This window comes from Mesorhizobium sp. M3A.F.Ca.ET.175.01.1.1, assembly GCF_004791945.1.
Lineage (GTDB): Bacteria > Pseudomonadota > Alphaproteobacteria > Rhizobiales > Rhizobiaceae > Mesorhizobium.
The window spans coordinates 1-112632 of the sequence record NZ_SRTP01000016.1 but is presented as its reverse complement, the minus strand read 5'-3'; the positions used below and the strand labels follow the sequence as shown (position 1 = coordinate 112632).

Annotated in this window: 107 protein-coding genes and 2 pseudogenes (1 of these 109 only partly in view); 45 read left to right on the top strand and 64 right to left on the bottom strand. The window is 66.1% G+C overall.

All coding sequences use genetic code 11. The features are described from left to right. The 4 genes and pseudogenes from EN818_RS27045 to EN818_RS27025 form a co-directional block, all read right to left on the bottom strand. Positions 1-730 carry the beginning of an EAL domain-containing protein gene (locus EN818_RS27045; protein ID WP_095807620.1) on the bottom strand. It extends 1367 nt beyond the left edge of the window, so only the first 730 of its 2097 coding nucleotides appear in the window; its start codon is at positions 728-730; its stop codon lies beyond the left edge, outside the window. 256 nt (positions 731-986) lie between these two features. Continuing rightward, a pseudogene (locus EN818_RS27035) lies at positions 987-2146 on the bottom strand (amidohydrolase). Positions 2147-2237: 91 nt separating this feature from the next. Continuing rightward, entirely contained in the window at positions 2238-3431 is a 1194-nt protein-coding gene (locus EN818_RS27030; RefSeq protein WP_095807621.1) for a diaminopropionate ammonia-lyase, read from the bottom strand. Positions 3432-3598: 167 nt separating this feature from the next. Then, positions 3599-4801, bottom strand: a complete 1203-nt coding sequence (locus tag EN818_RS27025) for a diaminopropionate ammonia-lyase (RefSeq protein WP_129552814.1) — start codon at positions 4799-4801, stop codon at positions 3599-3601. A gap of 101 nt (positions 4802-4902) precedes the next feature. Between EN818_RS27025 and EN818_RS27020 the strand changes: the two genes are divergently transcribed. Next, a complete protein-coding gene (locus EN818_RS27020; protein WP_095807623.1) occupies positions 4903-5370 on the top strand; it encodes an Lrp/AsnC family transcriptional regulator in 468 nt (155 codons plus the stop codon). Positions 5371-5399: 29 nt separating this feature from the next. On the opposite strand, the gene EN818_RS27015 is transcribed toward EN818_RS27020, so the two are convergent. The 7 genes from EN818_RS27015 to EN818_RS26980 all read right to left on the bottom strand — a co-directional run bounded on the left by EN818_RS27015 (position 5400) and on the right by EN818_RS26980 (position 13216). Further along, positions 5400-6374, bottom strand: coding sequence for a branched-chain amino acid ABC transporter permease (locus EN818_RS27015; protein WP_095807624.1), 975 nt, complete (start codon positions 6372-6374; stop codon positions 5400-5402). 1 nt (position 6375) lies between these two features. Further along, positions 6376-7263, bottom strand: coding sequence for a branched-chain amino acid ABC transporter permease (locus EN818_RS27010; RefSeq protein WP_095807625.1), 888 nt, complete (start codon positions 7261-7263; stop codon positions 6376-6378). A gap of 331 nt (positions 7264-7594) precedes the next feature. Then, complete coding sequence (locus EN818_RS27000; protein ID WP_095807626.1) at positions 7595-8299, bottom strand: ABC transporter ATP-binding protein; 705 nt, start codon at positions 8297-8299, stop codon at positions 7595-7597. Then, on the bottom strand, positions 8292-9044 hold the full coding sequence (locus EN818_RS26995) for an ABC transporter ATP-binding protein (RefSeq protein ID WP_095807723.1): 753 nt from the start codon (positions 9042-9044) through the stop codon (positions 8292-8294). The genes EN818_RS27000 and EN818_RS26995 overlap by 8 nt, the downstream gene beginning before the upstream one ends. Before the next feature lie 44 nt (positions 9045-9088). Continuing rightward, a complete protein-coding gene (locus EN818_RS26990) occupies positions 9089-10297 on the bottom strand; it encodes an ABC transporter substrate-binding protein (RefSeq protein WP_135905954.1) in 1209 nt (402 codons plus the stop codon). 250 nt (positions 10298-10547) lie between these two features. Then, a complete protein-coding gene (locus EN818_RS26985) occupies positions 10548-11471 on the bottom strand; it encodes a dihydrodipicolinate synthase family protein (RefSeq protein ID WP_095807628.1) in 924 nt (307 codons plus the stop codon). A 44-nt stretch (positions 11472-11515) separates the two neighbouring features. Continuing rightward, a complete protein-coding gene (locus EN818_RS26980; RefSeq protein WP_095807629.1) occupies positions 11516-13216 on the bottom strand; it encodes a dihydroxy-acid dehydratase in 1701 nt (566 codons plus the stop codon). A gap of 275 nt (positions 13217-13491) precedes the next feature. On the opposite strand from EN818_RS26980, the gene EN818_RS26975 reads away from it, so the two are divergent. Then, positions 13492-14157: a GntR family transcriptional regulator gene (locus EN818_RS26975; RefSeq protein WP_095807724.1), complete on the top strand. Its 666-nt coding sequence runs from the start codon at positions 13492-13494 to the stop codon at positions 14155-14157. Positions 14158-14389: 232 nt separating this feature from the next. Here EN818_RS26975 and EN818_RS26965 read toward each other — a convergent pair whose 3' ends face one another. Continuing rightward, positions 14390-14986: a YdeI/OmpD-associated family protein gene (locus EN818_RS26965; protein WP_095807725.1), complete on the bottom strand. Its 597-nt coding sequence runs from the start codon at positions 14984-14986 to the stop codon at positions 14390-14392. 189 nt (positions 14987-15175) lie between these two features. On the opposite strand from EN818_RS26965, the gene EN818_RS26960 reads away from it, so the two are divergent. After that, positions 15176-15904 carry an SDR family oxidoreductase gene (locus EN818_RS26960; RefSeq protein WP_135905952.1) on the top strand — a complete coding sequence of 243 codons (729 nt, stop codon included), beginning with the start codon at positions 15176-15178 and terminating at the stop codon, positions 15902-15904. Here the strand turns inward: EN818_RS26960 and EN818_RS26955 are convergent. After that, on the bottom strand, positions 15855-16811 hold the full coding sequence (locus tag EN818_RS26955) for a LysR family transcriptional regulator (protein ID WP_095807630.1): 957 nt from the start codon (positions 16809-16811) through the stop codon (positions 15855-15857). The genes EN818_RS26960 and EN818_RS26955 overlap by 50 nt on opposite strands. A gap of 13 nt (positions 16812-16824) precedes the next feature. Next, entirely contained in the window at positions 16825-17727 is a 903-nt protein-coding gene (locus EN818_RS26950) for a S1C family serine protease (protein ID WP_095807631.1), read from the bottom strand. 385 nt (positions 17728-18112) lie between these two features. Here EN818_RS26950 and yghU point away from each other — a divergent pair, with 385 nt between their 5' ends. Continuing rightward, the gene (gene yghU, locus EN818_RS26945) at positions 18113-18982 is read left to right on the top strand and encodes a glutathione-dependent disulfide-bond oxidoreductase (RefSeq protein ID WP_095807632.1); all 870 of its coding nucleotides are present in this window, start codon (positions 18113-18115) and stop codon (positions 18980-18982) included. A 252-nt stretch (positions 18983-19234) separates the two neighbouring features. Here yghU and EN818_RS26940 read toward each other — a convergent pair whose 3' ends face one another. Together EN818_RS26940 and EN818_RS26930 are read right to left on the bottom strand one after the other, a co-directional pair. Then, positions 19235-19780, bottom strand: coding sequence for a YbhB/YbcL family Raf kinase inhibitor-like protein (locus EN818_RS26940; RefSeq protein WP_165349861.1), 546 nt, complete (start codon positions 19778-19780; stop codon positions 19235-19237). Positions 19781-20361: 581 nt separating this feature from the next. Next, positions 20362-21528 (bottom strand): PLP-dependent aminotransferase family protein, encoded by a 1167-nt coding sequence (locus EN818_RS26930; protein ID WP_176478405.1) that lies wholly within the window; start codon positions 21526-21528, stop codon positions 20362-20364. 448 nt (positions 21529-21976) lie between these two features. On the opposite strand from EN818_RS26930, the gene EN818_RS26925 reads away from it, so the two are divergent. Beyond that, on the top strand, positions 21977-22291 hold the full coding sequence (locus EN818_RS26925) for a GYD domain-containing protein (protein WP_095807635.1): 315 nt from the start codon (positions 21977-21979) through the stop codon (positions 22289-22291). Between the two features lie 822 nt (positions 22292-23113). Here EN818_RS26925 and EN818_RS26915 read toward each other — a convergent pair. After that, positions 23114-23269 (bottom strand): DUF1127 domain-containing protein, encoded by a 156-nt coding sequence (locus EN818_RS26915; protein ID WP_095807727.1) that lies wholly within the window; start codon positions 23267-23269, stop codon positions 23114-23116. Between the two features lie 414 nt (positions 23270-23683). Next, complete coding sequence (locus EN818_RS26910; RefSeq protein ID WP_095807636.1) at positions 23684-24877, bottom strand: amidohydrolase family protein; 1194 nt, start codon at positions 24875-24877, stop codon at positions 23684-23686. Positions 24878-25095: 218 nt separating this feature from the next. On the opposite strand from EN818_RS26910, the gene EN818_RS26905 reads away from it, so the two are divergent. Next, on the top strand, positions 25096-25281 hold the full coding sequence (locus EN818_RS26905; RefSeq protein ID WP_129552816.1) for a hypothetical protein: 186 nt from the start codon (positions 25096-25098) through the stop codon (positions 25279-25281). Positions 25282-25494: 213 nt separating this feature from the next. On the opposite strand, the gene EN818_RS26895 is transcribed toward EN818_RS26905, so the two are convergent. The 5 genes from EN818_RS26895 to EN818_RS26875 form a co-directional block, all read right to left on the bottom strand. After that, complete coding sequence (locus EN818_RS26895; protein WP_095807638.1) at positions 25495-26046, bottom strand: isochorismatase family protein; 552 nt, start codon at positions 26044-26046, stop codon at positions 25495-25497. Positions 26047-26179: 133 nt separating this feature from the next. Beyond that, complete coding sequence (locus EN818_RS26890; RefSeq protein ID WP_129552817.1) at positions 26180-26623, bottom strand: hypothetical protein; 444 nt, start codon at positions 26621-26623, stop codon at positions 26180-26182. A gap of 286 nt (positions 26624-26909) precedes the next feature. Further along, positions 26910-28955, bottom strand: coding sequence for an amidase (locus EN818_RS26885; protein ID WP_095807640.1), 2046 nt, complete (start codon positions 28953-28955; stop codon positions 26910-26912). 141 nt (positions 28956-29096) lie between these two features. After that, a complete protein-coding gene (locus tag EN818_RS26880; protein WP_129552818.1) occupies positions 29097-30587 on the bottom strand; it encodes a tetratricopeptide repeat protein in 1491 nt (496 codons plus the stop codon). Between the two features lie 83 nt (positions 30588-30670). After that, on the bottom strand, positions 30671-32272 hold the full coding sequence (locus EN818_RS26875) for a WD40 repeat domain-containing protein (protein WP_095807642.1): 1602 nt from the start codon (positions 32270-32272) through the stop codon (positions 30671-30673). Positions 32273-32789: 517 nt separating this feature from the next. Here EN818_RS26875 and EN818_RS26865 point away from each other — a divergent pair. Then, positions 32790-32900 (top strand): lasso RiPP family leader peptide-containing protein, encoded by a 111-nt coding sequence (locus EN818_RS26865; protein WP_095807644.1) that lies wholly within the window; start codon positions 32790-32792, stop codon positions 32898-32900. A gap of 161 nt (positions 32901-33061) precedes the next feature. Here the strand turns inward: EN818_RS26865 and EN818_RS26860 are convergent, their stop codons facing one another. The 8 genes from EN818_RS26860 to groL form a co-directional block, all read right to left on the bottom strand. After that, a complete protein-coding gene (locus EN818_RS26860) occupies positions 33062-34240 on the bottom strand; it encodes a hypothetical protein (protein ID WP_095807645.1) in 1179 nt (392 codons plus the stop codon). A 223-nt stretch (positions 34241-34463) separates the two neighbouring features. Then, positions 34464-35234 carry an exodeoxyribonuclease III gene (xth, locus tag EN818_RS26855; RefSeq protein WP_095807646.1) on the bottom strand — a complete coding sequence of 257 codons (771 nt, stop codon included), beginning with the start codon at positions 35232-35234 and terminating at the stop codon, positions 34464-34466. A gap of 155 nt (positions 35235-35389) precedes the next feature. Further along, on the bottom strand, positions 35390-36043 hold the full coding sequence (locus EN818_RS26850; protein ID WP_095807647.1) for an alpha/beta family hydrolase: 654 nt from the start codon (positions 36041-36043) through the stop codon (positions 35390-35392). A 211-nt stretch (positions 36044-36254) separates the two neighbouring features. Further along, positions 36255-37394 (bottom strand): tetratricopeptide repeat protein, encoded by a 1140-nt coding sequence (locus EN818_RS26840; protein WP_165349862.1) that lies wholly within the window; start codon positions 37392-37394, stop codon positions 36255-36257. Beyond that, positions 37391-38299 (bottom strand): Ku protein, encoded by a 909-nt coding sequence (locus EN818_RS26835; protein ID WP_095807648.1) that lies wholly within the window; start codon positions 38297-38299, stop codon positions 37391-37393. Before EN818_RS26835 ends, EN818_RS26840 begins: the two co-directional genes overlap by 4 nt. A 406-nt stretch (positions 38300-38705) precedes the next feature. Further along, positions 38706-41201, bottom strand: coding sequence for a DNA ligase D (ligD, locus tag EN818_RS26825; RefSeq protein ID WP_095807649.1), 2496 nt, complete (start codon positions 41199-41201; stop codon positions 38706-38708). Positions 41202-41448: 247 nt separating this feature from the next. Further along, positions 41449-41673 carry a hypothetical protein gene (locus EN818_RS26815; RefSeq protein WP_095807650.1) on the bottom strand — a complete coding sequence of 75 codons (225 nt, stop codon included), beginning with the start codon at positions 41671-41673 and terminating at the stop codon, positions 41449-41451. Positions 41674-41829: 156 nt separating this feature from the next. Then, the gene (gene groL / locus EN818_RS26810; protein WP_095807651.1) at positions 41830-43458 is read right to left on the bottom strand and encodes a chaperonin GroEL; all 1629 of its coding nucleotides are present in this window, start codon (positions 43456-43458) and stop codon (positions 41830-41832) included. A 475-nt stretch (positions 43459-43933) separates the two neighbouring features. Here groL and EN818_RS26800 point away from each other — a divergent pair, with 475 nt between their 5' ends. Further along, positions 43934-44458, top strand: coding sequence for a GNAT family N-acetyltransferase (locus EN818_RS26800; RefSeq protein WP_245420423.1), 525 nt, complete (start codon positions 43934-43936; stop codon positions 44456-44458). A gap of 168 nt (positions 44459-44626) precedes the next feature. After that, a complete protein-coding gene (locus tag EN818_RS26795; RefSeq protein ID WP_095807652.1) occupies positions 44627-45634 on the top strand; it encodes an aldo/keto reductase in 1008 nt (335 codons plus the stop codon). Positions 45635-45867: 233 nt separating this feature from the next. On the opposite strand, the gene EN818_RS26785 is transcribed toward EN818_RS26795, so the two are convergent. From EN818_RS26785 to EN818_RS26765, 4 genes are all read right to left on the bottom strand, one after another. Then, a complete protein-coding gene (locus tag EN818_RS26785) occupies positions 45868-46095 on the bottom strand; it encodes a hypothetical protein (protein ID WP_095807653.1) in 228 nt (75 codons plus the stop codon). A 126-nt stretch (positions 46096-46221) separates the two neighbouring features. Next, positions 46222-46851, bottom strand: a complete 630-nt coding sequence (locus EN818_RS26780) for a glutathione S-transferase family protein (RefSeq protein ID WP_095807729.1) — start codon at positions 46849-46851, stop codon at positions 46222-46224. A gap of 142 nt (positions 46852-46993) precedes the next feature. Continuing rightward, positions 46994-47239 (bottom strand): hypothetical protein, encoded by a 246-nt coding sequence (locus EN818_RS26775; protein WP_095807654.1) that lies wholly within the window; start codon positions 47237-47239, stop codon positions 46994-46996. 306 nt (positions 47240-47545) lie between these two features. Beyond that, positions 47546-48193, bottom strand: coding sequence for a GntR family transcriptional regulator (locus EN818_RS26765; RefSeq protein ID WP_095807655.1), 648 nt, complete (start codon positions 48191-48193; stop codon positions 47546-47548). Positions 48194-48386: 193 nt separating this feature from the next. Here EN818_RS26765 and EN818_RS26760 point away from each other — a divergent pair, with 193 nt between their 5' ends. The 5 genes from EN818_RS26760 (at position 48387) to EN818_RS26740 (ending at position 53833) form a co-directional block, all read left to right on the top strand. Next, positions 48387-48986 (top strand): DUF922 domain-containing protein, encoded by a 600-nt coding sequence (locus EN818_RS26760; protein ID WP_095807656.1) that lies wholly within the window; start codon positions 48387-48389, stop codon positions 48984-48986. A gap of 468 nt (positions 48987-49454) precedes the next feature. Continuing rightward, on the top strand, positions 49455-50531 hold the full coding sequence (gene ugpC, locus EN818_RS26755) for a sn-glycerol-3-phosphate ABC transporter ATP-binding protein UgpC (protein ID WP_095807657.1): 1077 nt from the start codon (positions 49455-49457) through the stop codon (positions 50529-50531). A 36-nt stretch (positions 50532-50567) separates the two neighbouring features. Beyond that, positions 50568-51893, top strand: a complete 1326-nt coding sequence (locus EN818_RS26750) for an ABC transporter substrate-binding protein (RefSeq protein WP_095807658.1) — start codon at positions 50568-50570, stop codon at positions 51891-51893. A 106-nt stretch (positions 51894-51999) separates the two neighbouring features. Further along, positions 52000-52938 (top strand): sugar ABC transporter permease, encoded by a 939-nt coding sequence (locus EN818_RS26745; protein WP_095807659.1) that lies wholly within the window; start codon positions 52000-52002, stop codon positions 52936-52938. A 1-nt stretch (position 52939) separates the two neighbouring features. Further along, positions 52940-53833, top strand: coding sequence for a carbohydrate ABC transporter permease (locus EN818_RS26740; protein WP_095807660.1), 894 nt, complete (start codon positions 52940-52942; stop codon positions 53831-53833). Between the two features lie 39 nt (positions 53834-53872). Here the strand turns inward: EN818_RS26740 and EN818_RS26735 are convergent, their stop codons facing one another. Beyond that, a complete protein-coding gene (locus tag EN818_RS26735; RefSeq protein ID WP_095807661.1) occupies positions 53873-55291 on the bottom strand; it encodes a LuxR C-terminal-related transcriptional regulator in 1419 nt (472 codons plus the stop codon). A gap of 159 nt (positions 55292-55450) precedes the next feature. Here EN818_RS26735 and EN818_RS26730 point away from each other — a divergent pair, with 159 nt between their 5' ends. Continuing rightward, positions 55451-55753, top strand: a complete 303-nt coding sequence (locus EN818_RS26730; RefSeq protein ID WP_129552822.1) for a hypothetical protein — start codon at positions 55451-55453, stop codon at positions 55751-55753. A 76-nt stretch (positions 55754-55829) separates the two neighbouring features. On the opposite strand, the gene EN818_RS26725 is transcribed toward EN818_RS26730, so the two are convergent. Then, positions 55830-56213 carry a DUF559 domain-containing protein gene (locus EN818_RS26725; protein WP_095807663.1) on the bottom strand — a complete coding sequence of 128 codons (384 nt, stop codon included), beginning with the start codon at positions 56211-56213 and terminating at the stop codon, positions 55830-55832. A gap of 101 nt (positions 56214-56314) precedes the next feature. Next, positions 56315-56734 (bottom strand): VOC family protein, encoded by a 420-nt coding sequence (locus EN818_RS26720; protein WP_095807664.1) that lies wholly within the window; start codon positions 56732-56734, stop codon positions 56315-56317. 442 nt (positions 56735-57176) lie between these two features. Between EN818_RS26720 and EN818_RS26710 the strand changes: the two genes are divergently transcribed. Next, positions 57177-58382 (top strand): MFS transporter, encoded by a 1206-nt coding sequence (locus EN818_RS26710; RefSeq protein WP_095807730.1) that lies wholly within the window; start codon positions 57177-57179, stop codon positions 58380-58382. Positions 58383-58659: 277 nt separating this feature from the next. Further along, positions 58660-59295, top strand: a complete 636-nt coding sequence (locus EN818_RS26705) for an ankyrin repeat domain-containing protein (protein ID WP_095807666.1) — start codon at positions 58660-58662, stop codon at positions 59293-59295. A gap of 176 nt (positions 59296-59471) precedes the next feature. On the opposite strand, the gene EN818_RS26700 is transcribed toward EN818_RS26705, so the two are convergent. Beyond that, on the bottom strand, positions 59472-61811 hold the full coding sequence (locus tag EN818_RS26700) for a cation:proton antiporter (protein WP_245420424.1): 2340 nt from the start codon (positions 61809-61811) through the stop codon (positions 59472-59474). Between the two features lie 254 nt (positions 61812-62065). Here EN818_RS26700 and EN818_RS26695 point away from each other — a divergent pair, with 254 nt between their 5' ends. Together EN818_RS26695 and EN818_RS26690 are read left to right on the top strand one after the other, a co-directional pair. Further along, positions 62066-62272 carry a hypothetical protein gene (locus tag EN818_RS26695; RefSeq protein ID WP_095807668.1) on the top strand — a complete coding sequence of 69 codons (207 nt, stop codon included), beginning with the start codon at positions 62066-62068 and terminating at the stop codon, positions 62270-62272. A 103-nt stretch (positions 62273-62375) separates the two neighbouring features. Further along, positions 62376-63107, top strand: a complete 732-nt coding sequence (locus tag EN818_RS26690) for a DUF2270 domain-containing protein (RefSeq protein ID WP_095807669.1) — start codon at positions 62376-62378, stop codon at positions 63105-63107. Positions 63108-63124: 17 nt separating this feature from the next. On the opposite strand, the gene EN818_RS26685 is transcribed toward EN818_RS26690, so the two are convergent. The 4 genes from EN818_RS26685 to EN818_RS26670 form a co-directional block, all read right to left on the bottom strand. Next, positions 63125-64501 carry an amidase family protein gene (locus EN818_RS26685; RefSeq protein ID WP_095807670.1) on the bottom strand — a complete coding sequence of 459 codons (1377 nt, stop codon included), beginning with the start codon at positions 64499-64501 and terminating at the stop codon, positions 63125-63127. 246 nt (positions 64502-64747) lie between these two features. After that, the gene (locus EN818_RS26680) at positions 64748-65344 is read right to left on the bottom strand and encodes a sulfotransferase family protein (protein ID WP_245420425.1); all 597 of its coding nucleotides are present in this window, start codon (positions 65342-65344) and stop codon (positions 64748-64750) included. 33 nt (positions 65345-65377) lie between these two features. After that, the gene (locus EN818_RS32855; protein WP_165349863.1) at positions 65378-65590 is read right to left on the bottom strand and encodes a hypothetical protein; all 213 of its coding nucleotides are present in this window, start codon (positions 65588-65590) and stop codon (positions 65378-65380) included. 24 nt (positions 65591-65614) lie between these two features. After that, complete coding sequence (locus EN818_RS26670) at positions 65615-66514, bottom strand: VOC family protein (protein WP_095807672.1); 900 nt, start codon at positions 66512-66514, stop codon at positions 65615-65617. 188 nt (positions 66515-66702) lie between these two features. On the opposite strand from EN818_RS26670, the gene EN818_RS26665 reads away from it, so the two are divergent. Next, on the top strand, positions 66703-67002 hold the full coding sequence (locus tag EN818_RS26665; protein WP_095807673.1) for a hypothetical protein: 300 nt from the start codon (positions 66703-66705) through the stop codon (positions 67000-67002). A gap of 136 nt (positions 67003-67138) precedes the next feature. Then, positions 67139-67473: pseudogene (locus EN818_RS26660) on the top strand (endonuclease domain-containing protein). Between the two features lie 106 nt (positions 67474-67579). On the opposite strand, the gene EN818_RS26655 reads toward EN818_RS26660, so the two are convergent. From EN818_RS26655 to EN818_RS26640, 4 genes are all read right to left on the bottom strand, one after another. After that, positions 67580-68551 (bottom strand): substrate-binding domain-containing protein, encoded by a 972-nt coding sequence (locus tag EN818_RS26655; protein WP_095807674.1) that lies wholly within the window; start codon positions 68549-68551, stop codon positions 67580-67582. A gap of 167 nt (positions 68552-68718) precedes the next feature. Further along, the gene (locus EN818_RS26650; protein WP_095807675.1) at positions 68719-69729 is read right to left on the bottom strand and encodes a sterol desaturase family protein; all 1011 of its coding nucleotides are present in this window, start codon (positions 69727-69729) and stop codon (positions 68719-68721) included. Between the two features lie 8 nt (positions 69730-69737). Then, entirely contained in the window at positions 69738-70565 is an 828-nt protein-coding gene (locus EN818_RS26645; RefSeq protein ID WP_095807676.1) for a 3-methyl-2-oxobutanoate hydroxymethyltransferase, read from the bottom strand. Between the two features lie 230 nt (positions 70566-70795). Then, the gene (locus tag EN818_RS26640; protein WP_189523849.1) at positions 70796-71800 is read right to left on the bottom strand and encodes a LacI family DNA-binding transcriptional regulator; all 1005 of its coding nucleotides are present in this window, start codon (positions 71798-71800) and stop codon (positions 70796-70798) included. 283 nt (positions 71801-72083) lie between these two features. Here EN818_RS26640 and EN818_RS26630 point away from each other — a divergent pair, with 283 nt between their 5' ends. From EN818_RS26630 to EN818_RS26615, 4 genes are all read left to right on the top strand, one after another. Then, complete coding sequence (locus tag EN818_RS26630; RefSeq protein ID WP_095807677.1) at positions 72084-72455, top strand: DUF559 domain-containing protein; 372 nt, start codon at positions 72084-72086, stop codon at positions 72453-72455. 117 nt (positions 72456-72572) lie between these two features. Beyond that, positions 72573-73025 (top strand): hypothetical protein, encoded by a 453-nt coding sequence (locus EN818_RS26625; protein WP_129552823.1) that lies wholly within the window; start codon positions 72573-72575, stop codon positions 73023-73025. A 178-nt stretch (positions 73026-73203) separates the two neighbouring features. Further along, complete coding sequence (locus EN818_RS26620) at positions 73204-74367, top strand: hypothetical protein (protein ID WP_095807733.1); 1164 nt, start codon at positions 73204-73206, stop codon at positions 74365-74367. Then, positions 74360-74977 (top strand): hypothetical protein, encoded by a 618-nt coding sequence (locus EN818_RS26615; RefSeq protein ID WP_245420427.1) that lies wholly within the window; start codon positions 74360-74362, stop codon positions 74975-74977. The genes EN818_RS26620 and EN818_RS26615 overlap by 8 nt, the downstream gene beginning before the upstream one ends. 8 nt (positions 74978-74985) lie before the next feature. Here EN818_RS26615 and EN818_RS26610 read toward each other — a convergent pair whose 3' ends face one another. Genes EN818_RS26610 through EN818_RS26600 form a run of 3 tightly spaced genes read right to left on the bottom strand, consistent with a single transcriptional unit; the run spans position 74986 to position 77135 of the window. Further along, complete coding sequence (locus tag EN818_RS26610; RefSeq protein ID WP_095807680.1) at positions 74986-75429, bottom strand: GtrA family protein; 444 nt, start codon at positions 75427-75429, stop codon at positions 74986-74988. Next, entirely contained in the window at positions 75407-76099 is a 693-nt protein-coding gene (locus EN818_RS26605; RefSeq protein WP_095807681.1) for a class I SAM-dependent methyltransferase, read from the bottom strand. The genes EN818_RS26610 and EN818_RS26605 overlap by 23 nt, the downstream gene beginning before the upstream one ends. Next, positions 76074-77135, bottom strand: coding sequence for a glycosyltransferase family 2 protein (locus EN818_RS26600; RefSeq protein ID WP_095807682.1), 1062 nt, complete (start codon positions 77133-77135; stop codon positions 76074-76076). Before EN818_RS26600 ends, EN818_RS26605 begins: the two co-directional genes overlap by 26 nt. A 131-nt stretch (positions 77136-77266) precedes the next feature. Between EN818_RS26600 and EN818_RS26595 the strand changes: the two genes are divergently transcribed. Further along, positions 77267-77650 (top strand): hypothetical protein, encoded by a 384-nt coding sequence (locus tag EN818_RS26595; RefSeq protein WP_245420428.1) that lies wholly within the window; start codon positions 77267-77269, stop codon positions 77648-77650. A 529-nt stretch (positions 77651-78179) separates the two neighbouring features. On the opposite strand, the gene EN818_RS26590 is transcribed toward EN818_RS26595, so the two are convergent. From EN818_RS26590 to EN818_RS26575, 3 genes are all read right to left on the bottom strand, one after another. Further along, a complete protein-coding gene (locus tag EN818_RS26590; RefSeq protein ID WP_095807683.1) occupies positions 78180-78404 on the bottom strand; it encodes a hypothetical protein in 225 nt (74 codons plus the stop codon). A gap of 708 nt (positions 78405-79112) precedes the next feature. Beyond that, on the bottom strand, positions 79113-79343 hold the full coding sequence (locus EN818_RS26580; RefSeq protein WP_095807735.1) for a hypothetical protein: 231 nt from the start codon (positions 79341-79343) through the stop codon (positions 79113-79115). Positions 79344-79463: 120 nt separating this feature from the next. After that, a complete protein-coding gene (locus EN818_RS26575) occupies positions 79464-80078 on the bottom strand; it encodes a TetR/AcrR family transcriptional regulator (RefSeq protein WP_095807736.1) in 615 nt (204 codons plus the stop codon). Between the two features lie 609 nt (positions 80079-80687). Here EN818_RS26575 and EN818_RS26570 point away from each other — a divergent pair. Genes EN818_RS26570 through EN818_RS26560 form a run of 3 tightly spaced genes read left to right on the top strand, consistent with a single transcriptional unit; the run spans position 80688 to position 84414 of the window. Beyond that, entirely contained in the window at positions 80688-81149 is a 462-nt protein-coding gene (locus tag EN818_RS26570) for a (2Fe-2S)-binding protein (RefSeq protein ID WP_348627020.1), read from the top strand. Beyond that, positions 81146-82129 (top strand): xanthine dehydrogenase family protein subunit M, encoded by a 984-nt coding sequence (locus EN818_RS26565; protein WP_095807686.1) that lies wholly within the window; start codon positions 81146-81148, stop codon positions 82127-82129. Before EN818_RS26570 ends, EN818_RS26565 begins: the two co-directional genes overlap by 4 nt. After that, a complete protein-coding gene (locus EN818_RS26560; RefSeq protein WP_095807687.1) occupies positions 82126-84414 on the top strand; it encodes a xanthine dehydrogenase family protein molybdopterin-binding subunit in 2289 nt (762 codons plus the stop codon). Before EN818_RS26565 ends, EN818_RS26560 begins: the two co-directional genes overlap by 4 nt. Positions 84415-84595: 181 nt before the next feature. Here the strand turns inward: EN818_RS26560 and EN818_RS26555 are convergent, their stop codons facing one another. Both EN818_RS26555 and EN818_RS26550 read right to left on the bottom strand, forming a co-directional pair. Further along, positions 84596-85354, bottom strand: coding sequence for a slipin family protein (locus tag EN818_RS26555; protein ID WP_095807688.1), 759 nt, complete (start codon positions 85352-85354; stop codon positions 84596-84598). Beyond that, complete coding sequence (locus EN818_RS26550; RefSeq protein WP_095807689.1) at positions 85351-86715, bottom strand: nodulation protein NfeD; 1365 nt, start codon at positions 86713-86715, stop codon at positions 85351-85353. The genes EN818_RS26555 and EN818_RS26550 overlap by 4 nt, the downstream gene beginning before the upstream one ends. 368 nt (positions 86716-87083) lie before the next feature. Here EN818_RS26550 and EN818_RS26540 point away from each other — a divergent pair, with 368 nt between their 5' ends. From EN818_RS26540 to EN818_RS26510, 7 genes are all read left to right on the top strand, one after another. Then, entirely contained in the window at positions 87084-87584 is a 501-nt protein-coding gene (locus EN818_RS26540) for a hypothetical protein (RefSeq protein WP_245420429.1), read from the top strand. Between the two features lie 156 nt (positions 87585-87740). Continuing rightward, positions 87741-87977 carry a DUF1127 domain-containing protein gene (locus EN818_RS26535; RefSeq protein ID WP_165349864.1) on the top strand — a complete coding sequence of 79 codons (237 nt, stop codon included), beginning with the start codon at positions 87741-87743 and terminating at the stop codon, positions 87975-87977. A 154-nt stretch (positions 87978-88131) separates the two neighbouring features. Beyond that, positions 88132-88710, top strand: a complete 579-nt coding sequence (locus tag EN818_RS26530) for an OsmC family protein (RefSeq protein ID WP_095807691.1) — start codon at positions 88132-88134, stop codon at positions 88708-88710. 71 nt (positions 88711-88781) lie between these two features. Next, the gene (locus tag EN818_RS26525; RefSeq protein ID WP_095807692.1) at positions 88782-90008 is read left to right on the top strand and encodes an NAD(P)/FAD-dependent oxidoreductase; all 1227 of its coding nucleotides are present in this window, start codon (positions 88782-88784) and stop codon (positions 90006-90008) included. 25 nt (positions 90009-90033) lie between these two features. Further along, positions 90034-91320 (top strand): NAD(P)/FAD-dependent oxidoreductase, encoded by a 1287-nt coding sequence (locus EN818_RS26520; protein ID WP_189523848.1) that lies wholly within the window; start codon positions 90034-90036, stop codon positions 91318-91320. Further along, positions 91317-91772 carry a MaoC family dehydratase gene (locus EN818_RS26515; protein ID WP_095807694.1) on the top strand — a complete coding sequence of 152 codons (456 nt, stop codon included), beginning with the start codon at positions 91317-91319 and terminating at the stop codon, positions 91770-91772. Before EN818_RS26520 ends, EN818_RS26515 begins: the two co-directional genes overlap by 4 nt. A gap of 12 nt (positions 91773-91784) precedes the next feature. Beyond that, positions 91785-93023, top strand: coding sequence for an MFS transporter (locus EN818_RS26510; RefSeq protein ID WP_135905948.1), 1239 nt, complete (start codon positions 91785-91787; stop codon positions 93021-93023). A gap of 64 nt (positions 93024-93087) precedes the next feature. Here EN818_RS26510 and EN818_RS26505 read toward each other — a convergent pair whose 3' ends face one another. Continuing rightward, positions 93088-93396 carry a hypothetical protein gene (locus EN818_RS26505; protein WP_095807696.1) on the bottom strand — a complete coding sequence of 103 codons (309 nt, stop codon included), beginning with the start codon at positions 93394-93396 and terminating at the stop codon, positions 93088-93090. 240 nt (positions 93397-93636) lie between these two features. Then, a complete protein-coding gene (locus tag EN818_RS32850) occupies positions 93637-93987 on the bottom strand; it encodes a hypothetical protein (protein WP_176478403.1) in 351 nt (116 codons plus the stop codon). Between the two features lie 953 nt (positions 93988-94940). Between EN818_RS32850 and EN818_RS32845 the strand changes: the two genes are divergently transcribed. Together EN818_RS32845 and EN818_RS26495 are read left to right on the top strand one after the other, a co-directional pair. Continuing rightward, a complete protein-coding gene (locus EN818_RS32845; protein WP_165349867.1) occupies positions 94941-95108 on the top strand; it encodes a hypothetical protein in 168 nt (55 codons plus the stop codon). A gap of 193 nt (positions 95109-95301) precedes the next feature. Next, positions 95302-95517, top strand: a complete 216-nt coding sequence (locus EN818_RS26495; RefSeq protein WP_095807697.1) for a hypothetical protein — start codon at positions 95302-95304, stop codon at positions 95515-95517. A gap of 23 nt (positions 95518-95540) precedes the next feature. On the opposite strand, the gene EN818_RS33825 is transcribed toward EN818_RS26495, so the two are convergent. Next, positions 95541-97109, bottom strand: a complete 1569-nt coding sequence (locus EN818_RS33825) for an alpha/beta hydrolase (protein WP_245420430.1) — start codon at positions 97107-97109, stop codon at positions 95541-95543. A gap of 352 nt (positions 97110-97461) precedes the next feature. Beyond that, a complete protein-coding gene (locus EN818_RS26485) occupies positions 97462-98898 on the bottom strand; it encodes an MFS transporter (RefSeq protein ID WP_245420431.1) in 1437 nt (478 codons plus the stop codon). A 135-nt stretch (positions 98899-99033) separates the two neighbouring features. Between EN818_RS26485 and EN818_RS26480 the strand changes: the two genes are divergently transcribed. Then, positions 99034-99930 (top strand): LysR family transcriptional regulator, encoded by an 897-nt coding sequence (locus EN818_RS26480; RefSeq protein ID WP_135905946.1) that lies wholly within the window; start codon positions 99034-99036, stop codon positions 99928-99930. Positions 99931-100187: 257 nt separating this feature from the next. After that, complete coding sequence (locus EN818_RS26475; RefSeq protein WP_095807699.1) at positions 100188-100481, top strand: hypothetical protein; 294 nt, start codon at positions 100188-100190, stop codon at positions 100479-100481. Positions 100482-101498: 1017 nt separating this feature from the next. Here the strand turns inward: EN818_RS26475 and EN818_RS26470 are convergent. Together EN818_RS26470 and EN818_RS26465 are read right to left on the bottom strand one after the other, a co-directional pair. Continuing rightward, entirely contained in the window at positions 101499-101588 is a 90-nt protein-coding gene (locus tag EN818_RS26470; protein WP_095807700.1) for a hypothetical protein, read from the bottom strand. A 304-nt stretch (positions 101589-101892) separates the two neighbouring features. Beyond that, entirely contained in the window at positions 101893-102825 is a 933-nt protein-coding gene (locus tag EN818_RS26465; RefSeq protein WP_095807701.1) for a hypothetical protein, read from the bottom strand. Positions 102826-102998: 173 nt separating this feature from the next. Here EN818_RS26465 and EN818_RS26460 point away from each other — a divergent pair, with 173 nt between their 5' ends. Beyond that, positions 102999-103229, top strand: a complete 231-nt coding sequence (locus EN818_RS26460; RefSeq protein WP_095807702.1) for a hypothetical protein — start codon at positions 102999-103001, stop codon at positions 103227-103229. A 530-nt stretch (positions 103230-103759) separates the two neighbouring features. Here the strand turns inward: EN818_RS26460 and EN818_RS26455 are convergent. Beyond that, on the bottom strand, positions 103760-104302 hold the full coding sequence (locus tag EN818_RS26455) for a hypothetical protein (RefSeq protein WP_095807703.1): 543 nt from the start codon (positions 104300-104302) through the stop codon (positions 103760-103762). A gap of 301 nt (positions 104303-104603) precedes the next feature. On the opposite strand from EN818_RS26455, the gene EN818_RS26450 reads away from it, so the two are divergent. After that, on the top strand, positions 104604-106616 hold the full coding sequence (locus EN818_RS26450) for an acyltransferase family protein (RefSeq protein WP_095807704.1): 2013 nt from the start codon (positions 104604-104606) through the stop codon (positions 106614-106616). A 223-nt stretch (positions 106617-106839) separates the two neighbouring features. Here EN818_RS26450 and EN818_RS26445 read toward each other — a convergent pair whose 3' ends face one another. Beyond that, entirely contained in the window at positions 106840-107193 is a 354-nt protein-coding gene (locus tag EN818_RS26445) for a cupin domain-containing protein (protein ID WP_095807705.1), read from the bottom strand. Positions 107194-107541: 348 nt separating this feature from the next. After that, positions 107542-109674 carry an AI-2E family transporter gene (locus tag EN818_RS26435; protein WP_245420432.1) on the bottom strand — a complete coding sequence of 711 codons (2133 nt, stop codon included), beginning with the start codon at positions 109672-109674 and terminating at the stop codon, positions 107542-107544. 348 nt (positions 109675-110022) lie between these two features. On the opposite strand from EN818_RS26435, the gene EN818_RS26430 reads away from it, so the two are divergent. From EN818_RS26430 to EN818_RS26420, 3 genes are all read left to right on the top strand, one after another. Then, a complete protein-coding gene (locus tag EN818_RS26430) occupies positions 110023-110337 on the top strand; it encodes a hypothetical protein (RefSeq protein WP_095807706.1) in 315 nt (104 codons plus the stop codon). Between the two features lie 234 nt (positions 110338-110571). Next, the gene (locus EN818_RS26425) at positions 110572-110931 is read left to right on the top strand and encodes a hypothetical protein (protein ID WP_095807707.1); all 360 of its coding nucleotides are present in this window, start codon (positions 110572-110574) and stop codon (positions 110929-110931) included. Positions 110932-111035: 104 nt separating this feature from the next. Continuing rightward, the gene (locus EN818_RS26420) at positions 111036-112313 is read left to right on the top strand and encodes a DUF763 domain-containing protein (protein ID WP_095807708.1); all 1278 of its coding nucleotides are present in this window, start codon (positions 111036-111038) and stop codon (positions 112311-112313) included. The last annotated feature ends 319 nt before the right edge of the window (positions 112314-112632 follow it).

The following is a 112632-nucleotide window of genomic DNA, read 5'->3' as shown; positions in this document are numbered from 1 at the left end:
GTCCGGCGGAGCCCACGCCGGCAATGAAGCGCACCAGCGACTCGACGTGGCGGACCACGCCGTCGCGGCGCACGATGCGGTACTGCACCGCCACCACCCTGTCGGAGCCGGCCGACACCTGATGCGCCTGTTCGGTGGCTTCCTTGTCGTCGGGGTGCAGGAAGGTGTGCCAGAGGTCGGCCGTCACCTCGTCCTTTTCGGCGACAAGGCCGAAGATTTCGCGGCTGCGGGCGTCCCAATAGCTCTTGTTGGTGCCGATGTCGTGGTGCCAGATGCCGGTGCCGCTGGCGGCGAGCGCCAGCCGGAAGCGGATGTTGACCTGCTCCAGCGCGGCCTCCGCCTCCTTCTGCTTGGTGATGTCGGTCTGCACGCCCATCAGCCGGCGCGGCTTGCCGTCGGCGTCGCGCTCGACAATGCCGCCGCGGTCGAGCACCCAGACCCAGTGGCCATCCTTGTGTTTGAGGCGCAGTTCCGTCTCGATGGACTCGGTCTGGCCGGCGATGTGGCGGTCGCCGCTGTCCATCGCGCGCTGGCGGTCGTCGGGATGGGTGAGCGTCAGCCAGAGATCGGCGGTGTTGGCAAGCTCGCCCTCCGCATAGCCCAGCATCTTCGACCAGGTCGGCGAATAGTAGCAGTCGCCGGTCGAGAGATTCCAGTCCCAGAGGCCGAGATGCGCGCGGTCGAGCGCCACCGCCCAGAACCTGCCGTTACGTGTCTTGCCGTCCGCCATACCCTGTTTTCTTCTCGCCCCCCGCGCAAGTCTGCACGAAACGAAAGAAGAAAGGGTTACCGGGGAAGCTGCTGATCTCCCCCCTCGTGGGGGAGATGGCCGGCAGGCCAGAGGGGGGCGCGACGGAACGCGGCGTTGGCGGACATTGTATGCGACCCGCTAACCGGCTCAAGTATGATGGCAACGACTTGAGAGGCTGGCAGGACAGCGCCCCCCTCTGCCCTGCCGGGCATCTCCCCCACGAGGGGGGAGATTGCTAATCGCCCGCCCCCAGCCTTCTCCTCACCACCGCGGCGTGAAAACGTGCGCCGTGGAGCAGACCGTCGTCGTTGAAGTCGTAGGACGGGTTGTGCAGCGGCGCGGAGTTGCCGTTGCCGAGGAAGACGAAGCAGCCGGGGACTTTTGTCAGGAAGCGGGCGAAATCCTCCGACGCGGTCATCGGCTCGGCGGCGATGCGGACGGCGTCGTCGGCCAGCACGGTGCGGGCTGCCGCAATTGCTTCGTCGACGAGCGCTGCGTCATTGATCAAAGGCACGAACTCGCGCGTGTAGTGACTTCAGCCGCTACGTTATAGGCCTGCGCGGTACCCTCGGCGATGCGCCGCATTTCGTTCTCGATCGCGGCACTCACTTCGGGGCGGAAAGTGCGGGAGTCGCCGAGAATGCGGGCGAGACCGGGCAGTGCGTTGCGGGTGCCGTCGGTGACGAGCTCGGTGACGGAAACGACGCCGATATCGGCAGGGCTCAGGCGGCGCGAGACGATGGTCTGCAGATTGACGACCAGCGCGCAGGCGGCGACCAGCGTCTCCTGCCCGGCATGCGGCCGCGCCGCGTGGCCGCCGAGGCCCTTCAGCACGATCTCGAAATTGTCCTCGGCCGACATCACCGGCCCGCTCCGGGTCTCGAAATGACCAATGGGCAGGCCCGGCATGTTGTGCAGGCCGAAGATTTCCTCGAAGGGGAAGCGCTCGAGCAGGCCGTCCTCCAGCATGGCGAGCGCGCCCCTGCCCCATTCCTCGGCCGGCTGGAAGATGAAGCGCACCGTGCCCTCGAAGCCGCCTTCGGCGGCGAGCAGCTTGGCGGCGCCGAGCAGCATGGCCGTGTGGCCGTCATGGCCGCAGGCATGCATGATGCCGGGAGTCTGCGAACGATAGGCGCAAGCGCCCTGCTCGGCGATGCGCAGCGCGTCCATGTCGGCGCGCAACGCGATCGCGCGGTTGCCGCTGCCGCGCTTCAATGTGCCGACGACGCCGGTGCCGCCGACACCTTCGGCCACCTCCAGGCCGAACGCACGGAGCTTTTTTGCCACGAAGGCTGCGGTGCGCTTTTCCTCGAAGCCGAATTCGGGATGGGCGTGGAGGTCGCGCCGCCACGCCGTCATGTCCCGATGAAGCGCGTGCTGATCGAGTTCGGCCATCGTCCCCTCACTGTCGTTCCAGGCGCGCTTTCCCGCAATCGGGTTTCGTCTCCGCGCGATTCCAGACGGAAGGCCGCTTGCGGAAACTGCTTCAGGCAGTTTGCAGCATCACGTCGTGCGGCGCCCCGACCAGTTCGGCATAGCGAGCCGGGTCGGTCGCGCCTTCCGAGTTGATGGTGAGCACGCGCGACGTCGCATCGAGCCCGAGAGCCGCCCGCATGTCCTTGCTTCCCGCGGCGCGGATCAGCCCGGCGAGCCCCGCGCCGCCGCTCTCGCCGGCGACGATTGCCGGATCGTTGCCGGCGGGCCGCGCCAGCCGCTTCATCACCGCGACCGCGTCTTCCTCCTCCACGGTCATGAAGGCGTCGGCGACGCGCGCCAGCACGCGCCAGGCGATCAGGGACGGCTCGGCGCATTCGAGCATCGCCATCACCGTCGACTGCTGATGGGCGATCGTCACGGGACGTCCGGCCTCGGCCGAGGCGTAGACGCAAGCCGAGCGCCTCGGCTCGACCACCACGGCCTTCGGCCGCCGCTCGCCGAGCAGAATCGCCAGATGGCCGGCGATCGCCGCCGCGAAGCCGCCGACGCCGGCCTGCAGGAAGACGTGGGTGGGCGCCTCCGGCATCTGCCGCAGCGCCTCGCGCAAGGACACCGTATAACCCTGCATGACAAGGCCGGGCACGCGCTCGTAGCCCAGCCAGGACGTGTTGGAAACGATCTTCCAGCCGCGCTCGGCGCCGACCCGAGCGACTTCGCGCACCGCATGATCATAGCCGCCCTCGACCTGGACGATCTCGGCGCCGAGGCGGGCGATGGCCGCGACACGCTCGGCGCTGACGCCGGCATGAACGAAGATGACCGAACGCGCGCCGACCACGCCGGCGCCTTGCGCGACCGAACGGCCATGGTTGCCATCGGTGGCGCAGACAAAGATCATGCCGGACGCGATCTCGCGCACTCTTGCGTCGCCGATCTCGCCGACATCGACGGTGCGACCGAGGCGCTTGCCGGCCTCCTCCAGAACCAGCCGGATGACAGCATAGGCGCCGCCCAGCGCCTTGAAGCTGCCAAGGCCAAGACGCTGGCCCTCGTCCTTCACATGCAGCGCCGCGATGCCGAGGTCATCGGCCAGTGCCGGCAAGGCGTAAAGAGGCGTTTCAGGATGGCTGTGACGCGCCTTGAGATACTGCTCGGCGCGCTCGGCGCCCGCCATGCCGAGGGACTCGGCGTCGGCCGCCACCAAGGGCTGGTTGTGTTCGGGACCCTGGTTGAGCAGCATCATGGTATTTTCTTCGAGGCACTGGACTTTTCGACGCGCGCGAGAATCGCGGCCCTGGTCTGAGCTAAGTGATTGAAGTTTGTTTCGATTTGATGTCGCCGGATGACAGCCTTGGCTGGACTCGACGCCGGTCCATGCCGGAAGGCGGCCGGCGTTGATGGTCAAATTGCTCATGCCGGCTCTTGTGCCCCCAAGACCTCTTCCAGCGCCATGCCGACCAGCTCGGTGTAGCGGCCCGGGTCGGTCGCGCCTTCGGAGTTGACGATCAGGACGCGGGAGCTGCTGTCGATGCCAAGCGCCATGCGCATGTCCTTGTCTTCGGCGGCGCGGATCAGCCCCGCGAGCCCTACCCCGCCGCTCTCGCCGGAGACGATCGCCGGATCGTTGCCCAGGGGGCGCGCCAGCCGGTTCATCACCGCGACCGCATCTTCCTCGTCGACCGTCATGAAGGCATCGCCCAGGCGCGACAGCACGCGCCAGGCGAGCGGCGACGGCTCGTGGCATTCGAGCATCGCCATGACCGTCGGCTGCTCATGCGCAATCTTCATCGGGCGCCCGGCCTCGGCGGTGGCGTAGATGCAGGCAGCTCGAGCCGGCTCGACCACCACGACCTTTGGCCGCTGCTCCCCGAGCACGATCGCCAGATGGCCGGCGACCGCCGCCGCGAAGCCGCCGACGCCGGCCTGCAGGAAGACATGGGTGGGCGGCGCGGGCAGTCGCCGCAGCGCCTCGCGCACGATCACCGTATAGCCTTGCATGACAAGGCCTGGAATGCGTTCGTAGCCCGGCCAGGAGGTGTCGGAAACGACCGTCCAGCCGCGCTCGGCGGCAATGCGGGCGGCTTCGCGCACCGAATGGTCGTAGCCGCCCTCGACCCTGACCATCTCGGCGCCGAAGCGGGCGATCGCCGCGACCCGCTCGCGGCTTACGCCGGCATGGACGAAGACCACCGAGCGCGCGCCGACCACGCCGGCGCCCTGCGCCACCGAGCGGCCGTGATTGCCGTCGGTCGCGCAGCAGAAGGTCATCTGCGCGGCGACCGCGCGCACTGGTGCGTCGTTGATCTCGCCGACATCGACGGCGCGGCCGAGCCGCCTCCCGGCTTCCTCCAGCACCAGCCGGATGACGGCATAAGCGCCGCCCAGCGCCTTGAAACTGCCGAGGCCGAGACGCCTGCCTTCGTCCTTGACGTGCAGCGCAGCGATGCCGAGCGCGCCAGCCAGCGCCGGCAGGGCGTGCAGGGGCGTCTCGGCATGGTTGTCGCGGGCTTCGAGGAAACGCTCCGCCTCCTCGGCGCCGGCGATGCCGAGGGTGGCGGCATCGGTCGCGGCAAGCGGCTGGTCGTGTTCGGGATGGCGGTTGAGCAGCATCATGGCGTTTTCCCTGTGGTGCGCTGAAATCTATTGCAGAGCGCATGAGAAAGGCGCTCTGATTTGGCCGCCTCCATGCAAGTTTGTTTCGTCTGGACGTCGCTATGACCGCAAACCTCGACGCCCTCGACCGGGCGATCCTGTCCATCCTGCAGAAGGACAACACCACACCGCAGCGGATCATCGGCGAGGCGGTCAACCTGTCGGCGCCGGCCGTGCAGCGGCGCATCAGGCGCATGGAGGAGACAGGCGTCATCCGCGCCAATGTCGCGCTCGTCGATCCGGCCAGGGTCGGCCATCCGATCACCATCTTCGTCGAGGTCGAGGTGGAGAGCGAGCGCGCCGAACTGATCGACGCCGCCAAGCGCGGCTTCGCAGCCGTGCCCGAGGTGCAGCAATGCTACTACGTGACCGGCGAGGCCGACTTTATCCTCGTCGTCACCGTGGCGAGCATGGCCGACTACGAGGCGCTGACCCGACGGCTGTTCTTCGAGAACAACAACGTCAAGCGGTTCCGGACTTTCGTGGCGATGGACCGGGTGAAGGTCGGGATGGAAGTGCCAGTGGGGTGAGTGGCTATCTCCCCTCTCGTGGGGGGAGATCAGCTGTCACCGCGGCCCCGCGCCAGCCATCTCGCATAGACCTCCCCGACGATCCCGCGCCGGAAGATCAGCACGCAGACCATGAAGATCACGCCGGTGGCGATCGTCACCGGGAAGCCGGAGGTGGCCAGCGTGTTTTCGAGCCCGACGACGAGGCCGGCGCCGACCACCGGGCCGACCATGGTGCCGATGCCGCCGAGCAGGGTCATCAGGATCACCTCGCCCGACATCTGCCAGGTGACGTCGGTGAGCGTGGCGAACTGGAAGACGATCGCCTTGGTCGCGCCGGCGAGGCCGGCAAGGGCGGCCGACATGACGAAGGCGGCGAGCTTGTAGCGGCCGACCGAATAGCCGAGCGAGATGGCGCGATTCTCGTTCTCCCTTATCGAGCGCAGGATCATGCCGAAGGGCGAGTTGACGATGCGCCAGATGGCGAAGACGCCGATCAGGAAAACGGCGAGCACGAAGAAATACATGTTCATTGGCACGTTGAGATCGACGACGCCGAACAGATGGCCGCGCGGCACCCCCTGGATGCCGTCCTCGCCTTCGGTGAAGGGCGCCTGGACGCAGAAGAAATAGAACATCTGCGCCAGCGCAAGCGTGATCATGGCGAAGTAGATGCCCTGCCGGCGGATGGCGAGGAAGCCCATGACGAGGCCCATGCCAGCCGCACCTGCGGTGCCGAGCAGGATCCCGGCCTCCGGCGGCCAACCCCAGGCCTTCACCGCATAGGCGCAGAAATAGGCGGCGCCGCCGAAGAAGGCGGCGTGGCCGAAGGAGAGCAGACCGGTATAGCCCAGGAGCAGGTTGAAGGCGCAGGCGAACAGCGCAAAGCACAGCATCTTCATCACGAAGATCGGGTAGATGAGGAAGGGGGCTGCGACGAGCGCCAGGATGCCGAGCGCAACCAGCGCCCGCTCCATTCTGATGGAGGCAGCGGCGCGCTCTTGGTGAAGGGTCGCCTCGCTCATCTCAGGCATCCCTTCCGAACAGGCCGGCGGGCCGAAGCAGCAGCACGATCGCCATGATGACGAAGACGACGAGGTTCGAGGCCTCGGGATAGAAAACCTTGGTCAGGCCCTCGGCGAGGCCGAGCATGTAGCCGGTGACGATGGCGCCGAGGATCGAGCCCATGCCGCCGACCACGACGACGGCGAAGACGACGATGATCAGGTCCGAGCCCATCAGCGGGCTGACCTGGTAGACGGGCGCGGCGAGGATGCCGGCGAGGCCGGCAAGGGCGGCGCCCAGCCCATAGGTGAGCATCAACAGCAGCGGCACGTTGACGCCGAAGGCTTGCACCAGTTCGGGGTTCTCGGTCGCGGCGCGCAAATACGAGCCGAGCCTGGTCTTCTCGATCAAGAGCCAGGTGCCGATGCAGACGATGAGCGAGGCCACCACCACCCAGCCGCGATAATTGGGCAGGAACATGAAGCCGAGATTGGTGCCGCCGGCGAGCAGCGTCGGCACCGCGTAAGGGTTGCCGGAGACGCCGTAGTAGAAGCGGAACACGCCTTCGATCACGAGCGCCAGGCCGAAGGTGAAGAGCAGCCCGTAGAGCGGGTCGAGGCGGTAGAGGCGCGACAGCGCGAGACGTTCCACCACGATGCCGAACAGGCCGACGGCCAAAGGCACGACGACCAGCGCCGGCCAGTAGCCGATGCCCAGATGCACCAGCAGCAGATAGCCGATGAAGGCGCCGAGCATATAGAGCGCGCCATGGGCAAAGTTGATGATGCGCAACAGCCCGAAGATGACGGCCAGCCCGAGGCTGAGCATGGCGTAGAAAGAGCCGTTGATCAGACCGACAAGGAGTTGGCCGAGCAGGGCCTGGATGGGGATGCCGAAGATCATGGTCATGGCGTGATCTCCGCGAGAACTGCGGATATCGGCAAGTCCAACTGTCCTCGCCGGCGCTGCCCCTCACCTGCCTGCCGGCATCCTCTTCCCGTATAGTGACGGGGAGAGGGACGCTGTCGCCGACGGTTTCGCCAATCACCAACGTTGCAAGAAGGGCGATGAGGTTGCGGCCAGCCCCTTTTCCCCGTCTCTATACGGGGAGAAGTGCCCGGCAGGGCGATGTGGGGCGGCGCCGACGCCCGGAAGGCAAGGGCCAAGATGCAATCCGCACGCGATCGGAGGCGTCCCGAAGGCTCCCCCTCTCCTGCAGGTGTTCCTTGCGTTGCTGCCATCATACGCCCAGTACCTCGTGCAGCTTCTCGGTATGGGCGGAAAGCGCGCCGACGGCAAAACCCTCCACCACCTTGCCGTGGTCCATCAAATAGAAGCGGTCGGCGATGCGGGCGGCGAAGCGGAAGTTCTGCTCGACCAGGAGGATGGTCATGCCGCGCTGCTTCAAGGTCGCCAGCAACTCACCGATGCGCTGGACGATGACCGGAGCCAGCCCTTCCGTCGGCTCGTCGAGCAGCAGCATCTCGACGCCGGTGCGCAGGATGCGGGCGATCGCCAGCATCTGCTGCTCGCCGCCGGAAAGCTTCGTGCCCTGGCTGTTGCGACGCTCCTTCAGGTTGGGGAAGAGCTCGAAGATTTCCTCCACGCTCATGCCGCCCCTGGCCACCACCGGCGGCAGGATGAGGTTCTCGTCGACGGTCAGCGTGGCGAAGATGCCGCGTTCCTCCGGCACGAAGCCGATGCCCTGATGGGCGACGCGATGCAGCGGCAGCTGGATCAGGTCCCTGCCGTCGAAGGTGACGCTGCCGGTTCGCTTGCGGATCAGGCCCATGATGGCGCGCAGCGTCGTCGTCTTGCCGACGCCGTTGCGGCCGAGCAGCGTCACCGTCTCGCCGCGAAAGACATCGAGATTGACGCCGTGCAGCGCATGGCCCTCGCCGTACCAGGCGTGCAGATCGCGCACGGCAAGCAGCGGTTCACTCATGCTCGGTCCCCATATAGGCGACCCGCACGCGCTCGTCCCGGCTGACGGTCGCATAGTCGCCGGCGGCCAGCACCTGGCCGCGCTGCATGACGGTGATCCAGTCGCAGAGGTCGGCGACGACGGCGAGGTTATGCTCGACCATCAGCACCGCGCGGTCGCGGGCCAGCGAGCGGATGATGCCGGAGATCATGCCGACATCCTCATGCCCCATGCCGGCCATCGGCTCGTCGAGCAGAAGCACCTTGGGGTCGAGCGCCAGCGTGGTGGCGATCTCCAGCACGCGCTTGCGGCCATAGGAGAGGTCGCCGGCCAGCCGGTGCGCGGCATCGTCGAGGCCGACGATCGCGAGCAGCTCGCGCGCCCTCGGCGTCAGCCGGTCCAGGGATGCGAGCGAGCGCCAGAACTGGTAGCCCAGCCCGCCCGGCCGCTGCAGCGCCACGCGCACATTGTCGAGCGCGGTGAGATGCGGAAAGATCGCCGAGATCTGGAACGAGCGCACCAGCCCCATGCGCGCCACCCTGGCCGGCGGCGTGCGGGTGATGTCGGTGCCGAGCAGCTCGATCCTGCCGCTGGTCGGCTGCAGGAATTTGGTCAACAGGTTGAAGATGGTGGTCTTGCCGGCGCCGTTGGGGCCGATCAGCGCATGGATCTTGCCGTGATGGACGTCGAGATCGACATCCTTGACCGCGACGAAGCCGGCGAAGTCGCGCCTGAGGCCGCGGGCGGAAAGCACCACCCGCGGCATCTGTTTTGTGCCGTCCCGTCGGATGGCGGTCGTGGTGTCGAGCGTCACTTGCTGACGAGCGGACAGCCGCTTTCCTCGGCCTTCAGGAAGGCCTTGTCGCCGGGAATGGTCGCCAGATAATTGTAGTAGTCCCAGTCCTTCTTGCTCTCTTCCGGCTTCTTGACCTGGTAGAGATACATGTCGTGCACCATCGAGCCGTCGGCCTGCACCTTGCCGTTGACGGTGAACACGTCGTTGACCGGCATCTCATGCAGCTGCTTGGCGACCGCCTCGGTCTCGTCGGTGCCGGCCTTGTCGATGGCCTTCAAATACTGTGTCACCGCCGAATAGGTGCCGGCCTGGATCATGTTGGGCATGCGGTTGGTGCGCTTGAAGAAACGCTGCGCGAAATCGCGGCTCACGTCATCGCGGTCCCAGTAATAGCCTTCGGTCAGCACCACGCCCTGCGCCGCCTGGAGGCCGAGGCCATGCACCTCGGCGAGCGTGAAGAGCAGTGCTGCAAAGCGCTGGCCGCCGGCGACGATGCCGAATTCGGCCGCCTGCTTGATCGAGTTGGAAGTGTCGAGGCCGGCATTGGCAAGGCCGATGATCTTGGCGCCGGAGGACTGCGCCTGCAGCAGGAAGGAGGAGTAGTCGGTCGAGCCCAGCGGGTAGCGCACCTCGCCCAGCACCTTGCCGCCGCTGGCTTCGACCAGCTTGGCGGTCTGCTCCTTCAGCGAATAGCCGAAGGCGTAGTCGACGGTGATGAAATACCAGCTGTCGCCGCCCTGCTGCACCAGGGCGCCGCCGGTGCCGACGGCCTGCGAATGGGTGTCATAGGCCCAGTGAAAGCCATAGGGCGAGCACTGCTTGCCGGTGAGGTCGGTGGAAGCGGCGCCGGTGACGATGTCGATCTTCTTCTTTTCCTTGGAAAGCCCCTGGACGGCGAGCGCCACGGAAGACGTCGTAAGCTCCATGATCGCGTCGACCTGTTCGGTGTCGTACCACTGGCGCGCGATGTTGGAGGCGATGTCCGGCTTGTTCTGGTGGTCGGCGCTGACGACCTCGATCGGCGCGCCCTGCACCTTGCCGCCGAAATCCTCGACCGCCATCTTGGCGGCCTCGACCGACCATTTGCCGCCGAAATCGGCATAGACGCCCGACTGGTCGTTGAGGATGCCGATCTTGACCTTGCCGTCGGAAATTTCGCCAGCCGCCGCCGGCATCGCGGTTGCCGCAATGAGCGCGGCTGAGACGAGATAGGATGCTTTCACTGATGGTTCCTCCCTTGTGGTCAACCACGTCAAACGCGGCTGCCTCGCAATGGTTCAACTATCCCCCAATTTTCGTGAGAATACGGACCCGCTCCCGCTCGCCACCTCCATCCCGCGGGATCATGCCGCTGCCTGCCGAGTGGCAGGCGTGGCGACCCTAGCACCGGGCCCGCGGCTGCGAGAATGCTATTTTCGTAGCATGCCGGGTCTGCGCCCTCGCCCTGTTGCTCACGTCTGCGTGAAGGTGAATTCAGCCGGCCGCGCCCGATACCTTGATGGAGGCGAAACCGGTCTTGCCCAGCCGCTCGAACAGGTCCGCACGCTCCGAGGGCGACAGGCGGCGCAACGGCGGCATCAGCCGCTCCCAGCCGGCCTCGCCGGTCATTTCGGCAAGTGCTGCCTTGACGCTGGCCATCAGCGGGAAGCCGGCGAGCGCGCCGCGGATGGCCATCGCCGCGGCCGCCGCCTCGCGGCCATTATCGCCTTCGGGATCCGACCAGGCGATCTGCGACAGCGCGCCGGTGACGTTGGTGGTGGCCGAGATGCAGCCGGCGAATCGCGCGCTCCTCCACTCGCTCAGGCTCCCTTCGGAGCTCGGGAAGACATCGAAGCCCGGGAATTGAGCGGCCAGCGCGCGCGAGAAGGCGATGTCGCCCGAGGAGTCCTTCAGGCCGATGACGACCTCGGCATAGCGCTGGCGCAGCCTGGCGATCGTCTCGGAGCTGAAGGAAACGCCGGTGTTCTGCGGGATGTGGTAGAGGTAGATTTTCACGCCAGAGGCGCCGGCCATGCCGATGACCTCGCCGACATAGTCGGCCAGGCTCTCGGCATCGATGCCCTTGTAATAGAAAGGCGGCAGGAGCAGCGCCCCGGCAAAGCCGAGGTCGCGCACAGCCCTCGTCAGCGCCGCGGCATCGGCCATCGCCGAGGCCCCGGCGCCGACCATCACCCGCTCCAGCGGCAGGCCGGAAGCGGCCACCGCCCGCATCGCGGCAACGCGCTGCTCGACCGAAAACGATGTCGCCTCGCCGGTGGTGCCGAGCAGGTTGATGCCGTCGCAGCCGCCCTCGCCGAGCAGCCAGCGGCAATGGGCGATCAGACGGCCGGTGTCGATCGTGAGATCGGCGTTGAGCGGGGTCGGGGTGGCGGCGATGACGCCTTGCAGTCTGTCCATCTATGACTTTCCGTCGCGTGGTTGCGAAACCGGGCCGGTCGCGTTCATTCGTCCCCCTGGCCATGGCCCGCGCCGGCTGGGGGCGCGGCCAGGAAATCGAAGTCGCAGCCCTGGTCGGCCTGCAGCACGTGGTCGTGATAGAGCCGCGCATAGCCGCGCGCCGGGCGCTTCAAGGCGGGCCGCTGGGCGGCGGCCCGCGACGCCAACTCCGCCTCGTCGACCAGCATGTCGATGCGCCGTGCCGGCACGTCGAGACAGATCCTGTCGCCGTTGCGGACCAGGGCGAGCGGCCCGCCGGCTGCGGCTTCGGGCGAGACATGCAGCACCACGGTGCCGAAGGCGGTGCCGCTCATGCGCGCGTCCGACAGCCTGACCATATCCTTGACACCGTGCGCCGCAAGCTTCTTCGGGATCGGGATGTAGCCGGCCTCCGGCATGCCTGGCGCGCCCTTCGGGCCGGCATTGCGCAGCACCAGCACGTCGCCGGCCGCGACGTCGAGCGCCGGATCGTCGATGCGCTCGGCAAGGTCGGCGACCGACTCGAACACGACGGCGCGGCCGGTGTGCCGCATCAGCGCAGGCGAGGCCGCCGAATGCTTGATGACGGCGCCGCGCGGGCAGAGATTGCCGGAGAGCACGGCGATGCCGCCCTGCGGTTTGAGCGGCCGGCCGAGCGGCCGGATGACGTGCTGCTCGTGCATGGCCTCGCGCTTCATCACCCGCTCCGCCAGCGTGCCGCCGTCGATCACCGGCACGCCGAGATCGAGAAAGCCGGCGAGTTCGGCGAGCAGGCGCGGCACGCCGCCCGCTTCATGGAAATGCTCCATGTAATGCTCGCCCGAAGGTTTCAGGTCGACCAGCACCGGAACCTCGCGGCCGATCCTGTCGAACTCGGCGAGATCGACCGAATGGCCGGCCCGGCCGGCGATCGCGGCGAGATGGATGATGCCGTTGGTGGAGGCGCCGATCGCCTGCATGACAACCATGGCGTTGCGCAGCGCCGCCGGCGTGACCAGCGCGCCGGGAACGGGCGCGCCGGAGACGGCGATTTGCGCGGCCACGCGGCCGGAAGCCTCGGCCGATCGCACCCGCTCGGCCAGCGGCGCGGGAATGGAAGCGGCGAAAGGCACGGTGAGGCCCATCGTCTCGGCGATGATGGCCATGGTGCTGGCGGTGCCCATGACCATGCAGGTGCCGACCGAAGGCGCCAGCCGGCCGCTGGCCAGCTCGATCTCGGCATCGCCGATGGCGCCGGCACGATGGTCCGACCACAGCCGGCGGCAGTCGGTGCAGGCCCCCAGCGTCTCGCCCTTGTGGTGGCCGACCACCATCGGCCCGACCGGAACCACCACCGTCGGCAGGCCGGCGCTGATGGCGCCCATGATCTGCGCCGGCAAGGTCTTGTCGCAGCCGCCGACAACGACCACGGCGTCCATCGGCTGCGCGCGCACCATCTCCTCGGTGTCCATCGCCATCAGGTTGCGCAGCACCATCGAGGTGGGATGAGCGAAGGCCTCATGGATGGAGATGGTCGGAAAGACCATCGGCAGCGCGCCCGACAGCATGACGCCGCGCTTGACCGCCTCGATCAGCTGCGGCGCATTGCCGTGGCAGGGGTTGTAGTCGCTGGCCGTATTGACGATGCCGACGATCGGCCGCCCCAGCGCGTCGTCCGAATAGCCGGCGGCCTTGATGAAGGCGGTGCGCAAAAACAGCGAGAAGGCCGCGTCGCCATAGCTGGTCACTCGCTTTTTGAGGCCGCGATAAGCCAATCGGCACCTTTGGGCTGCGCTTGCATGGGCGGCGGAGTGACATCTGCCCTCCCCGACGGCCAGCTTAAGTGACTCACTCAAACTGTCAATAATTCTGATCCAAGCCCTTTGGCCACACCCGGTTTTTCCGGGCATATCGAGACAGTCCGGCATTTATATTATCGATGATCGTGACAGATCGCTTCTGTTGCGAGGAATCCGGCTCTGCGGCTAGAGTGGGTCGGGGAAGCCGGCGCGAGGACATCAAGATGCTCACCAGGACGGACTATGGCGGCAAGGAAGCCGACGTCGTCAGAGCGCTTGAGGAAGACATCATCTTCGGCCGGCTGGCGCCGGGCGCACGGCTGGTCGAGGATGGGCTGCTTGCCCGCTTCCCGGTCTCGCGACACAGCATCCGCCAGGCGCTCTACCAGTTGGAGAAGCTCGGCATCGTCACGCGCGAGCGCAACAAGGGCGCGATGGTGAGACGGCTCTCGTCCGAGGAGGTCAGGCAGATCTACGAGGTGCGCGAGCTGTTGCAGCGGCAGGCGGCGCTGATGATCCCGCTGCCGGCCAGCGCGGCACTGATCGACGAATTGATGGAGATCCACAGCATCTACAGCGCCCATGTCGACGCCAACTACCTGCGCGGCATCCACGAGGCCAACGACCGCTTCCACCTCACCATGTTCTCGGCCTGCGGCAACGCCTATCTTGTGTCGTCGATCGAGCAATATATGCGGCTCAGCCTGCCGGTGCGGGCGAACTCGCTGGCCGACCGCGAAAAGCTCGAAGTGTCGCGCCAGCACCACTGCTTCATGATCGAGGCGCTGAAGCGCCGCGACAACTGGGTGCTGGCGCAGCTCTGCATCGACCATTTGCAGCCGAGCAAGGCGTTCTACCTGCAGGAGATCGGGAAGAGCGAGGAGGTTTGAGGCGGTGGAACTGGCTTGGCCGCCATGCGAGGCCGAGTTCCGTCACATCCCCTTCTGTCCTGTCGGACATCTCCTCCGCAAGGGGGGAGATTGGCAGCCTCGGCCTCTTGCCCAATTCTGCGGCGTTGAAAATTGGCGAAAGCCGAGGCGAGATCTGATCTCCCTCCTTGCGGGGGGAGATGCCCGGCAGGGCAGAAGGGTGCTCAAGCGCCACCGATTGGATGATCCCTGCTCACCTCTTCTGCGGATAAATCGTCTCGCCGCGCTTCAGCATCGCCACGAACGTCTCGATCTTCTTCTTGCGCCCGGCTTCGGTCTTCATGTTGTGGGTGCGGAAGGCGAGCGCGAAGCGGTTCTGGGCGGAAAGCTTGGCCAGCATTTCCCTCGCCTTGGGCTCGGCGTCGATCGCCGCCTGCAGGTCCGGCGGAATGGTCATTTCCTTGCCTGAATCGTAGGCGCGGTCCCAGCGGCCGTCGGCCTTGGCGGCCTCGACCTGCTTGAGGCCATGCTCGGTCATGCGGCCCTCCTCGATCAAGCGTGCGACATTGTCGACGTTGATCCTGCTCCAGATGCTCTTTTTGCCGCGCGGCGTGTAGCGCTGCAGGAAGCTCTTGTCGTCGAGCGACTTGCGGACCGCATCGATCCAGCCGAAGCAGAGCACCACGTCGATCGCCTGTTTCGGCGTGATCGAGGGCAACCCGGACCCGACTTTGTGGATCTTGATCCAGACCTCGCTTTCGCTGGCGTGGTTGTCGGCCAGCCAGGCGTAGAAGCTTTCCGCGTCGGGGAATTCATGGACCTTGTCCGGATCGACCTTGATTGCGGGCATCATCACCTCGTCCAGTTGTCTCGACCACAGACAATCTGGACGATTCCGCCGCTGTTGTGGCGACCGTTGATGGCAGTTTTCGTCAGGAGGCGAGCGGGCATCATCGGAGTTGCCGATACCACTATCGATTGCTTCCGTTTCCATCCCGAGCTCTGGCCTGCCACATCGTCGTCCATGCAAAGGAAAGGCATGGACATGGACAAGCAAAGAATACTGATCGTCGGCGGCGGTTCCGGCATGGGGCTGGCACTGGCCAGATGCTGCCTCGACAAAGGCGCGACGGTCATCATCGCCGGGCGTGGTGAAGCGAAGCTCGATGTGGCACGGGGCGAGCTCGGACGGCCGGCCGCGCTGGAGACGGCGGCGGTCGACATCAGCCGCGAGGCCGAGGTCGCGGCGCTGTTTCAGCGCACCGGCGAACTCGACCATATCGTCAGCACCGCCGCCGCGATCGAAGGCGCCTACCGGCTGCTGCCCGAGATCGAGCTGGAGGCCGCGCAGCGCGTCGTGGAGAGCAAGTTCTACGGGCCGCTGCTGTTGGCAAAGCATGGCGCGCCAAAACTGTCGGCCAAAGGCTCGTTGACCTTCGTCTCCGGCATTGCCGCTTATCGGCCGGCGGCGCGCGGCTCGGTGGCCGCGGCCGTCAACGCCGCGCTCGAAGGGCTGGTCCGGGCCTTGGCCGTCGAACTGGCGCCGATCCGCGTCAACGCCGTCTCGCCCGGCTGGGTGGACACGCCGATCTGGGAGCTCGTCGCCGGCGACAGGAAAGCGCAGACATTGGCCGCCATGGCGGAACGGCTGCCGGCGGGACGGGTCGGACGGCCAGAAGACATTGCCGATGCAATCAGCTTCCTGATGGGCAACGGCTTTACGACGGGAGAGACACTGCATGTGGAGGGCGGGCACCGGCTGGTTTGACGGTCGTGAAATTCTCGCTCACGACGCCCAGCAGCGCCTTCAGCGCCGGCGGCTGGACCCGCCGTCGACGCCAGACCATGACGAGGTCGGCCGAACGGACCGGACCAGGCCACGCCACCTCCGTCACCACGCCGCGACCAAGCGCATCGGCAACCGCGAGCCGCGGCACGATGCCGAGGCCCGCGCCAGCGGCCACCAGGCCAGCGATCGCGTCGATGCTGCCGACCTCGGCGGCGAGCCTCGGCTTGCCGAGCCCCGCTTCGACGAAAGCGCTGTCGAGCATGGCGCGATAGACGCATCCGGCTTCGGTGGCGACGAAGCGCTTTTCGGCAAGCTCGGCCAGATCGACATCCGTCCGGTTCTCGCCTGGCGGCGCGATCAGCACCAGCGGCTCGGCCGCGACAATGCGTCTGGTGAAGCGCCGGTCCGGCTCGCCGGCATCGACATCAAGCTTGGGGGACCGCTGAAAGCAGAAGGCTACGTCGATCTCGCCCTGCCCCAGCCTGCGCAGCAATTCGCCGCTGCCGGCGATCTTCAGCTTGATGTCGATCTCGGGATAGGCGGCGCGGAAATCGCCAAGCCAGCCGGCGAGCCTTGCGGCAGCAATCGACTCCAGCGCGCCGACCGACAATATGCCGGCGGTCTGTCCGGTGGAGGCGTCGATCGCGGCGCGGGCCTCGTCAGCGAGCGCCAGCAGCTCCTCGGCGTAAGGTTTCAGCGCCTCGCCCGCCGGGGTCAGTTCCAGCCCCTGGCGCGAGCGTGAGAAAAGGCTGGCGCCGAGTTCGACCTCCAGCGCCTGGATCTGGTCGCTGACGCTCGACTGCGCGAGATTGACCTCGGCGGCGGCGCGCGTCACGTTGCGCGTCCGCGCGACCGTCAGAAATGTCTTCAGCAGCCTTGGGTGCATCGGGCGAGCGGCGTCACTGCAGCTGCGGCTTCTTGAGGAAAGAGTTGCGGTCGGCGGATTTTATCCGCAGCCAGGTCTCGCGGCCGTCGCGCACCACGCGCAGCGGGATCTCCGCCCCGGCCGGGTTCTGCCAGAGCTTGCGGTAGAAGTCGGCGAGCCCGTCGACCTCGCCGTCGCGCACGTCGGAAATAATGTCGCCCTGGCGCAGGCCGGCCTGCGCCGCCGGGCCGCCCTCGGCGACGCTCATCACCACCACCATGCCGTTCGACTCGGCCGAGAAGGCGCCGAGCCACGGGCGCGGCGGCTTCGCCACCTGGCCGCGTTTCACCAGATCCTCGAGGATCGGCGTCAGCAGGTTGATCGGCACCACCATGTTGATGTCGGCGACCTCGCCGGCGCGGCTCATCTGCAGGCGCAGCGAGCCGACCCCGAGCAGCTTGCCGTGCTTGTCGAAAAGTGCGGCCCCGCCCCAGGACGGGTGCGCCGGCGCGGTGAAGATCGCCTCGTCGATCAGATATTCCCAATAGCCGGCAAATTCCTGCTTGGTGACGATATGCGCATCGACCTGCTGGCCGATGCCGTCGGCAAGCGTCACGGCGTCGCCGATATTGGCCTTCCTGGCGTCGCCGAAGGCAACCGCAGGCAGGTTGAGCGGCGACAGCGCCTGCACCAGGCCAAAGCCGGTCTCCTGGTCGTAGGCCAGCGCATGCGCGGGAACCACGCGGCCGTCCTGGTCGGTCAGCCAGACCTCCTCGGCCTCGGTGATGAGATAGCCGATGGTAAGCACCAGGCCATTGTCGCGGATCACCACGCCGCTGCCTTCGCGGCGCGTGCCCAGCGCATTGGCGGTGAAGGCGTCGTCCGGAACCGTGGCGCGCACGGCGACGACGGAGCGGGAGACTTTTTCGACGGTCATCGGACGATCCTGGATTGCGGGGCTTTTGCCTATAGGTATGGCGGAAGCAGACGGGCGCAAGGGCAAGCTTTTCCTTCTCCCCTTGGGGTCCGAAGGACGGGGTGAGACCCGCGGCTCGCCCCCGGGCGGTGGGTCGGCGCGCAGCGCCGAGACGGCCGGGGGTGCTCCAGCGGAGTGAGACGCCGGCGTTTCCTGGAACACCCCTCAACCGTCGCCTTCGGCGACCCCTTTCCCACAAGGGGAGACGGGAAAAAGCCCTGGCACAAACGTTAGTTCAAAAAAACTTGAACTTTTCTATTTGAAGCGTGCGCCGCCGCTCCTAAGTAGAGGGCATGCGCGCCTCGTCCGATCAATCCGACCCCGCAAGAGACAAAGGCCTCCCACGATGAATCAGTACACCCCGCCGAAAGTCTGGACCTGGAACAAGCCGAGTGGCGGCACATTCGCCGCGATCAATCGGCCGGTCGCCGGGCCGACGCATGTGAAGGAGCTGCCGGTCGGCAAGCATCCGCTGCAGCTTTATTCGCTGGCCACGCCCAACGGCCAGAAAGTGACGATCATGCTGGAGGAGCTTTTGGCGCGCGGCCACAAGGGCGCCGAATATGACGCCTGGCTGATCCGCATCAACGACGGCGAGCAGTTCGGCTCAGGCTTCGTCGAGGTCAATCCCAACTCCAAGATCCCGGCGCTGATGGACCGCAGCGGCGACAAGCCGATCCGTGTGTTCGAATCCGGCTCGATCCTGACCTATCTGGCGGAAAAGTTCGGCGAGTTCCTGCCGACGGATCCAGCCGCCCGCGCCGAAACTTTCTCCTGGCTGTTCTGGCAGATGGGCTCGGCCCCCTATCTGGGCGGCGGCTTCGGGCATTTCTATGCTTATGCGCCGGAAAAGATCGAATATGCCATCGACCGCTTCGCCATGGAGACCAAGCGGCAGATGGACGTGCTCGACCGGCGGCTCGCGGAAAGCGAATATCTGGCCGGGCCCGACTACACGATCGCCGACATGGCGGTCTGGCCCTGGTATGGCGGGCTCGCCAAGGGCCGCAGCTACAACGACGCCCACCAGTTCCTGTCGGTGCATGAGTACAGCCACGTGCAGCGCTGGGCCGACGCGATCGACGCCAGGCCGGCGGTGAAGCGCGGCCGCATGGTCAACCGTATTTCCGGCGACCCGGCCTACCAGCTGCACGAGCGCCACGACGCCAGCGACTTCGAGACGAACACGCAGGACAAACTGCAGGCGGCGGAGTGAAAGGGGCTGCTTCGCCTTCCCGTGTAGTTGGCGAAGGCGGGGATGACGGGGCAATCTCCCCCCTTGCGGGGGAGATGTCCGGCAGGATAGAGGGGGGTGCTGTCCCGCCAGCCTCTCAGCCAATTCCGGCCGCACCTCAACGCGAGCGCTCGAAATCGCGATCAGGTCAACGCCGCGTTCCTTCACAACCCCCCTCTGCCCTGCCGGGCATCTCCCCCGCAAGGGGGGAGATCGGACGTCACCAGCGCCGCGCTATCTCCCAAACGTATACGTCACACTCGCCTCTCCCAGCGCCTGGCTTTTGGCTGCCACCGATACCATCTCCGGCGAGGGATTGTCCGGCGTGCGCAGCTTCGCTTCGCCCAGCGCATAAAGGGTGAAGACATAATGGTGCGCGCCGCTGCCGGGCGGCGGGCATGGGCCGAAATAGCTGGCGCGGCCGATGTCGCCCTTGCCGAGCACCGTGCCCTTGGGCAAGCCCTTGCCGCGTTTCGAGCCGGCGCCCTCGGCCAGGCCCTTGGCGCTTGCCGGAATGTTCCATGCCAGCCAGTGCCAGAAGCCCTTGCCGCCATTGGCATCGCGATCGAACATGGTGAGCACGTAGCTTTTGGTGCCGGCCGGCGGACGCTTCCAGGCGAGCGCGATCGAGACGCTGTTGCCGCCGCATCCAGGCTTGTCGCCGAGATATTTCGCATCCCACTTGCCGTCGGAGACCGACGGGCTCGAGATTTCGAAAGCGGATGCCTGGCCGGCGAAAGCAATAGCGGCAAGCGCGATGAGGCTGAGGCGCGGGATCATGGCCATCCTCCCTGGCTGAGCTGCTCCCTGAAGCGCGTCGCGCTAAAACCGATTCAGTGCCGCGCTTCAGATCCTGGTTCTGATGCATGTCGTTGTCTCGGAACCGCTGCACATTTCCGAGCGACAAGCATCGGCTGAACTGCCGAGTTTAGCTGAAAGCCGGCGCCGCGCCGAGCAACTTTGCGTGACGGGTCGCCGGCCCGTCGGAAACAAAAAAGCCCCGCCGGTGGAGGCCGTCGGGGCTCTTTCGTTGAGGCCGTTGAGGTGGGACCCCACAGCCAGTGATCCAGGGGGTGTTGGATCGAGGGTGAAACTAGCCGAAGACCGGATCAGGCGAAAATCACGCCTGCGCACTACCAATCACGCTTGTGCGAGAATGAGGTGATGGGGCGGCGCGAGGCACCTCCCTCTGGCCTGCCGGCCATCTCCCCCTCAAGGGGGGAGATCAGACGTCGCACCGGCTTTCGCCAATCACCAGCGTCGCAAAGATGTGCCGCAGGCCAAACTGCCAATCTCTCCCCTTGAGGGGGAGATGCCCGGCAGGGCAGAGGGGGGGTGCGCCCCGCGACACCTGCCGTCCCTTACTTCAACACCCTCGCCAGCCTCGGCACGCCCTCGCTCACGGCGCGGTCGTCGGCCAGGGTGAACGACATGCGCAGCGTGTTGCGGCCGGTGCCGTCGGCGAAGAAAGCGTTGCCCGGCACGAAGGCGACGCGCGCCTCCTTGACCGAACGCGCCAGCAATTCGGTGGCGTCGGCGCCTTCGGGCAACGTCAGCCAGACGAACATGCCGCCGTCCGGCCGGCTCCAGGAAATGCCTTGCGGCATCTCGGCTTCGAGCGCGCCAAGCAGCGCGTCGCGGCGCCGGCGGTAGGCATCGATCAGTTTTTCGACCTGATCGTCGAAGATGGTCTCGGCGACACGGTGCATGACGATCTGGTTGATCGACGGGCTGTGCAGGTCGGACGCCTGCTTCATCAGCACCAGCTTTTCCACGACATGGCGCGGCGCGCAGACCCAGCCGACGCGCATGCCGGGCGACAGGACTTTCGAAAAGGAGCCGCAAAAGAGCGTGCGCGCTTTCTCGATGCCGCCGGAGCGCGCGCAGTCGAGCGCCAGGATCGGCTGCTCGCCCTCGCCGTCATAACGCAGCGCCCGGTACGGAGCGTCCTCGATGACGGCGGTATCGAGCTCGTCGGCGAGATCGAGCACCGCCTCGCGCTGCGCCCGATCAAGCGTCTCGCCGGTCGGGTTGGCGAAGTCCGGCACCAGATAGGCGAACTTGACCCGCCCGCCATTGGAGGCCGCGGCGGCGCGATAGGCTTCCGGCGTCATGTTGCCGCCAGCGGCGTTCAGCCGGTCGTAGCGCGGCTCATAGGCGTTGAAGGCCTGCAGCGCGCCGAGATAGGTCGGCCAGGTGACCAAAGCCGTGTCGCCGGGCGACAGGAACAGCTTGCCGAGATAGTCGAGCGCCTGCTGCGAACCGGAGGTGATGAAGATGTTGCTCTCGTCGCACGGAACGCCGAGCTTGCCCATCTGGCCCGCCAGCCATTTGCGCAGCGGCAGGAAACCCTCGCTGACCTGGTACTGCAAGGCCGTGGCCGCCTCGGCGCCGCCGAGCACCGCCTGATAGGCATCGCCGATGGCCTGCGCCGGGAACAGCGACGGATCCGGGATGCCGCCGGCAAAGGAGATGATGTCGGGCTGGTCGAGCAGCTTCAACAACTCGCGGATTTCCGAGGCTTTCATGCGCGAGGCGCGCGAAGCCAGAAGGTTCAACAGGGTCAAGGCGCACCTCCCGCAGTGCTTCGTTTGGTATTTTTGCTTCGCATTTAGGTCAGCTTGGTTGACCTATTATCAGACCATGTCTCTCCCGTGAATGCACAAAAGCGGCATGGCGAACCATTCAGCGACATTGGCGCACGGATTTCGCGAATGCTCATGAATCCTGTCACTCGAACGCGCAACACAGTCATCAAGGCCGGCAGCGTTGAACCGCCTTCAGGGCCATGGCGGGATTGTCGTCATATTAGAATAGGCGCATATTGTCGCCAGCCGAAGCATTGCTGCGGCCGAACCGCCCGTTGGCCATGATTGCCCAGGCGGTCCACAGACCAGGTCAAATGTCAGAGACAGGAAAGTCCGTGCTGCCCCACAGATCGGGCAGCGCGAGACATGGGTATTTGGAGGAGAAGCCATGAAGGTTACCATATTGGCAAACTATGAACCCCACGCCGCCAAAGGGCTGATGCAGGGATCGAACCGCGAGGTTGCAATCCAGGCGCTTTTTGAGAGCGTCGGCGGCAGGTTGACCAGCGTGACATTTACACGCGGCCTCTATGACGTGGTCGTCAATGGCGAAGTGCCGAATCAGGTTGCAGGGATGGGCATGGCGCTTGCAGTGCGGGCTAGCGGTTCGATCAGGGACCTCGTCGTCCTCGAAGAGCTAGACATGAAGGCAGTGCTGGCGGTCGCCAACAAGGCTGCCGGCGCTTACAAGCCCGCCGGCTGATCAGCCTTGCCGGCCAGGCGGCACGGCGATTGCCGGTGCCGCCTGCCAGCCCCTTAAACAAGAGACGGAGGAGTCTTCACCGGTCGCACTTACCGCTGATGAAACCCGGCCGGCCATGCCAAGATCGGCGAAAAGCTGATGGTTTGCGGCGGCCGGCGTGCGATCGACTTTCGGCAATTCGCTGTTGGGCGGCGGGCTCGCCGCTCGAGGCTGGACGGCGGCGACGCTGCGGCCAATAGGGGCGCATGCTCCGCGCAGCTTGACGGCCGCGCACGGACCCGGCGGCGAATCATGGAATCCTGCCTCGTGTGACCGAGCCGACACGCCGGCCGGCAAAGCGCGCCGACGGACAGACATTAGCGGGGGAAAAGCGGAAAAGCGGGCTTTTAAATAAAGATTCGCTAATATTAGTTCGACATAGCCGGCTACCCACCTTGCCGGTTAGGCCCGGCGGCCCCCCTGATCCCACCCCAACAGGCTGTCGGGCCGCTGACACGTGCGCGGCTTCTCCACCGAGCGGATATTGCCAGGCTGGCGCATTGCCCCAGCCTATGGGTGCTTCAGCTTCCAACCATTGTTCGAGATGATCGATTGCCAGGGCCGGCGCTGCCCCTCATCGCCATGCCGGGCACTTCTCCCCGTATAGTGACGCGAAGAAGGGGCCGACCGCAATGCCGGCGCCGTTGTTGCAACGCTGACCGTTGGCGAAACCGCCGATGAGGGCACCCCTCTCCGCGTCACTATACGGGCAGAGGACACCGGCAGGCCGGTGAGGCGCAGCCCTCGCCCGCCGCCATTAAGGAGACGGCACGGCCACACCCGTCAGAACGGCAAGCGGATCTCGTTGTCCTGGGGCAATTCCGGCCAGCCGATGTCCTTGCGGATCTCCGGCGGCAAATCGTTCAGCGAGCGCATTGTCCTCCGGCGCTCGCTGGCCCGTGCAAAGGCGGCTCGAATTCGGCCAAGTCTCTCAAACATCGACACCTCCATATCGTAAGCGGCAGAACGATGGTTCACCGGGTGCCGCTTTTGAGGTGCGTCTGTATCCGATCGATTGCGCGCGAACGGTGAAGAGCTTCACGAAACCGCGCCAGCCTGAAACATATGCACACAAACCAGTTTGGAAAAGGCGCAAGCACAGGCGCGGCGCGATCCCACAAAGCTGGGCCGTGCGATATCAGGCGTTTAGCCGCGAACCTTGAAGCGTCGATGCACCCACGGGCTGGGGGCGAGCGGTCAAGCCGTTTGCGGACCCGAAGGAGCCTGCTGCGCGGCCTGCGCCGGGAACCGGCCTTTGCGAGCGAGCGTCGGCTTCGAATATTGACGAAGTCTCCCGCCCGCGGCAGGTCCCGCCGCACTGTCAAGCCGAGCGGAGGAGCCTCCCGGCCGATCTCACGCCACCGTCCCGTCCCGCGCCACTACCCTGCCGGCGCGGTAGACGGTGCGCGGTTTCGGCACCGCCACGACGGCTTCCGGTATGTGCTCCGCCTTCAGCGCAACGAAGTCGGCCTTGGTGCCGACCTCGATGCCATAGGCCTCGAGGCCAAGCGCCTTGGCCCCGGCATGGCTCACCACGTCGTAAGCCGCCTCCAGCTCCCAGTCCTCATAGAAGCCGGAGCGGTAGCCGATCATGTTGGCGCGGTTCAGCATGTCGCCATCGCCATAGGGCCACCACGAATCGCGAATGTTGTCGGAGCCTGCAAAGACGGTGACGCCGGCCTTGCGCAACGCGGCCACCGGCGGAAAAGAATGACTGCCCGGCGCGTTGGTCATGATGGCGACGCCCGCGGCGGCGAGCCTTTCGCCGGCCTTGGCCAGCGCGTCGGCGGAAATGTCGCCGAGCGCATAGGCGTGGCTGACGGCGACTTGTCCTGCCATGCCGAGCGCATTGGTCCGGGCGCATATTTCCTCGATCTCATACAGGCCAAGCGTGCCGGCGTCATGCAGATGGATGTCGACGCCGGCGCCGCGCTTTTCGGCGAGGCCGAAGACGACGTCGAGATGGCCCTTCACGTCACGGTCGAAACTCGCCGGGTCGAGCCCGCCGACCAGGTCGCAGCCGAGTTTCAGCGCCTCCTCCAAAAGCTCGGCCGTGCCGGGCGAGGAGAGGATGCCGCTCTGCGGGAAGGCGACGAGCTGGATGTCGATCAGCTCGCGACAATTTTCGCGCACGGCAAGAATGGTCTCGACATGCTTCAGCCCGACCGTGGCGTCGACCATGACATGGCTGCGCATCGCCAGGCTGCCATTGCCGACGCAGAGCTCGAGCTGGTTCTTCGCCCGCTCTTCCATCGGCGCCGCCAGGCTGAGGTTGCGCATCTGGACGGCGACGCGCTCGCGCACGTCGAAGCCGTCCGTGCAGGGAATGTGCGGACGCCAGGCGTCGCCATAAAAGGAGGTGTCGAGGTGAACATGGCCCTCGACGAAGCCCGGCAGCACCAGCAGGCCGCCGAGATCGACGGCGCCTGCCGGCGGGGCGGCTGCATGCGCCGCGGGGACGATGGCGCTGAAGCGGCCGCCGGCGACGGTGAGATCGGCGAGCGAACCGTCGGTGAGCCTGGCGTTGAGAAAATGGGTCTGGTGCAAGATGCAATCCGTTGAATGAAAGCATTACTTGTCGCTCAGGAAGGCCTGGTCAATGCGGTGGCCGACAGAATGCGATTCGCGGCGCCTGATCTCCCCTCCTTGAGGGCGAGATGCCGGCGAAGCGGGTGCTCCCGCACGCAGCGCCAACGCCTTCCGCGCCCCGCGATTTCGTAAGCATTCGTTTACCATAATCCCACGCGGCAGTGGGGGAGTCGCCGTTGGCGGCCTATTCCGCGTTCACGGAAGTTTCCGCGCGCAAAAAATATGCGATGGTTCGATCGCGGTACGAGGCCGCCGTGGTCGACGCGGACGCCCAAGCACATCCCCAACAATGCGCCCCCAACGGCCGCGTCGACCATGTATATCGTGTTGCGGCGACCCCAGCGGTCGCCGTTTTGTTTTGACGGGACTTCAACAACAAATGTCGGCGGGACAGCGCCCCCCTCTGTCCTGCCGGACATCTCCCCCACTTGGGGGGAGATTAGACGTCGCGCCGGCTTTCGCAAATTACCGGCGTGGCAAGAGGAGCGAGGCGCAGAAACTGCCAATCTCCCCACCCGTGGGGGAGATGTCCGGCAGGACAGAGGGGGGCGCGACGGATCGCGGCCTTTCTCTACTCAGCCGCCGACCAGCGCCGCGGTCGTCGTCATCCGCGCGCCCTGCGTGGCAAAGGCATCATTGTGGCGGGCGATGATGTCGGGCGCCTTCTCTTGCTGCGTATCCAGCGTCGAATGCGCGTCGGAGACCACGGTGACGGCAAGCCCCTCGGCAAAGGCGCCCTGGACGGTGGCGGCGACGCAGAAATCGGTCTGGGCGCCGATGAGCACCACATCGCGTGCGCCCTGCCCCGCCACCCACTGGCCGAGCTCGGCATTGGAAAAGGCATTGCGTACCGTCTTGCCGAAGGTCGGCTCGTCGGCGGCCTGGCCGAGCTGTGGCCATACCGGCCAGCCGGAAGCGCCCGGCGCCAGCGGATCGCCCGCCGGCCCGTCGTGACGCACGAACGCCACCTTGCGGCCGGTTCGACGCGCCCAGTCGATCAGCGCGCGGGCGCGCTCGGCGATGGTGTCCGCATCATGGATCGGCGGATCGAAGCGGCCGTCGAACATGCCGGTCTGCAGGTCGATGACGATGAGCGGCGCGACGGCGGAGGGGATGGTGTCTGGCATGGCGGCGAAGATAGCGGGTGTCGTTGGTAGGTCAAGAATGGAGAGGACCGTGATCTCCCCCTCGTGGACAGATCGACGGTTTCGGAGCGCTAGCCACAGTTTTGGTTCAGGCGGTACGGGCTATGAGCGTCTGCTAGCGGTTACTCAGAACATAGACACTGCCAACAAGGAGGCCCACCGCCATGGCGAACAACACGAGGGCAATAGCGATCCGCCAGGCAGTACCCACTGAGCGGTGACCCAGCGGCGAACCGCCGGCTTCGCGCATTGTTCTGCCGGCCACCTTGAGAATTTCCAGGGCGAGAACAACGCAAACCGCCGTAGTCATGAAAGCCAGAAGCTTCTTCGGTGCAGGTGGATGACTGTATAGACCAATGGTTGCCTTGCCGAACTGGTAAAGGAAGATCGGTGCGTATCCTATCGACGCGAAAAGGCCGCCACCCACCGCAAAGTACATCGCCAGGCGCCAAGGCCAGTCAGAAGGCCGTCGTTCACTTGCCAGTCTTCGGACTCGATAGTCGAGCGCCGCAAAACACAGCGTGCCAAATACCCAGCAGGATCCGATCCACCAATTCATTCATGCGTTCTATCGCGTCAGCGGTTAGCCTGAGATTAAGCCCTCAGATCTGCGCCCGGCCTCTCTGAGAGGAAAGGACGCTGGTGGCGGGGCGCTCAATCTTGTTGTGGGGGAGATGCCCGGCAGGGCAGAGAGGGGAGCGAAGGAACGCGGCTTGGTCCTTATTTTGCACTCTGGCGATGTCGAACGAGGTGGCGATGTCGACCGAGATGCCGGAGGGACAGCGCCCCCCTCTGGCCTGCCGGCCATCTCCCCCACGAGGGGGGAGATCGGCAGCTTCAGCTCCTCACTCAATCCCACCCGTCACCACATACGCCCCCGCCGTACGTCCGTCCGGCAACCGTACGATCGCCGTGACGATGGAGCCGTAGGAGCCGCGCCAGACGCTGTGAAAACCCTGATGCGTCGAGGCGGGAACAACCACCCGTCCGGTGTAGCGGTTGCCGCGAGCCTGCATGAGAACAGGTTCGCCGTTGACGTGGACGTTCACAATCGCGGCCTTCGTTTCGGCTGAGATCGAGCCAAGCGTACCGCCCGCCTCGATCTGCAGCGCAATCGCGATCTCGTCGGTCTCGCCGGCGCGGGTCGTCTCCGCGGTCAGCGAAAGCCCGAGCGGCGCTTCGCCAGGACCGCCGGGCGCGACCCTGCCCTTGCCCGCAAACACATCATCCGCCAATGCCGGGGTGCGCGGCGGGGCGGTGCGGCGCTTTGTGGCGCGCTCGTAGTCGCCGGCGAGGCAAATCAGCGCCTCGTCGTCATAGGCCTTGCCGGCAAAGGTGAGACCCACCGGCATGCCGATGTCGGCCATGGTGCCCATCGGCACGGTCACCGTCGGGATGCCGAGATGCCGCCAGACCAGGTTGCCGTTGGCGACCCAGGTGCCGTTGCGCCAGGCAAGGTCGGCGGACGCCTCGTTGACGTCGGCATCGGCCGGACCGACATCGGCGACGGCCGGCAGCACAACGGCATCGAGGCGGTTGCTGTCGAGCCAGTCCTCGAAATCGACGCGGCGGGCTGCCTCGAGGCCCTTCAGCCCCTCCCCGATGGTCGGGATATCCTCGAGCGGCGTCACACCTTGCTTCGCCCGCTCGACATAGTCGGCGAGGTCGAAAGCGTCCTCGCCGTAGCGGTCGGGCAGCGTGCCCGGCGGCTGCGGGAAAATCCTGGGCCCGTCGACGGAGGCGAGATCGGGCAGCGCCGGATCGGCATTGGCGCGCAGGAAATCGTCCCACGACCAGATGCAAAGATCCCAGATCTCGCGCGCGGCGAAATCTTCCGGCATTAGACCGCGATCGACTATGGAGCGCGCGCCGGGCCGATCGCGCTCGTAATTGGAGACGACGGGCAAATCGACCTCGACCACCTCGGCGCCGAGCGCTTCCAGGTCGCGCGCGGCCTGGCGCCAGAGCTCCAGCACCGAGGCGCGCGTCTCGATCGGCCGCGGCGCGCCGCTGTCCTTGCCGATATACATTCTCGGCACGCCGAGCCGCTTGCCCTCGAGCGCGCCCTGCAGCAACAATCCGGTGTAGGAGGCCGGCCTCAGCGCCGAGGCCTTCGGGATCGGCAGCCATGGCTGCACGCGCCAGAAATCGCCGCGCTTCTGTTCATCGTCGGCAACGATCACGTCGAGCAGTTCCAGCATGTCGGGAACACTGCGCGCGTGCGGCACCACCACATCCATGGTCGGCACCAGCGGCCAGTTGCCGCGCACCGAGATCACGCCGCGCGAGGGCGTGTAGGCGGTGAGCGCGTTGTTGGAGGCCGGCGCGCGGCCCGACGACCAGGTCTCCTCGCCCAACCCAAAGGCGGCGAAGCTCGCGGCCGTCGCCGTGCCCGAGCCGTTGGACGAACCGGAGGCGAAGGCGGCAGTGAGAAAGTCCTTGTTGTAGGGGCTCTCGGCGCGGCCATAAAGACCGCGCTGCATGCCGCCATTGGCCATGGGCGGCATGTTGGTGAGGCCGAGCAGCACGGCGCCCGCCGCGCGCAGCCGGGCGATGGTGTAGGCGTCCTCGTTTGCCGTGAGATGGCCGAAAGCCGGCGAGCCGGCCGCGACGCTCAGGCCCTTCGCCTTGTAGCTGTCCTTGGCGGTGTAGGGGATGCCGTCGAGAGGCCCGAGCGTCTTGCCCTGGCGGCGACGGCGATCGGAGGCTTCGGCCTGCTCGAACATTTTTGGATTGAGGATGGGCACGGCGTTGAGCGCGATGCCGTGGCGGTCGTAATGGGCAATGCGCCTGAGATAGGCGCCGACCAGCTCGACGCTGGTGACGGTGCCCTGGTCCAGCGCGCGGCGCAGGTCGGCGATCGAGGCTTCGACGATGTGGAGGTCGGGCATGGCTCATCCTCTGCGATGGCCGCACGCCAAAGGCCGCGTTCCGTCACACCCCCCTTTGCCTTGTTGGGCACCTCCCCCGCAAGGGGGGAGGTCGATGTCGCGCAGGCGTTCGCCAAATTGCCAGCCTTGAAGGCACTTGCCTCACAAGGTCTTGCTGTCGAGCTGCCCGTTTTGCTTCATGAGTTCGATATAGGTCTTGGCCTGGGCGTTGCCGTGTTCGGCCGCCTTCAGGAACCACTTGGCTGCTTGCGGGTAATCCGGCTTGCCGCCAATCCCGCGGTAATAGAGCGTGCCAAGGCTGAACTCGGCATCGACATTTCCCGCCTTGGCCGCTTCCAGCCACCACGTCTCGGCGGCTTTGTCGTCCCTGGCGATGCCCTTGCCATTGGCATAGGAGTACGCCACCCACAATTGGGCCGTAACATCCCCCTGCTTGGCCGCCTTCAACCACCATTGCACCGCATTCGCATCACTCTGGGTCAGGCCAGCGCCTTTTGCATAGGCGGCACCCAGATTGAGCTGCGCGCTGGCATCGCCCTGATTGGCCGCCTTCAACCACCAAGACGCCGCTTCCGCGTCGCTCCGGGCCACACCTTTGCCTTGCGCATACATGCCGCCCAGACTGGATTGCGCAAAAGCGTCGCCTTGATTGGCCGCCTTGCTCATCCACGCAAATGCCTGAATGTCATCCCTGGCCACGCCTTGGCCCGCGGCGTAGGCGCCTGCAACGCTGGACTGCGCCTGATGAACGCCGCTGGTCGCGGCCTTCATCCACCATTGAAATGCCAGGCTATCGTCCTGCACCATCCCCTCACCGAGGTGGTAGAGAACGCCGAGCATGTATTGGCCGTCTGCGTTTCCCTGATCCGCAGCCTTGCGAGCCCAGGTGGCGGCAAGCTGGCTGTTCTTGTCGACACCCAGACCGAACTTGTAGGCCGTGCTGAGAACATAGGCGGCTTCGGCATATCCCTTGTCGGCCGCCCTGCGAATCCACATCGCTCCGATTTTGTCATCTTTCTTGATGCCCAGACCCTTAAAGTAGGCTTGACCGAGACTGTACGCGGCCTCGACACTTCCCGCATCGATCGCCTTGCGCCACCAATAGAGCGCTTGCTCATCGCTTTTGGTTAGCCCCTGGCCTCGAGAATAGAGAACGCCGAGCTGGTACTCACCATTTGCATTGCCCTTGTCCGCCGCTTCTCTCGCCAAACTGGCAGCAAGCCGATCGTCCTTGGCGACACCGCGCCCGAGAGAATACGCCTGACTAAGCGCAGCCGCAGCCTCCGCATTTCCTTGGTCGGCAGACTTGCGCCACCAGAAGACCGCCTGCTCGTCGTTCTGTTCGGTTCCCTCGCCGCGCCAGTGCATCGCGCCAAGGTAGCCCTGCGAATCCCGGTTGCCCATTTTCGCCAACAACGACAGCTGACGAAATTCTTCGCTGTAGTCCTTGGCTAGGGCGGCAGCTTGCATCTTCCTTATGGCAGACCATTGCACATAATAATTTCGCACAGGCCCGAGCAGCGCAAAGGTGGCCAGCAATAGCAGGATTATCGGTAGAATTTTTCTGCGACGCCGCACAGGCGGACTGATGGCAGTCGTGTCCGCTTCAAGCGGCCAGTCGTTCTTGCTCACCGTCCCCCACCCACTTGCAGCCACCAGTAATCATTAGCGCAAGTCGCGCTGTTCTGGAATATGGGCGCTGATGTATGCTTCCGTTACTCCGGCGCGCCCGCGAACAGCACCACGCCATCCCCTCCCGTTGCCGGCCAGCCGCGGATGGTGCGGTCGATGCCGCCGGTGAGCAGCGTGCCGTCGGCGGCGAAGGCGACCGAATAGATCGGGCCGGTGCCGGGGTCGAATTCGGCGATCTCGGCGCCGGTCTCCATATTCCAGATCCTTGCCGTGCCGTCGAGCGAGCCCGATGCCAGCCGCTTGCCGTCGGCGGACAGCGCTAGCGAGTAGACGGTGCCGGAATGACCGTCCAAGCGGCCGACCTCCTTGAAGCTGTCGAGGTCCCAGAGCTTGATCGTGTAGTCGCCGCTGCCGGTCACCACATGATGGCCGTCGGCGGTGAAGACGGCGCCATAGGTGCCGCGCTCATGGCCGTGCCAGCTGCGCAGTTGCTTGCCGGCGACAATGTCCCAGAGCTTCAGCTCGCCGTCGATGCTGCCGGTGAGCGCCCTGGTGCCGTCAGGCGAGACGGCGACGGAACTGACCGGCCACTGGTGTCCGGGCATCACATGCAAGGCCAAGCCCTTCTCGATGTCCCAGACAATGACCTTGCCGGTGCTGTCGTGGCCGCTGACGGCGCGCTTGCCGTCCGGGGTGATCGCCAGCTTGTTGACACCGCCGTTCAGGCCTGACGAGAAGACACGCAGCACGGTGCCATCCGATAGCCGGCGCAGCACGATCTCGCCGTCGTCGCCGCCGGTGAGCGCGCTTTTCCCGTCGGGCATGAAGAGTGCTGCGCGCGCCATGTCCTTGTGCTCGCCGAGATTGCGGATCAGCCGCTTGCCGTCGATGTCCCAGAGCTTGATCATGCGGTCGGTGCTGGCGCTCAGGATCTCGTGGCCATCGGGCGAGACCGCCAGCCAGACGACGGCATCGCGATGGCCGTCCGGCGCGGTCGGCTGGGTGGGCGGCGAAGGCGGCGGCGCCACCGTCACCGGCGGCGTGGCGGGCGGCAACGCGATTTGCTGGGTGGCAGCTGCGGGTGCCGGGGCCGTCTCTTGCGTCGACGGCTGGGCTGGCGTCGACGGCGGCGATCGCGGAGGATGCGCCAGGTCGGGCGGCACCTCGGCCAAGGGCACCTGGGGAAGCGTCGGCTGGGCAGGCGTCGCGATGGGCTCGGCGGGCGGGGTCGCTGCCTTTTCCTGAGCAGGGCTGGCCGGCTGCGGAGCTGGCGCAGGCTCTATCGGCGTCGCGGGCGCTGCCGGGGCGGCGACTTCCCTGGATTGTGCCGGTTCGCCGCTCGGCGCAAACCAGGCACCGGTCTGGTCGGCGACGATCGCCAGCACGGCAAGCAGCGGCACGGTAAGCACGATGCCGCGCAGCCGAGGACGCCCGGCCGGCGCGATCTCGGCATCGCGGCCGAACAGCGGCGCCGACGGGTCATGCCTCGCGGCGGCCGGCAGCAGGCCGGCGATGAACAGCAGCCCGGCCATGACCGAGAGCAGGCCGGCCGCGCCGAACAACTCGGAACGAAGCGAGGCGAAGCCTTCCAGGCCGGGCCCGAGCGCGAGATAGAGCTTGGCGAAGCAGGCGGCGCCGACAGCCAACATCACCAGCGCCAGCAGCCTGTCGGTCGATCTTCGCATCGGTTCTCCCCCCGGGCCGAGCGCATCTCCATGCTGGGAGAAGCGATTTCACCAGCTTAGAGCGGTTCACCGTTTCAGGGAAACGGCACCGCCGCAAGAGCCGGAATCGACAGGAGAGCACATAAGCCTGCCGCCGTCGGTGATGCCCTTCACGTTCGTGACCACGGCTAGGTTGCAGATTTTCTCGCCTCGCGACGCCAATATCTGGGCAAAGGTGGACTGCGCTGCTGGTCAAGTGTTGACGGCGTGCAACAGAAGTCCGAATTCCTCAAGAATAAACAGGAACATCCGCCCGCTTCGTTGACAGCAGACCGGCATGTGACATTATCCGCCGGGGATTTTCAGGAGAGACACGGCATGAAGAGGACCTACGAGAAGCCCATTGTCGTCCGGAAAGGCAAGCTTTCGGCTATCACGGCAAACGCTCCGGTATCGGGCGCGGATTGATCGGCGCAGGTTTCGAACGTGACACCTTTGCCTTGAGCGTTTCGCCAAGGCGCTGCAGGGGGATTGAACCATGAAGAAGAGCTACGAGAAGCCCAGCTTGGTCCGCAAGGGCAAGCTGTCCGCGATCACCGCCGGCAACGGCGCTTCGATCATAACGCCTCCGCCTCCGCCTCCAGCCTGATCTACCCGTTTCGCATCATCAGGACCGGCATCACGCGGCGCTTCGTTTGGTGCGGCGGGGTTTTTGATGTCGGGCGCTTGAGGCGTCGTGCTGAAGAACAGATCCAGCTGACGCGCTTAAGTCGTTCGTCTTGATGGGAAATTGCTCTGGGCATTAGGCGCTCAACGCGCCAGCACCAGGTCGTCCAGCACAAGCTGCCAACAATGCCTGGTGGAGATGCGCACGCGCGTCACAGCCTTCAGCATCGGCGCGTAATGCACCGGCGCCAGCGCCGAGAGCACGATTTCGTCGCTGCCGACCAGTTCATCGCCCAACCAGCTTTCGATCAACGCCACCTCGCCTTCCGAGGCCAGCCATGCCGCGGTGAGCATCACCGAATGGAAGCCGAAGGGCGAGGCGGCGCCGAACTCTGCGGCATGGCCGCTGCTGGTATAGGCGCTGTGATTGCCCGAACTGTTGCCGTTCAGATAGCCGTGGCTGTCCTTGACGTAGTTCCTGGCGATGGCGTTGAGGTTGCGCCAGTCGAGCCCGCCATAGCCGGACGGGATCTTCTGGAACGCCAGCGGCGTGACATCGTCGAAGCCGATCGTCTCGAGCGCGGCGTCGGCGGCGATCGCATCCGGCCGCAACCGGCCGAGGTCGATGGGGTAAGCCGATAGCGCCAGGCGCCGGTCGAGGCCGGAGCCCGAAACCCTGAGCATGTCGGCTCCCGCGGGAAGATCGACGAGGAAGTTGCCGGGCGTGAGCTGCCTGGTCTGCAAAACCCCACCGCCGCCCAGAAGCACAAGTGTTGCCTCGGCCGCCGCCATGCCGCGCACGAAGCGTGCGGGGACAAGGCCGACCGCCTTCGGCAGGTCCTCGCCGGCAAGACCCGCGGGCGAGCCCGGCAGTTCATCGAGGCGCAGCGTCTGGGTCTCGTTGCCGGTGCTGACGCGCCAACCTTTCGGCACCGAGACGGAGAACCGATAGGCGCCGGCGTTGCGCAGGATCGCGCGGCGCTTGCTCGCCGACATGACGAAATTGGCGAAGCCGCCATTGTTGGTGCGCACCGCGGCGAGGAAGGCGCCGCTGTCGTCGAACGCCCGCACCACGATGCCGCCCATCGGCCGGTCGGCCAGGCCGAACCTGCCGTCGCCGTCGACATCCATGAACACGAAGGACGAAAAATTGAGCCCGCCGCCTTTGCCGCGCCAGTTGGTGCGGGACGCATAGTCGCGAGCCGGGTCGGCGCTGCCGCGCGCCTTGCGGCGCCTGCGGCGCAGATGAAAGGTGAGCAAGACGAGGGCGACGGCGCCGATGAGGACGAGGATAGAGACGAGGACGACGAGGGCGTCAGCCATGGCGGAAGCGCGAGGGCGAAAGAAGAATATCCAGAATGACAGGCATAAATCGGAGTCCCCCCTTTAAGTCCGGCAAAACTAACGTGAGAGATCGTTGGCGCACAACGGACACTGGCGAGATGTTGGCAGTAAGGCCGAGATGTCGGCGGGACAGCGCCCCCCTCTGTCCTGCCGGACAGAGGGGGGTGGGCGGGAACCCGGCGTTTGATCGCTTTAAATAGCCTCACCCCAACTCCACCCACACCGGGGCATGATCGCTGGCGTTGCCCTCGCCGCGCACCTCGCGGTCGATGCCCGCACCCTTCAGCTTTCGCGCCAGCTTCTTCGACAGCAGGATGTGGTCGAGCCTGAGCCCCGCGTCGCGCGGCCAGCGGTTCCGGCGATAATCCCAGAAGGTGTAGAGCGTCTGCTTGGGGAAGACTTTTCGCAGCGCGTCGGTCCAGCCCTGCTCGAGCAGCGCTGAAAAGGCGGCGCGGCTTTCAGGCTGCACCAGCGCGTTGTCGTCATAGGAGCGCGTGGCGTAGATGTCGCGCGGCTCGGGCACGATGTTGAAATCGCCGGCGAGCACCACCGGCAGGCCGGTGTCGAGGAGTTCGGCGGCATGCGCTGCGAAGCGTTCGTGCCAGGCGAGCTTGTATGAAAATTTCGGCCCCGGCTGCGGGTTGCCGTTGGGCGCATAGAGGCAGCCGATGACGATGCCATTGACCGCCGCCTCGATGTAGCGCGCCTGCCGGTCGGCGTCGTCGCCGGGCAGCGCGTCACGCGTCAGCACCGGTTCGGAGCCGCGCGCCAGGATGGCGACGCCGTTCCAGGTCGGCTCGCCCTTCCACACCGCCCCATAGCCGGCCTTGGCGAGCCGGCTCAGCGGGAACTGCGTGTCGCGCGCCTTGAGTTCCTGCAGGCAGACGACATCGGGTTTTGCCTTGGCAAGCCAGGCCAGCAGGTTTTCGAGGCGGCTGTTGATGTTGTTGATGTTGAAGGTGGCGAGTTTCATTTGCCGGGGACGCTTTTCGCTTCGTCATCCTCGGGCTTGGCCCGAGGATCCATGCCGTGACGCTCGCCGTGGAACGCGGCGGGGCAGAATTCTGAACTGTTGCAGCGGTTTGGCGTCACGGCATGGATCCTAGGGTCTGCGCGCGTCGCTTCGCCCTAGGATGACGAGCCGGAGGGCTGCGCGAATTTAGCGCCGATTGTCTCCGCCACCGTCTTCAGATGATCCGCCGTCGAAAAACCGGAGATCGCCTTGCGCGGCTTCAGATCGTGGTCGCCGTCCTCCAACCAGATCACCTCTATTGCCGCCGACAGGCCGTAGGTCGCCACCTCGTCCCTGGTGCCGAACTCGTCGCGCGTGCCTTGAAAAATCAGCGTCGGCGTTTTCAGGTCGGCGAGATGCTTTGTGCGCAACTGCTCCGGCTTGCCCGGCGGATGGAAGGGATAGCCGAGGCAGACCAGGCCGGCGATCTCGCCCTTGGCGAACATCTCGTCGGCGACCATGGAGGCGACGCGCCCGCCCATCGACTTGCCGCCGATGATGAGCTTGCCGCTCACGCCCTTGGCGCGCAGATCGGCGATCGCCTTGATGTATTCCGGGTTCACCGTCTCGGCTCTGGGCGGCGGCTTGCGGTGCCCGTAGCGGCGCGCCGCCATGTAGTGGAATTCGAAACGCGCGACGCGGAAACCGGCGGCAGCGAGCGCCTTGGCGGTGGCGGCCATCGAGGCGGAGTCCATTGGCGCGCCGGCCCCGTGAGCGAGCAGGATGGTGACGGGAGCGGTGTCGGGGCCATCGAAGAGGAAGTGGGTCACGGGGTGGCCTCTATAGAGAGGCCGAGTTCCGTCGCGCCCCCCTCTGCCCTGCCGGGCATCTCCCCCGCAAGGGGGGAGATCAGCAGTTCGGGCGCCCTGCCCATTCCACAAACGTTGGAGATTGGCGAAAGCGGCAGAGCGCTCAATCTCCCCCCTTGCGGGGGAGATGTCCGGCAGGACAGAGGGGGGTGTTCAAGCGCAAACATCTCGCTCACCCCGCCGTGCGCGCCATATGCAAATCCACGAACTGGATCCCCTTTTGCGCCAGCCTTGCCCATTCGGACACCGCATCCAGCTCCAGATACCGCACCCACAGCCGGCGCGCCTCTGCCAGGTTGCCGGCGTCGAACTCCAGCCGGGCCAGATTGAAGACCGGGTCGGCATAAGCCTTGTCGAGCGCGATCGCCTTCTGCAGATGCCGCCGCGCCGACGCCACCTTGCCCTCGTCACTCATTAGTCCGGCGAGGTTGAACCAGGCTTCGACGAAGCCGGGATCGAGCTTTATCGCGCGGGCGTAATCGTGTGCGGCTTCCGCCGCGCGGCCGGCGCCGCGCAGGCAGTTGGCGCGGTTGAAGGCGGCGATGGCGTCTTTCGGGTCGATCGCCAGGCAGCGCTGGTAGAGCGCGGCCGCATCGTCGTGGCGCCCCTCTTCTTCCGCCGCTTCGGCCTCGGCGAACAGCTCCTCCAGCGTGTCGTCTCCAGACACTCCCGAATTTGGGGAACCGAGGTCGAACAGCAGCTGGCCGTCGAGCTCGCTCGTCCCGTCGTCGAGATAGATCGCGTCGGGGCGGCCGTGCTGCGAGCCGAGATTGAGCGACTTGGCGGTGAGCGAGGCGACCGGGCCGGAGCGATGGACCGAGCGCGCGATCGCGCCCCAGCCGGCGCCGCTGGCGATCAGCCCGGCATATTTGCGCGCCAGGATCAGATCGCGGAAGGAATAGGGTTCGGCGTCATGCTCGAAGGCGTCGAACAGCGACAGCAAGTCGAGATCCGCGCCGGCCAGCCGCGACTGGTCGATGAGCGACTGCCGGGACAGCGATGACGTCTCCGGCGCCTTGATAAGCCCAAGCAGGCGCAGGAAGCCGTTCTCGCTGATCAGTTCGCGCCCGGCCTCGCGCTCGGCTCTTGCCCGGCGCTCGATGGCGGCATCGCCGGTTCTCGTCATGGCGGCCTTGGCGAGTAGGGTTCGGCCGAACACGACATGGGTGGTGCGCCGCGTGACGCCGCGCCTCAATTCGGCATGGCGGCGCTCGACCTCGCGCGCGGCAAGCCGCAATGGAAAGGCGGCCAGAGCGCCGACGACGCCGAAGACGGCGCCCGGAACGATGACTGGCCCCGTGGTTGCCGTCACTTCTTGCTCTTGCCGACGGCCTTCAAGAGGTTCGCCTTCAGCGGATTTTCAGCGGCGCCGCCAGCGGCCGCCTTCTTGGCGGGTTTGGCCGGCGCTTCCTCGGCCTTGCTCTTCGACTTGGCCGGCGGCTTGGCCGACTGCGATAGGCTGGCCTTCAGCGCATCCATCAGGTTGATGACGTTGCCGCGCTCCGGTGCCGCCGCGATGATCGGCTTGTGGCCCTTGAGCTTCTCGCGGATCATCGCCATCAGCGCCACCTCGTAGCGATCCTCATAATTCTTCGGATCGAAGGTGGTCTCCTTCTGCTTGATCAGAGCCTCGGCGAGCTGCAGCATTTCGGGATCCGGCTTGCCGGCAGGAATGTTGCCGAAATATTCAGCCGTGCCACGCACTTCGTTGGGATTCCTCAAGGTGCAGACGAACATGCCGTTCTCGCGCGGGCCGATCGTCACCACGCGCTCGCGGCTCGACAGCACCAGGCGCGCGATCGCCAGCTTGCCGGACCGGCGCATCGCCTCGCGCAGCACCGCGAAGGTTTCCTCCGCCATGGCGCCGTCGGGCGCCAGATAGTAGGGCGAGTCCTGATAGATGACATCGACCTCGCCCTCGTCGACGAAGGCCTCGATGTTCATCGTGTGGTTGGATTCGATCCTGACCGCTTCGAGGTCGGAGTCCTCGATGATGATGTACTGCTTGTCCTCGTATTCGTAACCCTTGACCAGGTCCGAGCGCTCGACCAGCCCGAGCTCGGGATCGACCGGCTTCATATTGATGCGGTTGTGGGTCTTCTTGTGCAGCTGGTTGAACGCGATGCGTTCGCTCGCGCTGGTGGCCGGATAAAGCCGGACCGGACAGCTGACGAGGCTGAGCTTGAGGTAACCTTTCCAACTTGCCCTGGGCGCCATGATGAACTCCTACGCGGCCATGCACTGACATTCATGTTGGAGCATTTTCATGCTCTCTGCAGCGCTTCGTCCGTAAGGACGGTTGGCGCCGTGGAAATCCTACACCGACCCTTGATGGTACGCGCAAATTGCTGACGAAATGTTTTCTGGGGCGGGTTTGGTGAGAGGATAGTTCAAATTGTAAGAAGCGTCGATTGGAGATGGAGGTGAGACGCTGGCGGGACAGCGCCCCCCTCTGTCCTGCCGGACATCTCCCCCGCAAGGGGGGAGATTGGCAGCTTTGCGGGCTGCGCCAGCCTTGCAACCCTGGAGATTGGCGAAGGGCGGCGCGACAGCTGATCTCCCCCCTTGCGGGGGAGATGTCCGCCAGGACAGAGGGGGGTGTGACGGAACACTACGCCTCCAACTACCTCTCCCCCATCACCGGCAAGTCCCTCGCCGCCTCATCGATCTCCGCCCACGGATCGCCCGCCGTCTCCAAGAGCCCCGGCAGCGAGGCGTAGTTCAGGTCCTCGGGCGCGTCGATGGCCTCCAGGTCGGTCCAGCTCACCGGCGTCGAGGCCGGCAGGTTGGTGCGAGCGCGCAGCGAATAGGGAGCGGCGGAGGTGTGGCCGCGGGCGTTGCGGTGGAAGTCGATGAAGATGCGGCGCTTGCGGTTTTCCTTGCCCATGGTGGTGACGAAAGTGTCGGGCGCGGTCGCGGCCAGCATGGTGGAAATGGCGCTCGAGGCCTGGTGCAGCTTCTTCCAGTTCTGCTTGCGCGTCACCGGCACGGTGATGTGGACGCCCTTGCCGCCCGACGTCTTGGCGAAAGGCACCAGTCCCAATCCCTCGAGCCCGGCCTTGATGTGGACCGCCGCCTCCACCACCTCGCGCCAGGTGATGCCCTCGCCCGGATCGAGGTCGAAGACGATCTGGTCGGGCTTGTCGAGCTTTGTCCGGTGCGTGCCCCAGGTGTGGAACTCGACGACGCCGAACTGCGCCAGCGCCAGATAGCCCTTAGCGTCCTCGACCGAGAGATAGGTCTTGGTCTCGCCTTCCGAATTGACGGAGTCGAACACCGCCACCGAGGCCGGCATGCCGGTGAAGGCATGGCGCTGGAAGAAGCAGTCCTGCGGCCGGCCGGTCGGGCAGCGCACCAGCGACACCGGGCGGCCGATGATGTGCGGCAGCATGAAATCGCCGACCAGCGCGTAATAGACGGCGATGTCGAGCTTGGTCGGCCCGGTCTTGCCGAACAGGCGGCGCTCCGGGTTGGTGACCCAGATGGTGGCGAGGTCGGATTCGGCGATCAGCCGCTTGCGCTTGACCGGCACCGGCGTGGTCAGGCCGCCGACGTCGCGCAGGCCGCGAAAGACGCTGTGGCGCAGCGCATTGTCGGCGGTGCGGTTGGCATAATGGATATGCGCCGACAGCAGCGGCTTCACCCAGTGCATCTCGCGCATCACTTCGCGCGGCACGCCTTCGGGCGGGGTCGCGCCGGCGGTCAGCCGCTCCAGCCGGGCGAGCAGGTCTTTCGCCATCTCCCTGTCGAAACCCGTGCCGACCTTGCCGCGATAATGCAGCTCGCCGTCCTCGAATTCGGCGAGGCCGAGCGCGGCCAGCCCCTCGGCCCGGTCGGAAACCGTGAAGCCGGCAATGATGAAATCGCCCTTCTGGCGCGCCTTGATCTTGGTCCAGCTCTTGGTGCGGCCGCTGAGATAGACGGCGTCGGCGCGCTTGGAAACGACGCCCTCCAGTCCAAGCTCGGTCGCCTGGTCGTAGAGTCCTTGGCCCGAGCCCTCGACATGGTCGCTGAACTGGATGGCGGAATTGGAGGCCTGGCCGGCGAGCAGTTCGGCAAGCAGCGCCTTACGCCTTTGCAGCGGCGCCTTGCGCAGATCCCAGCCGTCGAGATGCAGCAGGTCGAAGGCATAGAAATGCAGCTTGCTGCCGGCCCCGATCGAGAGCGCATCCTGCAGCAGCGCGAAACGGGAGATGCCCTTGTCGTCGAGCACGACGATCTCGCCGTCGATGATCGCCTGGCTGACGGGCAGTCGCGAAAAGGCCTGCGGGAGATCGCCATAGCGCTTGGTCCAGTCGAGGCCGCCGCGGGTGATCAGGCGCACAGTGCCGTCAACCACATGCGCCATGGTGCGGTAGCCGTCGAACTTGATCTCGTGCAGCCAGAGCTCGCCGGTGCGCTCGGCCGGATCATCGCCGCCCGGCGGTTTCGGCACCTGCGTGGCGAGCTGCGGCTCGATGCGGGCGGGCGGCTCGGCCTTGACGGCGCCGGGCAGCGCTCCCGGTTTCAGCGAGCCGGGCTTAGGCGGCAGGCGTTCCGGCTTTTTGGAAGGCGCCGCCAGCTCCTCGATGCGGCGGCCCGACTTCACGCTTTCCGGGCGCGCCTCGAGAATGTCGAGCTCGGTGTCGGAAGCGAGGTCGCGCTCCTTGAACAGCAGCCAGTTCTTCTTGTGCTCGTCCTCGCCGGGCTTGGGCTTGAGCCGCGTCAGCATCCAGCCGCCGTTCAGCTTCTCGCCGGCCAGGCGGAACTTGAAAGCGCCGGTGCGCAAACTCTTCTCGACATCCTCCATCGGCGCCCAGATGCCGGTGTCCCAGACGATCATCGGTCCGCCGCCATATTCGCCCTCGGGAATGACGCCCTCGAAGTCGATATATTCGATCGGGTGGTCCTCGGTCTCGACGGCGAGCCGTTTGTCGGCCGGGTTGAGCGAGGGTCCGCGCGGCACCGCCCAGCTTTTCAGCACGCCGCCGACTTCGAGGCGCAGGTCGTAATGGTCGGCGGTGGCGTGATGCTTGTGGACGACGAAGCGATTGCCGCCCTCGCCGGCAGGTCCGCCTGCGGGTTCCGGCGTGCGGGAGAATTCGCGCTTGGCGCGGTAGCTTTTGAGTTTGGTGGGCATGGATCAGGCGTGGGTGGCGGCTCGCGCGCCTTCCGGACGTCGCGTTCCGTCACACCCCCCTCTGTCCTGCCGGACATCTCCCCCGCAAGGGGGGAGATCAGATGTGACCACCGCCTTCGCCAATCGCAAATATTGCAGGAAAGGCGCCGGCAACGAAACCGCCAATCTCCCCCCTTGCGGGGGAGATGTCCGGCAGGACAGAGGGGGGTGCTGTCCCGCCAGCCTCTCAGTCGTCATCCGTGAGTGCTCAATCGTCGGCGGCCGGCGTCAGTTCCAGCTCGGCGGGCGTAAGCCCCTGCCGCAGCTGGTCAAGCCGGAACTCGTCGACCCAGTAGGCTTCGCCGTCGACGAGCACGCGGGCGCTGTAGGTGCCGCCGGAGAAGTGCTGCGCGGTGACATAGACCTTATGGCGCTCGAGCGCCTTCTTCACCGCGGCGCGGCGGGAATTCTCTCTGGCGGCGGAACTGGCCATGGCTTCACTCAAAACACGCTGCCGCGAAGACGCGGCCGACCATAAGGATGACGGAGAGCGGAGACCGAGTCAATTTTGCGGGGCGAAGGAGCGCCGATCTCCCCACCTGGCCAGGCGGTGGAGATCGCCTGTCACGCGCGCCTAAAGCACGCCGCCTCAGTAGCCCATTCCGGCTCCCGGCGGCATCGCCGGAGCGCTCTCCTTCTTCGGCTTTTCCGCCACCATCGCCTCGGTGGTGACCAGCAGGCCGGCGATGGAAGCGGCATCCTGCAAGGCGGTGCGCACCACCTTGGCCGGGTCGATCACGCCCTGGCCGTAGAGATCGCCATAGTCGCCGGTCTGGGCGTTCCAGCCGAAGGAGAATTCCTGGCTCTCGCGCAGCTTGCCGACGATCAGCGAGCCTTCGGCGCCGGCATTCTCGGCGATCTGGCGCACCGGCGTTTCGAGCGCTCGGCGCACGATCTCGATGCCGGTCCTCTGGTCTGGATTGTCGCCGACCGCTTGATCGAGCGCCTTCGCCGATCTCAGCAGCGCGACGCCGCCGCCGGGCAGGATGCCCTCCTCGACGGCGGCGCGGGTGGCGTGCAGCGCGTCGTCGACGCGGTCCTTGCGTTCCCTGACCTCGACCTCGGTCGAACCGCCGACGCGGATCACCGCGACGCCGCCGGCGAGCTTGGCCAGGCGCTCCTGCAGCTTCTCGCGGTCATAGTCGGAGGTGGTTTCCTCGATCTGCTGGCGGATCTGGGCGACTCTGGCCTGGATCTCCTCCTTGCTGCCGGCGCCGTCGACAAGGGTGGTGTTTTCTTTCTCGACGGTCGCCCGCCTGGCGCGCCCGAGCATCTCGAGCGTGACGTTCTCAAGCTTGATGCCGAGATCCTCGGAGATGACCTGGCCGCCGGTGAGGATGGCGATGTCCTCCAGCATGGCCTTGCGGCGGTCGCCGAAGCCGGGCGCCTTGACCGCGGCAACCTTGAGGCCGCCGCGCAGCCGGTTGACGACCAGCGTCGCCAGCGCCTCGCCCTCGACGTCCTCGGCGATGATCAGCAGCGGCTTGGCCGACTGCACCACCGCCTCAAGAATCGGCAGCAGCGCCTGCAGGTTGGAGAGCTTCTTCTCATGGATGAGCAGATAGGCCTCCTCCAGCTCGACGCGCATCTTGTCCTGGTTGGTGATGAAATACGGCGAGAGATAGCCACGGTCGAACTGCATGCCTTCGACGACTTCGAGTTCGGTCTCGGCGGTCTTGGCCTCCTCGACGGTGATGACGCCCTCATTGCCGACCTTCTGCATCGCCTCGGCCAGGAAGCGGCCGATCTCGGCATCGCCATTGGCCGAGATGGTGCCGACCTGAGCGATCTCGTCGTTGCGAGTCACCTTGCGCGCATTGGCCCTGATCTCGGCCACGACCGCCTCGACGGCGCGGTCGATGCCGCGCTTCAGGTCCATCGGATTCATGCCCGCGGCAACAGCCTTGGCCCCTTCCCGCACGATGGTCTGGGCGAGCACGGTCGCGGTGGTGGTGCCGTCGCCGGCGACGTCGCTGGTCTTTGAGGCCACCTCGCGCACCATCTGCGCGCCCATGTTCTCGAACTTGTCGACCAGCTCGATTTCCTTCGCCACCGTCACGCCGTCCTTGGTGATGCGCGGCGCGCCGAATGACTTGTCGATGACGACGTTGCGGCCCTTGGGGCCGAGCGTCACCTTCACCGCGTCGGCCAGGATATCGACGCCGCGCAGCATCTTGTCGCGGGCTTCGGTGTTGAATTTCACTTCCTTTGCAGCCATGGAACCCTCCCTCCGCGAGGCGCGCCAGCCTGCCCCGCGCGTCTATCGCAACTAGTCTGGCGCGAAGGGGTTTCAAGAGCGCCGGCCGGGAATTTTTCGCCCCCGGTCTTAATTTCAAGGCGCTGTAAACACAGAGTTATTCGGGATTGGGGTGCGGTGGACTTTGTGCGGCGCAGCATTCCCGTCGCCGGATGGCGGAGAGCGGCAATGAGTCAATTTGGCGAAGCGGTGGAGCGCTGATCTCCCCCCTCGTGGGGGAGATGGCCGGCAGGCCAGAGGGGGGCGCGAAGGAACGCGGCGTTGGAGCAATACGCAGGAATTGTGCGATTTGCCTCAACCGGTTTCTGAGTGGATAAGTTCGATCGGTCGGCGGGACAGCGCCCCCCTCTGTCCTGCCGGACATCTCCCCCACTTGGGGGGAGATTGGCTGTCCCGGCGCTTCGCCATATCTTTGAAGCAAACCAAGGAGGCTGCCATGACCCACATTCGGGCGATGACGAAGAACGACCTCACCGCCGTCTCGCGGCTGCTGGGAGGCTCCTGGCGGCGCACCTACTCGCCGATCATGGGCGAGCAAAACACGGCCCGGCTGTCCGACGAGAAGCATGCGCCGGAGAAGCTGGCGGCCGAGCTCGCCGACAATAACAAGATGTCGTTCGTCGCCGAGCGGACCGACGGCTCGATCGCCGGCTATGCGATGGCGGCGATGGACGAGAAGGGCGGCGTCCTGCTCGACCGGCTGCATGTCGAGCCGGAAGAGTTCGGAAGCGGCCTCGCGGTCGACCTGCTGCACGCCGTGCTCGCCGCCCATGCCGGCATTCCGAGCATCGCGCTGGAGGTGATCGAGGGCAACGATCGGGCGATCGCCCAAGCACGGCTTCGAAGTGGTCGAGCGCCGGCCGGCCGCGCATGGCGTCGGCGGCCACGCGTCGCTGATCATGCGCCGGCTGCTGCCGATGGCTTGATGCGGGCTGGCATGCGGTCCGGACGGTTCCTGTAGCGGCCGTCCGGAGCCATTCACCCGTCCGCCTCGTGTCCTTCCCAAGACAGGCGAAGGATACGATCCTCTTGCCGCCGCTGCCTTGATCCTGATCAACTGGGCGTCCGGCTGGACGCTTGGCGCCCGGCCTCTATATTTTCGCAAGCGCTAATTTTCGGAGACAGGCAGATGGCCCTCGGCAAACAGAAACTCGGCAGCCAGGGGCTCGAAGTCTCGGCGATCGGCCTCGGCTGCATGGGCATGAGCCAGTCCTACGGGCCGGCCGACGAGGCCGAATCGATCGCCACGCTGCACCGGGCGATCGAGCTTGGCTGCACCTTCCTCGACACGGCCGAGGTCTACGGGCCGTTCATCAACGAGGAGCTGCTCGGCCGCGCGCTGAAGGGCCGGCGCGATCAAGTCACCCTCGCGACCAAATTCGGCTTCCGCATCGTCGACGGCAAGCAGGACGGAACGGCGCGCGACAGCCGGCCCGAGCACATCCGCGAGGTGGTGGAGGCCTCGCTCAAGCGGCTCGCCACCGACCGTATCGATCTGCTTTACCAGCACCGCGTCGATCCCGACGTGCCGATGGAGGATGTCGCCGGCGCCGTCGGCGAACTGGTCAGCCAAGGCAAGGTGCGCTTTTTCGGCCTGTCGGAGGCGGGCATCGCCAACATCCGCCGCGCGCATGAAGCGCATCCGGTCTCGGCGCTGCAGAGCGAATATTCGCTGTGGGAGCGCAATCTCGAGGCCGAGATCATTCCGGCTCTGAAGGAGCTCGGCATCGGCCTGGTGCCGTTCGCGCCGCTCGGGCGCGGTTTCCTCGCCGGCGACGTCAAGCGAGCGGAGGACTATCCGGAAGGCGATTTCCGGCGCGGCGACCCGCGCTACCAGGGCGAGAATTTCGACGCCAATGTCGCGGCGGCCTCGACCGTGCGCGACATCGCCGCCGCCAAGGGCGTGAAGCCCGGCCAGGTGGCGATCGCCTGGCTGCTGGCCAAGGGCCCGGAATTCGGCATCGACATCGTGCCGATCCCCGGCACCAAGCGGCGGGCCTATCTGGAGGAGAACGTCGCCGCCGCCGACGTCAAGCTCGACGCCACCGAAATGCTCGGCCTCGACATGGCGCTGACGCCCGACAAGGTGTCGGGGCCGCGCTACAACGAGCGGACGATGTCGATGGTCGATCGGTAGTCAGGTTCGAATTGCTTGCTAATGCTGGCGGGGCAGCGCCCCCCTCTGTCCTGCCGGACATCTCCCCCACGAGGGGGCAGATTGGCAGCTTCGGCGGCTCGCCCGTTCCTGGAACGTTGGAGATTGGCGAAAGCCGGCGTGACATCCGATCTCCCCCCTCCTGGGGGAGATGGCCGGCAGGCCAAAGGGGGGCGCGAAGGAATGCTGCCTGGCAGTCTTTGGCGTTCAGCACCCTACTGCTTGTTGCAATCCGCCAGGGCCGCCATGGCCTTCCTGGCCTCGGCCTCGCTGGCGTATTTCTTCTTGCCGAGATCGATGACGAGCGTCCCGTCCGGCTTCTTCGGCACGATCTCGCACTGCTTCGAAACTGCGTCTCTGGCGACCCAATATTGCTCCTCCGCCATGGCGGGGGCGCTGCCGAAAGCGGCGGCGAGAACTGCGAAAGCGATGGCGCGAACCATTTCCTGACCTCCATTTGCAGTTGCCGGAAAGCAGGGCCAAACTGCCGCGCGTCAAACAGGCCGGCAAGCCGCGCCGGCACGCCGCCTTTTCGGGAACGCCCTTCCCCGCCCTTCTGTTCCGGGAGGTCAGCCGCCCGAATGCGGATCGATGCTGTAGGGATGCACGGGATAGTTGGGGCCGATCACGCCGCTGACGCGGTCGATCCAGACGCTGAGCGCCGGATAATCGGCAAGCGAGAAGCCGCAATCCTCGGCGCGGTGGCTATAGGCATAGACGGCGATGTCGGCGATGGTCAGCGCGCCGCCGGCAAGGAAGCGCGTGTCCTGCAGGTTGCGCTCCAGCGCGCCGAGCGCGCGCACGGCCGCCTCGCGCTTGCCGGCAACCAGCGCCTTGTTGCGCTCCAGCCGGCCGGTCAGCGTCCAGAAGCGCAGCGAGCCGATGACCGGCTCGATGTAATACTGCTCGAAGAACAGCCATTGCATGACCTTGGCGCGAAGATAGCGGTTCGCCGGCAGATAGGGCGAGACCTCGCCGAGATAGACCAGGATGGCGTTGGACTCGGCGATCGCCTCGCCCTCGTCCAGCCCCAGCACCGGAACGGCGCCGGCCGGATTGAGCTTGAGAAAGTCTTCCGTGTGGCTCTCGCCCTCGAAGATCGACACCATGCGGGTCTCGTAGCTGATGCCGAGCAGCCCGAGCAACACCCTCACCTTCCAGGCATTTTGCGACGGCAGATAGTCGTAGAACGTGAGCATGGTGGATTCCCCTGTGCACCCCAGCAGTGGCTTCGCATGGAACATGCATGGGCGCCACCCGAATTGTGGCGGCAGCTAGTCTGCGAGGGGGAGATGTCGCCGAAGGCGACAGAGGGGGCGCATCCCGCCGACTTTCTTTTCTTCAGGCAAAGTCTCCAGCGGGCCCGCCCCGCGCTTCCGGCTCGTCCTCGGGGGGATCGAGGATCTCGATCAGCCTTGCCACGCGCGGACCGGGCATGGCGTGGCCTTCGTTGACCAGCGCCTCGTCGGCGCCGATCCAGGCGACGGCCTCGCGCAGCTCGTCCAGGCTGGCGCCGGTGAGCGCGATGTCGGCGATCACCGCCTCGTCGACGGGGCCAAGCACGGAGATGATGTCGTTGCGGGTCATCGTTCCTTCCCTCGGGTCGGAGGTGATGCGAAGAAAACGGCTGGTGGGTGGAAGGGGTTCCGGCGGAGCGGCGCAAGAGAGGCGACTACAAACGCAGGCTTTCCTTCACGCCCCCTTCTGTCCTGCCGGACATCTCCCCCACGAGGGGGGAGATTGGCTGCTCCGTCGACGGCGCCATTCCTGCAACGTCGGCGATTGGCGAAAGCGGGCGTAACATCTGATCTCCCCCCGCGTGGGGGAGATGTCCGGCAGGACAGAGGGGGGCGCTGTCCCGCCAGCCTCCAAAGCTTTACTCAGCCAATCCCCTCACCCCTTCTTCGCCAGCATTTCCATGCCTTCGCCAAGATGCCTCTTCAGCACGGCGACCGCTTGCTCGACGTCGCGCTTGCGGCAGGCGGAAAGCAGCTCGCGGTGCTCGGCCTGCGAGCGGGCGCGGTGGTTGAGGTTCGACAACAGCACGCGCACATAGCGGTCGGCGGCATTGTGGTGCGCCTCGATCAGCGACAAGAGCCGGGCGTTGCCGCAGGCGCCGTAGAGCGCGAGATGGAAGGCCCGGTTGAGCGCGCCCCAGCGGCCGACATCGGGCTCGGCGTCGATGCGGGCGAGCACGCCCTCGGCCTCGTTGAGCCTGTCCTGGCCGAGCTTGGGCAGGGAGAGTCTCAGAGCCTCGCTTTCCAGCAGCTCGCGCAGGGCAAATATCTCGCGGATCTCGGCGGCGTTCATGCCGGCGACATGCGCGCCCTTGGTCGGATGGATCGACACGATGCCTTCGGCCTCGAGCTGGCGCAGCGCGTCGCGGATCGGCATGCGGCTGAAGCCGAAGCGCTCGGCCAGATCGTCCTGGCGCAGCGTGGTGCCGGCGGCCAGGCTGCCATCGGCGATCGCTTCGCGCAGCACGTTGGCGACCTGCTCGGCCACGGTCAGCGGCCGCTGGACCTCGGCAAAACCCCGCATCGCGATTCCTCCTGCCAATGCGCCTGCCTAGCAGAAACGCGCCTGGGCGGACAGATTTCCGTATACGAGAATACAGAAGGGGCCGACAGCCGAGGGCAAAAAGCCGCCAGCCGCCGACATCTTCTGCCGCCTTTGCGCCTGCCCTCGAATGCCGCTATGCACGAAGCCTTGCCCGCAACCTTGCCGAGACCCCATGAAGCCTGTCCTCCTTCTCATCGCCCTGCTCCTTTCCGCGCCGGCGTGGGCCGACTGGAAGCCGGTCGAGAAGACCGAGACCTATGCCATCCCAGGGCAGACCGCGGAGGCGCTCTATCGCGCGATCGGCGAGAAGGGTCCGGTGGTGGGCAAGGACTCGGCCGGCAACGCGCGGCGCGTGATCGCGCATACCAATTTCAAGCTCACCTGGCAGCGCGACTACCGGCCGGAGAGCGGCGGCTGCGTGCTGAAGTCGGCGCGGCCGAAGCTGATCATCACCTACACGCTGCCGAAGCCCGCCGGAACGCTCTCCGCACCTGTCCAGGCGCGTTGGGATATCTTCGCCGCCGGGCTCGCCGCGCATGAGAAGGTGCACGGCGCCGGCATCGTCGAGATGGTCGACAAGATCGTGGCCTTCAGCGTCGGCCTCACCGTCGCCGACGACCCCGGCTGCACCAAGATCAGGACCGAGTTGACCAAGCGCCTCGACGAACTGTCGAAGGCCCAGCGCCAGGCCAGCCGCGACTTCGACAAGGTCGAGTTCGGCCCCGGCGGGAACCTGCAGAAGCTGATCGCGGCGTTCCTGATCGGCGGGTAAGCCGGCCGGGACGCGCCCTGCGGCGGCGGTTTCGCTTACCGGCACCTTGGCGGATTCACAGCAATGACGGCTCGCCGAATGAGAGCGGCCAATGCCGTCTCTCCTTGAACGCTGACGCGTCAGCTTTTCGCGGGCAAGTTGAAATCTATCATCTTAGTCATGTCTAATATTACGCAACTTCTACTTGAAGGTTGAACGGCAACAGCGCGATCCGGCGTGGATGCACTGCCTCCCCAGGCAAGCTTCGATCATCTGTTCTGACCAGCGGAAGAAGAACTGTTGCGCCGCCGCTTTACAGGCGGGTTTGGTAGCGCTACCGTCTTGCAGTCGCGTGACCAGGGGGAGCTTGGGCAGCCGTCGCCGACGTCAGTGGTGGATTCCTGCCGTCTTGCCGGCATCCGTTTCAAACCACGCCGGAAAGAAAACGGTTCCCCGCGATGATCCGCAGGGAGCATCGGGAGGAATTCGATGGCGTCTGTCGCGATTGGCGATGTCTACAAAACGTTCGGAGCCGTCGAGATCCTGCATGGCGTCAGCGTCGACATAGAAGACGGCGAGTTCGTCACCCTGGTCGGGCCCTCCGGCTGCGGAAAATCGACGCTTCTGAGGATGATCGCCGGCCTCGAAAAGATCTCGCGCGGCCACATCTCCATCGGCAGCCGGATCGTCAACGACGTTGCGCCGAAGGAGCGCGACGTCGCCATGGTGTTCCAGAACTACGCGCTCTATCCGCACAAGACGGTGGCCGAGAACATGGCGTTCTCGCTCATGCTCAAGGGTGTCCCCAAGGCGGAAAGCGATGCCGGGGTGAAGCGGGCGGCCGAAATCCTCGGGCTGGTGCCGCTTCTGTCGCGCTATCCGCGCCAGCTTTCCGGCGGCCAGCGCCAGCGCGTCGCCATGGGCCGCGCCATCGTGCGCAATCCGCAGGTGTTCCTGTTCGACGAGCCGCTCTCCAATCTCGACGCCAAGCTCAGGGTGCAGATGCGCGCCGAAATCAAGGAACTGCACCAGCGGCTGAAGACCACCACCATCTACGTGACCCACGACCAGATCGAGGCCATGACCATGGCCGACAAGATCGTGGTCATGCATGACGGCGTCGTCGAGCAGATCGGACCGCCGCTGGAGCTCTACGACCGGCCGAACAACCTGTTCGTCGCGAGCTTTATCGGCTCGCCCGCCATGAACCTGCTCACCGGAACATTCGCCAGCGACGGCACGCCGTCCTTCCGCGGCGCCGGCGGCATTTGCGTGCCCTTGCCGGCGCCACCCGCGATCGGCAACGGCCAAGCGATGGTGCTGGGCGTGCGGCCCGAGCATCTGCGGCTGGCCGACGACGGCATCCCGGCGAACGTGGTGGTGGTCGAGCCGACCGGCTCGGAAGTGCAGATCATCGCCCGCACGGCCGGCGGCGAGGACATCGTGGCGAATTTCCGGGAGCGCCATTCCTTCGCGCCGGGCGAAACCATCCGGCTGTCGGCCGAGCCTGGCCCCATCCATTTGTTTCATGGCGAAACCGGCAAGCGGATCGAGACGGCGCGGTAGGCCGCGCAACGAGGAAGCGAACAGGAGGAAACGAGCATGAAGTTCACCAGACGAGACGTCATCCGCACGACCGCCGGCGCGGCGGCGGGAGCCTTGGGCAGCCGCTTCGTCGGCTCCAGCGCCTTCGCCCAGGAGGGCCTGACCTACAAGCCGGAGGATGGCGCCAAGCTCAGGCTGCTGCGCTGGTCGCCTTTCGTGCAGGGCGACGAGGACCAATGGCTGAAGAACACCAAGCGCTTCACCGAAGCGACTGGCGTGGAGGTGCGTGTCGACAAGGAAAGCTGGGAAGACATCCGACCCAAGGCGGCGGTCGCGGCCAATGTCGGATCAGGTCCGGACCTGATGTTCGTCTGGTTCGACGACCCGCACCAGTATCCCGACAAGCTGCATGACGTCACCGAACTCGGCGAGTATCTCGGCAAGAAATATGGTGGCTGGCATGACGGGCCGAAACAATATGCGACGCGCGAGGGCAAGTTCCTCGGCCTGCCACTGGCCACCATCGGCAACGCCATCGTCTATCGCGAAAGCTGGGTCAAGGAGGCCGGCTTCGCCGAGTTCCCGAAGGACACGGCCGGCTTCCTCGAGCTTTGCAAGGCGCTGAAGGCGAAAGGCCATCCGGCCGGCTTCACGCATGGCCACGGCGTCGGCGACGGCAACAATTACGCGCATTGGCTCTTGTGGAGCCATGGCGGGCAGATGGTCGACGAAGCCGGCAAGGTGACGATCAACAGCCCCGAGACGCTGAAGGCGATCGAGTATGCGCAGGAGCTCTACAAGACCTTCATTCCCGGCACCGAAAGCTGGCTCGACGTCAACAACAACCGCGCCTTCCTGGCCGGCGAGATAAGCGTGATCGCCAACGGCATCTCGGCCTACAACACGGCCAAGATCAACAAGGACAACGATCCGAAGCTGGCCGAAATCGCCAAGGACATCCGCACCACCAACCTGCCGATCGGTCCGGTCGGCAAATCGGTCGAGCTGTTCCAGGTGACCACGGCCGTCATCTTCAACTACACGCCCTACCCCAACGCGGCCAAAGCCTACCTGCAGTTCATGTTCGAGGACCCGCAGATGTCGGACTGGATCACGTCATCGGCCGGCTATTGCTGTCAGACGCTGAAGGCCTTCGACAACAATCCGGTGTGGAAGGCCGACCCGAACAATGCGGCTTACGCGAAGGCCTCGGCGACGCTGCGCCCCAACGGCTATGCCGGGCCGCTCGGCTATGCTTCGGCCGCGACCATGGCCGACTATGTCCTGGTCGACATGTTCGCCAAGGCGGTGACGGGCCAGGCCACGCCGCAGGAGGCCATGGAAGAGGCCGAAAAGCGCGCCAACCGCTACTATCGCGTCTGATCCGGTCCGGCGCCTGAACCGGGGCGGCCGCGCCCGTCGTCCGGAGGCATCCGGAACTTAAGGGCGGCCGTCCCGGCCGTCCTACCAGATTCACAGGAGCCCGCGCATGGCCGTGCCATCCATTGCCGTTCAGCCACGTCCGTCCGTCCTGGCGCGGCTCGCCGAGAGCCGCAACGCGCTCGGCCTCGGCTTCATGCTGCCGGCGGCTGCGCTGCTCTTGGTCTTCCTTACCTATCCGCTCGGGCTCGGCGTCTGGCTCGGCTTCACCGACACCCGCATCGGCCGGCCGGGCATCTATATCGGCGTCGAGAACTACGAGTATCTGTGGAGCGACAGCGTGTTCTGGCTGTCGGTCTTCAACACCGTGCTCTACACGGTCAGCGCTTCGATCCTGAAGTTTGCGCTCGGCCTCTGGCTGGCGCTGATCCTCAACGAGAAGCTGCCATTCAAGTCGTTCTTCCGGGCGGTGGTGCTGCTGCCCTGGGTGGTGCCGACGGTGCTGTCGGCCATCGCCTTCTGGTGGATCTACGATTCGCAGTTCTCGATCCTGTCCTGGGCGCTGCAGCAGATGGGCCTGATCGACCACCGCATCAACTTCCTCGGCGATCCGACCAATGCGCGCGCTTCCGTCATCGCGGCCAATATCTGGCGCGGTATCCCTTTCGTGGCCATCACGCTGCTGGCCGGCCTGCAGACGATCCCGCAGTCGCTCTATGAAGCGGCGACGCTCGACGGCGCCAGCCGGTGGCAGCTGTTCCGCCATGTGACGCTGCCGCTGCTGACGCCGATCATCGCCATCACCATGACCTTCTCGGTGTTGTTCACCTTCACCGATTTCCAGCTGATCTATGTGCTGACCCGCGGCGGGCCGGTGAATGCCACCCACCTGATGGCGACATTGTCCTTCCAGCGCGGCATCGCCGGCGGCCAGCTTGGCGAAGGCGCCGCGATCGCGGTCGCCATGATCCCCTTCCTGCTGGCGGCGATCCTGTTCAGCTATTTCGGCCTGCAGCGGCGCAGGTGGCAGCAAGGCGGCGGAGACTGAGATGGCGGCGATCAAGGAAGTCGAGCGCATCGACGCCGACGAAGGCGGCATGGGCTACCTGCAGAGCCTGCCGCGGCGGGTGGTGACGGTCTACCTGCCGCTGCTGGTGTTTCTGATCGTGCTCTTGTTCCCGTTCTACTGGATGACGATCACGGCGGTGAAGCCCAATGTCGAGATGACCGACTATGTGAACTACAATCCGTTCTGGGTCGTGCATCCGACGCTGCAGCACATACGCTACCTGCTGTTCGAGACCTCCTATCCCGGCTGGCTGCTCAACACGGTCATCATTTCGACCGCCGCCACCTTCCTGTCGCTGCTGGCCGCGGTGCTGGCGGCCTATGCGATCGAAAGGCTGCGGTTCTCAGGCGCACGGCAGGTCGGGCTCGGCATCTTCCTCGCCTATCTCGTGCCGCCCTCGATCCTGTTCATCCCGCTTTCGGTGATGGTGTTCAACCTCGGCCTCTACGACACGCCGTTCGCGCTGATCCTCACCTACCCGACCTTCCTGGTGCCGTTCTGCACCTGGCTGCTGATGGGCTATTTCCGCTCGATCCCGTTCGAACTGGAGGAATGCGCGCTGATCGACGGGGCGAGCCGCTGGCAGATCCTGACCAAGATCGTGCTGCCGCTGTCGGTGCCGGGCCTGATCTCGGCCGGCATCTTCGCCTTCACCCTGTCGTGGAACGAATTCATCTATGCGCTGACCTTCATCCAGTCCTCCGAGAAGAAGACGGTGCCGGTCGGCGTGCTGACCGAGCTGGTCCGCTCCGACGTCTATGAATGGGGCGCGCTGATGGCCGGCGCGCTGATCGGCTCGCTGCCGGTCGTGGTGCTCTATTCCTTCTTCGTCGAGCACTATGTGTCGTCGATGACGGGCGCGGTGAAGGAATAGCTGGGCTCAAGCCCGGCCCAAGCACCGGCCGCATCCTGATCAGCGAAGCGGCACCAGCTTGGCCGCCTCGCGGATGACGCGCACGGCGTCCGGATTGGTGACGGGATAGCCGGCTATGAAACCCTCGACGGTGAAGTCGGGAAACTCGGCACTGAGCCTGGCCGCGAAGCCGGCGGCTTCGGCGCCCTCGCCCGCCGCCGCATGGGCAAGCGCCAGGAACATCAGCACGTTGGGAGAATCCGGCGTGCTTCGGCGCAGCGCGGCGACGGCTTCCCTGTGCCTGCCCTCCGAGAACAGGATGCGGCCGTACATGCCGAAATACCAGGGCGGGGCAAGCGGATTGAGGCGCATGGCGCGCTCCATCAGCGGCATCGCCTCGGCCGGATCGCCGGCGACAAGCGCCCTGCTGCCCGCAAGCAGCGCCAGCGTGTCCGCCTGGTTGGAACCGTATTCGAAGGCGCGGCGGTAACACCGCTCCGCGGCTTCCAGATCGCCGAGGCAGCCGAGGGCGTCGCCGAGGCAAACATGCACCGTGCTGTCCAGCGGGTCGAGCTGCAGCGCATTCTCGACCGCCCAGCGCCATTTCGCGGCCGCCGCCTTGGGATCGTCGCCGAAGCCGTTGCAGGACCGGATCGAGTAGGCGTAGCCGAGTTCGATCCAGGCCTTGGCCAGGGTCGGGTCGAGCTCCAGCGCGCGGGAGAACAGGCGAATGGCTTCGGCATTGCCGTCACGGCTGAAGGTGTTGTGCTGCTCGACGCCGAGCAGATAGAGATCGTAGGCGCGCAGGCTGGCCGGCGGCTTGCGGCGGATGGCATTGCGGCCGACGGTGGCGATCGCCCCGAAACAGCCGGCAAGCGCGTTGATGACGCTTTCGGCCAGATTGTCCTGCAGGGCGAAGACGTCCTGAACCGGACGCTCGAAACGCTCGCTCCACAGGCTGACGCCGCTGCGCGCATCGGCAAGCTCGATCGTCAATCGAACCCGGCTGTCGTCGGCGCGCAGCTGCCCCGACACGATGTAGGCGGCGCCCAGCGCCTTGCCGTCGGCGGCGAAGTCGGGGCGTTTGCTGCCAAGCGATTTCATGGTGTGGAAGGCGATGACCGGAATGCCGGCGTAGCGGGCGAGATCGATCGTGATGTCCGACGACAGCCCTTCGGCAAAGCGCCGCCAGCGATCATCGCTGCTGAGGCATTCGATCGGGAACAGGGCAAGCACCGGAGCGCTGTCCGACAGCGACGGTTCGAGTGCCGCGCCGACGCCGTTGATATGCGTGGCGAGCGCGACCTTGTTGCGCACGCCGAGCTTTTCATAGATCGCGGCGAGATGGGTGCGCACGGTGGACGGTGCGATGTACAGCGCCTCGCCGATCTCGCGATAGGTCATGCCGGCGGCGAACTTCTCCGCCACCGCGCGCTCGCGCTCCGACAAGGTCTCCGAGGTCGTCACGATGCGGTTCATGGTCCGTCCCTGCCAGCGGACGCAGGTGCTTTCAACCGGGGCTGACGCAAAATACTACAAATGCAGGACCCAAAACACCGCATGTGGCCGATTCCCGCGGCGGCGGGACCGGCGCAAAACTTTCCTTCAGCAAAGTCCCATCAGCCGAAGGAGGTTTCCATGCGCCGTGTCTCGATAGCGATTGCCTGTGCCATGCTGAGCCTGCCCGCCGCCACCCAGGCCTCATTGGCCGGCGAATGCCGGCAGCTCCTGGAATCGAACGTCAAGATCGACAGCATGCGCCAGTATGCCGCCATCCTCGCCAGCGCCGCCCGCAACGGCTGGAACTTCGCGCCGGCCGCGATCGACAGCGGCTCGAAGCGGCATTTCGAGGAAACCAGGCTGCAACTGATCGCCGCCGGCTTCGAGGTGCTGCCCGTCGGTGCCCACCCGCGCTGCGCCGACGAGGTGGCGAGCAAGTAGCTGAGGGGTGGTGCCGCGCACTATCTCCCCCCTTGTGGGGGAGAAAGCGATTTCAACATCTTAGCGAAGCTAAGTGTTAGAAATCGCAAGAGAGGGGATCTGCTTGGGAACTCCCTTTCCGAATCTCGGTGAGGATCGTCAAGCAGACACCATCGATATTTCGCACCACCTCGTCGTTCCAGAAGCGCACCGTTCGGAACCCTTTCATCGCGAAATGCCGATCACGCCCGGCATCTCGCTGCGACTCCGAATGCTGACCGCCGTCAACCTCCAAGATCAGCTTCGCCTCGAAGCAGACGAAGTCCAGGATGTAGCCGTCGAGCGGCACCTGCCGTTTGAACTTCAGGCCCTCGAGTTGTCGGTTGCGCAATGCCTGCCAAAGGATGTTCTCGGCCTTTGTGGCGTCGGCGCGCATTGTCCGAGCGAAGGTGCGGTGCGACGGCGGAACCTGTTGGCGCATGGTGCGTAAAAATCCCCTCTCTTGCGATTTCTAACACTTAGCTTCGCTAAGATGTTGAAATCGCTTTCTCCCCCACAAGGGGGGAGAAAGTTGCGCCTCTTCTAAAAACTCACCTCCACCGCATCGGCACTGCGCTTGGCCTCGCCGTGGAACACGGCCTCGATGTTGTTGCCGTCGGGGTCGAGCAGGAAGCAGGCGTAGTAGCCGGGGTGGTAGCGGCGCTCGCCCGGCGCGCCATTGTCCTTGCCGCCGGCGGCAAGCCCAGCGTGATAGAAGGCGTCGACCATGGCGCGGTCCCTGGCCTGGAAGGCGAGATGGTGGCGGCCGGTGAGCACGCCGAGCGCGGCGCGGCTGTCGGCGCTGGAGATGAACAGCTCGTCGGCCCAGAAATAGTCCTGCGCCTCGCCGCCGATCGGGATGCCCAGCACCTCGAACAACGCGCCATAGAAACGCCGGCTGGCCTCGAGGTCGCGCACCACAAGCTGGAGGTGGTCGATGAGCCGGCCGCGATAGAGTTCCATGGTGTGTTGCCTCCTCCTGATTGCTGCGGCTCAATCTAGAAGGGCCCGGCACGCGGTCAATGTGGGTGCGGAAGACTGCTGACAGTTGGAGAGGTCGGGGCGAGGCGCCCCCCTCTGTGCTGCCGGACATCTCCCCCACGAGGGAGGAGATCAGCCTTCACGCCGGCTTTTGCCAATCACCCACTCCGCACGAGAAGCGTCGGCGCGGGAACTGCCAATCTCCCCAGCCGTGGGGGAGATGGCCGGCAGGCCAGAGGGGGGCGCGAAGGAACGCGACCTTTCTGGCCACAGCCAAATATCCATCCCTCAAAATTCCAGTTAAAAAATGCAACCAGATTGTAGGATTGCCTCCCGCGCCGGCGTCCTTCGGACGCAAGCGGCGCGATGGATCTGGAAAAACCGTGCCGCATCAAACAGGATGCCTATGGCATGGGAGAAAACCATGAAGCTTTCCTATCGTTGGATCATCGTCGCGGCGGGCGCGCTGATGAGTTGCGTAGCGCTCGGCGCGATGTTTTCGCTGGCGATCTTTCTCGAGCCGATGGCGCTCGACACCGGCTGGTCGCGCGCGGGCATCTCCAGCGCCATGACGCTGAATTTCCTGGTGATGGGCGTCGGCGGCTTCGCCTGGGGCGCGATCTATGACCGCGTCGGGGCGCGCATCGTCGTGCTGGCCGGCGCGGTGCTGCTCGGCCTAGCGCTGGTGGTGGCGAGTCGCGCCGGCTCGCTGCTGGTCTTCCAGCTCAGCTACGGCGTGATCGTCGGGCTGGCGGCGAGCGCCTTCTTCGCGCCGATGATCGCGCTCACCACCGCCTGGTTCGACACCAACCGCAGCCTTGCCGTGTCGCTGGTCTCGGCCGGCATGGGCGTGGCGCCGATGACGATCTCGCCGTTCGCGCGCTGGCTGATCACGGCCTATGACTGGCGCACCGCCATGTTCGACATCGGCGTCATGGCCTGGGTGCTCGTGCTGCCGGCCGTGCTGCTGGTGCGCCAGCCGCCGGCGATCGTCGCTTCGGCCGATGGGAACCCGCCGGCCGCCGAGGATGCCGGCATGAGCGTCGGCCAGGCTCTGCGCTCGCCGCAGTTCATCGTGCTGGCGATGACCTTCTTTGCCTGCTGCGCGGCGCATTCGGGCCCGATCTTCCACATGGTGAGCTATGCCATGGCCTGCGGCGTGGCGCCGATGGCAGCCGTCTCGATCTACAGCGTCGAGGGTCTCGCCGGACTCGGCGGCCGCGTGCTTTATGGCGTGCTCGCCGACAGGCTGGGCGTCAAGCCGGTGCTGATCACTGGCCTCGCCATCCAGGGCCTGGTGATCGCCGCCTATCTCGGCGCCGGCCGGCTCGAGCATTTCTATATCCTGGCCGTCATCTTCGGCGCCACCTATGGCGGCGTCATGCCGCTTTATGCGGTGCTGGCGCGCGAATATTTCGGCGGCCGCATCATCGGCACCGTGCTCGGCGCCGCCACCATGCTCTCCAGCCTCGGCATGTCGTTCGGGCCGTTGGCCGGCGGCATGATCTACGACGCCTATGCCAGCTATGCCTGGCTGTTCATCGGCTCGGCGCTGGTCGGCCTCGGCGCCGCCGGCATCGCCATCGCCTTCCCGCCGCAGCCGAGCCGGCAGCGCTTGCAGATGGCGTAGGGACTGCGATCTCCCTCCACGGGGGAGATGCCGCCAAGGGCGACAGAGGGGGTTGCCGCGCCTGGAGCGCCAGCCTCCATCTGATGCACAGGGCCGAGCTCAGTAGGACCGACCCCCTCTGGCCTACCGGCCATCTCCCCCTCGAGGGGGGAGATTACGCGCTCAAACGGCTCGAAATCCATTTGCCGGACCGCGGCTAGTGTGAAACTCTGAGCCGAGACGCTGCATCTGAAATGCCGGCCTGGCCGGCGCGATCAATGAGCCGGGGGATATTGCAGTGGGCGCAGGCGTGGAAGCCGCAGACGCCAGGAACTGGTCCAGCCTGCTGATCGCGGCGGAGAAGGGCGACGCCGATGCCGTCGCCTCGGAACTGGCGGCGGGCGCGGACATCAACCAGGCCGATGAAGACGGCTGGTCAAGCCTGCACCTTGCCGCCCACAACGGCCGCATCGAAGCGCTCGAAGCCCTGATCGGCCATCCGGCGGTCGACGTCAACACCAGGAACAAATGGAAGAGCACGCCGCTCAGTCTGGCGGCGGCCAGGGGCCATCTCGCCTGCATCCTGGCGCTGGTGAAGCATCCGAGGATCGATATCGATGCGCGCGCCGATTATTACGGCCGCACGCCGCTGATCGAGGCGGCACGCAACGGACATCTCGATATCGTCAAGCTGCTGGTCGAGCATGGCGCCGACGTCAACCTGGCCGACAAGACGGGCCGCAACAGCGCGCTCATCGAGGCCATCAAGGGAAGGCATCACGCGGTCGCGGACTATCTGCTGGCGACCCGCAAGGTGAACTTCCTCAACAAGGACATGCGGCTCAACGCGTTGATCTGGGCCGGCAGCGCGCGGGACGCCGAGCTGATCGAGAAGCTGGACGCCGCGATCCACAGTTTCTTCGAGGGCAAGTGAGCGCCGGCGCCAATCTCCCTCCTCGAGGGGGAGATGTCGCCGAAGGCGACAGGAGGGATCCCTGCGCCTGAAGCGCCAGCCTCCATCTGGCGCAATAGACCGAGCCCAGTCGAACCGACCCCCTCTGGCCGCTTCGCGGCCATCTCCCCGTCGAGGCGGGAGATTCGCCGCCTGCCTCACCCGGTGCCGGTGCCGGACCGCAGCGCTTCGCGCTCCTCGTCGTCGCGGCGCAGGCGCGCGTCGGAGATCAGCATCACCGGGCACGGGCAGCGCTGCAGCACGCCGCTCGTCGTCTCGCCGAAGATGAGCTCCTCGCCCGGCCGCCGCGCCACGCCCATGACGATCAGCGCCACGTTCCGGCCGGCCTGGCGGGCGATGGCATCGGCGGCGGCGGCCTTGCTGCGGATGGCGGTCTCGATCTCGACGCCGTAGCGGTCGGCGAGCGCGACGATGTCCTTCAGCACGGCCTCCCGGCGGCGATGCGAGACCGTGTCGCGCAGCTCATCGCGACCGACCCGCGCGACATAGAGCATCTTGACCGGGGCGCCGGTGACGGCGGCGATGGCAAGCGCCAGCTCGGCGCCGCGGCGGGCGACCGAGGTGCCGTTGACCGGCACCAGGATGCGGCCTGACCGGGGGCCGAGCCTCGGCATGTGCCGGCCGGCGCCGGCCGGCTTCAGCACCAGGCAGAGCGGGCCGTCGAAGGCGCCGGCGACGTCGTTCAGCCGGCGCGAGAAGCTGCCCTTGGAGGTCACGGCGCGGCCGAGACCGATGAGCAGCATGCCGTAGCCCTTGCGCGCCTCCTTGGCGACGGTCTCGGGCGAGAGCTGGACCTCGTGGCGGCGGCGGGTCAGCGGCGCCTCGCGCACCGGTTCCTCGTTGGCCTGCTTTGCCGCCTCGCGTCCCTCCTCGGCGCCCTTCTCCACTTCGTCGAGATGCGCCGCCTCGCCAGGGTCGGCTTCGCTTTCGCCGCTGGCATGCAGCACCGTCGTCGGCTTGCCGGCGCCGATCACGCCGGCAAGGTAGGCGGCGAAGCGGCCGACCACGCCCTCGTCGACCACCACCAGCAGCCGCTCCAGACTGGCGATGAAGCCGCGCTGGTCGATCTCCTCGCGCTCCAGCCGCTTCTTCTCCAGCTCGCCCATCGGCAGGCGCCCCAGCGCCCAGCGCAGCGTCGGCGGCATGGCCAAAGTGGTGATGACGGCCATGGTGACGATCATGGTGAAGAGGTTGTGCGAGAGCACGCCGATCGACAGGCCGATCGAGGCGACGATCACCTCGGTCGAGCCGCGCGCGTTCATGCCGCAGCCGACGGCGATGCCCTCGGCGCGAGTCATGCCGGCGGCCTCGGCGCCGATGAAGGCGCCGCCGAACTTGCCGATGCTGGCGATCGCTACAAGCGCCAGCGTGAGCAGCGCCAGCTGCGGATCCATCAACACGGTGAGGTCGGCCGAAAGACCGGCAACGCCGAAGAACACCGGCATGAAGAGCGCGGTGATCACCCCGCGCAGCTGGCCCTCGATGTGACGCGACAGGATCGGCGACTCGCCGACCAATATGCCGGCGACGAAGGCGCCGAGCACGGTGTGGACGCCGATCAGGTCGGTGATCAGCGCCATCGCGCCCATGATGGCGAGGATGACGGTGACGACCGCATATTCCGAGCGAAACGTATCGTTGGTCCAGCGGATGGCATCGAAGACGATGCGGCGGCCGAGGGTGAAGGAAAAACCCATGAAGGCGGCAACGCCGGCCAGCGTGAAGGCGAGGCCGCCCAGCTCGATGCGGCCATGCGTGGCGATGCCGATGGTGATGGCGATGATCACCCAGCCGATCGTGTCCTCGATGATGGCGGAGGAGACGATGATCTGACCGAGGTCGCGGCGCATGAAGTTCATCTCGCGCACCACCATGGCGACGATCTTGACCGAGGAGATCGACAGCGCGGTGCCGAGGAACAGGCCGGCGACGATGCGCTCGCTGCCGGTGGCGAGCAGGGAGGCCGGCATGAACTGCGCCGCCACGAAGCCGAGCCCGAACGGCACGGCAACGCCGGTGGCGGAAATGGAGAAGCAGGCGCGGCCGACGCGGCGCACCAGCCGAAGATCCGTCTCCATGCCGGTGAGCAGCAGCAGCATCAGCACGCCGAGCTGGGCGATGGCGTTGATCATCGATTTCTGCGCGGCATCGCCGGCAAACACCAGCCGCTCGGCCGCCGGCCACAGCCAGCCGAGCAGCGAGGGTCCGAGCAGGATGCCGCCGATCAGCTGCCCCATCACCGCCGGCTGTCCGAGCCGCTCCAGCAATTCGCCGATGCCGCGGCCGACAAGCAGCAACAGGATGATCTCCAGGACGAAGATGCCCTCGCTCGACATCCCTTTCTTCTCGGCCGCCCAGGCGACTGCCGGCATGAGCGCGAGTACGGCGGCCGCAAGCGCGAGCGTCCATCGCCGATTGAGCATGAAGGACAATATCTGCACCCCTCGATTATGCCCCGCCATAACGGTTTCGCACATGCATCGGCTGCAGCGCAATCTCCCCTCTCGAGGGGGGAGATGTCGCCGAAGGCGACAGAGCGGGTCGCCGCGCGTTGAGCGCCGGCGCTTTCTACAGGCCGAGCCCAGTCGAACCGACCCCCTCTGCCCTGCCGGGCATCTCCCCTCAAGGAGGGAGATCGCCACAATTCGATTCAAATACCACCGCCCATCTTTGCTTCCCGGTAAAGCGACTCGCGCATGTTTCGCGCACGGCGGGCGATAAGGAGAAGCTAATGAAGAGCGACTTTGCCGCTGCGCACCTGCACCTCGACAGGGCCTGCCATTATCTGCGCGGCGACGATGAAACCAGCCGCGCCGCGCTCGAGGCGCTGGACCTCGTGATCGAGGCGGTGGCGGCCGCCCAATACTCCCGGCCCGAGGCCGAGGTGCTGCCGTTTCCGAGGGGAGCGAAGCGGGAAATGCCGCCCATGGCATCCTGACCTATCCGCCTGAAAGGGCGGAAACATTTTAGCCGGCCACACATTGTGCTATAAGGGGTGTGGCCGGCTGGCCGGCCTTGCGTTCGGGAGGCGCATGGCGGGGATGTCCCAGGTCCACAACGTCAAGCCAGTGGAGACCGGCGCGGCGCCGCGCGGCTCCGATGCGTTCGCGCTGAAGCTGACCTCCTCCGAATTCGCAACCACCATGTCGCATTTCCATCGCGCCGAAATCGCGCGCATGGCCGGCTGGCGCGACCGACTCGACCGCACCAGCAACTGGGCGATCACCGTGGTGGCGGCGATGCTTTCGGTGTCGCTGTCGACGCCGAACGCCCATCACGGCGTGCTCCTCTTCGCCATGCTCTTGATCACGCTGCTGTTGTGGATCGAGGCGCGGCGCTACCGCTTCTTCGACGTCTATCGCGCCAGGGTGCGCCAGTTCGAGCGCTATTATTTCGCGCAGATCTTCTCGCCGCAGCCGGACTATGCCTCCAACTGGCTGGCCATCGTCGGCGAAGGCCTGCGCTCGCCGCGCTTCCTCATCTCGCAGCGCGCGGCGCTGATCAGGCGGCTGCGGCGCAACTACATCTTCATGTACACGATCCTGATGCTTGCCTGGGTGCTGAAGATCACCACGCCAAGCCTGACGCATGACGGTGCGCCCGTCGGCTTCGGCGCCTCGCTGCTCGATACGCTGAAGGTGGCGACGCTCGGTCCCATTCCCGGTGCCGTCGTGGTATGCGCCGTCCTGGCCTTCTATCTGGCGATGGTTGCCGCCGCCTTCCTGGTCCGCGCCGACGACGGCGAGCTCTCGCACGGCAACGTGCATGTGTAAGGACGCTGCCGCCGCGCTCACAGTCCCGGCGGCCTGACGAAGCCGTCGGTCAGACGCGCCAGCGCCTTGGCGGCTGCCAGCAGCTTCATGTCCGAGTGGCGGCGGCCGACGAGCTGGGCGCCGATCGGCAGGCCCTCCCGGTCGAGGCCGATCGGAATGACGACGGCCGGATGTCCTGTCAAGTTGAAGCGACAGGCATGGGCGAGCGCGCTCCAGTAAGGCGTCTCGACACCATCGACGGGGATCGGCGCTCCCGTCTCGCGATGGCGGAAGGCGGTGCACATCATTGCCGGGCAGACGAGAACGTCCCAGTCGTCGAAGAAGCGCTCCCAGGCGAGGATGAATTCATCGCGCCGGTTGAGCGCGGCGAGATAGGCCGGCAGCGACGGCGAGGCCTCGCCCGGCGACCGGAAGGCCTGCGAGTACCAGGTGATGAAATCGGAGAACAGCGCCCGCTCGGCGGCGAAGTCATGGCCCGGCAAGGCCTGCGCCACGCGCGCGCCGCCAATGGCGGCAGCGTCGGCGAAGCCGGCGATCGCGTCGGCGATGTCGATCGCGACCGGGACGCCGGGAAAGGTCGCCGCCCAGGCGATCCGCAAGCTTTCGAGCGGCGGCTCCGGCGCCTCGTCCGTCGCCACCGGCGGCACTTCGGTGTCGAAACCGTCGGCGCCGGCGATGATGCGGTGGGCCAGGATCAGATCGTCGACGTCACGGGCCAAAGGGCCGATGTCGAACAGCAGGCGGAAGCTGCGCGGCATGTCGGGCGGATCGGCGTAGCTGCCGGTGAGCGGCACGCTCGCCTGCGTCGGCTTGAAGCCATAGATGCCGGTGAGATGCGCCGGGGTCCTGATCGAGCCGCCGGCATCGCTGCCGATCTCGAGCGGCGCCAGGCCGGCAGCAACCGCCGCGGCGGCGCCGCCGCTCGAGCCGCCCGGCGTGCGCGTGACATCCCACGGATTGCAGGTGCGGCCGAAGATCGGGTTGGCGGTCTGCAGGTCGCGCAGCCTCGGCGGCACGTTGGTCTTGCCGATGATGATGGCGCCCGCCTTGCGCAGCCTGGCGGCAATGGTGCTGTCGGTCGTCGGCACATGGTCGGCGAAGGCCTCCAGCCCGACCGTGGTGCGCATGCCGGCGGTGGCGTGGCCGTCCTTCAGCGTGACCGGGACGCCGTGCAGCGGCCCGACGGCATCGCCGCGTGCGATCGCCCTGTCGGCGGCCTTGGCGCCGGCACGGGCGGCCTCCTCGTCGAGCGTGACGATGGCATTGAGGAGCGGATTGACCATTTCAATGCGGGCAAGCTGCGCCTCCATCGCCTCGCCGGCGCTGACCTGCCCGTCGCGGATCGCCGCCGCCAGCTGCATGGCGGTGAGGAAGGTGGTGTCGGGGTGGGCCATGTGGTTCTCCGGGAGGGAGTGGTGGTGTGGTGGATGGTGGTGAATGGTGGTGAATGGTGAGTGGTGGTGAATGGTCAATGGTGAATGGTGAATGGTGAATGGTGAATGGTGAGTAGTGAGTAGCGAGTAGCGATGTTCAGTTTGTCTTGATGCCGTGCATTCACTATCTATTTTTCTTTTAACCATTTACCATTCACCATTCACCATTCACCACCATTCACCACTCACTACTCACTACTGCCTACACTACTGCCTACTCATCGCCGCTCGAAACTCCCCCGTGCTGTTCCGGTTCGGATAGGGCTCGTCCGGCACGGGGACGCCGAGATGGGCGCAGAGCGGCTGCCAGCCGTCGCCGAGCTTGTGGACCAGCAGGCGCTCGGCCGGCACCGCATCGAGCACCGCCTCGACATTGGCCTCATAGGTGGCGATCGCATGCGCGCGGTCGTGCGGCCGGCCGCCGAAGACCTGTTTCGCAATGAGCGCAATGCCCAGCGACTCCTGGTCCTGACTGTCCTCGATCGACGGCAGGATCGTGTTTTGAAAGCTCTCCCACCAGCTTTCGGGCGAGCGCCAGGTGAGGATGACGCGCGCCTGAGGATAGGCTTCGATCAGCTCGCGCCAGTAATGGGCGGACGGCCAGTCGACACAGGATTTGTATCCGGCAAAGAGCTTGTCCCAGTCGGGCGCGGCGCCCTTGGCGAGCGCCCGCCAGAGCCGCTTCTGCTCCTCGTTCGCCATCACCTCCGACATGTGATGGCATGGCCCGAAGCCGAGCATCGTCAGCGCCTCGCGCATCGAATCCGTGCCCGTGCGGCCGAAGCCCGTTCCAATCACCCTCATCGACATTTTCTCCCCTACGCCTGCTTTTCCTTGTCATGCATTTCCTGACGGAAAAGCGCTGCGCACTTTTCCTGGAATTGCTTGGCTTTGTTTCTTCGCAATTCCGGACGGAAAACCGTTGCGCACTTTTCCTGGAATTGCTTGGCTTTGTTTCTTCGCAATTCCGGACGGAAAACCGCTGCGCACTTTTCCTGGAATTGCTTGGCTTTGTTTCTTCGCAATTCCGGACGGAAAACCGCTGCGCACTTTTCCTGGAATTGCTTTAGGCGATCATCCTCCCTGGACCACGAGCCGCAAGCGATTGCCCTCCGGATCGGCGGTGGCGACGGCGCCGCCTTCCCTTTTCATCGGCGCATTGGCCGCCTCCAGCCTCAGCGCCACGGCGGCAAGCTCCTGCTCCGAAGCGAGCTCGACGGTGAAGTGGTCGAGGCCGGCGGCGCCCGGCGGCGGTTCGCGCAGCTCGTCGCGCGCCCACACGTTGAAGGCCACCATATGCGGCCGGCGCGCGGTGCCGCAGTCGAACAGGCCGAAATTGCGCGACTGGATGTGCGGCCGCAAGCCCAGCACGCCGATGTAGAACGGCATCAAGGTCTCGGGCGAGCGCGCCCGCATATGGATGTGGCCGATGAAGGCGTCGTCGGCCATCTTCTGCTCGACATGGCCGGAATTGCCGAGGTCGCGCAGCAGGCCCGGAACATCCAGCGGTTCGATCCCGGAATGCGCGCTGCCGTCGGTGGCGATGAGCGAGACGCGGCCGTCGGCCGCCTCCTCCCTGCGCAGAAGACGCTGCGGCGTGTCGAAACAGATTTCGATGCCGTTGCCCGACGGGTCGGAGACGTAAAGCGACTCCGAAATAAGATGATCCTGGGCGCTGAAGCGGAGGCCCGACGCCTTGAGGCGGGCGGCGACATGGGCGAGATCGCGGCGGCTCGTGACATGGATGGCGACGTGAAAGAGATCGCGCGACTTCTGCGGCAGGACCGTGTCCGCTCCGGCGTGGAGGACGATCAGCGTCCGGCCGCCGGTGCCGAGCTCCGCCGTGCCGGCATCCTCGCCAACCAGCCCAAGACCAAGCGTGCCGCGCCAGACGATCAGGGCCGCCGGGATGTCGGTCACCTTGAGGTGGACCGGCCCGAGTCGGGTGGCCTGAGACAGCAATGCTTCGTCCATCGTCGCCTGTCCGATTGCGGCCGATTCATATTAGTCGCGAATGATATTTCTGTCTTGCGTCAAGTTCGGGTTGACCCCTCTCGGGCGGGCGGCAACTATGGCGGCAGGCTATTTGTCTTCACGCCATTTCGGACGGAAACCGCCGCGCGGTTTCGTCCGGAATTGCTTGAGCTTCAGGAGGAGATCACATGGACGAGACCGACCACTGGCGCAACATGGCGAGCGCGCCGAGGGACGGCAGCCGCATCCTGGTCACGGTGCGCTCGTCCGAGCAGGGACCGGCCGAGGTCGACATGGCCTACTGGTCGCGCGCCGACCAGTTCGGCGCGGAAGGCTGGCGGGCGTCCGACTCCTCGCCGGGCCGCATCGTCGAGTATGCCGAGCCGGAGCTCAGATGCTGGATGCCGCTGCCCTCGGCCGGGAGAGGAGCGATGCCCAGCCCCTGGGAAGGCGACGACGTGCCGCTGCTGGATGGGTCTGGGATTTAGTCTTTCGTTGGCGATTGGCGAAAGCGGCCGTGACGGCTGATCTCCCTCCTTGAGGGGGAGATGGCCGGCAGGCCAGAGGGGGGCGCCGTAGAGTAAAAACCTCGGCGAAGGCCCTCGGGCTCAAACGGCTCCAGCGATGACCCATACTCCTCTACCGCCGCGACACCGCGCCAATGCGAAATCGATGCATCGCGTCATGACTGTTGGAGAACTGAAGCTCTGGAACGAGCTTCGTGCACATCAGCGGGCTATATCGTCGACTTCGCTTGCCCGGAGAAAAGGCTGCTTGTCGAGGTCGACGGTTCTCAGCATGGCGATGGCGGTGTTGCCAAGGCCGATGCACTGCGGACGAGACGTCTGGCAGAGGATGGCTGGACCGTCTTGCGGTTCTGGAACGACGAGGTGATCCGCGACGTCGACAATGTCTGCCAGCACATTGTTATCGTCGCGGGATTGGCTGATCCGACCTGAGAGGCTGGCGGGACAGCGCCCCCTCTGTCCTGCCGGACATCTCCCCCACTACTAGGCCACTACTAGGGGGGAGATTGGCTGTCTCGTCTGTCTCGCCAAGTCGCCCTCAATTCTTGTTCAAATATTCCGCCGCGTTCTGAGGCGTCACCAGTTCGAAGGGCACGTAGACGACGCGGTCGACCTTCTCGCCCTTGGCGAGCGCGAGCGCTGCATCGACGCCGCCGCCGCCCTGGCCCTTGGCGTTCTGGAACACCGTCACCGAGAGCTCGCCGGCCTTCATCGCCTGCAAGCCGTCCTGCGTGGCATCGATGCCGCCGACGACGACGTTCTTCATGTCGACGCCGTTGGCCTTCAGCGCCAGGATGGCGCCGATGGCGGATTCGTCGTTGTTGGCGATGACGGCGTCCGGCGCCGGGCCGGCGGTCAGCCAGTTGGTCATCAGGTTCTGCGCATTGTCGCGCGACCATTCCGACGACTGCTTGTCGGTGACCTTGATGAAGTTGCACATGTCGGTCGAAAAGATCTGCTCGACATCCTTGGTGCGCTGGAGCGCGGCCTGGTGCACCAGGCTGCCCATGACGATATAGGCGGTGGCGCCTGCCGACTTGCCCTTGGCGCGCAGTATCTTACAGACCTCGAAGGCTTCCAGCGTGCCCGACTCGACTTCGTTCGAGCCGACATAGACTTGGCGTTCGGGCAGCTTGGCCATGTCGACCGGCTCGAGATTGACGAAGACCAGCGGGATGCCGGCCTTGGCGGCCTCCTCGCTGATGGTCTTGGAGGCATTGGTGTCGACCAGCGTGATGATGATGGCGTCGACGCCGCTGGCGATGAAGTTCTTGACCTGGTCGAGCTGCTTGGCAACGTCGTTCTGGGCGTCCTCGACCTGGATCTCGGCGCCCTTCTCCTTGGCGCGGTCCTGCATGCCGTGCATCAGCAGCGTCTGGAAGTTGTTGTCGAAGTTGACGATCGAGACGCCGAGCTTGGCGGCGAAGGCGGTTGCCGGCATCGACATGGTCACGGCAAATGTCGTCGACCACAGCGCGGCCAAAGCCGTCGAGATGAGAAGTTTCTTCACGCTGTCCTCCCTTTGCGGATGGGTGCCGGTTCACCCGCTCTTGTCTCCGGCCCTTTCGGGATGGCCCCTTTCGGGATATTCGGGCGGATGGCCGAAGCCCTCTCACCATGACGGCAAATGCGGTTCACTGAGCGGCTAACGCCGCCAACCTGGCTGTCTTGAGGGCGTCACTTGGTAGCGGCGGCGTTGGCGCGCGCCTTCTTCTTCTCGTAGCGGGCCTGCATGCGCGCCTCGCCTTCCTTGCTGCCGTCGTGGAAGGTGCCGAGCCAGCGGTCGAAGGGGATCAGGCCGTCGCCGTAGTTCACCTCGAAATATTTGTGATGCAGGTAGTGGATGTAGGCGTGGCTATCGACGGTCCTGTCCTCGGTCAGTTCCACCTTGTCGAAGCCGACATGGCCGGGAATGGCGCCGAAGCCGGCATAGTGGAGCTGGTAGAGCGCCAGCAGCGGGTTCGACGGAATGACCAGGTGCCAGAAGGCGACGCCGAGATAGCCGAGCTGCTCCACCGGATGCATCGACAGCGACGACCAGGGCGACGGGTTGACCGAATTGTGGTGCACCGAATGCACCCATCTGTAGAGCGGCCCCCAATGGATCGCCCGGTGCAGCATGAAGAAATGCGTCTCATGGATGATCGGCACCACCAGGGCCAGGCAAAACAGATAGACCGGATGCTCGGCGACGGTCAGCCACGGCACGTAGCCATTGGCGTAGACGTAGAGGATCGTCACCTCGATCGCCGTCCAGATCGGCATGCCGGTGCCGAAGGTGCGCAGCATGTTGTCGATGTTCTGGTTCTCGAAGAAGAAGGCCTTGCTCTTCTGCTCCGAGGGCCATTTGCCGTTGTATTTGAAGCGGTTGCCCTGCGCTCTGAAAATGTAGAGTCGAAGCTCGAAGACGCCGAAGAAGACGAGCAGCGCCGCGCAGTTGACGAGGAACAGGCGCAGGATCCAGCCGACGGAGAGCGTCTTCATCACCTCGACGTCCGGCAGCACGTAGCGCCACCAGACAACGGCCGTGACGGCGAAGAGCAGGTTGTAGGGCAGGAAGTAATGCGGCAGCCACTTCAGCACCGCCAGCGGGCGCGGCGGAAAGACGAAAAGCGGCGCGGTGCCGGCCGGTTCGTTGGGAGCCCAGTCGCCCCGTTTGTTGCGCGTGCCGAATTGCAGGTCGTCCATGGCTGGTCTCACAAGGGCTTGGACAGGGTGAGGGATTGAGACAGGGTGAGGGATTGAGACAGGGTGAGGAAGCGGTCATAGGCGGCAACGTCCATGTCCACCTGGTGCTCCGCTTCCGGGTAACTGCCCTCGGCGACGTCGCGCCCGAAGGCGCGGAAGGCGGCGATGCGCTTTTCCTGCAGCTCGGCCTCCAGCGTCACGAAGTCGGCATAGCGCTTGGCGTGGCGCGGATAGTGGCCGGCATGGGTGCCGAGCACGTCGCAGGAGAACAGATACTGCGTGTCGCAGGCGGTGCCGCAGCCCATGCCCATGGTGATCAGCGGCGTCGAGCGGGTGATGTGTTCGGCGACGCGCACCGGCACCACCTCGACCTCGATGCAGGCGGCGCCGGCATTCTCCAGATCCTTGGCCGCGCGCAGCACCCTGAAGGCTTCCTCGGCCGTGCGGCCGACGGCGCGGAAGTTCGTCCAGGTGGCGCGATTCGGCACCAGGCCGACATGGCCGGTGACCGGAATGCCTTCTGCCGCCATGGCCTCGATGAAGCGCGGCGAATGCGAGCAATAGACCGCATCGGCGCCGCGCTTCATCATGGCGAAGCCCAGCCGCACCGCCTCATCGGGCGAAGCGACCGCGCCATGCGGCATGCCGACGGAGAGGAACGCGTGGGGCGCCGCCTGGCGAATGGCTTCCAGATTGTGGTCGGGCTCGCAGGAGAGGATGACGATGTCGCAGGCGACCGCGGCGGCCGCCTCGGCCGGCGTGTCGACATGCAGCTGCAGCCATTTCCTGCTGCCCTTGGCGCTCTGCAGATCGTAGGCCGTGAGCCGTCTTGCCACTGGTGATCCTCCGTTCGGCGGGCGGGACGATCGCAGGCTGGAAAAGCTCCCCCCTCACCCTCTCCCCGGTGGGGAGAGGAGCCACAGCGTCGGTGCCGGCCCTCTTCTCCCCTCGGGGAGAAGTGGCCGCGCTGCGGCCGGATGAGGGGGAGAGCCCGATCGTCTCCCGTCCGCGGACGAGTTAGCACCGCTATTGGTGCGATGGCTCGCGCTACCTTGATCAAATCAGATCAAAGGTTCTCGGCGGTGAAGGTAACGAAGCGGATCGGCGGGTTGTCGACCGGCAGGTCGTGCAGGTTGAGCGCGGCGAGCACCAGGTCGATGGCGCGGCGCGCCTGCGCCTCCGGCGCCTGGTCGAGCACGACATCCATCGTGCCTTCGCTCAGGCCGCGGGCGCTGCGCTCGGTGAGTTCGTGGCCGACGAAGAATATCTCGCGGCCGCACGGGTGGCGGCGCAGCACCTCCTTCAGCGCGGTATTGGCGCCGCCGGCGTTGTAGAGGCCGGCAAGGTCCGGCCAGCGCTTCAGCGCCTCGTGGAGCTGCTCGGCGTTGCGGTCGCCGTCGTCGAAACCGAACAGGGCGGCCATGGGCTCGAAGCCTTGGCCTTCATCGATCAGATAATCGAAGAAGCCGCGCACGCGGTCGCGGTGGACGCGGTAGATCTGGCTGTGGCAGATCGCGACCACCTTGCCCGGGCGGCGCTGCATGCGCGCCATCAACAGCCCTGCCATGCGGCCGGCGGCATAGTTGTCGATGCCGACATAGGTGCTTCTGGTGCCGGAGATCTGGGTGACGATCTGCACCGTCGGCACGTTTTCCGCCTCGAGTTTCCGCAAGGCGGTGCTGACAAGCGGATGATCGGGCACAGCGAGGATAAGGGCAGCGCGCCGCATCTCGGGTTCAAGGATGCGTTTCGCGATCGCCGCCGGATTGGCCTCGTCGAGAAAGGTACGGTGCACCGCGATCGTCCGGTCGAGCGTGGCGGCAATGCGCTCGAACGCGCGCGACAGCCGCGCAAAGAAGGTGGCGTCGGGCCTGACCAGGATCACCTCGATGCGGATGACGCCGCGATGCGCCTCCGGCAGCCGGCGCGGATAGTCGAGCGAGCGCGCCGCCGCGACGACCTTCTCGACGGTCCCGGGCCGCACCCCGCCCCTGCCGTTCAGCACGCGCTCCACCGTCGCCGTGCCGACGCCGGCCCGGCGGGCGATTTCGAGGAAGGTGGGCTTTGGAATGGGTGGGGCTCCGCTTGTGATTGGGACGACAAAGTAGCCAGGGGCAATTCGATTTCCAAGGTTGGTGTTCCTTCGCGCCCCCCTCTGTCCTGCCGGACATCTCCCCCACAAGGGGGGAGATTGGCAGCGTCGCCGGAGGTGCCATTCCTGCCACGTTGGCGGTTGACGAAAGCCGGCGCGACATCCGATCTCCCCCCAAGTGGGGGAGATGTCCGGCAGGACAGAGGGGGGCGCCGTAGAGTAGAAGCATTGGCGAAACAAACATCAGTCCCACCGCTCGAGCATGCCGCATTCACCCTTGCCACCCAGACACCGCGACAATGCGAGATCGATGCGCAAGGTCATGACCGACGCGGAGCTGAAGCTCTGGAACGAACTTCGCGCGCATCGGCTGATGGGGCTGGGCTTCCGCAGGCAGTTTCCGGTCGCAGGCTACATTGTCGACTTCGCCTGCCCGCAGAAGAGGCTGATCGTGGAGGTGGATGGATCGCAGCATGGCGATGCTGGGCGTGCGGTTGCTGACGAGGTCAGAACCGATCGCTTGGAACGGGATGGCTGGATCGTCCTGCGCTTCTGGAACGACGATGTCCTCCGCGACATCGACAATGTCTGCCAGCACATTGTTATTGCGGCAGGAGTGGCTGGGCCGCCTTGAGACGCCGGCGGGACAGCGCCCCTCTGTCCTGCCGGACGTCTCCCCCACGAGGGGGGAGATCGGCAATGCGGCGGCTTTCGCTAATCGGCAACGCGGTCCCCGAGCGAGCGGGTGCTGGTGTCGGTGCTCGCCATCGATGACGCGGCATACGGCGAGAATCCGGCCGAGCCGCACGCGGACATTGTGCGCGACGAACTGCTGCTTGCCGGTGGCACCGAGATCAGGCGGTTGCGCGGCAGGGTGCTTGCCGTGTTCCAGCGGCCGACGCGATCGATCCAGTGCGCGATGGCGATCGGCGAGCGGCTGAAGCCATCAGCCAACGGCGTTCGCGCGGCAATCCACGTCGGCGAGTGCGAAGCGCGCGGCGAGGATTTCTCCGGCATTGCCATCGAGGTCACGTCGCGGCTTCTGGATCATGCCCGCCCAGGTGAGATCATCGCATCGCGGACCGTGCGCGACCTGATCGTCGGTTCCGGCTTTTGCTTTGAAGAGCAAGGCGAGATGAAGGCCAGCGGCCTGCCGGGCGCGCTGCAGTTCTTTTCGGTCAGCGGAGCGCCGGCGGGTTCCTGACCTGCCCTGCGGAATTTGGCGACGGCCGGTGCGACGTCCAATCGCCAGCATAGGCCACGGAACCAAACTTCCCACTGCTACTTACCTTTGCGGTGTCGGACCGACCCGGCCAGTGCGCCGGGCCGCCGGCCTGATGCGGAGGCCGTTGGCGATGCCATCCGGACGGGTGGAGGCGGATTTGGCAGTTGAAAATGTGGCGGGTGCGAAGAGCGGCATTCGCCTCACGGTGATTGTGGTAGCGGCGGTGCCGCTGCTGTTTTTGTTGAGCGGTCTTGCCATCCGCTATTCGGCATTCGCGTCGGTGTCGCCGGATCCGAGCCTGACGGCCTATGTCCGCGCCTTCTGCAAGTGGGATTGCAGCTGGTATGTGGACATTTCCGAGCAGGGCTATGAGCGCTTTCCCATTCCGGGCCGCAGCAATGTCGGACGCTGGGGATTCTTTCCGCTCTATCCAATGCTGGTGGCGGCGGTCCGCTCGGTTCTTCCCTTCTCCACCATCGCGATCGCGACGGCGGCATCGCTGGCATGCGGCTATCTCTCGTGCCTGGTGGCCTGGCCGCTCGTGGACAGGAACATGCGGGCCTATGTGCTCTATTGCGCCTTCCTGCTCAGCGGCCCGTTCTCCTTCTATTTCGCCACCTTCCTCACCGAGCCGCTCTTCGTGCTTTTGACGTCATGCCTTTTCCTGGCGCTCAAACGCGCGAACTATCTCGCGGCGGGGCTGGCTTGCGCCTTGCTCTCGGCAACGCGGGTCGTCGGCGTGCTGGCCGTGTTCGCGATCGTCATCCGCATGTTCGAGGAGCATCGCGCCAGGGGCGGGTCGACTATGAGCTTTCCACGCTGGCTGCTCGGCCGGCCGGATCTCATCATCGCCATACTGATCTCGCCCGCCGGGCTGTTCGCCTACATGCTCTACCTTTACCTCACCGTCGGGGACGGCTTTGCCTTCGTCCATGTCCAGCGCGCATTCGGGCGCGTGGCGGGCAATCCGCTGCTGTTCCTCTGGGACGGCCTGGCCTATCACCCCAAGCCGGGCTGGCTGCCGACCGCGCCGCAATGGAGCGCGTCGACGGCAATCCTGGGGCTGGCGCTGTCGGCCGTGCTGGCGGCGCGCAGGCAGTTTGGCGCGGCCCTGTTCTGCGCCATGGCCCTGATCCTGCCTTTGACCTCGAACCTGGCTTCGATGGTGCGCTATGTCGTCGGCCTGGCGCCACTGACGATGATGACGGCGGTGCTGCTGTCGGCTTGGAAGGCGACATTGGTCGCGGCGCTGATTGTCTTCCTCGTCACCTGCTACTTCATGACCGTGGCCTGGCTTGGAGGCTATCTTGCGCTTGTCTGAGCTGACGAACTCGGCCAGGCCGGCAATCCTGGCCGGCGGCTATGCGCTGGCGGGCGCGCTTGCGGCGGCCGAAATCGCCATCCTCGCGCTTGCCCTCACCCCGAATGTCAACGACGACTACCGCGCCTATTACGTCGACAAGACCACCACCTGCCTCAACCGCGACGCCATCGCGCGCTACACGCCGGACCGGACCGTGTCGTTCCGCTCCGACGGGGCCACGGAAACAGCCGGCATGAGGGTCTGCGGCTGGTCGGGGCCGGTGGCCGACGGCACCCATTCGCTGGGCGAGACCTCGCGCCTCAGACTCGCCCTGCCGCCGCCGCGCGACGGGCTGCGGGCGACGCTGGAGCTCGCCGCCGTCATCCGTCCGTGGCGCAGCTCGCAACGGGTCGTCATTTCGGCGAACGGCGTCGAGGTGCACCGAGCGACCGTGTCGGGCACCGCGCCCATGACGGTGACCTTCGTCATCCCGCATGCCGTGCTGGCCGGCAAGGCGACGCTGGACATGGCCTTCGACTACCCCGACGGCGTCCCGCAAAGCGCCGATGCGAGCAACATCTACAACCGCGCCATCAAGCTGCAATCGTTCCGGCTGGATGCGCTTTGAAGCCTCGCTCAGGCCGGCCCGTCATCGCGGCGGCGCCGCTCGGCAAACACCCAACGGTCGAGCACCAGAAGGTTGAGCGCCGGGATGGCCAGGCAGGTAAGGAGAACCGGAACGGCGAGGGGCAGGCCGAGCGTCACCGTCAGCAGCCACGGCGCCGCATAAGCCAGGGCGAGGCCGGCAAGCGTCAGCAGCACGAAACGCGGCACCTGCGAACGGTGCGGCCCCGCCGACATGAAGGTGAAGGATCTGTGCGCCAGATAGGAAAACAGGGCGGCGGCCGCGTAAGCCCAGAGCGAGGCCTCGACCGGCGCTAGGCCGAGCCATTCCGATCCGGCAAAGACTGCGGTCAGGACGGCATAGAGGATCGTGGCGACAAGCCCGACCGAAGCGAAGCGCGCCAGGAGCTTCAGGCCGCCGGCAAGACGATGCTCAGGCACGTCCGACACAGGCATATTGCGCTCCGAGCGGCAGGGCGGCGAGCGCGCGCTCCAGCTTGCCGGCCAGCGGCCTCGTCGACGGCAGGAGCAGGAAATGCTCGGCACGCACGTCGCGGAAGCCCGCCTCAGCAAGCAGCGATGACGCCTTGCGGGCGCTGAGCAGGACGGCGTCCTTGTCGAACGGGCACCTCAGCACCGCCATGCGCGTCAGCGGGTTGTAGGGATTGTGCTCGATGATGCAGGCAAGGCCGCCCCGCCGCACGACGCGCCGCATCTCGCGCAGGAATTCCAGCCACGACGCAGGCGGCACGTGGTGAACGACGCAACTGGCGAAGGCCAGGTTGAACGTGCCGTCCGCGTAAGGCAGGCGCGCGGTGGCGCACGTGCTGTAGGCGACATGCGGGTTCTCCCTCTTGGCGCGCGCGAGCGACTCCTGCGACACGTCGCAGCCGTCGAGGCGATCGAAGACACCGGCGAGATGCGGGTGAAGCGAGCCCACGCCGCAGCCGACATCGAGCGCGCGCACGCCTGCCCCGCCGCGCCGAAGATCCTGCTCGACGATCAGGCGCCGCAGAAGCTCGGCCTTGGCACGCAGGAAGAAATCATGCTGAAGCCCGGAGAAGCGGATCGAGCCCTCGACCGCCTCGCCGTAGCTGGACCTATAGCTGTCGAAGAGCTCGGACATCCGTCGTCACCCCGTTGCCGGACTTGCGAAACGATGCGCGCTTGTCGCGGGGGGCGATGCGCATTGGACGGTCGAAACCGCTCAGCCTTTCGACGACATAGAGCGGGCGCCGTTTCACCTCCGCGTGGATGCTGCCGACATAAAGCCCGATCACGCCGGTCATGAAGAGATTGATGCCGATCAGCAGCGACACGATCACCACCGTCGAGGTCCAGCCGGCAATCACGCCGGCTTCGAGGATCCAGGCCAGGATGGCATAGGCGCCGAACACCAGGGCGAGAGCGGAAATCGCCAATCCGGTGAACAGCGCCAGCTGCAGAGGCCGCTCCGAAAAGCTGATGATGCCGTGCATCGCAAGCCGCATCATCTTCCACAACGGGTATTTGGTTTCGCCGAGCGTGCGCGCCGGGCGCTCGAACGGCACCGCCGCCTGCTTGAAACCCATCCAGCCGAACATGCCCCTGACGAAGCGGTCGTGCTCGGGCATGCGCTTGAAGGTGTCCAGCGCCTTGCGGCCGACGAGGCGGAAGTCGCCGACATCGCGCGGGATGTCGACAGGCGTCATGCGCTCCAGCACACGGTAGAAGAGGCTGGCGGTGAAGCGCTTGAACCAGGTCTCGCCCTCGCGCCTGACGCGCCTGGCGTAGACGATCTCGAAACCTTCCTTCCACTTCGCCACGAGATCCAGAACCACCTCGGGCGGATCCTGCAGGTCGGCATCCATGACGATGACGGCCTGGCCGGCGGCGGCTTCCATGCCGGCGGTGATGGCGATCTGATGGCCGAAGTTGCGGGAAAGCTCGATCAGGCGGAAGCTTGGTTCGGCGGCGACCATGCGGCGCAGGTAGGGCACGCTTCGATCGCTGCTGCCGTCGTCGACAAAGATGACCTCGGTCTCTCCGTCCAGCCGCGCGACCAGCGCGCCGATGCGCTCGACCAGCCGGGGCAACACCTCTTCCTCATTGTATATCGGCAGCACCAATGAGTAGCGTGGGGACGGTGCCCGCGTCCGGATGCGCTGGACAGCTTCTTGCATTCGGTTGCAATGGAACACCCGCCACAAGGTTCCATGAACAAACACTAATTTGTGTATTAGGGCGCGCGCTCGGAGTTGCCGGGGCGGCCAAGCCGCATCGAGACCCCGCCGCCAAGAACGTCGCAGCTGCTTTGACCGTGCAAGTCATGCGGCAACCGCCGGATGACTCGTCTGCGGAACAACTGCACGGCTTCGCGGTTTATACATTAGCAGAGACTAATGAAATGCTGTTTGCCCTGGGTAGTGCTCCTTCGGTTGCTGTTCTCGCCGCCAGAAACGTCGACGCGGAAATTCTTGGAGTGATCGACCTCACCAACAACGCCGAAGCCCAGATCGGCACCATCAGCTTAGGACAAGCCATTCAGTTCGTAGCCAACGCCTCGGTGCTTGGATACGACGTTCGCGCTGCGATGGTCCGCTACGGCGAACTGGGAACGCCGAGCCTTCGGGTCGGAGATTGTGAGCAGCTGTGGTCGCAATTTGGTTCAGCCCTGCTCGAGCCCGACATCACCTGACTTGCAGGACAAGCTTGACGTGAGTCGCAGCGACGCACGCGCTCCTGCGTCGCGATCCACTCAGGAGGGCTAAGGGATTCTGCAGTCCGGCCCAGAAAGAATAGGGCGACCGATCAGCGCGGGGTTGGGGTGGGGGGAGCAGCCGTCGGTCACCCAGGAAAAGGGGCCTTGAAATCAAGAAAAAGCAGGCCCTACAACGAATTATGCCATGAACCTCTGAGGATGGATATAACATTTGCTAGCTGTCGAGGCTGATCGCGCCGGCGTTGCGGGCTCAGGGCAAGTCGGGCTGCCGGGCCCGGCCATGCGCCGAAGGCTCACCAACGAGCCGGATAAAGGAACCGGCGCACCGCCTTTGCGAAGCCGGAGAGCGCTTGGGTCTGGAGCCCCAACAGCGCTCTGATCTTGGCGACGGACATGGGGGAGCATATCCGGGCGGTGCTCGGCGACCCCACATATTGGTCGCCGGAAGGTCGCCCAAATGCCGCCCCGTCGGGCGCGGCTCTCGGCTTCGGCTGTGATTGATCGGTTACTGCCCCCCGGCCTTCCTGAGCAACCGCGACAGGTGCAAGCGATGAAGCGCCTGCATATCCTCGAGCAGATGGAGAAACTCCATTGCCTGGGTCACCGGCAAACCCTCGTGATCAAGATGCCTGATGAGGCCGAGCTGACGGCTTATGTGCCGCTCGCCCAGTTCGACGTGTCGTTCCACCATGCGAATTTCATCCGCCAGTGCCATCGACGACAACGTCATTGCCAGAGAGCCGTTCCCCCCGGGCTGCACCGGGGCTGCACCGTCTCTCGCCCAGGAACTCCACGGGGCCTGTTCAAATGCAGCAGGCGCCGCACTCGCGTGCGGGATGTGCAGCGCCCGGCTTAAAGCGCGTCGCGCTGAAACGGATTCAGGCGATGCGCTTCAAGTCTTTGTTTTAAGCATGTCGTTGCCCCAGAACCGCTGTACACTTCTGGGCACGCTCCAAGCCGGTCATGAGCGTCTCATGCTGCGGGGGCCAATCGTGCAAAGGACGGCTGGCACCCAAGCGCCAACTAGCCGCGCGGTCTGATTTTCGGGGCCGGCAAGCTTTCACACGGATTTGCGGCCAATCTGGCCGTCCGCCAATCTCGCAGCGACAGAGATTTCTTTCTCCTTGCCAGTGCCTCGCTGCGATCGGCATCAGCGGCCAATCGGCCTCCCATCGCAGCGATCACGTAGTCGGCTCTGTTCGTTCGGTAGTCTTCCTTTTGGACAGCCATCGTTTCCTCCCGGGTGTCCGCGGGCCTTTCCCTCCCTTGAGGCTCGACGGAGTCACTAGCTGCCGATCTGCAGCAAGAGTCTACAAATTGTGGATTGTACTAAAATGATACAGCCGCCACACGCCCCAGCATGCGACCAGGCCCACGCGATCCCGCAACAGGCCCTTATTGGATATCCAACGGGGCAGTGGAAGCCGGCCGCGCGATCCTACTTGCCGTTCGAGGCCAGCTTCTCGATCCGTCCTCTGTCCAAACGGAACACGCCGTCCGTCCCGCCTTGCAGCTCAAAGTCAGTCTGCAGCTCGTCCCAGGTGCCGAGATACTTGCCGCAATCGGCACAATGGATCGGAGTGGTGGGTTCAGCATCGGCCGGGATCTGCAGACGGACGGTGCCGCAAAAGGGGCATTCCAATTTGTGGTCCAGATACTGGCCGGCCATGCCCGGAAGCATTGCGCAATTGAGCCGGGGGCGCAAGCGGGGATGCCTGTTGTGCGTGGGCTCACATCGTCCTGTGGGTTCACAACTTCGAGAGTCCCTCAAGGCGCGATCAGCGGCGCGCTATCCCCCCGCTCCGAAGCGCAAGCCATCCATCAAGAGCCTCACCAGGCGCCCCGACCGCTCGCGCCAGTCGGAGGTGTTGGGGGCCGAGTAGATGCCGCCCAACGCATGGAGCACATCGGAGGCATCGATGTCGGCGCGGATCCTGCCGGCGGCGGCGGCTCGTTCGATCAGGCCCTTCAGTGCGCCGGAGACGCGGCCGGAGGTGTCGGAGAACAGCGTCGCGTTGGTGGTCAGCAGGAGGCGAAGGCTGGTGGCCAGCCCGCGCTTGGTGGCGATGTAGTCGACGAAGCGCTGCATCCAGAGCTCCAGCGCGATATCGGCCGGATGCGAGCGGGCGAGTTCGTCCGCCGCCTGGCAGAGCCCTTCCACCTCGCGGCGGTAGACCACCTCGACCAGATGCTCGCGCGTCGGGAAATGCCGGTACAGCGTGCCGATGCCGACCCCTGCCCGCTTCGCGATCTCCTGCAGCGAGGCGTCGACGCCGTGTTCCGCGAAAGCCTGCGCCGCCACCTCGACGAGCGTGTCGCGGTTGCGCCGCGCATCGGCGCGCAGCGGCTTTGGCGCTGACGCGTCGGGCCTCTCTTCGGCGGGGGCTGGCGGCTGGTCGGACAGTTTTTTCTCCACGCTGGCATTTCGGGGGTTGAACCAATGCGGTCCAGCCCCCACGTAAATAAACGGAGGCGCCTCCGCTTTAGTGGAGTGCTCTTATCATATAATCAGGGGAAGCGATATGTCACGTGGTGAACGACGGAGAGCTTTCGCTGAACGATGGAAGTGCGGGGGGCATTCCGCGACGTCCCTAATTGGTCATCCTAGGGCGAAGCAAGGAGCGCAGCGACGCGGCGCAAACCCTAGGATCCATGCTGTTACCTTCGGGCGCCGCAGCGTGCAGAATTCTGGCCCGCCGCGTTCCTCGACAAGCGTCACGGAATGGATCCTCGGGTCAAGCCCGAGGATGACGAAGGAAGGGGACGGGACAGCGCCCCCTCTGCCCTGCCGGGCATCTCCCCCTCGAGAGGGGAGATTAGCAGCTTCGACGCCTTGCCCCTCACCTGCCCAGCCCCATTTCCCTCCCCCTAGCGTCCAGCAATCGGAGCCCGACGCCCCATGACAAGTCAAATCCATACTGGCCAAATCATCATCGATCCTCCTGAAGACGGCCATTTCAGGAACGGCCAAGCCGCCGACGGCTCAACCCAGCCCAGTCCGACCACGCTTTCCATCCATCTCGCCATCAACGGCCGCGACCATGCGCTCGACATCGAGCCGCGCGTTACGCTGCTCGACGCGCTGCGCGAGCGGCTTCATCTGACCGGCACCAAGAAGGGCTGCGACCAAGGGCAGTGCGGCGCCTGCACGGTGCATGTCGACGGCCAAAGGGTGCTCGCCTGCCTGACGCTGGCCGCACAGGTCGAAGGCCGCGCGATCACAACCATCGAGGGACTGGCCGGCGAAGACGGCACGCTCAATGCCGTGCAGGCCGCCTTCCTCGAGCAGGACGCCTTCCAGTGCGGCTATTGCACGCCGGGCCAGATCATGTCGGCGGTGGCCTGCATCCGCGAAGGCCATGCCGGCTCCGATGAGGAGATCCGCGAATACATGGCCGGAAACCTATGCCGCTGCGGCGCCTATCCGCACATCGTCGCCGCCGTCCGCCAGGCCGCACAGGAGCTCCGCTCATGAGAGATTTTTCCTACCTCCGCGCCGACAGTGTCGAGGCCGCGCGCAACGCGGCGGCGCTTCCCGGCGCCATGCTGCTTGCCGGCGGCACAACGCTGGTCGATCTCGCCAAATGCGGTGTGGTCGAACCGGCGACCGTTGTCGACATCAGCCATATCGAGGGACTCGACGCCATCGACGTCAGCGCCGATCGTGCGATCATCGGCGCGCTGGCCAGAATGAGCCATGTCGCCGACCATGCCGGGGTGAAGAGCCATTTCCCGGCCGTCTCGGAGGCGCTCTGGCAGGCGGCCTCGGCGCAGCTGCGCAACATGGCCACCATCGGCGGCAATCTGATGCAGCGCACGCGCTGTCCGTATTTCCGCGATCCGCAAAACTTCGCGGCCTGCAACAAGCGCGCTCCGGGCAGCGGCTGCTCGGCGATCGGCGGCGTGACGCGCGGCCATGCGGTGCTCGGCGTGAGCGAGGCCTGCATCGCCACCTATCCGGGCGACCTGGCAATCGCACTGGTCGCCTTCGACGCCGAGGTCGATCTCGGCGAGCGCAAGCTCAAGGTCGAGGACTTCTTCCTGGCGCCGGGCGCCACCGCCGAGCGCGAGCACGACATCCGCCCCGGCGAGGTGATCACGGCCATCGAGATCCAGGGCTCGGCCGCGGCCCGGCGCTCGACCTATCTTAAGGTGCGCGACCGCCAGTCCTATGAATTCGCAGCGGCCAGCGCGGCGGTCGGGCTGGAGCTCGAAGCCGACGGCCGCACCATCCGCGACATCCGCGTCGCGCTCGGCGGCGTCGCGACGAAACCGTGGCGGGCGCGCGCGCTCGAGGAAGCACTGACGGGCAAGCCACTCGATGAAGACACCGTGCGCAAGGCGAGCGAACTCGCCATGGAGGGCGCCGTCGACCATGGCGCCAACCATTACAAAATCGCGCTGGCGCCGCGCGTCATCGCGCGCGCCATCCTCAAACTGGGAGAGACGGCATGACCGTTCATGAGATGAAACACGCCGCCTCGGACAGCGCGCGCCTCGAAGCGGTCGGCGGACGGCTGTCGCGCGTCGACGGCCCGGCCAAAATCACCGGTGCGGCGCATTACGCCGTCGAGCAGCAGCTCGAAGGGCTGGCGCATGCGGTGCTGGTCGGCGCCACCATCGCCGCCGGCAAGGTGACAGCCATCGACGCCCGCGCGGCCGAGACGGCGCCCGGCATGCTCGCCGTGCTGACGCCCGACACCATCATGGAGCTGAAGGGCGCCTCGGACTGGCTGGGCAATCCGCCGTCGCAGCCGACCTACGCACCTTTAGCCCGCGAGGTCACCTTTTCCGGCCAGCATGTCGCGGCCGTGGTGGCCGAGACCTTCGAGCAGGCGGTGGCGGCGGCAGAACTGGTCAAGGTCAGCTATGACGAGATCCCGGCCATTGTCGACCTCAGCGACGGCACCGACGGCATTCCGATCGACGCCATGACCAAGGAATGGGGCGACGCCGAAGCAGCCTTCGCCGCCGCGACGGTGCGCGTCTGCGCGGCCTACAACACGCCGCGCGAATTCCAGGCGGCGATGGAGCCGCACGGGCTGATCGCGCGCTGGGAAGGCGACCAGCTGACCATCTGGGAGCCGAGCCAGTGGCTCGACGGCATGGCGCGCACCTATGCCGAATGGTTTTCCGTGCCGTTCGAGAATGTGCGGCTGGTCTCGCCCTATATCGGCGGCGGCTTCGGCTCGAAAGCGCTGGCGCTCGCGCACAGCGCGGTGGCGGCGGCGGCGGCGAAGATGCTGAACCGGCCGGTGAAGCTGGTGCTCAACCGGCCGCAGAATTTTACATCCTATGGCGGCCGCGCCGCGACCCGCCAGACGGTGGCGATCGGCGCCGACACCAACGGCCGCATCCAGTCGATCGTGCATCGCGGCGTCAACGAGACGGCGGTCGACGGCATGTGGGTCGAGCCGCTCGGCTCCGTCACCTCGATCATGTACGCCACGCCCAACTTCTCCTCGAAGCAGAATGTGGTGCGGGTGAACACGGTGGTGCCGGGAGCGAAGCGCGCGCCCGGCGAGAACCCGAGCGCCTTCGGCATCGAATGCGCGATCGACGAGCTCGCCTATGAGCTCGGCATCGATCCGCTGGAGATGCGGCTGATCAACTATGCCGAGCAGGATCCGCACGCGAAGAAGGCGTGGTCGACCAGGCAGCTGCGCGAGGCTTTCGCGGCCGGCGCGGAAGCCTTCGGCTGGGCGAAGCGCTCGCCCCAGCCGCGCTCGATGCGCGACGGCCACCAGCTCATCGGCTGGGGGCTGGCGGCCGGCACCTATCCGGTGCGGCGCGCCCATGGCGAGGCGGTGGTGAAGATCCTCGCCGACGGTTCGGCCGAGGTCGAAAGCTCCTCCATCGACATGGGCCAGGGCACCTACACGATCCTGGCGCAGACCGCGGCCGAGACGCTCGGCGTGCCGGTGGAGCAGGTCTCGGTGAAGCTCGGCGACTCGCACTTCGCCCGCGCCGGGGTCACCGGCGGCTCGCGGCTCGCCGGCGTCATGACCGGCGCCGTCCACAAGGCGGCGGGCCAGGCGCTGGACGAGCTGATCGGGCTGGCGCTCTCCGATCCGCATTCGCCCTTCAAGGGGCTGCAGGCGAACACGCTTCAGGTGAAGAACGGCCGCATCGCCTCGCCGCGCGGCGAAGGGCCGGAGCTGACGATCGCCGAGCTGATGAGCGCCCTTGGCCGCGAAAGGATCGAGGCCAAGGGCGACACGATGCCGGCCAACGCGACGCCGCAGGAGCGCTACAAGAACTACACCACCATCGCCATGGCGCTGCCCCACACCGAGGGCGACTATTCGCGTCATTCCTGGTGCGCGCATTTCGTCGAAGTGCGCGTCGACAGGGACTTCGGCACGGTGCGCGTCTCGCGCGTGGTGTCGGCCCTGGACTCGGGGAGGCTCTACAACCCGAAGCTGGCGGAAAGCCAGTGGAAGGGCGGCATCATCATGGGCATCGGCCAGGCGCTGCTCGAAGAAGGCATCGTCGACCGCCGGCACGGCCGCATCGTCAACGGCAACCTCGCCGACTACATGCTGCCGACCAATGCCGACATCCCCGATATCCAGACGATCTCGGTCGGCATCCCCGACCCGCATTCCTCCGCCCTCGGCGGCAAGGGCGCCGGCGAGCTCGGCATCGTCGGCGTCGCGCCGGCGATCGCCAACGCGGTTTTCCACGCGACGGGCAAGCGGGTACGGGATCTGCCCATCACGCTGGAGAAGTTGATTTGAGGCGGCCCTTGGAGCGCGTGATCTCCCCCCTTGCGGGGGAGATGCCTGGCAAGGCAGAGGGGTGCGAAGGAACGCAGCCTCTCGTCTTCGTCATCCTAGGGCGGAGCAAGGAGCGGAGCGACGCGCGCAGACCCTAGGATGACGAAGGAGAGTGAGGCCATCTCCCCCTCGAGATGGAAGATCACCTGCCCTGCCCCTTCAGGAACTGGCTGAGCAGATCCACCGGCAGCGGGAAGACCACGGTCGAGGAGCGCTCGCCGGCGATGTCGTGCAGGGCCTCGAAGTAGCGCAACTGCATGGCCTGGGGCTCGGCGGCCAGCATGCGGCCGGCCTCGACCAGCTTGGCGGCGGCCTGCTGCTCGCCATCGGCGTTGATGACCTTGGCGCGGCGCAGCCGCTCGGCCTCGGCCTGCTTGGCGATGGCACGGACCATGCTCTCGTTGAGGTCGACATGCTTGATCTCGACATTGGACACCTTGATACCCCAGGCGTCGGTGCGCTGGTCGAGGATGTCCTGGATGTCGCTGTTGAGCTTGTCGCGCTCGGCCAGCATCTCGTCGAGCTCATGCTTGCCGAGCACCGAGCGCAGCGTGGTCTGGGCCAGCTGGTTGGTGGCGGTCATGAAATCCTCGACCTGGATGATCGCCCGCTCGGCGTCGACGATGCGGAAATAGAGCACGGCGTTGACCTTGACCGAGACATTGTCGCGCGAGATGACGTCCTGCGGCGGCACGTCCTGCACCACCACGCGCAGATCGACCCGCACCATCTGCTGGATGAACGGCACGAGGATGATGAGGCCGGGACCCTTGACCCCGGTGAAGCGGCCGAGCGTGAAGACCACGCCGCGCTCATATTCCCTCAGAATGCGGATGGCCGCCGACAGGAACATGATCACTGCCACCGCGATGACCAGATAGGCCACGTAACCGACCATCATTTTACCGCTCCGTTGCTTTGCGCGCCGCGACGCCGCACCGTCAGCACGAGTTCGCTGACGCCGATCACCTCGACCTCGTCGCCAGGCGCCAGCGGTCCCTCGGCCCGCGCCCGCCAGCGCTCGCCCAAGGCCAGCACATGGCCCTCGCCGCCCTGCCAGTCGAGGATCTCGGCGGAAACCCCGCGCATGGCTTCGCCGCCGATGCGCGGCGGGTTGCGGCGCGCCGCCCAGAGATAGCTGCCGGTCAACAGCGCCAGCCCCAGCGTCAGCGCCGCGGCCGGCGCGGTGACGGCCCACGACATGGCGAAGCCGGGCCCCTCGACCTTGAGCAGCATGGCCGAACCGAGCAGGAAGGCGGCCACGCCGCCCAGGCCCAGCACCACGGTGGGGTTGAAGGCCTCGACGATCAGGAAGGCGACGCCGAGCAGCATCAGCGCAAGGCCGGTGTAGTTGATCGGGAGCAGGTTGAGCGCATAGAGGCCGAGCACGAGGCAGATCGTGCCGATGACGCCGGGCGCCACGGCGCCCGGGCTGGTGAACTCGAAGATGATGCCATAGACGCCGACCAGCATCAGGATGACGGCGGTGTTCGGGTCGGTGATGACGGAGAGCAGCCGGATGAACCAGCCGGGCTCCAGCGTCTCGACGGCAAGGCCCTTGGTCGCCAGCACCACCTTCCTGCCTGCCACTTCCACGGTGCGGCCGTCGGCCAGTTGCAGAAGCTCGGCCGCGTCGCGGGCGACGATGTCGATGACGTGTTCCTGCAAGGCGGCGTTGGCCGACAGGCTCGCCGCCTCGCGCACCGCCTTCTCGCCCCAGTCGCCATTGCGTCCGCGCAGCTCCGCCAGCGAACGGATGAGCGCAACCGCGTCATTGGTCGCCTTCGCCATCATGGCGTCGGGGGCCGGCTTGCCGCTGCCCTTGTCGTCCTTCTCGCCGCCCGGAAGCGAGGGCAGGCCGCCGAGCTCGACCGGCGTCGCCGCACCCAGATTGGTTCCGGGCGCCATCGCCGCGACATGGGTGGCGTAAAGAATATAGGTGCCGGCGCTGGCCGCATGGCCGCCGGCCGGCGCGACATAGCCGATGACCGGAACCGGAGAGGCCAGGATGTCGGCGATCATCTCACGCATCGAGGTGACCAGGCCGCCCGGCGTGTCGAGCTGAAGGATGAGGACTGCGGCATTGCGCCTGGTGGCGACGTCGAGCGCCTCCTCGAGCTGCCTGGTGCTAGCCGGCCCGATCGCACCATCGACGGCGACGCTCAGGGCGATCTTCTCCGCCGCCGTTCCGGGCGAGGACAAGGGGAAACAGACGGCGGCCGCGAAAGCCGCTGCGAGAAGGGCCAGCCGCGCGAGTCTCACGCTAAAAGCTCCGTGGATTCAATATGGGGTTGTGCCGAGGCGAAGTCCAATGAGGACGTGCGGTGGAAGGGCGAAGGCGGCGGCCGCTGCCGATCTTGCCCAGGCCGGCGCGAGGCACCCCCCTCTGCCCTGCCGGGCATCTCCCCCTCAAGGGGGGAGATTGGCTGTATCGGCGCCGCGCCTAGCCTTCTAGCGCTGGAACATGGCGAAAGCGGCGGAGCGAATAATCTCCCCCCTTGAGGGGGAGATGGCCGGCAGGGCAGAGGGGGGTGCCTCGCGCCGACGCCTCACAATTCTCTATCCACAAAGCTCGCTCACCGGCTTTCGCCAATCTCTGTATGATCCGACAGCTTTAGTGGGGGACGATCATGAAAAGCGCATTGGCGAAATTCATCACGGCTGCCTCTGTGGCCGCTCCATTTTTCACCACCCAGTCCGCCAACGCCGCCGCCTGCGCCTGGTCCGCCAAGATGGAAGAGGACGAGGGCGGCAGCGTGCTCACCGCCTCGGTCTGCGGCGGGCCGCGAGGCGACGCGCATCTGATGCTGACCTGCTTGCCCAAGCCGGTGCTGAGCTACGATCTTGGCGCCTCGGGCCCGCAGCTCGAACCCGGCATCAGCGGCTCCTTCACCTTCAAGGCCGGCGACAAGAGCCTCACCAAGAAGCTCGAGCTCGAGGCGATGTACAATTACTTCACCTCCGAGCTGAGCATAGACGACCCACTGCTCGCCCTGCTGCGCGGCAAGGGCGAGGTCACGGTTTCCGCCGACAGATATGGCGAGGCGCGCTTTCCGCTGGCCGGGTCGAGTGCTGCCATCGGCAAGGTGATGGCCGCGTGCGGGAAAGGTTCGGGCGGCGAGGCCGATTGAGGCTGGCTGATCTCCCCCCTCGAGGGGGGATTAGCGCTGCCCTCACGATTCCACGCTCGTTTCGACGCCGGCTCCAACGCTGGCTCCCTCGCCCTTGCCTCATTGTCCTTCCATCGACGGCGCGAATGGTCGCGTCGCAATTTGATGGAGACGACGATGACGACGATGGATCATGCGCATTACGAAACCGGCCGCGCGGGCTTCGGCCTTGCCGGCTCTGCCGGCCGCCTTTTGCGGCTTGCCTATTACGCCATGAAGATGCGCAGCGAGCGCGCCGCGCTGCAGGCGATGCCGGATCACATGTTGAAGGACATGGGCATCAGCCGCTCGCAGATCGACCGCTACACCACCGCGCAAGGCGCGCTAACCCAGGCCGACAGGATGTTCGGCTGAGGCGGCGCGCCCACCTGGAAATGAAACGCGCGATGCAATTCCACGGCGCGCGTATCGAAAATTCCACGCTGGCACCCACTCTCGCTCAAACGCCTCGGCGCCAAGACTGCATGGTCACGGCAACCAAGCCGCAAACGACCCAGGGAGAAGAGAAATGCAACCCAACACCAAACCTGCACGCGTTCCGCTCAACGGCGTAGACACGCCGAACCTGCTCGCCACGATCAACTTCGTCGCCGGCCAGCCGGAACTGGCGAAGTTCCAGTTCCGCGCCCACAATGAATGGGTCGAAGGCACGCACTCCAAGAGCGTCATGCATGGCTTCCACGGCGCCGGCCAGGAGCAGAAGCACGAGAAGCCCTTCTATGCCGACAGCGACCATCCGGCGATCCTGTGCGGCGCCGACAATGCGCCGACTCCGGTCGAATGGCTGCTGCACGGGCTGGCGAGCTGCCTGATGGCGGGCCTCGCCAACATCGCGGCGGCGCGCGGCATCAAGCTGACCAAGGTCAAGTGCTCGGTCGACGGCGACATCGACCTGCGCGGCATCCTCGGCATCTCCGACGAGGTGCGCAACGGCTTCCAGAACATCCAGGTGTCGTTCGAGGTCGAGGGCGATGCGCCGGCCGAGAAGCTCACGCAGCTGGTCGAGCAGGCCCGCGCCCGCTCGGCGGTATTCGACGTGCTGACCAACGGCGTGCCGGTCACGGTCGGGATCAAGACCATCCAGTGATCCTATGACCCACGGAGGGAGACGGGCCCTACCCCACCCACCGTCTCCCTCCCAGCCAACGGAACAGAGCCATGAAACGCGCAGACGTCGTCATCGTCGGCGGCGGGCAGGCCGGGCTTGCGCTCAGCCATTGCCTTGGCCGCAGCGGCATCGACCACGCCGTGCTGGAGCGCGGCCGCGTCGGCGAACGCTGGCGCTCGCAGGCCTGGCGCTCGCTCAGGCTGCTGACGCCGAACTGGCTGAACGCGCTGCCCGGTTCCCCTTATGCCGGCCCCGACCCCGACGGTTTCAGGACGAAGGACGTGTTCGTGCATGACCTCGAAGCCTATGCAAGCCGCTGGCAGGTGCCGGTCGAATGCGGCGTCGAGGTACTTTCGTGCCGGCGAAACGGCGCCGGCTTCGCGCTCGCCACCAGCGCCGGGGACTGGTCGGGCAAGGCCGTGGTGGTGGCGACCGGCCATTGCGACCGGCCGCTCGTCCCCTGCGCGCCCGACATGATGGGCGGCCCGCTCACCATCCATGCCTCGCGCTATTCCTCCCCTGCCGAACTGCCGCCCGGCGGCGTGCTGGTGGTCGGCGCGTCCTCCTCCGGCGTGCAGATCGCCGACGAGTTGGCGCGTGCCGGCCGCCGCGTGCTGCTCTCGGTCGGCAAGCACACCCGCCTGCCGCGGACATGGCGCGGCAAGGACATCTTCTTCTGGCTCTGCGAGATGGGCTTGATGACGCAGCGGCTCGAGGCTCTCGCCAATCCCGAAAGCGCCAGGCGCCAGCCGTCGCTGCAGCTCGCCGGCCGGCCGGACGGGGCCGATGTCGACCTTGCCACGCTGCAGGGGCTCGGCGTGGAGCTGACCGGGCGTGTGCAAGGCATTGCCGATGGGGCAATCGGCTTCGCCGACGATCTCGGGGCCCAAGTCGCGGCGGCGGAGGTGAAGCAGGCGCGCCTGCTCGCCGAGATCGACCGTTTCGCCGGCGCGGCGCGGCCGATGCGCCGCGAGCCGGTCAGGGTTCCCTCTTCCCATGCGCGGCGGCTTTCGCTGACCGACGGATCGATCGGCACGGTGATCTGGGCGACCGGCTATGCCCGCTCCTTCGATTGGCTGGAGCCGCAGGCGCTCGGGCCCGACGGCGAGATCGCGCATCGCGACGGCGTCACCAGCGTGCCCGGCCTCTATGCGCTCGGCTTCCGCTTCCTGCGCAAGCGCGATTCCAACTTCATCGGCGGCGTCGGCACCGACGCGCAGGCGATCGCCGCCGAGATCTCGCTCTATCTCGACCGCAACAGCCGCCAAGCCGCGTGAAGAACGCCGCGTGAGGACAATGACGATGCTGACGATCCCGAACCGCTCGCGTCCAGCCGTCCCCAGGCGCGCCCACTATGACGCCATCATCGTCGGCGCGCGCTGCGCCGGCGCCTCGACCGCCCTGCTGCTCGCCCGCGCCGGGCTCAGAGTGCTGGCGATCGACCGCAGGCCTTATGGCTCGGACACGCTGTCGACGCATGCCCTGATGCGGCCGGCCGTGCTGCAGCTGTCGCGCTGGGGCCTGCTCGAGCCGCTGCTCGAGGCCGGCACGCCGCTGATCGAGACGACGACCTTCCACTATGGCGACGAGGCGATCACCATCCCGCTCGACGCGGGGCCCGACCTTCCCGGCCTGATCGCGCCGCGCCGCACCGTGCTCGACCGCATGCTGGTCGATGCGGCGCGCGAGGCGGGTGCGGAGTTCCTGCACGACATGGCGGTCGGCGATCTCATCGCCGATACACGCGGACGCGTGCGCGGTGTCGAGATCCGGGCAGCCGGCGCGTCGCTCAGGGTGAGCGCCGACATCGTCGTCGGCGCCGACGGCATCGGCTCGCTGGTCGCCAAATGCTGCAACGCGCCGATGCTGCGGCACGGCAGCGTCTCGGCCGCCCATGTCTACGGCTATGCGCCGGTCGAACCCGGCGCGGGCTATCACTGGTATTTTCGCGATGGGCTCGCCGGCTCGCTGATCCCGACCAATGACGGGCAGGCCTGCATCGTCGCCTCGGTGCCGACGAGGCTGTTCGACCAGCGCTTCCGCCTCGGCCACGCAGGCGCGCGCATGGAGGTGCTGGAGGCGCTGTCGCCGGCGCTGGCCGAACAGGCGAGCCGGGCGCCGACGGACGTCCGGCTGCAGACCTTTCGCGGCGTGCCGGGCTTCATCCGCCAGGCGCATGGCCCGGGCTGGGCGCTGGTCGGCGACGCCGGCTTCTTCCGCGACCCGATCACCGCGCACGGCATTTCCGACGCGTTGCGCGACGCCGAGAGCCTGGCACGGGCCATTGTGGATGGTTCCGAAGCCGCGTTCGCGGCCTACCAGCGCGACCGCGATCTCGTCGCCGCCCAGATCCTCGCCACCACCGATGCCGTGGCCGGCTTCGACTGGACGCTCGCCGGCATCGGCGAGACTCACCGGCGGCTCAGCGCGATAATGAAGGCCGAGGTGCAGGCGCTGTCCGAACGGGGCATGCCGCTGCGCCGCTCCGCATCGCGGCCGGCGGCCGGGCGGACGCCGGCGAACGAGGACAAGGCGCCGGTCACGACCGGCTGCGGAACGTATCGCAACAGAATGGGAGCACGATCATGACTGCACATGTGATGAAGGACGGCTGGGTTGGCATCGCCAACGGGCGGCCGCAAGTGGGCGCTTTCGCCGAGCGCTCGCGGCGCACGCGCGCCGAAGACATCGTCGCGTTCACCGAAATGACCGGCGACCGCAACCCGCTGCATTACGACAAGGCGGCCGCCGAAGCCTCGGTGTTCGGCCGGCTGATCGTGCAGGGCGGCGTCACCTCCGGCATCCTCAACGCGCTGGTGGCCGAGGATCTTCCGGGCCCCGGCTCGGTGTTCCTCGAAGTGGCATGGAAATTCGTCAAGGCGGTGGGCGTCGGCGAACTGATCACCGGCCGCGTCGAGGTCACGGAGGTGCGGCCCGACAAGCCGATCACCAGGCTGGAGACGTCGGTGCGCAACGAGGCCGGCGAGCTCTGCTTGACAGGCACCGCAACGGTATTCACCGTGCCGGTGGCGAAGAGTTAAGCGGCGGAAACGATGGCCTTGCAGAACGGCGGCGCTCTCCTTGCCGAGGATGCAAACCGCTGGAGCATGCTCGGCGTGCTTTGCCTTGCCGTCGTGCTGTCACTCACCACCTGGTCCTCGGCGACAGCGATCGTTCCCGAACTCAGGGCCGCCTGGCAGCTGTCGGGGGCGGTCGATGTCTGGCTGACCAATGGCGTGCAGATCGGCTTCGTCGCCGGCGCGCTGGCGGCCAGCCTGGTCAACCTGCCCGACATCGTCAGGCTCAACCGGCTGATGGCGATCTCGGCCCTCGTCCCGGCCGCGGCCAATGCCTCGCTCCTGCTGCAGCCGGGGCCCGCAGGCCTTATTGCGGCGCGCATCCTGACCGGCGTGGCGCTGGCCGGCGTCTATCCGCCGGCCTTAAAGCTGGTCTCGACATGGTTCGTGCGCGGACGGGGACTGGCGCTCGGCGCCCTCATCGGCGCTCTCACGCTTGGATCCTCGCTGCCGCATCTGTTCCGGGCGCTGGCCGGTTCGCTCGACTGGCAGCTCGTGGTGATGGCCGCCACCGCGGCCGCGCTTGCCGGCTCGATGCTGTTCTGGTTCTTCGCCCGCGAGGGGCCCTATGCCTTCGGCAAGGCCGTGTTCCAACCGCGCCAGATCGGCGCGGTTTTTCGCATCCGGCCGCTGATGCTGGTCAATATCGGCTATCTCGGCCACATGTGGGAGCTTTACGCCATGTGGGCCTGGCTGCTCGCCTATACGCGCGCCGCGCTGGAGGCGCAGCAGCAGTCCTCGCCCCAACTGGCGTCGGTGCTGACTTTCCTGGCCATCGCCGTCGGTGCGGGCGGCTGCCTCATCGGCGGCGTGCTCTCCGATCGCTTCGGCCGCAGCCTGACCACCGCCGGGATGATGATGGTGTCCGGTTCCTGCGCAATAGTCATTGGTTTCGCCTTCGACGGACCGCTGTGGCTGTTCGGGCTGGTCATCCTGGTCTGGGGCGTTTCGGTGGTTGGTGATTCCGCGCAGTTCTCGGCGGCGGCGACAGAGCTTGCCGACCAGCGTTTCGTCGGCACCGCGCTGTCGGTGCAGCTTGGGCTCGGCTTCGGGTTGACGGTGCTGACGATCTGGCTGCTGCCGCATGCCGCGGCTCTGCTCGGCTGGCGCTGGGCTTTCCTGGTGCTGGCGCCGGGCCCGCTCGTCGGCACGCTGGCCATGCTTTCGCTGCGCCGCTTGCCGGCCGCCGCAAGCATGGCGCACGGCAAGCGGTGACGCTGTCGGTCCCGAGCCTCGGGCGGATCAATGCCCGCAGGCCGCGCCTACGAGCCGGAGCCGATCAATAGTCGGTGTCGCTGTCGACGATGACGTGACGGCGATGGTGGCGGTAATGATGACGCTCGATGGAGCCCGTGATCACGACGGTATCGCGGCGATGATGGCGATGCCAGGCGCGCCTGCCGTTGTCGTAGAAGGCTTCCGTGCCGTGGCGGCGGTGATGCAGACGCTGGCCTTCGTCGTTGATGACGACGGCGTGCCGATGATGGTGCCTGTGGTGCGTCTTGATGACGAGGTCGGCCTCGGCCGGGGATGCTACGGCCGGCGCCGCGATGCTGAGCGCCAAGGCGGCGAGAAGCACTGTTTTCATTGTGATATTCCCGGTTCCTTGAACATCCCTTCGCCGGGTAAACCGATGCCGTTCCGTTTGGTTCCGGCCGGGCGCCGGGCAGCTTCGGGGCAAGCAGGAGCACGCAGGCTGCGGAACAATGTGGTCGCCCGGGGGTTCGGCAGGCCGCAGTCCACTCCTCCCGGATGTAGCTGCCGCCAAGCGCAACGGCCCGCTGCCCTCCTCCCGGCAACGGGCCGTTGCTCGCTTCCGGCGCGCTCATCATTTGTTGTTGACGGTCGAGCAGCTTCGCGGCAGGTATCGGGCGTTGGATTCAAATGCGGGGCCACACATGAAGAAGACATATGAGAAGCCGACACTGACCAGGCGCGAAAAACTGGGCGCCGTTACGGCCGTTCCGGCGGCATCAGGTCCAACCACGATCTGACGTCCCGGCCAGCAGCCATTGAGAAACCCGTCGGCTCGGCCGGCGGGTTTTTGTTTTGTTTTGGAACATCTCGCCGAGATATTGGTTCGGGGCGCGGCGAGATTCTCTCCTGTGTCACGCTGTCGGTCGACAAAGGCCCGCCCGCTGATCCAGCGGGCGGGCCTGTTTTCGGCTGAGCGATGCATGCCCTTGTCCCGGGACCGTTGCGCGCTGCCGGGCGGCATGCATAGGCCGAAAGAGGTACGGAACCTTCTCTCCCGGCCAAAGTTATACTGCGCCTGCTTGCGCCCATACCCCTTTGTGCGCAGGCAGGGATTCCAACCCCAAATTTGCCCCCTGGCGTCCCCCAGGCGGGCTTTTTTGTTTCAGCTGCCGGCAGACGCCCGGCCATGGCCGAGTCGCCCGAAGCTGACCTGTCCCATTTCAGGACCGAAAGGCTGGCATACGCCTTGCACCGAGGACGTTGCCGGTTAATCCCGGTCCTGATCGCGTATTCTGATCAGGTTAGTAGGCTCGCCGGGCTTGAGGTGGTTGGGGTTCTCGCCCGGCGGGTTTATTTCCGAACGCCAAACTGGCTCGCTCCTGCTTACACAAGAGACGAGCCAGCCCGGCCCGGTGTTGCGTTGTTGGGTGGGTTCCACCGAAGGCCTCTGCCGCGTGCCCAAGGGAGGACGCGGCATTGGCTTGCATCGCGCTCCGTTTGGGCGTTTGTGTCAATCCAATCATTTTAGGGGGCGCTAATACGAACGGGTTAGACCCGTCGAGGGACGCTTACCGCGGTTGGAGATGCCGGAAAGCCTTGCAGCCAAGGAGGATGGGGCAGGTGAGGCGTCAAGGGTTTTTTTTGGAGGAGCCTTTTGCGCCGAGCGCCCTGTCTGGCGCCGCAGTGCGACACTGCTGTCGGACACCGGAAGACGCGGCTGACGAAGCTGCGCGACTCGGGGCGCGTGCTGGGTGATCGAGCGATCGCTGGGCGAGAATGGCTCTTGCCGGGCAAGCTGTGGGCATGCGCAGCGGCTCGACAAGCCTCTGCGTTGCCGACAGCGTCGACACCCGGCTCGAGGCCGAGCAAGATCAACAAGATAGCGGGGAACAAATATCAAATGTTAATGTTAGGGGGCCCCACGGAGGCCTTCCCATGACATCGGAGCAGCAGAATGACACGCTGGCCGTGCTCGTTCGGCGGCTGGTCGAGAGGACCAGCATCACCGAAGAGCAGGCCCGGGAACTCGTCCTGCTCATCGGCTTCGAATGGCCCTCGCTGCTTCGCGAGGCCCTGGCCATAAAGCCGAAGGATTCGGCATGAGCAGCTGGGAGCTGCGGAGCTTTTCGATATAGCTGTCATGCTCTGAATGTTCGAAACATGCTGCCAAGCGGCCTGCCGAATACATCCGCCGTCACGGCCAATATACGGCGCTATGCAGTCTAAGACCTCTGCGCCGGCACATTAGACTTCGGTCACAATTGAGTCGCATCAAATAAAGCGGCAAACTTGCCCAATGAGATTCGCCGTCATCCAGGATCCGTGCGACGACTGGATGGTGTATGACCTGCTTTACGATCTCCCGGCGGAGATCGCGGGCGAGCTGCCAGTCGGGTTGACGCGAGAGGAGGCCGAACGCCTGGCCCGACAAGCCAACCAGGGTCGGCCGGTCCGGCTGCGGGCATTGCCTGGAGACGGCGGCACGGCGATCCACCAAATCCGTCGCCTATGAACTGACGCGATCGCCAAGGCCGGTCACCCGGCCGTTTCGGCGATGAAGGCCCGGACATGGCCGACGAACTCGTCGAAGGCGGGTTCGCCTTCGAGCAGGATGTGGTTGCGGCTTTCCAGCTCGAGGAAGCGCGCGCCTGGAATGCCGGCGGCCAGGGTGCGTCCGGATTCGACCGGGGCGACATTGTCGTCGCGCGCGTGCAACACCAAGGTCGGCACGCTAACCTTCTCCAGAAGATCGCCGACATCGATGACGGAAAAGGCGCTTTGCAGGCGCCAGGCGTCGTCCGGAAGGATGGTGCGCAGCAGCAATTCGTCCATCCAGGCGAAGTGCTCGTGCGTGGCGCCGGGAATGAACATCGAGCAGAACACCTGGCGGAACATCGGGTTCGACTTGCCCCAGCCCTCGCGCATCAGCGTCGCGATCGCCTCGCGCGTCGCGATCTCGCCGGCGTCGCCGCGTGCCCGCCAACCTTTGACATAGCCGCCATAGAGGATCATGCCCGATACCTTCTCGGGATGGCGTATGGCGTAGGCGATGGAGACGGCGCAGCTCTGCGAGAGGCCGAGCAGGGTAAAGCGGTCGAGCCCTGCCGCCTCGACCACGCATTCGAGATCGGAGACCATGGTGTCGAAGGAGACGTCGGGCACCTGACGCTGCGACAGGCCGTTGCAGCGCTCGTCATAGCGCACCAGCTGGTTGTCGCGCGACAGCGCCGCGATCCAGTGCCGCCAGATCGGGCTGTCCCAGTCATAGGTGAGATGCGACATCCAGTGCGCGGCGCGCAGGATGGGCGGGCCGCTGCCGGTCCTGGCATAGGCGAGCCTGGTGCCGTCGACGGCGCGGCAGAAATGCACGGCGCGGCCGGGGTCCTGCGCGTGCGCCGGCCTCTTGGCGGGCGCAGGCGATTGCGGCGGGGCGGCGACAGCGGTGGCGGGCTGCGCGGACCGTGCCGTCGGCTGCGCGGCCGCCGTCCTGACCTTCTCCTCCAGCGCCTCGATCTCGGCCGCAAGGCTTGCATCCTCGGGAACGAGGCGGCGCAGACGCCGGGCGAGCGGCAGCGCCCGCTTCGGCTCGCCGGCCAGGCGCTCGACCAGCTCGCGCAATATGCCGAGCTCGGCGATCTCGACCTCGCTGGCGATGGCCTGCCGCCACGCCTCGTATTCGGCGCACCGCTCGAGCGACAGATCGGCCAGGACATCGCCGCGGATCGAGGCGACAACGGCCTCCAGCTCGTCGGTCGGCCATGAGGACAGCTCGCCCTTCACCAGGGGCTGCAGGCGGGCGTAGTCGGTTTCGACCTTCAGCGACACCGCGTTGCGGTCGGCGGCCAGGGCGGATTCGCTATCTCCCAGCACCTGGCGGATCTTGGACAGGCTCCAGCGGAGCGCGCCGCGCGGATCGTCCGGAACGTCCCAGAAGATCTCGCATAGCCGCTCGCGCTGATGCGACCTGGCGGTGACGGCAAGGTAGGCGAGCAGGGCGCGGGTCTTGCGTGAGGGCGGCAGGTCGAGCAATTCGCCGCCGCGGGCCACCTCAAAATTACCGAGCACGCGCAATTCCAGCGGCCCGGCTTGCGGACCGTCGGTCATGCGGCCAGGCACCCTTCGGTTGCCATTTACCCCCTTCGGTTCCTCATCGCAGCGGCGAGAGAACACCGCACCGGAATATCAAAATCGGCTAAAATGCGGAAGCCTTGTTCGCTGCCGGCACGACCGATACGCCAAGATGGCAGTGCCGAATGTGCGATGCGTTACATTTGGCGACGGCGCCGAAGCTGCCAATCTCCCCCCTCGTGGGGGAGATGTCCGGCAGGACAGAGGGGGGCGCGAAGGAACTCGGCCTTCCGTGATCTTGTTTGTCACAAAAACGGACAGGCTGGCGGGACAGCGCCCCCCTCTGCCTTGCCAGGCATCTCCCCCACGAGGGGGGAGATCAGCAGCTTCAACGCTTTCGCCAACGTCCAACGGCAATCAGCAGCGCCACCACCACCAATCCCGCCGCCACCGCGAAGGTGACTCTCATCCCGCTCGCGACCGCCTCGGGCGCTGCCCGACCGATATCCCTCGCACCCACCGCAAAGGCAAACACCGCGCCCATCGCCGCCGCGCCGGTGACGAGGCCGAGATTGCGCGACAGGCTCAGCATGGCCGACACCACGCCGCGCTCACGCTCACCGACATCCAGCATCACGGCGGTGTTGTTGGCCGCCTGGAAGAGCTGGTAGCCCGGCGTCAGAAGCACGATCGCGGCCGTGTAGCCGGCGAGGCCGAACAGGCCCGGCAGCATCGACAGGGCGAGGCAGCCGACGACCATCATCGCCAAGCCGGCGATGATCATGCGGCCGGCGCCGAGGCGATCGACGATGCGGCCGGAAACGACGCCGCAGAGCGCCGAGACGACCGGGCCAATCGACATGACGGCGCCGGTGAGCGCTTCGCCCAAGCCGAGAGCGCGCGACAGATAGAACGGCACCACGACCAGCGTCGCCATCATCACAGTCGAGACCAGCGCATTCACGGCAAGGCTCGAGCCCAGCACGGAACCGCGCAGCAGCGAGAGGTTCACCAGCGGCGCGGCGACCCTGCCCTCGGCGATGACGAACAGACCGGCGCCGAGCGCTGCCACGGCCAGCAGCGCCATGTTGAGGCCGCCGAAATGGCCGCGCCCGATTGTCATCGCCAGCGCATAGGCGGCCAGCGTCGCGGCGAGCAGCAGCGTGCCAAGCACATCGAAGCGAGGGCCAGTTTTCTTCGCCGGCTGGCCGACGGCGCTCGCCGCCTTGGCCTCGCGCGCGGCGGGCAGGAAGCGCTGCGCCGCAAGCAGGGCAACGAGGCCGAGCCCGGCGTTGACCAGGAAGATCGCGCGCCAGCCGAGAGCGGCGATGAGCACGCCGCCGAGCGAGGGGCCGAGCGCGGTGCCGATCGCCGACATGGTGCCGAGCAGGCCCATGGCGCTACCGGTGCGCTCCCTCGGCACCGTCTCGCCGACGAAAGCGACGGTCAGCGCCATCATCACCGCCGCGCCCAGTCCTTGCGCGGCGCGCGCGGCAACCAGCAGCGCGAGCGACGGCGCGAGCGCCGCGGCAAGCGAGGCAGCGCTGAACAGGCCAAGGCCGGCGACCAGCAGCAGGCGGCGGCCGACCAGATCGCCGAGCCGCCCGACGCTGACGATGAAGGCCGTGATGGCCACGAGATAGGCCAGCACCACCCATTGCACCGCCGGAAACGACGCGGCGAAGGCAGTGCTCAGCGTCGGCAGCGCGACATTGGCGATCGAGGTGCTGAGCGAAGAGAGCAGCATGGCGAGCGACAGGCTGGCCAGCGCGCCGGCCGTGGATCGGCTCGCGGATGCGACGTGGGAATGAGCGATGTCGGCCATGGTGCTTCTCCGGCGCGGGTGAGACTTGCCGGCAAGATAGGCGGCTGCCAGATATGGCGGAACATGCAGCATTTGCACTTCATCATTGCATGAAACGCCATGTCACCGAGCGACAACCATGTTATGGTTGCGCTTATGTCGCGACCCGATCTCAACCTGCTCTTCACGCTGGACGTGCTGCTCGCCGAAGGCAGCGTCGCCAAGGCGGCGCGGCGGCTGCGGCTCAGCCCCTCGGCAATGAGCCGGGCGCTGGCAAGGCTGCGCGAAGCAACCGGCGATCCGCTGCTGGTGCGGGCCGGGCGCGGCCTGGTGCCGACGTCGCGCGCGATCGAGCTCAGCGCCGAGGTCGGCCAGTTGGTGAAACAGGCCGAAGCCATGCTGCGCCCGGCCGCGAAGCTCGACCTCAAGCGGCTCGTGCGCAGTTTCACGCTGCGCAACAGCGACGGCTTCGTGGAGAATTTCGGCCCTGGGCTGATCGCCCGCGTCGCCGCCGAAGCGCCGGGCGTGCAGCTGCGCTTCGTGGCCAAGCCCGACAAGGACAGCGCCCCTATGCGCGAAGGCGGTGTCGACCTCGAGACCGGCGTGGTCGGCGGCTCGACCGGGCCGGAGGTGCGGGCGCAGGCGCTGTTCCGCGACCGCTTCGTCGGCGTCGTGCGGCAAGGTCACCCGTTAAGCCAAGCCAGGGTCACCGCCGCGCGTTTCGCCGCCGGCCGCCACATTTTGATCTCGCGCCGCGGACTCGACCGCGGGCCGGTCGACGAGGCGCTGGAACTCGACGGGCTCAGGCGCGAGATCGCAACCGTGGTCGGCGGCTTCTCGGAAGCGCTGGCGCTGGCGCGCGGCTCCGACCTGATCGCCACCGTGCCCGAGCGCTATACCGGCAAGCTGCGCGAAGGCATGTTCAGCTTCGCGCTGCCCCTGCGGCTGGCGGAACTCACCATCTCGCTGCTGTGGCATCCGCGCCTCGACGCCGATCCGGCGCATCGCTGGCTGGGCGCGCTGGTGCGGGAGGTGTGCGCCGGCCGATCGTAAAGCGAAACCGACTTTCGCTTTCCGCCCGGAACCTATCGTCGACGGGCCCGTTCTGCATGAGGTTGCGCCAGTTCACGCACTCCTCTTCTCCAGTTACTTTGTAACTTGGAGCGGTTTGTTTGCGTCTTGTCTTCCTTGTTTATCTACAAGATTTGCACCTGCCAGGATAATATTGTTTTCGTCGGGAAACTTCCACTTGCGATATTCGTTCTTCAATCGATCGTGATGCGAACGATCTTTTCACTTGGAGGTATATCATGAAAACCCGTTTCCTTTTCCTTGGCGCGATGGCGCTTTCGATCATGGCCGGCTCGGCAATGGCCGGCAGCACGACCGGCACCTCGGCACTCGACGATCCGCAGAAGATGTCGCCGTTCTTCACCGACGCCGGCATGAAGACGATGAAGAGCGAAGCCGATTTCAAGACCGCCTGGATGGCGCTCACCGAAGAAGACCGCACCTCGATGAAGAAGGACTGCGGCGACGAGGCCATCGCCAAGCAGCACGACGATTTCTGCAAGATGACCAAGCAGCTCGGCGGCGCGAATTAAGCGGCGAGCCTGGGCAGCCAAACGGCGGGCCGCAGCGCCCGCCGTTTGGCGTTCTCAGGACCCTGCCGACGCGCCATCGTGATCGCGATGCGCGGCGGCCGACTGTGAAAGGTCGCAGGCCCGGTTCCACTCTCGGCCGGAGTTGTTACCACTTTCGCGAAACCGGTCATAGCCGGCTGACGACCGCACTTGATCCGCCAAGGCAGCAAATCGCCAAGGCCGCAGTGGTCGCCGGGTGCAAATCCTGCGCTTCGGCAGCCTCAGACCCGGGCGCCGCCCAGCAATGCGGCAATCAGCGTCACCAGGAAGACGAGCAGCCCCAGCGCAAACCGTTCCAGCCTGGAGCGCCGCAGAACCCGCAGCAAATGATTGGCCATGGCACCCTCCCCGCTCGCGCCGCGCATTGTAGCATGGTGGCGTGCAGACACCATGAAGCGGTTCACAGAGGCGCAGCGGGAGCGTTACCCGAAGGCGACAGAGGGGGTCGCTTTGAAGTGCCAATCCTCCACGGCTGCAATAGGCCGCGTCCAGTCGGACCGACCTGGCCTGCCGGCCATCTCCCCCTCGAGGGGGGAGAGCAGCCGTCACCGGGCGCTCCGCCATAAGCGAATGCTGTCGGCAGAAATGCACCCAAAAAAAGTCAGGTGGGCGTCGGCCCCGCCAATGAGACGAGTCGCGAAAAACCAGCCTATTCAAACGGATAAGCGGATCGCCCGATGAAGCGGGCGAAAAGGCCGGAAATCCGCCATCTCGGGGCTTGGCGAGGCCACGACGCGGCGCTCACGGCAACCCAAATGTGCGCTGCAAAATGCTGAAAAACGCGCTTGCACCCCCCGGCGCGGCCAGATTGACAGCCGGGCACGCCAATGGCACTTCGCAATCACTGGTCACGCATGACCGTTGCTGTTGGGGACGGACGGGGTTTCAGCAGCTTGGCGGCGGCGCCGGACGGGCGGGCACCTGCAGTGCACCGCCCGCTCCTGGCCAGGAGCGTCGAAGCGGCGCTCGGGCCGCTGGCTAGATCAATATCGAAGAACCATTGGCCGCGGTGACGGCAGAGAGCTTGCCGCGCTTCTCGAGTGTCGGCTTCGCGTAAACCTTCTTCATCCGAGATTCCCCCTGAAGACAATCCGTGCAGGTGAGCGCCTCAAGGACGGCTTGTCAAGCCGCGGCTGCGGGCCGCCAGATCGCGGGCTCAGAATGTGAAGCCGGACGCCGGCACCGTCGCCGTGGCGGCGGAAAGCTTATCGCGCTTGTCGAGCGTCGGTTTCCTGTAAGGCTTCTTCATTCGGCTGGTCCTGCACAGTCGACGACTGGCGCAGGGGAGCGCGAACGAGCCGCGCTGTCAAGGTTTGGGCGGACGGCAGGCGAACCGCGCGGCTTCGCGACAGGCCCGCTGGCTTGCGCGGCGTCATGCCGGCTGGCGCAGCCAGTGGCGGTCGAACACGTCGAGGATGGCGCGGAATTCGGCCGGCGGGATCTGGTTGGCGCCGCCGTCGCCGTCGGCGGCGAGAAATTGCCCGAGCTGCCGGTCGACCGTTTCGGGGTGCTCGATGGCGATGCCGAGGCCGGCCAGGTCAGCGGCGATCGAACCTCCGGGCAGCAGATAGCCGCCCCAGGAGGCGTCGGGCGCCGCATGGCGCAGGCGGATGATGAGGATGCGGGTGAGCGAGGGCTGCGCCTCCGGGCCGATGATGGCGGTGCCGCACATATAGCCGCCAAGCACGCTGCCCGGCTGCGACTGCGGAAACAGGCTGAAGAAGAACTGGGCATCGCCGCCGGTTTCCTTGAGATGCAGGTAGAGGCCGCGCTTGGCCGGCGTGACCGGGCCGGCGAGCGCCAACTGACCGGTCGGCAGCGCCTCGCGATAGGTGGCGGTGAGACCATGCACGCCGGGGCCGGCCTCGATCGCCAGGCTGCCCTTGATGAGCTGGCCGCGATAATAGGGCGACCAGGCTCGCGAATAGCAGGCATAGCTGCCGACGAGCGCGATGCTCAGGCCGCGATCGTCATGCGCGGAGGAGGCTTCGACCTGCGCCACGGCGCGACGTTCGAGGTCGGCGCTGTCGATGCCGTGACGGGCCGAGATCTCGGCCGTGAAGCTCGACAGGTCGCTCTCGGCGATCCAGGCGCCGGGCTGATCGAGCCGCAGGACCTTAGCCCAGTCGTCATAGACGCTGAGCTCGCGCGGATGGGCCCTGCCCTGCAGCCATTTGTCGGCGCGGCCGAGGTCGAAGGCCGTCTTCGGGTTGACGGCGCGAAACGCCGCCGCCAGATCCTTGCGGCTGACCGTCCCCAGCACCGCCGACGTCAGCCGCAGCTTTTGCGCGATATGCTGCGCCATGCCGTTTCCCCTTGCCTCACCAGCAATAACACACGCCGGCAGTCGGCCGCCACGCCGATTTTCCAACAGCTAATATTCCAGGAATTCCAGAGAATTCCAGGGTTTTCCGCGCATGCAAGCTTCGCGGCGGGACTGCCGGCGCTAGGCTCGTTGTGGGGCACTGGGGAGTTGTCATGAAAATCGTTCTGTCCGTACTCGTCGTGGCCCTTGCGCTGTCGCAAGCCGCCATAGCCAAAGAGAAGATCCCGCCGCACGGGACCAAGGTCGTCAAGACGCAGAAAACCCCGCCGCTCGACCAGACGGTCACCGGCGGCACCATCGCACCGGCCGGCAGCACGGCCTCGTCAGCCGATCAGAGCCAGTTGGGCCAAGGCTATCCGGAGGCGCTGGACCTGCATTTCTAGAGCGGATCATCGTTTCACCGAAACGCCGATCCGCTCTAACCATTTGTTTTTGCGCAGTTCCGGACGGAATTGCGGTGATGCACGTCGCCCCGAAATGTGCAGCGGGGATCACGACCTGCGTCAAAGCTAAGACTTGAAGCGCGTCGCGCGTCCCCCCGGGAGCGAGCGAGGAAAACAGCGGCGGCCGACAAGGCCGAACAGCCCAAGCCGCCGGCAGCGTTGGGAGGCTTGGCGCCGCCGCGGGGGCAGGCGCCCACCCGCGCGGACCGCGAGGCATCGCGGTCCGCGCGGGAATGCGTGACGACAGAAGGGCGGACCGCGAGACATCGCGGTCCGCGCGGGCATGCCTGACGACGGGGCGCACTGATCTCCCCCCTCGAGGGGAAGATGGCCGCGCAGCGGCAAGAGGGGGTCGGTTCGACTGGACTCGGCCCCCTTGCTGCAGGTGAAGGCTGGCGCTTCACGCGCGGCGACCCCCTCTGTCGCCTTCGGCGACATCTTCCCTCGAGGGGGGAGATGGCGCTCGATCTCTACTTAACCGGGATCATCAGATGGGCGTAGGGCGTGCCGGGCCACATCACATAGGGCTTGCTCGTGTCCGGCTTGGGGTCCGTCGGATAGCCCGCCATCATGTCCATGGCGTTGACGATCATCACATGCGGGCCGGTCTCTATCCAGTTGTTGCCCTCGGCGGGTGCCGTCGCATAGGGATCGGTGTTGCTGCCGTCGGTGCCGCCGGACAGCATGTACATGAAGCCGACCTTGCCCTTGGGCGGATCCTTCTTCTCGAGCCACGCCATCGCCCACTCCATCGAGTTGGCATCGCCGCACATCGGATCCGGTCCGGGCGAAGCCGGGTTGTCCGGCATGCACCAGAAACCGTTCTTGCCCTCGCGCAAGGTTTTCATGTTGCCTTTGTCGTCCATTGAGTAGATGGCGGCGCCGCTCGCCACGGCGGCGGGCGCGGCGGACTCGGCGCTCTTGATCAGCGCAGCATCGTCGGCAACTGCGCTCTGCATCGCAATCAAACTGCCCGCTGCCATAAGCGCAGCGACCGTCAGAAGCCGTTTCATGGCCGTTCTCCGGTTCGAGTGGATGTCTTGTGCATGATGTCGGACGCACGGCTCTCCGGGGCCGTTTGTCGGTGACCGGATTTTACCAGATCGGGCGGTTCTGGACAATTGCAGGGTAGCTTCGGCTAAGGGGGTTGGCGAAACCGGCGGCGACATCGATTCGATCTCCCCCTCGAGGGGGGAGATCAGCACCCTCCCTTTATGTTGCGGCGCGTTAAATATGTTGCATTGCGATAGAGGCGCATAGAGGCGAGGCTTTCTTCAAGGCGGGATACGAACGAACATTGCGAGGTTCGTCTTCGTGTCAGAACCGTCCCAGGGCTTCCGGCCCGACATCGAAGGTCTGCGTGCGCTCGCCGTGGCGGGCGTGGTCGCCTTCCATTTCGGCCTGACGGGCCTTCCCGGCGGCTTTGCCGGCGTCGACATCTTCTTCGTCATCTCGGGCTATCTGATCACCCGGCATCTGGTCGCCGAGATGTCCTCGACCGGCCGGCTCGACCTGCTGCGCTTCTACGCGCGGCGCGCGCGCAGGCTGTTGCCGGCAGCGCTCTTCGTCATCCTCGCTACGCTCGCCTTCGGCGTCATCGTGCTCTCGCCGGAAGAGCAGGCGCTCTATTCCAAGGGCGCGATGTTCGCCTCGGCCTATATGATCAACCTGTGGCTGATCCGCTGGTCGTTCGACTATTTCGCCAACGACGCGGCCAGCAACCCGTTCATCCATTACTGGTCGCTGTCGGTGGAGGAGCAATTCTACCTCGCCTGGCCGGCGCTGCTGATGCTGGCCGCCTGGCTGAAGCCCGGCCGCCGCGCCATCGTGCTTGCCATCGGCATTGCCGGCCTCGTCTCCTTCGCCGTCTGCGCCTGGCTGACCACCGTGTCGCAGCCCTGGGCCTTCTACTTCTCGCCGCTGCGCGCCTGGGAGTTCGCCGCGGGCGGCCTGGCTTCGCTGGCGCCGGCGTGGCTGCTGGCGAAGCGCCCGCGGCTCGGCCTGGGTTTCGGCCTCGCCGGGCTGGCGATGATTGCGTTCGCTTACCTTACCTTCAGCGAGGACTCCCCCTTCCCCGGCTTCCTGGCCCTGGTGCCGGTGGCCGGCACTGTCCTTCTGCTGCTGGCGGGCGCGGCCGGCGTCGGGAATGGCATTTCTTCACGCAACTCCGAACGGAAAACCGCGGGGCACTTTTCCTGGAATTGCGTCAATGCCTTCCTGGCGCTGCCGCCCTTGCAGTGGGTCGGCAGGCTGTCCTACTCGCTCTATCTCTGGCATTGGCCGGTGATCGTCTATGCCGGCATGCTGACCACCGAGCTCTCCGTGCCGCAGCGCCTGATCTGCCTGGGGCTGACGCTGGCCCTCTCCGTCCTGACCTACCACCTGATCGAGAACCCGATCCGCCGCAACGGCTGGCTGATGGCCAACGCGGCGCGGGCGCTGGTGCCGGCCCTCCTCCTGACCGGCACCGGCGTCGCAGCTGCCTATGGCAACGCCAGGCTTGCCGTGCACGACCTCGACCCCGAGCAGCGCGAGATCGCCGCAAGCGCGGCCGAGCCGGCCACCGCGCGCGCCAGCGCCTGCGTGCAGGATTATTTCACGGTGCGGCCGGCGCCCTGCGTGTTCGGGACCGGCCGGCGCGCCATCGCGCTGTTCGGCGACTCCCACGCCGACCACTGGTCGACGCCGCTGATCGAAGCGGCCAGGAAGGACGGCTACCGGGTCGAGACCTGGCTGAAGAGCTCATGCCGGGCCTCGCGCTTCACCTTCTTCGTCGCCAAGCTGAAGCGCAACTACAGCGAATGCGACCAGTGGCGCGAGCAGGCGATCAAGGAGATCATCCAGGCGAAGCCGGCGCTGGTGGTGATCTCGGAACTGGCGCTGACCTCCTCGCGCAAGATGGCGGAAGGCAAGCGCGAGCCGGACACCTCGGACGCCGCCTGGCAGGCCGGCCTGCGCTCGACGCTGACCACGCTGAGCAATGCCGGGCTGAAGATCGCCTTCATCCGCGACGTGCCGTTCAACGACGAGCATATCGACACCTGCGTGGCGCGCGCGCTGTGGCGGGGCGGGACGCCCTCGCTCTGCGACCAGGCGCGCGCCGATGCCGCCAACGACAAGATGGCGGCGGTGGAGCGCGAGATCGTCACCAGCGTGCCGAACGCAAGCTATGTCGACCTCACCGACCGCTTCTGCAACGCCACCACCTGCCACGTCTTCATCGACGGCAAGCTCGCCTTCCGCGACCAGCACCATCTGGCGACGCCGTTCGCGGAATCGCTGGAGCCGGAGGTGGAGAAGAGGGTGATCTCGAAGGTAGGACGGTAGGCGGGGCGATGGAGCGCTTTATCTCCCCCCACGAGGTGGAGATGCCCGGTTCACCCTCCGTAGCTGCAGCGAAGCTGCTGCGAAGGATGGGCAGGCCAGAGGGGGTCGTCTCACGTAGAGCGCCGACGCCCCTCTCTCGACAATGAAGGCGTCGGCGCTCCATGCGCAACGACCCCCTCTGTCGCCTTCGGCGACATCTCCCCCTCAAGGGGGGAGACAAGACTCACCCCACCACGACCACAAAATGCTTGGTCACCGGCTCGACGATCTTCCAGGTGCCCTTGAAATCCGCCTCGACAACGAAGGCATCGCCCGGGCCGACCTCGACCGACTCGCCGCCGTCCGGCGTGATGATGATGCGGCCGGCGATCATGTGCACGAATTCATAGTCCGTGTAGGTGGCGTGGTAGGTGCCGGGCGAGGCGCGCCAGGTGCCCGACATCACCTTGCCGTCCTCGCTGGTGTGCTGGACCGCCGTCTGCATGGTCGGCCTGCCCTCGACCACGACCCAGCCCGGCAGGTCGCCCGGATCGGCATGCTCGACGGCGCCGAATTTGAGGATGGTCTGCTTGGTCATCGGTGGCTCCTGCGGTTTGCGTTGGCCGGGTGATAGACTAGCGGATGTCGGCCCGACCCGCACGCGGCGCCGCGACAGTGGGTGACGGTGAGGGGATGGTTTTGCCCAGTGAAGGTAGCGCGGGGCGCTGGAGCGCGTGATCTCCCCCCTTGCGGGGGAGATGGCCGGCAGGCCAGAGGGGGGTGCTGTCCCGCCAGCATATCAACCGGCCAGGTTGCGACTTCTGACGTTGAAGCCGTTATGGGAGGCGTCGGCGTTCCTTCACACCCCCCTCTGCCCTGCCGGGCATCTCCCCCGCAAGGGGGGAGATCGGCAGCTTCGGCGTCGGCGCCCTACTAAGCCGCCCCCCTACTCCGCCGCCCGTGCCAGCTTCCGCCGCGCCGGGGGCCGGCGTTTGTGGGCTGGCTTCAGCGCCACGGGCGCGGCGTGCGAGAGCGCGCCGGTCACCGCGTCGACCATGCCGTGGGCGACGAAATCGGCGTTCAGGTCACCGGCGAGCTCGGCCGCGGCCTCGACATCGCCATTGCCTATCTCCGACCAGAAGACGATGCCGACCCTGAGCTGCGGCTTGAGGCGCTTCAGCCGGCGCACCATGAAACGCGCATGCTTGGTGGAATCGCGATTGAGGAAGCCGATGACGACGGCGTCGATGCCGTCCAGCGCGAGGCGGCGGATGGCGGACGGCTCCAGCTCGGCGAAGCTCGCCCGCGAGGCTTCGGCGCCCTGCACGACCAGCACCTGCGCCAGCATGGCGGCGGCGGCGTCGTCGAGCTCGCCGCGGCCGCCGGCGCACAGCACCGAAATGCCGGACCCGTCCGGCAGGTCGACCTCCTCGGCCTCGTCGGCGGTCTTGTCGCCATTGATCTTCACTTCAGCCGCCTTGTCGGCGCCAGGCTTATCCGTGCCCGCTTTGTCCGGGCTTGCCTTGCGGCCATCGATCCTGGCTTGCGAAGCCTTGGCTTGCGAGCCCTTGCCGGGGGGCGCCTTGCCCTCGGCTGTCTTGCCCTCGGGCCGCTTCTCCTCGGCGGAAGCGGCGGCCTCCTCCTCCTCTTCGGCCTCGGCCTCCTCCTGGGCGCTGTCGTCGAGATTGGCGACCAGCGTCAGCGCGCTTTCGGCCACCTGCTGCCGCTGCTCGTCGTCCATGACGCCGCGCATGCGGTCCTGCTCGCCGAGCAGCAGCGCCGGCACGGCCACCTGGTCGTAGAACTCGAACAGGTATTTTTCCTCCAGCATCTCCTCGGCATGGTCGGTCGCCTCCTCCGGATCGCCGGCCAGCAGCCGCTGGTAGAGCCTGGCATGCGGCTCCAGCACCGGCTCGTTGCCGAACAGCACGTCGAGGAACTCGAACTGCGGCACATGCCGGCCGAGCACCACCAGGCAGACGGTGAGCGGCGTCGACAGCACCAGGCCGATCGGCCCCCACAGCCAGGTCCAGAAGATCGCCGCCACGATGATGGCTAACGGCGACAAGCCGGTGCGCGAGCCGTAGAGCCAGGGCTCCACGACATTGCCGGTGATCAGCTCCATGACGATGAACAGCGCCGCGGTCCACAGGAGCAGCGACCAGCCGGGCGCCACGGCCAGCGCCAAAAACAGCGGCAGCAGCGCGCCGATGATCGGGCCGATATAGGGCACGAAGCGTAGCGCCAGTGCCAGCAGGCCCCAGAGCAGCGCGTTGGGAATGCCCAGCACCCAGAGCCCGATGGTGATGGGGATGGCGTAGACGATGTTGACCACCAATTGCATCAGCAGATACTGGCCGACGCGCTTGCCGGCATCCTGCAGCGCCTGCGTGGTGCGGTGCAGGTCGCCATAGCCGACGAGGCGGATGAAGCGGTCGCGCAGATCCTCGCGCTCCATCAGCATGAAGATGACGACGACGATGACCAGGCCGGCGGAGGCGAGCGGGCTGAGCAGCGGCGCCACCAGGTTCTGCAGCACTTCGAGCGGCTTCTCATGCGCGACGACCTCGACCGGAATCGGCTCGCGCTTCGGCGCCTCGGCGGCCGAAGGCAACTGCGGCTCCTGGCGCTCGATCTCCTGGCCCACGCGCTCGATGACGCCGCTCAGGCGCGAGATGATGCCGCCGCCGAGCCCGCTTTCCTTGAGCGCGCGGATCTTGGTCAGGATGTTGATCTGGTAGACGGGGATGTTGCTGGCAAGGTCGCTGACCTGGGTGGCGACGACGAAGGAGAACAGCGCAAGTGCTGCGAAGGCGCCGAGCACGCTGGCAATGACGGCGGCAAGGCGCGGAACGCCGAAGCGCTTCAGCCAGGCGACGACCGGGGCGATGGCGAAGGTCAAGAGCAGCGCGACGGCGATCGGCAGGAACACCTCGCGGCCGAAATAGAGTGCCGCGACCGTGGTGACGACGCTGGCGACGGTCGGCAATGCGGTGCGGGGATGCCCCCTGGAGGCGGCAAGCAGGCTCGCCAGCCCGGGCTCCGACGCCCGTTCACCATTCCCACGATTGGCCGCCACTTGTAGCCTCCACCGCCATCATTGGCGATATTTCGCCGGCGTGCAACGCATGGCGGGGGCGATGGTTGCGGAGCGCGACCAATCTCCCCCCTCGAGGGGCCATCGAGGGGGAGATGTCGCCGTAGGCGACAGAGGGGGTCGCCGCGCGTCAAACGTCATCAATGACCTTCTTGCGCCGCCGAAAGGACGCCGGCGCTCTACGCGCGACGACCCCCTCTGGCCACTTCGCGGCCATCTCCCTCTCGAGGGGGAGATTGCTTGGCGCCGCACATTTTCCCGGGAACACCACCCGCCCCGAAACCGTTTAGCGATCGAAGGGGCATCCATCGAAACCTCAAGGAGGCAGCGATGAAACGGCTTCTGCTTGCTTCAATGATCGCCATCGCCTCGGCGTTCGCTGTTGCACCGGCCAGCGCCGGCGGCGTCCAGCTCGGTATCGGTATCGGCCCGTCCTATGATCCTTACTACGGAGACTACTATGGCGGGTATTACCCTCATCGCTATTACCGACACGTCTACGATGACGACTACTACACTCCCTATCGCGATCGTTATGTGGTGCGCTATCATCACCGGCATTATCGCAATTGCCGGATCAAGCTCGTGAAGCACTGGCGCCACCACCACCGCGTGGTGGAGGAAGTGCGCATCTGCCGCCGGTAACGGGTGGCCAGCGACTCTCCCCCAGCGAGGGGGAGAGTCGCCGTGGGCGACAGGGGTCGCCTGGATATTGCATTTCCCAATCACAGCGCTTGGCTCTGGACGGACGGCTCTGACCGCCCCTCAGCTACGCATCCTCCTCCGACGAACATCGGCGATCACGAACATTAGCAATCGGGAACACAGGCTTCCCGCAGGGCGTTTACCGGGTAATCGGCCTTCAAGGAGGAGGTTGCCATGAAAAAACTGTTACTTGCCTCGGTGATCGCCGTCGCTTCCGCGGCAGCGACAATCGCGCCCGCGGACGCACAGGGGTTCTTTGGCCTCGGCTTGAGCCCGTTCGGCGGCCCTTTCGGTGGCCCCTTCGGCGGGCCGTTTCCGTTTTACCGACCCTACTATGGCGGCCCATTCTACGACTATGGCGGCCGCTATTACGGCCCGCGCTACTATAACGATTATTATCCGGGCTACGCCGTGCGCTACCCGCACCGCTACTACTACCGGCACCGCCACTATCGCCACTGTCACGTGAAGTGGGTGCGGCACTGGCACCATCACCGCCGTGTGCTGGAACGCGTGCGGGTGTGCCGGTATTGAGGGTCGCGATTGGCTGATCTCCCCCCTCGAGGGGGAGATTTGACCGCGCTTGCAAATCCTGCCTGAATTGCCATCTACCTTTCGGCATTCAGGGAGAATCCCACATGACGCAGCGAAGCGGCAGTGCCGACCTGCCGCTGCATGGCGGGCGGGTTCCGAAATGGCTGGGCGAGCGCATGACGAAGCTCGGCGCGGTGCTGTGCGAAGCCATCATCCACCATTACGGCCGCGACGAGCTTTTGCGCCGCCTCGCCCATCCCTTCTGGTTCCAGTCCTTCGGCGCCGTGATGGGCATGGACTGGCATTCCTCCGGCATCACCACTTCGGTCATCGGCGCGCTGAAGCGCGGGCTGAACCCGATGGCCGGCGAGCTCGGCATCCATGTCTGCGGCGGGCGCGGCGCGCATTCGCGCAAGACGCCTGGCGAATTGCTGGCCATCGGCGATCATGTCGGGCTTGACGGCGCCGCGCTTGCCACCGCCAGCCGGCTCGTCGCCAAGGTCGACAGCGCCGCCGTGCAGGACGGGTTCGACCTCTATCTGCACGGCTTCATCGTCACCGATGACGGGCGCTGGGTGGTGGTGCAGCAGGGCATGAACGGCGACGCCCGCCAGGCGCGCCGCTACCACTGGCTATCGGAGGGGCTGACGAGTTTCGTCGACCAGCCGCATGCGGCGATCGAGGGCGAGCGCCAGGGCGAGATCGTCAACCTCACCGACCACCGCGCCGAAAAGGCGCGCAGCGGCCAGATCGCGCTCTTGAAGACGATGAGCCCGGAAAAGATCCTGGCCGAGCTTGCCGTGCTCGAGCCGCAGCCTGAGCGAGCTAAGCCAGAAATTGGGCTCGCCGCGCAGCCGCTGCTGCCCCATCTGGTCATGCCGGCGCATCACGACGTGCGCGAGAGCGACATCGTCATGCGCCGCCTGCACGGCAACATTTCCGCCGCGATCGACAGCGGCCCGAAGGATTTCCCCGAGCTGCTGCTGGTCCCCGGCGTCGGCCCGCGCACGGTGCGGGCGCTCGCCATGGTCTCGGAAGTGGTGCACGGCGCCCCCTGCCGCTTCTCCGACCCGGCGCGCTTCTCGCTCGCCCACGGCGGCAAGGACCGCCACCCCTTCCCGGTGCCGCTGAAGGTCTATGACGAGACGATCTCGGTGCTGAAATCGGCGGTGAGCAAGGCGAGGCTCGGGCGCGAGGAGGAACTGCAGGCGCTCAAGCGGCTGGATGGGGAGTCGCGAAGGATGGAGCGCTATGTGACCGGGCCGAGCCTGAAGGAGATCGTGGCGGGCGAGATGGACCAGTCGCATCTGCTCGGCGGGCGGAGCGTGTTTGGGTGGGAGGGGGCGCCGGAGGGTGGGCCGAAGCCGCTGAAGGATGCTTGAGGCGTCACTGACAAGCCCGTGGGTCGGCGCCGCCCCTCATTGTCCCGCCGGACATTTCTCCCCGTATAGTGACGGGGAGAAATGGGCTGTGATCGCTGCTTTCGCCAACCTTCAGCGTCGCAGAACAAGCACCGCCGGCGCGCCCAGCCCTCTTCTCCCCGTTCACGGCAGGGCTATCGCATATGAGTAAGCGCCTGGATGAGGTAGTCGTCATTCCAGGCGCATTTCTTGATGCGGTGGCTAATGGGGACTTTGTCGACATCGGCGCCCTGAAGGATGTTTCTGGCGATGCGGTTGAGGAGCGCGGTGTTGGCGGGAG

What these genes read in the sequence shown, in the direction of transcription:
- EN818_RS26875 (WP_095807642.1), bottom strand. Translation starts at nt 32,272, where the DNA reads ATGCGAAGATCGACCGACAGGCTGCTGGCGCTGGTGATGTTGGCTGTC.
- EN818_RS26565 (WP_095807686.1), top strand. Translation starts at nt 81,146, where the DNA reads ATGAGAGATTTTTCCTACCTCCGCGCCGACAGTGTCGAGGCCGCGCGC.
- EN818_RS26540 (WP_245420429.1), top strand. Translation starts at nt 87,084, where the DNA reads ATGAAAAGCGCATTGGCGAAATTCATCACGGCTGCCTCTGTGGCCGCT.
- EN818_RS26505 (WP_095807696.1), bottom strand. Translation starts at nt 93,396, where the DNA reads ATGAAAACAGTGCTTCTCGCCGCCTTGGCGCTCAGCATCGCGGCGCCG.
- EN818_RS26890 (WP_129552817.1), bottom strand. Translation starts at nt 26,623, where the DNA reads ATGAATTGGTGGATCGGATCCTGCTGGGTATTTGGCACGCTGTGTTTT.
- EN818_RS26695 (WP_095807668.1), top strand. Translation starts at nt 62,066, where the DNA reads ATGAAGAGCGACTTTGCCGCTGCGCACCTGCACCTCGACAGGGCCTGC.
- EN818_RS26630 (WP_095807677.1), top strand. Translation starts at nt 72,084, where the DNA reads ATGCCGCATTCACCCTTGCCACCCAGACACCGCGACAATGCGAGATCG.
- EN818_RS26710 (WP_095807730.1), top strand. Translation starts at nt 57,177, where the DNA reads ATGAAGCTTTCCTATCGTTGGATCATCGTCGCGGCGGGCGCGCTGATG.
- EN818_RS26835 (WP_095807648.1), bottom strand. Translation starts at nt 38,299, where the DNA reads ATGGCGCCCAGGGCAAGTTGGAAAGGTTACCTCAAGCTCAGCCTCGTC.
- EN818_RS26700 (WP_245420424.1), bottom strand. Translation starts at nt 61,811, where the DNA reads ATGTGCGAAACCGTTATGGCGGGGCATAATCGAGGGGTGCAGATATTG.
- EN818_RS26495 (WP_095807697.1), top strand. Translation starts at nt 95,302, where the DNA reads ATGAGATTCGCCGTCATCCAGGATCCGTGCGACGACTGGATGGTGTAT.
- EN818_RS26760 (WP_095807656.1), top strand. Translation starts at nt 48,387, where the DNA reads ATGAAGCCTGTCCTCCTTCTCATCGCCCTGCTCCTTTCCGCGCCGGCG.
- EN818_RS26975 (WP_095807724.1), top strand. Translation starts at nt 13,492, where the DNA reads ATGCTCACCAGGACGGACTATGGCGGCAAGGAAGCCGACGTCGTCAGA.
- EN818_RS26470 (WP_095807700.1), bottom strand. Translation starts at nt 101,588, where the DNA reads ATGAAGAAGGTTTACGCGAAGCCGACACTCGAGAAGCGCGGCAAGCTC.
- EN818_RS26690 (WP_095807669.1), top strand. Translation starts at nt 62,376, where the DNA reads ATGTCCCAGGTCCACAACGTCAAGCCAGTGGAGACCGGCGCGGCGCCG.
- EN818_RS26965 (WP_095807725.1), bottom strand. Translation starts at nt 14,986, where the DNA reads ATGCCCGCAATCAAGGTCGATCCGGACAAGGTCCATGAATTCCCCGAC.
- EN818_RS26515 (WP_095807694.1), top strand. Translation starts at nt 91,317, where the DNA reads ATGACTGCACATGTGATGAAGGACGGCTGGGTTGGCATCGCCAACGGG.
- EN818_RS26785 (WP_095807653.1), bottom strand. Translation starts at nt 46,095, where the DNA reads ATGGTTCGCGCCATCGCTTTCGCAGTTCTCGCCGCCGCTTTCGGCAGC.
- EN818_RS26445 (WP_095807705.1), bottom strand. Translation starts at nt 107,193, where the DNA reads ATGACCAAGCAGACCATCCTCAAATTCGGCGCCGTCGAGCATGCCGAT.
- EN818_RS27015 (WP_095807624.1), bottom strand. Translation starts at nt 6,374, where the DNA reads ATGAGCGAGGCGACCCTTCACCAAGAGCGCGCCGCTGCCTCCATCAGA.
- EN818_RS26680 (WP_245420425.1), bottom strand. Translation starts at nt 65,344, where the DNA reads ATGAGGGTGATTGGAACGGGCTTCGGCCGCACGGGCACGGATTCGATG.
- EN818_RS26915 (WP_095807727.1), bottom strand. Translation starts at nt 23,269, where the DNA reads ATGTTTGAGAGACTTGGCCGAATTCGAGCCGCCTTTGCACGGGCCAGC.
- EN818_RS26800 (WP_245420423.1), top strand. Translation starts at nt 43,934, where the DNA reads ATGACCCACATTCGGGCGATGACGAAGAACGACCTCACCGCCGTCTCG.
- EN818_RS26795 (WP_095807652.1), top strand. Translation starts at nt 44,627, where the DNA reads ATGGCCCTCGGCAAACAGAAACTCGGCAGCCAGGGGCTCGAAGTCTCG.
- EN818_RS26460 (WP_095807702.1), top strand. Translation starts at nt 102,999, where the DNA reads ATGAAAATCGTTCTGTCCGTACTCGTCGTGGCCCTTGCGCTGTCGCAA.
- EN818_RS33825 (WP_245420430.1), bottom strand. Translation starts at nt 97,109, where the DNA reads ATGACCGACGGTCCGCAAGCCGGGCCGCTGGAATTGCGCGTGCTCGGT.
- groL (WP_095807651.1), bottom strand. Translation starts at nt 43,458, where the DNA reads ATGGCTGCAAAGGAAGTGAAATTCAACACCGAAGCCCGCGACAAGATG.
- EN818_RS26600 (WP_095807682.1), bottom strand. Translation starts at nt 77,135, where the DNA reads ATGCAAGAAGCTGTCCAGCGCATCCGGACGCGGGCACCGTCCCCACGC.
- EN818_RS26895 (WP_095807638.1), bottom strand. Translation starts at nt 26,046, where the DNA reads ATGCCAGACACCATCCCCTCCGCCGTCGCGCCGCTCATCGTCATCGAC.
- EN818_RS26560 (WP_095807687.1), top strand. Translation starts at nt 82,126, where the DNA reads ATGACCGTTCATGAGATGAAACACGCCGCCTCGGACAGCGCGCGCCTC.
- EN818_RS26885 (WP_095807640.1), bottom strand. Translation starts at nt 28,955, where the DNA reads ATGCCCGACCTCCACATCGTCGAAGCCTCGATCGCCGACCTGCGCCGC.
- EN818_RS26650 (WP_095807675.1), bottom strand. Translation starts at nt 69,729, where the DNA reads ATGGACGACCTGCAATTCGGCACGCGCAACAAACGGGGCGACTGGGCT.
- EN818_RS26420 (WP_095807708.1), top strand. Translation starts at nt 111,036, where the DNA reads ATGACGCAGCGAAGCGGCAGTGCCGACCTGCCGCTGCATGGCGGGCGG.
- ugpC (WP_095807657.1), top strand. Translation starts at nt 49,455, where the DNA reads ATGGCGTCTGTCGCGATTGGCGATGTCTACAAAACGTTCGGAGCCGTC.
- EN818_RS27025 (WP_129552814.1), bottom strand. Translation starts at nt 4,801, where the DNA reads ATGATGCTGCTCAACCGCCATCCCGAACACGACCAGCCGCTTGCCGCG.
- EN818_RS26950 (WP_095807631.1), bottom strand. Translation starts at nt 17,727, where the DNA reads ATGACCGTCGAAAAAGTCTCCCGCTCCGTCGTCGCCGTGCGCGCCACG.
- EN818_RS26590 (WP_095807683.1), bottom strand. Translation starts at nt 78,404, where the DNA reads ATGACGTTGTCGTCGATGGCACTGGCGGATGAAATTCGCATGGTGGAA.
- EN818_RS27020 (WP_095807623.1), top strand. Translation starts at nt 4,903, where the DNA reads ATGACCGCAAACCTCGACGCCCTCGACCGGGCGATCCTGTCCATCCTG.
- EN818_RS26995 (WP_095807723.1), bottom strand. Translation starts at nt 9,044, where the DNA reads ATGCCGCGGGTGGTGCTTTCCGCCCGCGGCCTCAGGCGCGACTTCGCC.
- EN818_RS26510 (WP_135905948.1), top strand. Translation starts at nt 91,785, where the DNA reads ATGGCCTTGCAGAACGGCGGCGCTCTCCTTGCCGAGGATGCAAACCGC.
- EN818_RS26455 (WP_095807703.1), bottom strand. Translation starts at nt 104,302, where the DNA reads ATGAAACGGCTTCTGACGGTCGCTGCGCTTATGGCAGCGGGCAGTTTG.
- EN818_RS26535 (WP_165349864.1), top strand. Translation starts at nt 87,741, where the DNA reads ATGACGACGATGGATCATGCGCATTACGAAACCGGCCGCGCGGGCTTC.
- EN818_RS27010 (WP_095807625.1), bottom strand. Translation starts at nt 7,263, where the DNA reads ATGACCATGATCTTCGGCATCCCCATCCAGGCCCTGCTCGGCCAACTC.
- EN818_RS26530 (WP_095807691.1), top strand. Translation starts at nt 88,132, where the DNA reads ATGCAACCCAACACCAAACCTGCACGCGTTCCGCTCAACGGCGTAGAC.
- EN818_RS26670 (WP_095807672.1), bottom strand. Translation starts at nt 66,514, where the DNA reads ATGGACGAAGCATTGCTGTCTCAGGCCACCCGACTCGGGCCGGTCCAC.
- EN818_RS26730 (WP_129552822.1), top strand. Translation starts at nt 55,451, where the DNA reads ATGCGCCGTGTCTCGATAGCGATTGCCTGTGCCATGCTGAGCCTGCCC.
- xth (WP_095807646.1), bottom strand. Translation starts at nt 35,234, where the DNA reads ATGAAACTCGCCACCTTCAACATCAACAACATCAACAGCCGCCTCGAA.
- EN818_RS26740 (WP_095807660.1), top strand. Translation starts at nt 52,940, where the DNA reads ATGGCGGCGATCAAGGAAGTCGAGCGCATCGACGCCGACGAAGGCGGC.
- EN818_RS26750 (WP_095807658.1), top strand. Translation starts at nt 50,568, where the DNA reads ATGAAGTTCACCAGACGAGACGTCATCCGCACGACCGCCGGCGCGGCG.
- EN818_RS26525 (WP_095807692.1), top strand. Translation starts at nt 88,782, where the DNA reads ATGAAACGCGCAGACGTCGTCATCGTCGGCGGCGGGCAGGCCGGGCTT.
- EN818_RS26925 (WP_095807635.1), top strand. Translation starts at nt 21,977, where the DNA reads ATGAAGGTTACCATATTGGCAAACTATGAACCCCACGCCGCCAAAGGG.
- EN818_RS26720 (WP_095807664.1), bottom strand. Translation starts at nt 56,734, where the DNA reads ATGGAACTCTATCGCGGCCGGCTCATCGACCACCTCCAGCTTGTGGTG.
- EN818_RS26930 (WP_176478405.1), bottom strand. Translation starts at nt 21,528, where the DNA reads ATGAAAGCCTCGGAAATCCGCGAGTTGTTGAAGCTGCTCGACCAGCCC.
- EN818_RS26430 (WP_095807706.1), top strand. Translation starts at nt 110,023, where the DNA reads ATGAAACGGCTTCTGCTTGCTTCAATGATCGCCATCGCCTCGGCGTTC.
- EN818_RS26955 (WP_095807630.1), bottom strand. Translation starts at nt 16,811, where the DNA reads ATGCACCCAAGGCTGCTGAAGACATTTCTGACGGTCGCGCGGACGCGC.
- EN818_RS26865 (WP_095807644.1), top strand. Translation starts at nt 32,790, where the DNA reads ATGAAGAAGAGCTACGAGAAGCCCAGCTTGGTCCGCAAGGGCAAGCTG.
- EN818_RS26425 (WP_095807707.1), top strand. Translation starts at nt 110,572, where the DNA reads ATGAAAAAACTGTTACTTGCCTCGGTGATCGCCGTCGCTTCCGCGGCA.
- EN818_RS26940 (WP_165349861.1), bottom strand. Translation starts at nt 19,780, where the DNA reads ATGATCCCGCGCCTCAGCCTCATCGCGCTTGCCGCTATTGCTTTCGCC.
- EN818_RS26485 (WP_245420431.1), bottom strand. Translation starts at nt 98,898, where the DNA reads ATGGCCGACATCGCTCATTCCCACGTCGCATCCGCGAGCCGATCCACG.
- EN818_RS26605 (WP_095807681.1), bottom strand. Translation starts at nt 76,099, where the DNA reads ATGTCCGAGCTCTTCGACAGCTATAGGTCCAGCTACGGCGAGGCGGTC.
- EN818_RS26520 (WP_189523848.1), top strand. Translation starts at nt 90,034, where the DNA reads ATGCTGACGATCCCGAACCGCTCGCGTCCAGCCGTCCCCAGGCGCGCC.
- EN818_RS26775 (WP_095807654.1), bottom strand. Translation starts at nt 47,239, where the DNA reads ATGACCCGCAACGACATCATCTCCGTGCTTGGCCCCGTCGACGAGGCG.
- EN818_RS26465 (WP_095807701.1), bottom strand. Translation starts at nt 102,825, where the DNA reads ATGGCGCAGCATATCGCGCAAAAGCTGCGGCTGACGTCGGCGGTGCTG.
- EN818_RS26860 (WP_095807645.1), bottom strand. Translation starts at nt 34,240, where the DNA reads ATGGCTGACGCCCTCGTCGTCCTCGTCTCTATCCTCGTCCTCATCGGC.
- EN818_RS26960 (WP_135905952.1), top strand. Translation starts at nt 15,176, where the DNA reads ATGGACATGGACAAGCAAAGAATACTGATCGTCGGCGGCGGTTCCGGC.
- yghU (WP_095807632.1), top strand. Translation starts at nt 18,113, where the DNA reads ATGAATCAGTACACCCCGCCGAAAGTCTGGACCTGGAACAAGCCGAGT.
- EN818_RS26555 (WP_095807688.1), bottom strand. Translation starts at nt 85,354, where the DNA reads ATGATGGTCGGTTACGTGGCCTATCTGGTCATCGCGGTGGCAGTGATC.
- EN818_RS32850 (WP_176478403.1), bottom strand. Translation starts at nt 93,987, where the DNA reads ATGCATCGCTCAGCCGAAAACAGGCCCGCCCGCTGGATCAGCGGGCGG.
- EN818_RS27000 (WP_095807626.1), bottom strand. Translation starts at nt 8,299, where the DNA reads ATGAGTGAACCGCTGCTTGCCGTGCGCGATCTGCACGCCTGGTACGGC.
- EN818_RS26745 (WP_095807659.1), top strand. Translation starts at nt 52,000, where the DNA reads ATGGCCGTGCCATCCATTGCCGTTCAGCCACGTCCGTCCGTCCTGGCG.
- EN818_RS26475 (WP_095807699.1), top strand. Translation starts at nt 100,188, where the DNA reads ATGAAAACCCGTTTCCTTTTCCTTGGCGCGATGGCGCTTTCGATCATG.
- EN818_RS26765 (WP_095807655.1), bottom strand. Translation starts at nt 48,193, where the DNA reads ATGCGGGGTTTTGCCGAGGTCCAGCGGCCGCTGACCGTGGCCGAGCAG.
- EN818_RS26685 (WP_095807670.1), bottom strand. Translation starts at nt 64,501, where the DNA reads ATGGCCCACCCCGACACCACCTTCCTCACCGCCATGCAGCTGGCGGCG.
- EN818_RS26665 (WP_095807673.1), top strand. Translation starts at nt 66,703, where the DNA reads ATGGACGAGACCGACCACTGGCGCAACATGGCGAGCGCGCCGAGGGAC.
- EN818_RS27030 (WP_095807621.1), bottom strand. Translation starts at nt 3,431, where the DNA reads ATGATGCTGCTCAACCAGGGTCCCGAACACAACCAGCCCTTGGTGGCG.
- EN818_RS26735 (WP_095807661.1), bottom strand. Translation starts at nt 55,291, where the DNA reads ATGAACCGCATCGTGACGACCTCGGAGACCTTGTCGGAGCGCGAGCGC.
- EN818_RS26610 (WP_095807680.1), bottom strand. Translation starts at nt 75,429, where the DNA reads ATGCCTGTGTCGGACGTGCCTGAGCATCGTCTTGCCGGCGGCCTGAAG.
- EN818_RS26985 (WP_095807628.1), bottom strand. Translation starts at nt 11,471, where the DNA reads ATGGACAGACTGCAAGGCGTCATCGCCGCCACCCCGACCCCGCTCAAC.
- EN818_RS32845 (WP_165349867.1), top strand. Translation starts at nt 94,941, where the DNA reads ATGACATCGGAGCAGCAGAATGACACGCTGGCCGTGCTCGTTCGGCGG.
- EN818_RS26480 (WP_135905946.1), top strand. Translation starts at nt 99,034, where the DNA reads ATGTCGCGACCCGATCTCAACCTGCTCTTCACGCTGGACGTGCTGCTC.
- EN818_RS26780 (WP_095807729.1), bottom strand. Translation starts at nt 46,851, where the DNA reads ATGCTCACGTTCTACGACTATCTGCCGTCGCAAAATGCCTGGAAGGTG.
- EN818_RS26725 (WP_095807663.1), bottom strand. Translation starts at nt 56,213, where the DNA reads ATGCGCCAACAGGTTCCGCCGTCGCACCGCACCTTCGCTCGGACAATG.
- EN818_RS26815 (WP_095807650.1), bottom strand. Translation starts at nt 41,673, where the DNA reads ATGGCCAGTTCCGCCGCCAGAGAGAATTCCCGCCGCGCCGCGGTGAAG.
- EN818_RS26580 (WP_095807735.1), bottom strand. Translation starts at nt 79,343, where the DNA reads ATGGCCGGCCAGTATCTGGACCACAAATTGGAATGCCCCTTTTGCGGC.
- ligD (WP_095807649.1), bottom strand. Translation starts at nt 41,201, where the DNA reads ATGCCCACCAAACTCAAAAGCTACCGCGCCAAGCGCGAATTCTCCCGC.